The organism is Nonomuraea sp. MTCD27 (assembly GCF_041950495.1).
GTDB lineage: Bacteria > Actinomycetota > Actinomycetes > Streptosporangiales > Streptosporangiaceae > Nonomuraea.
Genome location: NZ_JBGNUW010000007.1, coordinates 110,939 through 224,703, shown reverse-complemented (window position 1 = coordinate 224,703; position 113,765 = coordinate 110,939). Strand labels below are relative to the sequence as shown.

Annotated in this window: 97 protein-coding genes (2 of these 97 running past the window's edge); 34 read left to right on the top strand and 63 right to left on the bottom strand. The window is 72.7% G+C overall.

Annotation, left to right across the window (positions count from 1 at the left end):
* The 9 genes from ACBJ59_RS22500 to ACBJ59_RS22460 all read right to left on the bottom strand — a co-directional run.
* Positions 1-3,011 carry the 5' portion of a S8 family serine peptidase gene (locus tag ACBJ59_RS22500; RefSeq protein ID WP_375112183.1) on the bottom strand. The gene continues 718 nt to the left of window position 1, outside the view, so 3,011 of the gene's 3,729 nt are visible here — the first part of the coding sequence; its start codon is at positions 3,009-3,011; its stop codon lies beyond the left edge, outside the window.
* A 142-nt stretch (positions 3,012-3,153) separates the two neighbouring features.
* Entirely contained in the window at positions 3,154-3,960 is an 807-nt protein-coding gene (locus ACBJ59_RS22495; RefSeq protein WP_375112182.1) for an MBL fold metallo-hydrolase, read from the bottom strand.
* A gap of 52 nt (positions 3,961-4,012) precedes the next feature.
* Positions 4,013-4,630 (bottom strand): VOC family protein, encoded by a 618-nt coding sequence (locus tag ACBJ59_RS22490; protein WP_375112181.1) that lies wholly within the window; start codon positions 4,628-4,630, stop codon positions 4,013-4,015.
* A gap of 133 nt (positions 4,631-4,763) precedes the next feature.
* On the bottom strand, positions 4,764-5,393 hold the full coding sequence (locus ACBJ59_RS22485; protein ID WP_375112180.1) for a cysteine hydrolase: 630 nt from the start codon (positions 5,391-5,393) through the stop codon (positions 4,764-4,766).
* Positions 5,394-5,590: 197 nt separating this feature from the next.
* Positions 5,591-6,289 carry an SDR family oxidoreductase gene (locus tag ACBJ59_RS22480; RefSeq protein WP_375112179.1) on the bottom strand — a complete coding sequence of 233 codons (699 nt, stop codon included), beginning with the start codon at positions 6,287-6,289 and terminating at the stop codon, positions 5,591-5,593.
* A gap of 115 nt (positions 6,290-6,404) precedes the next feature.
* The gene (locus ACBJ59_RS22475) at positions 6,405-7,118 is read right to left on the bottom strand and encodes an NADPH-dependent F420 reductase (protein WP_375112426.1); all 714 of its coding nucleotides are present in this window, start codon (positions 7,116-7,118) and stop codon (positions 6,405-6,407) included.
* A gap of 123 nt (positions 7,119-7,241) precedes the next feature.
* Positions 7,242-8,306: an LLM class flavin-dependent oxidoreductase gene (locus ACBJ59_RS22470; protein WP_375112178.1), complete on the bottom strand. Its 1,065-nt coding sequence runs from the start codon at positions 8,304-8,306 to the stop codon at positions 7,242-7,244.
* Between the two features lie 144 nt (positions 8,307-8,450).
* The gene (locus ACBJ59_RS22465; RefSeq protein WP_364122549.1) at positions 8,451-9,014 is read right to left on the bottom strand and encodes an NAD(P)H-dependent oxidoreductase; all 564 of its coding nucleotides are present in this window, start codon (positions 9,012-9,014) and stop codon (positions 8,451-8,453) included.
* Positions 9,015-9,408: 394 nt separating this feature from the next.
* Positions 9,409-9,831, bottom strand: a complete 423-nt coding sequence (locus ACBJ59_RS22460) for a helix-turn-helix domain-containing protein (RefSeq protein ID WP_364122547.1) — start codon at positions 9,829-9,831, stop codon at positions 9,409-9,411.
* A gap of 156 nt (positions 9,832-9,987) precedes the next feature.
* Between ACBJ59_RS22460 and ACBJ59_RS22455 the strand changes: the two genes are divergently transcribed.
* Positions 9,988-11,313 (top strand): serine/threonine-protein kinase, encoded by a 1,326-nt coding sequence (locus ACBJ59_RS22455; RefSeq protein WP_375112177.1) that lies wholly within the window; start codon positions 9,988-9,990, stop codon positions 11,311-11,313.
* A 78-nt stretch (positions 11,314-11,391) separates the two neighbouring features.
* On the opposite strand, the gene ACBJ59_RS22450 is transcribed toward ACBJ59_RS22455, so the two are convergent.
* The 4 genes from ACBJ59_RS22450 to ACBJ59_RS22435 form a co-directional block, all read right to left on the bottom strand.
* Entirely contained in the window at positions 11,392-12,264 is an 873-nt protein-coding gene (locus ACBJ59_RS22450; protein ID WP_375112176.1) for an aldo/keto reductase, read from the bottom strand.
* A 365-nt stretch (positions 12,265-12,629) separates the two neighbouring features.
* Positions 12,630-13,091 carry a winged helix-turn-helix transcriptional regulator gene (locus ACBJ59_RS22445; protein ID WP_375112175.1) on the bottom strand — a complete coding sequence of 154 codons (462 nt, stop codon included), beginning with the start codon at positions 13,089-13,091 and terminating at the stop codon, positions 12,630-12,632.
* A 156-nt stretch (positions 13,092-13,247) separates the two neighbouring features.
* Positions 13,248-13,613 (bottom strand): hypothetical protein, encoded by a 366-nt coding sequence (locus tag ACBJ59_RS22440; protein WP_375112174.1) that lies wholly within the window; start codon positions 13,611-13,613, stop codon positions 13,248-13,250.
* A 239-nt stretch (positions 13,614-13,852) separates the two neighbouring features.
* A complete protein-coding gene (locus ACBJ59_RS22435) occupies positions 13,853-14,173 on the bottom strand; it encodes an RNHCP domain-containing protein (RefSeq protein WP_375112425.1) in 321 nt (106 codons plus the stop codon).
* Positions 14,174-14,671: 498 nt separating this feature from the next.
* Between ACBJ59_RS22435 and ACBJ59_RS22430 the strand changes: the two genes are divergently transcribed.
* The gene (locus tag ACBJ59_RS22430) at positions 14,672-15,970 is read left to right on the top strand and encodes an alpha-glucosidase/alpha-galactosidase (protein ID WP_375112173.1); all 1,299 of its coding nucleotides are present in this window, start codon (positions 14,672-14,674) and stop codon (positions 15,968-15,970) included.
* Positions 15,971-15,978: 8 nt separating this feature from the next.
* Positions 15,979-16,758: a DeoR/GlpR family DNA-binding transcription regulator gene (locus tag ACBJ59_RS22425; protein ID WP_364122528.1), complete on the top strand. Its 780-nt coding sequence runs from the start codon at positions 15,979-15,981 to the stop codon at positions 16,756-16,758.
* A gap of 54 nt (positions 16,759-16,812) precedes the next feature.
* Here ACBJ59_RS22425 and ACBJ59_RS22420 read toward each other — a convergent pair whose 3' ends face one another.
* Both ACBJ59_RS22420 and ACBJ59_RS22415 read right to left on the bottom strand, forming a co-directional pair.
* Positions 16,813-18,081, bottom strand: a complete 1,269-nt coding sequence (locus ACBJ59_RS22420) for an alpha-glucosidase/alpha-galactosidase (protein WP_375112172.1) — start codon at positions 18,079-18,081, stop codon at positions 16,813-16,815.
* Entirely contained in the window at positions 18,078-19,016 is a 939-nt protein-coding gene (locus ACBJ59_RS22415; protein ID WP_375112171.1) for a carbohydrate kinase family protein, read from the bottom strand. Before ACBJ59_RS22415 ends, ACBJ59_RS22420 begins: the two co-directional genes overlap by 4 nt.
* 117 nt (positions 19,017-19,133) lie before the next feature.
* Here ACBJ59_RS22415 and ACBJ59_RS22410 point away from each other — a divergent pair, with 117 nt between their 5' ends.
* From ACBJ59_RS22410 to ACBJ59_RS22400, 3 genes are read left to right on the top strand one after another with little or no spacing between them, the layout of a single operon-like run.
* A complete protein-coding gene (locus tag ACBJ59_RS22410; protein WP_375112170.1) occupies positions 19,134-20,432 on the top strand; it encodes an ABC transporter substrate-binding protein in 1,299 nt (432 codons plus the stop codon).
* Between the two features lie 2 nt (positions 20,433-20,434).
* Positions 20,435-21,373, top strand: coding sequence for a carbohydrate ABC transporter permease (locus tag ACBJ59_RS22405; RefSeq protein WP_375112169.1), 939 nt, complete (start codon positions 20,435-20,437; stop codon positions 21,371-21,373).
* The gene (locus tag ACBJ59_RS22400; RefSeq protein WP_375112168.1) at positions 21,373-22,191 is read left to right on the top strand and encodes a carbohydrate ABC transporter permease; all 819 of its coding nucleotides are present in this window, start codon (positions 21,373-21,375) and stop codon (positions 22,189-22,191) included. The genes ACBJ59_RS22405 and ACBJ59_RS22400 overlap by 1 nt, the downstream gene beginning before the upstream one ends.
* A gap of 8 nt (positions 22,192-22,199) precedes the next feature.
* Here the strand turns inward: ACBJ59_RS22400 and ACBJ59_RS22395 are convergent, their stop codons facing one another.
* From ACBJ59_RS22395 to ACBJ59_RS22385, 3 genes are all read right to left on the bottom strand, one after another.
* Complete coding sequence (locus tag ACBJ59_RS22395) at positions 22,200-23,393, bottom strand: cytochrome P450 (protein WP_375112167.1); 1,194 nt, start codon at positions 23,391-23,393, stop codon at positions 22,200-22,202.
* A gap of 68 nt (positions 23,394-23,461) precedes the next feature.
* On the bottom strand, positions 23,462-24,679 hold the full coding sequence (locus ACBJ59_RS22390; RefSeq protein ID WP_375112166.1) for a winged helix DNA-binding domain-containing protein: 1,218 nt from the start codon (positions 24,677-24,679) through the stop codon (positions 23,462-23,464).
* Positions 24,680-24,722: 43 nt separating this feature from the next.
* Complete coding sequence (locus ACBJ59_RS22385; protein WP_375112165.1) at positions 24,723-25,478, bottom strand: SDR family NAD(P)-dependent oxidoreductase; 756 nt, start codon at positions 25,476-25,478, stop codon at positions 24,723-24,725.
* 89 nt (positions 25,479-25,567) lie between these two features.
* Between ACBJ59_RS22385 and ACBJ59_RS22380 the strand changes: the two genes are divergently transcribed.
* Positions 25,568-26,170 (top strand): TetR/AcrR family transcriptional regulator, encoded by a 603-nt coding sequence (locus ACBJ59_RS22380; protein ID WP_375112164.1) that lies wholly within the window; start codon positions 25,568-25,570, stop codon positions 26,168-26,170.
* A 49-nt stretch (positions 26,171-26,219) separates the two neighbouring features.
* On the opposite strand, the gene ACBJ59_RS22375 is transcribed toward ACBJ59_RS22380, so the two are convergent.
* The 12 genes from ACBJ59_RS22375 to ACBJ59_RS22320 all read right to left on the bottom strand — a co-directional run bounded on the left by ACBJ59_RS22375 (position 26,220) and on the right by ACBJ59_RS22320 (position 39,773).
* Positions 26,220-27,308 carry a Gfo/Idh/MocA family protein gene (locus ACBJ59_RS22375; protein WP_375112163.1) on the bottom strand — a complete coding sequence of 363 codons (1,089 nt, stop codon included), beginning with the start codon at positions 27,306-27,308 and terminating at the stop codon, positions 26,220-26,222.
* Positions 27,293-28,000 (bottom strand): ThuA domain-containing protein, encoded by a 708-nt coding sequence (locus tag ACBJ59_RS22370; RefSeq protein WP_375112162.1) that lies wholly within the window; start codon positions 27,998-28,000, stop codon positions 27,293-27,295. Before ACBJ59_RS22370 ends, ACBJ59_RS22375 begins: the two co-directional genes overlap by 16 nt.
* A 136-nt stretch (positions 28,001-28,136) precedes the next feature.
* Positions 28,137-29,936, bottom strand: a complete 1,800-nt coding sequence (locus ACBJ59_RS22365) for a dipeptide ABC transporter ATP-binding protein (RefSeq protein ID WP_375112161.1) — start codon at positions 29,934-29,936, stop codon at positions 28,137-28,139.
* Positions 29,937-30,109: 173 nt separating this feature from the next.
* Positions 30,110-30,919, bottom strand: a complete 810-nt coding sequence (locus tag ACBJ59_RS22360) for an ABC transporter permease (RefSeq protein WP_375112160.1) — start codon at positions 30,917-30,919, stop codon at positions 30,110-30,112.
* Between the two features lie 186 nt (positions 30,920-31,105).
* A complete protein-coding gene (locus ACBJ59_RS22355; protein WP_375112159.1) occupies positions 31,106-32,011 on the bottom strand; it encodes an ABC transporter permease in 906 nt (301 codons plus the stop codon).
* The gene (locus ACBJ59_RS22350) at positions 32,008-33,618 is read right to left on the bottom strand and encodes an ABC transporter substrate-binding protein (RefSeq protein WP_375112158.1); all 1,611 of its coding nucleotides are present in this window, start codon (positions 33,616-33,618) and stop codon (positions 32,008-32,010) included. The genes ACBJ59_RS22355 and ACBJ59_RS22350 overlap by 4 nt, the downstream gene beginning before the upstream one ends.
* Positions 33,615-34,712 carry an LLM class flavin-dependent oxidoreductase gene (locus ACBJ59_RS22345; protein ID WP_375112157.1) on the bottom strand — a complete coding sequence of 366 codons (1,098 nt, stop codon included), beginning with the start codon at positions 34,710-34,712 and terminating at the stop codon, positions 33,615-33,617. The genes ACBJ59_RS22350 and ACBJ59_RS22345 overlap by 4 nt, the downstream gene beginning before the upstream one ends.
* Entirely contained in the window at positions 34,709-35,815 is a 1,107-nt protein-coding gene (locus ACBJ59_RS22340; RefSeq protein ID WP_375112156.1) for an LLM class flavin-dependent oxidoreductase, read from the bottom strand. The genes ACBJ59_RS22345 and ACBJ59_RS22340 overlap by 4 nt, the downstream gene beginning before the upstream one ends.
* Positions 35,812-37,020 (bottom strand): LLM class flavin-dependent oxidoreductase, encoded by a 1,209-nt coding sequence (locus tag ACBJ59_RS22335; RefSeq protein ID WP_375112155.1) that lies wholly within the window; start codon positions 37,018-37,020, stop codon positions 35,812-35,814. The genes ACBJ59_RS22340 and ACBJ59_RS22335 overlap by 4 nt, the downstream gene beginning before the upstream one ends.
* A complete protein-coding gene (locus tag ACBJ59_RS22330) occupies positions 37,017-38,336 on the bottom strand; it encodes an NtaA/DmoA family FMN-dependent monooxygenase (protein ID WP_375112154.1) in 1,320 nt (439 codons plus the stop codon). The genes ACBJ59_RS22335 and ACBJ59_RS22330 overlap by 4 nt, the downstream gene beginning before the upstream one ends.
* Complete coding sequence (locus tag ACBJ59_RS22325) at positions 38,333-39,244, bottom strand: glutathione S-transferase C-terminal domain-containing protein (protein ID WP_375112424.1); 912 nt, start codon at positions 39,242-39,244, stop codon at positions 38,333-38,335. The genes ACBJ59_RS22330 and ACBJ59_RS22325 overlap by 4 nt, the downstream gene beginning before the upstream one ends.
* Positions 39,245-39,260: 16 nt before the next feature.
* The gene (locus ACBJ59_RS22320) at positions 39,261-39,773 is read right to left on the bottom strand and encodes a flavin reductase family protein (protein ID WP_375112153.1); all 513 of its coding nucleotides are present in this window, start codon (positions 39,771-39,773) and stop codon (positions 39,261-39,263) included.
* A gap of 426 nt (positions 39,774-40,199) precedes the next feature.
* On the opposite strand from ACBJ59_RS22320, the gene ACBJ59_RS22315 reads away from it, so the two are divergent.
* Positions 40,200-41,228, top strand: a complete 1,029-nt coding sequence (locus ACBJ59_RS22315) for a LacI family DNA-binding transcriptional regulator (protein WP_375112152.1) — start codon at positions 40,200-40,202, stop codon at positions 41,226-41,228.
* Between the two features lie 107 nt (positions 41,229-41,335).
* On the opposite strand, the gene ACBJ59_RS22310 is transcribed toward ACBJ59_RS22315, so the two are convergent.
* Entirely contained in the window at positions 41,336-42,574 is a 1,239-nt protein-coding gene (locus ACBJ59_RS22310) for a benzoate/H(+) symporter BenE family transporter (protein WP_375112151.1), read from the bottom strand.
* A 101-nt stretch (positions 42,575-42,675) separates the two neighbouring features.
* Here ACBJ59_RS22310 and ACBJ59_RS22305 point away from each other — a divergent pair, with 101 nt between their 5' ends.
* The 3 genes from ACBJ59_RS22305 to ACBJ59_RS22295 all read left to right on the top strand — a co-directional run bounded on the left by ACBJ59_RS22305 (position 42,676) and on the right by ACBJ59_RS22295 (position 44,395).
* The gene (locus ACBJ59_RS22305; RefSeq protein WP_375112150.1) at positions 42,676-43,218 is read left to right on the top strand and encodes a helix-turn-helix domain-containing protein; all 543 of its coding nucleotides are present in this window, start codon (positions 42,676-42,678) and stop codon (positions 43,216-43,218) included.
* Between the two features lie 201 nt (positions 43,219-43,419).
* Positions 43,420-43,824 carry a hypothetical protein gene (locus ACBJ59_RS22300; RefSeq protein ID WP_375112149.1) on the top strand — a complete coding sequence of 135 codons (405 nt, stop codon included), beginning with the start codon at positions 43,420-43,422 and terminating at the stop codon, positions 43,822-43,824.
* A 10-nt stretch (positions 43,825-43,834) separates the two neighbouring features.
* Positions 43,835-44,395: an ATP-binding protein gene (locus tag ACBJ59_RS22295; RefSeq protein ID WP_375112148.1), complete on the top strand. Its 561-nt coding sequence runs from the start codon at positions 43,835-43,837 to the stop codon at positions 44,393-44,395.
* Positions 44,396-44,481: 86 nt separating this feature from the next.
* Here ACBJ59_RS22295 and ACBJ59_RS22290 read toward each other — a convergent pair whose 3' ends face one another.
* From ACBJ59_RS22290 to ACBJ59_RS22270, 5 genes are all read right to left on the bottom strand, one after another.
* The gene (locus tag ACBJ59_RS22290) at positions 44,482-45,297 is read right to left on the bottom strand and encodes a hypothetical protein (protein WP_375112147.1); all 816 of its coding nucleotides are present in this window, start codon (positions 45,295-45,297) and stop codon (positions 44,482-44,484) included.
* 112 nt (positions 45,298-45,409) lie between these two features.
* Positions 45,410-46,315 carry a carbohydrate ABC transporter permease gene (locus ACBJ59_RS22285; RefSeq protein ID WP_375112146.1) on the bottom strand — a complete coding sequence of 302 codons (906 nt, stop codon included), beginning with the start codon at positions 46,313-46,315 and terminating at the stop codon, positions 45,410-45,412.
* Positions 46,312-47,211 carry a sugar ABC transporter permease gene (locus ACBJ59_RS22280; RefSeq protein WP_364122488.1) on the bottom strand — a complete coding sequence of 300 codons (900 nt, stop codon included), beginning with the start codon at positions 47,209-47,211 and terminating at the stop codon, positions 46,312-46,314. The genes ACBJ59_RS22285 and ACBJ59_RS22280 overlap by 4 nt, the downstream gene beginning before the upstream one ends.
* Before the next feature lies 1 nt (position 47,212).
* Positions 47,213-48,583, bottom strand: coding sequence for an ABC transporter substrate-binding protein (locus tag ACBJ59_RS22275; protein WP_375112145.1), 1,371 nt, complete (start codon positions 48,581-48,583; stop codon positions 47,213-47,215).
* A gap of 12 nt (positions 48,584-48,595) precedes the next feature.
* Positions 48,596-50,488 (bottom strand): glycoside hydrolase family 127 protein, encoded by a 1,893-nt coding sequence (locus ACBJ59_RS22270; RefSeq protein ID WP_375112144.1) that lies wholly within the window; start codon positions 50,486-50,488, stop codon positions 48,596-48,598.
* Positions 50,489-50,804: 316 nt separating this feature from the next.
* On the opposite strand from ACBJ59_RS22270, the gene ACBJ59_RS22265 reads away from it, so the two are divergent.
* Positions 50,805-52,718 carry an Ig domain-containing protein gene (locus tag ACBJ59_RS22265; protein WP_375112143.1) on the top strand — a complete coding sequence of 638 codons (1,914 nt, stop codon included), beginning with the start codon at positions 50,805-50,807 and terminating at the stop codon, positions 52,716-52,718.
* A gap of 22 nt (positions 52,719-52,740) precedes the next feature.
* Here ACBJ59_RS22265 and ACBJ59_RS22260 read toward each other — a convergent pair whose 3' ends face one another.
* From ACBJ59_RS22260 to ACBJ59_RS22245, 4 genes are all read right to left on the bottom strand, one after another.
* Positions 52,741-54,069, bottom strand: coding sequence for a lanthionine synthetase LanC family protein (locus tag ACBJ59_RS22260; protein WP_375112142.1), 1,329 nt, complete (start codon positions 54,067-54,069; stop codon positions 52,741-52,743).
* 207 nt (positions 54,070-54,276) lie between these two features.
* The gene (locus tag ACBJ59_RS22255; RefSeq protein WP_375112141.1) at positions 54,277-54,987 is read right to left on the bottom strand and encodes an ABC transporter ATP-binding protein; all 711 of its coding nucleotides are present in this window, start codon (positions 54,985-54,987) and stop codon (positions 54,277-54,279) included.
* On the bottom strand, positions 54,963-55,787 hold the full coding sequence (locus tag ACBJ59_RS22250) for an ABC transporter permease (RefSeq protein WP_375112140.1): 825 nt from the start codon (positions 55,785-55,787) through the stop codon (positions 54,963-54,965). Before ACBJ59_RS22250 ends, ACBJ59_RS22255 begins: the two co-directional genes overlap by 25 nt.
* A 76-nt stretch (positions 55,788-55,863) precedes the next feature.
* Positions 55,864-56,964 carry an ABC transporter substrate-binding protein gene (locus tag ACBJ59_RS22245; RefSeq protein ID WP_375112139.1) on the bottom strand — a complete coding sequence of 367 codons (1,101 nt, stop codon included), beginning with the start codon at positions 56,962-56,964 and terminating at the stop codon, positions 55,864-55,866.
* Between the two features lie 83 nt (positions 56,965-57,047).
* Between ACBJ59_RS22245 and ACBJ59_RS22240 the strand changes: the two genes are divergently transcribed.
* Positions 57,048-58,091: a phosphotransferase family protein gene (locus ACBJ59_RS22240; protein WP_375112138.1), complete on the top strand. Its 1,044-nt coding sequence runs from the start codon at positions 57,048-57,050 to the stop codon at positions 58,089-58,091.
* Positions 58,092-58,422: 331 nt separating this feature from the next.
* Here the strand turns inward: ACBJ59_RS22240 and ACBJ59_RS22235 are convergent, their stop codons facing one another.
* From ACBJ59_RS22235 to ACBJ59_RS22205, 7 genes are all read right to left on the bottom strand, one after another.
* Positions 58,423-58,959: a hypothetical protein gene (locus tag ACBJ59_RS22235; RefSeq protein ID WP_375112137.1), complete on the bottom strand. Its 537-nt coding sequence runs from the start codon at positions 58,957-58,959 to the stop codon at positions 58,423-58,425.
* The gene (locus ACBJ59_RS22230) at positions 58,952-59,476 is read right to left on the bottom strand and encodes a hypothetical protein (RefSeq protein WP_375112136.1); all 525 of its coding nucleotides are present in this window, start codon (positions 59,474-59,476) and stop codon (positions 58,952-58,954) included. The genes ACBJ59_RS22235 and ACBJ59_RS22230 overlap by 8 nt, the downstream gene beginning before the upstream one ends.
* A gap of 79 nt (positions 59,477-59,555) precedes the next feature.
* A complete protein-coding gene (locus tag ACBJ59_RS22225; protein ID WP_375112135.1) occupies positions 59,556-70,388 on the bottom strand; it encodes a helix-turn-helix transcriptional regulator in 10,833 nt (3,610 codons plus the stop codon).
* A gap of 11 nt (positions 70,389-70,399) precedes the next feature.
* A complete protein-coding gene (locus tag ACBJ59_RS22220; protein WP_375112134.1) occupies positions 70,400-70,741 on the bottom strand; it encodes a hypothetical protein in 342 nt (113 codons plus the stop codon).
* Positions 70,738-71,142 (bottom strand): YbaB/EbfC family nucleoid-associated protein, encoded by a 405-nt coding sequence (locus tag ACBJ59_RS22215; protein WP_375112133.1) that lies wholly within the window; start codon positions 71,140-71,142, stop codon positions 70,738-70,740. Before ACBJ59_RS22215 ends, ACBJ59_RS22220 begins: the two co-directional genes overlap by 4 nt.
* An 89-nt stretch (positions 71,143-71,231) precedes the next feature.
* Positions 71,232-71,639 (bottom strand): hypothetical protein, encoded by a 408-nt coding sequence (locus tag ACBJ59_RS22210; RefSeq protein ID WP_375112132.1) that lies wholly within the window; start codon positions 71,637-71,639, stop codon positions 71,232-71,234.
* Positions 71,636-72,523 (bottom strand): SseB family protein, encoded by an 888-nt coding sequence (locus ACBJ59_RS22205; protein ID WP_375112131.1) that lies wholly within the window; start codon positions 72,521-72,523, stop codon positions 71,636-71,638. The genes ACBJ59_RS22210 and ACBJ59_RS22205 overlap by 4 nt, the downstream gene beginning before the upstream one ends.
* Positions 72,524-72,606: 83 nt before the next feature.
* Here ACBJ59_RS22205 and ACBJ59_RS22200 point away from each other — a divergent pair, with 83 nt between their 5' ends.
* Both ACBJ59_RS22200 and ACBJ59_RS22195 read left to right on the top strand, forming a co-directional pair.
* Positions 72,607-73,020, top strand: a complete 414-nt coding sequence (locus tag ACBJ59_RS22200; RefSeq protein WP_375112130.1) for an STAS domain-containing protein — start codon at positions 72,607-72,609, stop codon at positions 73,018-73,020.
* A gap of 74 nt (positions 73,021-73,094) precedes the next feature.
* Complete coding sequence (locus tag ACBJ59_RS22195; RefSeq protein ID WP_375112129.1) at positions 73,095-76,439, top strand: SpoIIE family protein phosphatase; 3,345 nt, start codon at positions 73,095-73,097, stop codon at positions 76,437-76,439.
* A 75-nt stretch (positions 76,440-76,514) separates the two neighbouring features.
* Here the strand turns inward: ACBJ59_RS22195 and ACBJ59_RS22190 are convergent, their stop codons facing one another.
* From ACBJ59_RS22190 to ACBJ59_RS22170, 5 genes are all read right to left on the bottom strand, one after another.
* Complete coding sequence (locus tag ACBJ59_RS22190) at positions 76,515-77,183, bottom strand: PHP domain-containing protein (RefSeq protein WP_375112128.1); 669 nt, start codon at positions 77,181-77,183, stop codon at positions 76,515-76,517.
* Entirely contained in the window at positions 77,180-78,658 is a 1,479-nt protein-coding gene (locus ACBJ59_RS22185) for an MFS transporter (protein ID WP_375112127.1), read from the bottom strand. The genes ACBJ59_RS22190 and ACBJ59_RS22185 overlap by 4 nt, the downstream gene beginning before the upstream one ends.
* A gap of 1 nt (position 78,659) precedes the next feature.
* On the bottom strand, positions 78,660-79,733 hold the full coding sequence (locus ACBJ59_RS22180; protein ID WP_375112126.1) for a Zn-dependent alcohol dehydrogenase: 1,074 nt from the start codon (positions 79,731-79,733) through the stop codon (positions 78,660-78,662).
* 16 nt (positions 79,734-79,749) lie between these two features.
* Positions 79,750-81,171, bottom strand: a complete 1,422-nt coding sequence (locus tag ACBJ59_RS22175) for an aldehyde dehydrogenase family protein (RefSeq protein ID WP_375112125.1) — start codon at positions 81,169-81,171, stop codon at positions 79,750-79,752.
* 89 nt (positions 81,172-81,260) lie between these two features.
* On the bottom strand, positions 81,261-82,532 hold the full coding sequence (locus tag ACBJ59_RS22170; protein WP_375112124.1) for a cytochrome P450: 1,272 nt from the start codon (positions 82,530-82,532) through the stop codon (positions 81,261-81,263).
* A gap of 331 nt (positions 82,533-82,863) precedes the next feature.
* Here ACBJ59_RS22170 and ACBJ59_RS22165 point away from each other — a divergent pair, with 331 nt between their 5' ends.
* Both ACBJ59_RS22165 and ACBJ59_RS22160 read left to right on the top strand, forming a co-directional pair.
* Positions 82,864-83,985 carry a hypothetical protein gene (locus ACBJ59_RS22165; protein WP_375112123.1) on the top strand — a complete coding sequence of 374 codons (1,122 nt, stop codon included), beginning with the start codon at positions 82,864-82,866 and terminating at the stop codon, positions 83,983-83,985.
* Between the two features lie 43 nt (positions 83,986-84,028).
* Positions 84,029-84,271: a hypothetical protein gene (locus tag ACBJ59_RS22160; RefSeq protein WP_375112122.1), complete on the top strand. Its 243-nt coding sequence runs from the start codon at positions 84,029-84,031 to the stop codon at positions 84,269-84,271.
* Here ACBJ59_RS22160 and ACBJ59_RS22155 read toward each other — a convergent pair.
* Positions 84,266-84,724 (bottom strand): MarR family winged helix-turn-helix transcriptional regulator, encoded by a 459-nt coding sequence (locus ACBJ59_RS22155; protein ID WP_375112121.1) that lies wholly within the window; start codon positions 84,722-84,724, stop codon positions 84,266-84,268. The genes ACBJ59_RS22160 and ACBJ59_RS22155 overlap by 6 nt on opposite strands.
* 135 nt (positions 84,725-84,859) lie before the next feature.
* On the opposite strand from ACBJ59_RS22155, the gene ACBJ59_RS22150 reads away from it, so the two are divergent.
* Complete coding sequence (locus tag ACBJ59_RS22150; RefSeq protein ID WP_375112120.1) at positions 84,860-86,296, top strand: MFS transporter; 1,437 nt, start codon at positions 84,860-84,862, stop codon at positions 86,294-86,296.
* A 33-nt stretch (positions 86,297-86,329) separates the two neighbouring features.
* Here ACBJ59_RS22150 and ACBJ59_RS22145 read toward each other — a convergent pair whose 3' ends face one another.
* Both ACBJ59_RS22145 and ACBJ59_RS22140 read right to left on the bottom strand, forming a co-directional pair.
* Entirely contained in the window at positions 86,330-87,325 is a 996-nt protein-coding gene (locus ACBJ59_RS22145; protein WP_375112119.1) for a hydroxyacid dehydrogenase, read from the bottom strand.
* Entirely contained in the window at positions 87,322-88,356 is a 1,035-nt protein-coding gene (locus tag ACBJ59_RS22140; RefSeq protein ID WP_364122432.1) for a LacI family DNA-binding transcriptional regulator, read from the bottom strand. The genes ACBJ59_RS22145 and ACBJ59_RS22140 overlap by 4 nt, the downstream gene beginning before the upstream one ends.
* Before the next feature lie 234 nt (positions 88,357-88,590).
* Between ACBJ59_RS22140 and ACBJ59_RS22135 the strand changes: the two genes are divergently transcribed.
* The 8 genes from ACBJ59_RS22135 to ACBJ59_RS22100 all read left to right on the top strand — a co-directional run bounded on the left by ACBJ59_RS22135 (position 88,591) and on the right by ACBJ59_RS22100 (position 97,559).
* Positions 88,591-89,886, top strand: coding sequence for an ABC transporter substrate-binding protein (locus tag ACBJ59_RS22135; RefSeq protein ID WP_375112118.1), 1,296 nt, complete (start codon positions 88,591-88,593; stop codon positions 89,884-89,886).
* Positions 89,883-90,881, top strand: coding sequence for a carbohydrate ABC transporter permease (locus ACBJ59_RS22130; RefSeq protein WP_375112117.1), 999 nt, complete (start codon positions 89,883-89,885; stop codon positions 90,879-90,881). The genes ACBJ59_RS22135 and ACBJ59_RS22130 overlap by 4 nt, the downstream gene beginning before the upstream one ends.
* Entirely contained in the window at positions 90,878-91,699 is an 822-nt protein-coding gene (locus ACBJ59_RS22125) for a carbohydrate ABC transporter permease (protein ID WP_375112116.1), read from the top strand. Before ACBJ59_RS22130 ends, ACBJ59_RS22125 begins: the two co-directional genes overlap by 4 nt.
* Positions 91,700-91,726: 27 nt before the next feature.
* Positions 91,727-93,154 (top strand): RICIN domain-containing protein, encoded by a 1,428-nt coding sequence (locus tag ACBJ59_RS22120; protein ID WP_375112115.1) that lies wholly within the window; start codon positions 91,727-91,729, stop codon positions 93,152-93,154.
* A 69-nt stretch (positions 93,155-93,223) separates the two neighbouring features.
* The gene (locus tag ACBJ59_RS22115; protein ID WP_375112114.1) at positions 93,224-94,207 is read left to right on the top strand and encodes a hypothetical protein; all 984 of its coding nucleotides are present in this window, start codon (positions 93,224-93,226) and stop codon (positions 94,205-94,207) included.
* Positions 94,208-94,278: 71 nt separating this feature from the next.
* A complete protein-coding gene (locus tag ACBJ59_RS22110; RefSeq protein ID WP_364122420.1) occupies positions 94,279-95,205 on the top strand; it encodes a hypothetical protein in 927 nt (308 codons plus the stop codon).
* 8 nt (positions 95,206-95,213) lie between these two features.
* Positions 95,214-96,332: an NAD(P)/FAD-dependent oxidoreductase gene (locus ACBJ59_RS22105; protein WP_375112113.1), complete on the top strand. Its 1,119-nt coding sequence runs from the start codon at positions 95,214-95,216 to the stop codon at positions 96,330-96,332.
* A gap of 3 nt (positions 96,333-96,335) precedes the next feature.
* The gene (locus ACBJ59_RS22100) at positions 96,336-97,559 is read left to right on the top strand and encodes a cytochrome P450 (protein WP_375112112.1); all 1,224 of its coding nucleotides are present in this window, start codon (positions 96,336-96,338) and stop codon (positions 97,557-97,559) included.
* Between the two features lie 16 nt (positions 97,560-97,575).
* Here the strand turns inward: ACBJ59_RS22100 and ACBJ59_RS22095 are convergent, their stop codons facing one another.
* Positions 97,576-98,475 carry an ATP-binding cassette domain-containing protein gene (locus ACBJ59_RS22095; RefSeq protein ID WP_375112111.1) on the bottom strand — a complete coding sequence of 300 codons (900 nt, stop codon included), beginning with the start codon at positions 98,473-98,475 and terminating at the stop codon, positions 97,576-97,578.
* Between the two features lie 17 nt (positions 98,476-98,492).
* Positions 98,493-99,119, bottom strand: coding sequence for a TetR/AcrR family transcriptional regulator (locus tag ACBJ59_RS22090; RefSeq protein ID WP_375112110.1), 627 nt, complete (start codon positions 99,117-99,119; stop codon positions 98,493-98,495).
* Between the two features lie 149 nt (positions 99,120-99,268).
* Here ACBJ59_RS22090 and manA point away from each other — a divergent pair, with 149 nt between their 5' ends.
* Positions 99,269-100,474, top strand: coding sequence for a mannose-6-phosphate isomerase, class I (gene manA, locus ACBJ59_RS22085; RefSeq protein WP_375112109.1), 1,206 nt, complete (start codon positions 99,269-99,271; stop codon positions 100,472-100,474).
* Positions 100,475-100,488: 14 nt separating this feature from the next.
* Here manA and ACBJ59_RS22080 read toward each other — a convergent pair whose 3' ends face one another.
* Complete coding sequence (locus ACBJ59_RS22080; RefSeq protein WP_375112108.1) at positions 100,489-102,069, bottom strand: FAD-dependent oxidoreductase; 1,581 nt, start codon at positions 102,067-102,069, stop codon at positions 100,489-100,491.
* A gap of 95 nt (positions 102,070-102,164) precedes the next feature.
* On the opposite strand from ACBJ59_RS22080, the gene ACBJ59_RS22075 reads away from it, so the two are divergent.
* Positions 102,165-102,743: a helix-turn-helix domain-containing protein gene (locus tag ACBJ59_RS22075; RefSeq protein ID WP_375112107.1), complete on the top strand. Its 579-nt coding sequence runs from the start codon at positions 102,165-102,167 to the stop codon at positions 102,741-102,743.
* 10 nt (positions 102,744-102,753) lie between these two features.
* On the opposite strand, the gene sigJ is transcribed toward ACBJ59_RS22075, so the two are convergent.
* The 3 genes from sigJ to ACBJ59_RS22060 form a co-directional block, all read right to left on the bottom strand.
* A complete protein-coding gene (gene sigJ, locus ACBJ59_RS22070; RefSeq protein ID WP_375112106.1) occupies positions 102,754-103,641 on the bottom strand; it encodes an RNA polymerase sigma factor SigJ in 888 nt (295 codons plus the stop codon).
* A 96-nt stretch (positions 103,642-103,737) separates the two neighbouring features.
* The gene (locus ACBJ59_RS22065; protein ID WP_375112105.1) at positions 103,738-105,126 is read right to left on the bottom strand and encodes an amino acid permease; all 1,389 of its coding nucleotides are present in this window, start codon (positions 105,124-105,126) and stop codon (positions 103,738-103,740) included.
* Positions 105,127-105,183: 57 nt separating this feature from the next.
* Entirely contained in the window at positions 105,184-106,764 is a 1,581-nt protein-coding gene (locus ACBJ59_RS22060) for an AMP-binding protein (RefSeq protein WP_375112104.1), read from the bottom strand.
* Positions 106,765-106,861: 97 nt separating this feature from the next.
* Here ACBJ59_RS22060 and ACBJ59_RS22055 point away from each other — a divergent pair, with 97 nt between their 5' ends.
* From ACBJ59_RS22055 to ACBJ59_RS22035, 5 genes are all read left to right on the top strand, one after another.
* Entirely contained in the window at positions 106,862-107,596 is a 735-nt protein-coding gene (locus ACBJ59_RS22055) for an enoyl-CoA hydratase/isomerase family protein (protein ID WP_375112103.1), read from the top strand.
* 157 nt (positions 107,597-107,753) lie between these two features.
* Positions 107,754-108,320, top strand: coding sequence for a histidine phosphatase family protein (locus ACBJ59_RS22050; protein ID WP_375112102.1), 567 nt, complete (start codon positions 107,754-107,756; stop codon positions 108,318-108,320).
* 38 nt (positions 108,321-108,358) lie between these two features.
* Positions 108,359-108,676, top strand: coding sequence for a DUF3817 domain-containing protein (locus ACBJ59_RS22045; protein ID WP_375112101.1), 318 nt, complete (start codon positions 108,359-108,361; stop codon positions 108,674-108,676).
* 76 nt (positions 108,677-108,752) lie between these two features.
* A complete protein-coding gene (locus ACBJ59_RS22040; protein WP_375112100.1) occupies positions 108,753-109,520 on the top strand; it encodes an alpha/beta hydrolase in 768 nt (255 codons plus the stop codon).
* A 124-nt stretch (positions 109,521-109,644) separates the two neighbouring features.
* Positions 109,645-110,877 carry an MFS transporter gene (locus ACBJ59_RS22035; RefSeq protein WP_375112099.1) on the top strand — a complete coding sequence of 411 codons (1,233 nt, stop codon included), beginning with the start codon at positions 109,645-109,647 and terminating at the stop codon, positions 110,875-110,877.
* A gap of 25 nt (positions 110,878-110,902) precedes the next feature.
* Here ACBJ59_RS22035 and ACBJ59_RS22030 read toward each other — a convergent pair whose 3' ends face one another.
* Positions 110,903-111,835, bottom strand: a complete 933-nt coding sequence (locus tag ACBJ59_RS22030; RefSeq protein WP_375112098.1) for a LysR family transcriptional regulator — start codon at positions 111,833-111,835, stop codon at positions 110,903-110,905.
* Between the two features lie 191 nt (positions 111,836-112,026).
* The gene (locus ACBJ59_RS22025; protein WP_375112097.1) at positions 112,027-113,187 is read right to left on the bottom strand and encodes a phosphatidylserine/phosphatidylglycerophosphate/cardiolipin synthase family protein; all 1,161 of its coding nucleotides are present in this window, start codon (positions 113,185-113,187) and stop codon (positions 112,027-112,029) included.
* A gap of 254 nt (positions 113,188-113,441) precedes the next feature.
* On the opposite strand from ACBJ59_RS22025, the gene ACBJ59_RS22020 reads away from it, so the two are divergent.
* Positions 113,442-113,765 carry the start of an SDR family oxidoreductase gene (locus ACBJ59_RS22020; protein WP_375112096.1) on the top strand. The gene runs 477 nt beyond the window's last position, so 324 of the gene's 801 nt are visible here — the first part of the coding sequence; its start codon is at positions 113,442-113,444; its stop codon lies beyond the right edge, outside the window.

The following is a 113,765-nucleotide window of genomic DNA, read 5'->3' as shown; positions in this document are numbered from 1 at the left end:
TGCTGGCCGACCTCGCGGTTGATCGTCGCCTGCTCGTGCCAGCGCACCCCGGCCGTGACCCAGTCGGTGCGCTCGCCGATGGCCGGCGCCTCCGAAGCGGCCACGTTCGTGGCGGAGGTGTACCCGAAGCGCCAGTAGTCGTGGCGGGCCTCGATCACCCTGGACTGCCGGTAGTTACGGAACGAGACGTCCACCCGGGCCAGGTCCTTGGCCCTGGGCCGGTACGTCGGGTCCGCGGGCACGGCGTCCTCGAAATAGTGGACCAGGTCGTAGACGTACTCGGTGGTCGGGTTGGACGTCACGTCGAGCAGCGTGCGCCGCCCGCGCTGGATCTGCGCGATCAGCTGCTCGCCCTCGTCGAGGCCCAGCGAGGCCACCGCCAGCGGCGCCAGGTTGGGCGCTCCGTAGAGCGGGTCGTTCCAGGGGGTGATGCGGCCGGGGCCGTCGTTGACGACCAGCAGCAGTTTCGCTCCCGCTGCCGCCGCCGCGGCGGCCTGCTCCTCGCGGCCGACCGTGCCGTTGTTCCGGACGACCACGGCCTTGCCCGCGGCACCCCTGGACGGGTAGGCGGCGGCGCCGCCGTCGCCGGCGAAGATCGCCTCGAGCGTGTGGCGGCCCTTGGGCAGCGGGGCCGCGCCGCGGTGCACCAGCGCGTCGTCGAAGACGTGATCCGAGGTGGAGACGGTCAGGGCCGGCTGGTTCAACCGCCAGTGCCCGCCGACCTCGAACTCGCCCACGCCCACCTTGCCGCCGGTCGGCAGCGTCCAGACGCTGTCGTACGACGCGTCCGGCCACCGGCTGCTGGCGGTGTAGTCGTCGTCGGCGACGCCCCGGTAGACGTCGACCCGCATGCCGTCCAGGGAGCTGGGCTTGGGGGTGACCGCGGTCAGGCGCCGGGCCTTGCGCGCGTCGATGACGACGGTGCGATCCCGGTCGAGTGCGATGTCGGTCACCGTGAGCAGGCCGAAGCCGCGTGAGTGGGGGCCGTGCGTGCCCTCCACGTCGGCGTCCAGCCAGGTGGTGTAGGTGCCTTCGGGGATGCGCACGCTGCCGGTGCCGGACTCGTCCAGGTAGAGCGGGGCGAAGAACTTCTTGCCCGTCAGGATGAGCTCGCCGCCCATCGGCCGGCCGGCGCGGTCCTTGGCGGTGAGGGTGAGGACGTGACGCGCCCCCTCCTCCGCGGCGCCGATGAGGGTGCGGGCCCGCGGTGTGCCGGAGGCGTCCGTGGCCTCGACCGTACCGGTGACCGTGGTGTCGGCCGGCACCTCGTCGTAGTGCGCCGTGACGCGTACGGTGGCCGTGCCGTGCGCCGGGACGGTGATCTGCCGCTGCGACAGCGTGAACGCGTCCTGCGGCGCGCCCGTAACGCGGGTGGTGAGATCGAAGGTGACCGGAGTGTCCCCGATGTTGGTGTAGGTCACGTCCTTCGTGCTCGTGGTGCCCGGTTCGATGGGGTACGCGTGGTAGCCCGCGAACGCGCTCGCTGTCGCGAAGACCGTGGCCGCGCTGGTGGCGGCGATGTCCAGGCGCCCGCTGCCGGCCTCGGCGGCGGTGTAGCCGGGGGTGGGCTTGGCGGTGCTGACGAGGGCGTCCTTCAACTGGCCGCCCGTCCAGTCCGGATGCCGTGCCGCCAGCAGCGCCGCCGCGCCCGCGACGTGCGGCGTGGCCATGGAGGTGCCGCTCATCGTCTGGTAGTGGCCTTCGCCCTCCGCGGCGTACCGCGAGCGTGCCGCGAGGATGTCGACGCCGGGAGCGGTGATTTCCGGCTTGAGGCCGCGGTCACCCGCGCGCGGGCCCCGGCTGGAGAAGTCGGCCAGGCGGTCCGCGCCGTCCACCGCGCCGACGGCGAGGGCCGCGTCGGCCGCGGCGGGCGCGCCGACCGTGAAGCCGGTGGGGCCGGAGTTGCCGGCGGCGATCACGAACAGGGCGCCCGTTTCGGCGCTGAGCTGGTTGACGGCCGCGCTGAGCGGGTCCGTGCCGTTGGTGGGTCCGGCGCCGAGGCTCATGCTGATGATCTTGGCGCGCTCGGTGCGGGCGGCCCATTCCATGCCGGCGAGCACCCAGGACTCCTGGCCCTCACCGGCGTTGTCCAGAACCTTGCCGACGTGCAGACGGGCGCCCGGGGCGACGCCGCGCTCCTTGCCGCCGGAGGCGGCGCCGGTGCCGGCGATGGTGGAGGCGACGTGGGTGCCGTGCCCCTGGCCGTCCTCGACGGTCTGATCGGGCACGAAGGTCTCGGCCCGCGCCACGCGACCGGCCAGGTCGGGGTGAGCGGTGTCGACGCCCGAGTCCAGGACGGCGACGTCCACCCCTTCGCCGGTGTTGCCGCCCGCCCACACCTGGGGCGCGCCGATCTGGGCGGTGCTCTCGGCGAGCTCCGCCCGTACCTTGCCGTCGAGCCAGACCTTGGCGATGCCGCCCGAGAGCGCCGGCTCGGCGCTCGTGCGGCCGGAGGCGTCGGGGACGCGGGCGTCCTTCGTGAGCGCGGCCCAGAACCCGGCCGAGCGGTCGGCGTCCACGGCGGCGCCCTGGATGCTGGACAGGGCGCGCACCTGCCGGGCGCCCTGGGGCAGGGCCGAGGTCCGGGCGCGGGCGGCGGCGTCGGTGTAGGAGACGATGAGCGGAAGGCGGTCACGCCGCGCGTCGTCGTATCCGTCGGCCAGCAGCCGGGTGACGTTGAACAGGTCCCGGTCCAGCAGACCGGCCGCCAGGTACTTCAGGGCGGACCGGGGGTAGACGTACGTCTCGCCGCCTTCCGCGTGCGTGACGGCGTCCACGGGGCGCCCGTCCGGGCTCAGCACCGTGCGGGTCACGCCACCGTCCGGCGCGGTGGTGACGGTCACCTTGTCACCGGTGATCAGGGTGACCGTACGCGCGGGCGCGGCGGCGGTGGAGGGGGATAACGCCGGGGCCGCGGTCGAGGTGGCGCCGGCGGGTGGAACGGCCGCGAACGCGGCCAGGGCGATGCTCGATGCTGCCAGCACATGCTTGTGCCGGGATGAGAGTGACAAATGTGCCTCTATGGTACGGAAGGGATAGAACCGGAGGGAATCTTAGGGAAGAGAAAGCGATCTTGACCAGGCGCTGTAAATCCCAATGCCGTATCACATACGCAACAGATCTTGCTGGGTGATCGGGTGACGCGTCAGGGCGTCAGCGGTGCAAAGGTGTCCAGGTGCCGTGCGGGGCCGTCCGCAGAAGCGCGGTCAGGCCGGCTTCGTCGAAGGCCAGCTCCAGGTCGGCCAGTCCCTCGGAGAAGTGGGCCCAGCCGTCGTAGTGGGCCGGAATCACGAGATCCGGGTCGAGGACGGCCGCGGCGGCCGCGGCCCGCCGGCTGTCGAACGTCAGGGGGCGCCCGCCGAACTTCGCGGGCACGCGGGCCGCTCCGGCGTGGAGCACGGCTACGTCGATGTCCGGCACGCGGCGGGAAATCTCCGCCACGGTACGGATGGAGGCGTTGTCGCCGCTGATGTAGACCGTGGGGAGTCCCGGGCCGGACAGGACGAACCCGGTGACCTCGCAGTTGACGTTGCCGTCGGCATCGCGATCGCCGTCTTCGGGGCCGTGGACGGCGGGCACCGCCTGGACGGTGAGATGGCCCGCGCCGTCGCCGCGGAGCACCTGGTAGCCGTTCCAGCCGGCGAGGCCGACCGCGGGAGGACCGAGTCGTGCCGTGGAGAGCGGGCCGGTGATGACCAGCGGGGCGGTTCTGGCGAACACGCGTCCGCGCTCGTCGAGGTTGTCCGGGTGGCCGTCGTGGCTGACCAGCACCAGGTCGATCGCGCCCAGGGCGTCCTCGGGGACGGCGGGACCCGCCGTTTTCGTCAGGTATCCGTGCGGGCCGGCCTCGTCGAAGGTCGGGTCGCTGACGATGCGCAGACCCCCGATGTCGATGACAGCCGTCGGCCCGCCCAGGACGGTGATCGCACATTCCTGCCGGGGCAGCCTGGTCGTGGTCATCCGATCAGCTCGAACGGTCGCGGGCCGGTGACGGCACGGTGGGCGCGCGCGCTCACGACGGGAGCTCGCTTCCGGCCTGCTCGCGCACCAGGTAGTCGGCGTACCAGTCCGGCCAGTTGGGGTCTTCGGCGCCGGTGCGCGCCTCGTGCTCGCCGTGCGCGGCCGCGGCGCGGCGCAGCGCGTTCGCCAGGTCCGAGGCGGCGGCGAAGGCGGTGGCGGACGGGTCCAGCCGTCCCGGGAGCCGGGTGGTGACCTCCTGCAGCACCCAGCCGTTGCCGTCGGGGTCGCTGAACGACAGGAACGAGCCGTAGCTGCTGCGTTGCGGATCCGGGCCGGGCACCCGGGCGTCGGTGCCGCTGTGGTGGAAGACGCCGCCGGCGTCGTGGAAGACCTCGCTCGGGCCGGCGCCGAGCCGCTTCAGCTCCTCGTACGCGGCGGCGATGTCGGCCACGATCAGGTGCAGGCCCTGCGCCGAACCCGGCGCCTGGGACGTGACCGACGTACCGAAGATGACCGAGGCCGGCGAGCCGGGCGGTGTCACCTGCACCACCCGGAAGTCCTCACCGGTGGCGACGTCGGCATCCAGCCGCCAGCCCAGCGCCGTGTAGAAGTCCTTGGCCCGGTCGACATCCGCGACCGGCACCACGACCACTTCGAGCTTCATGTCCATGACCTGCGCCTCCTGCGCTCGTAACCAAGGCCGGCACGACGGGATTCGTGCAGTCTGCCCCCGGGTGATCCAAGGAAAACGCCCTGGTCACCCAAGGTCGGCAGGCGCCGCGGAAGCCGGTGGAGCACCGGCTTCATGCGTGCGCCCCCTCGAACGCGGCGGTGAGCTCCCCGGTGGTGGTGATGGCGTGGGCGAAGGTGGGGCCGTTCAGCTCGTGGGCGGCGTGCATCATCTCGGGGAGGAACGCCGCGGTGGCGTCGCGCACCAGGGTGACGTGGTAGCCGAGTTCCATGGCGAATCGGCCGGTGGACTCGATGCAGGTGTTCGCCAGCAGGCCGACGAGCACGACATGGGTGATGCCGTGCTGCTTGAGCTGGAAGTCGAGGTCGGTGTTGGCGAACCCGCTCTGCGCCCAGTGCTCCCGGGCCACGACGTCGCCGGGCTGCGGCTGGAAGTCGGGGTGGAACTCCCCGCCCCAGGTCCCGCGGGCGAAGCTGTGCCGCTCCATGATGGCGCGCTGGGTGGGGTTGGGGTGATCCCATGTCTCGTAGTCGCCCGGCTCCCAGCGACGGTGCGGAACGATCATCACCCGTACGCCGGCCTCCCGGGCCGATGCGATCACGGAGCGCAGGTGGTCCAGCAGTCCGACCTGCTGTGCCACGGACGCCACGCGCGGCCAGATCTTGCCGCCCTCGGACAGGAAGTCGTTGTAGGGATCGACCAGCAGCACGGCCGTGTGGCGCGGGTCGTACGCCTGGGGCATGGCTCCTGCTCCTCGCTCTGGGCGATACAAACGTCCAGCCCAAGGATCATCCCCATCATCCGCAGAAGCAAGAAAGCCCTGGTCAAATACCACTTTGCGCGGACGTGGATGATGCTCGTCGTCCAGCTGCCCGGTGATCCCACCCACCGCTCCCCGTAAAGGCAGGGCCGACATGGGCCGCGGGCCGAAGCGCCGGATCAGGGACCGGACGGCGCGCCGACCGGCTCCGACAGTGCGGCCTTGACGCTCCGGCTCTGCTCGTCGGCCAGGACCTCGAACCGGTCATGGATCAGGGCGTCCATGGTCAGCTCGGCCACGGTGCCGGCGCTGATCTTCGGCGCGTCGGTCCAGGCGCTGAGATCCGTGTCCACGAAACCCGCATGCACCCCGACCACCAGGGTTCCCTGCTCGCCCAGCGCCTTGCGCAGGGCGTCCGTCAGCGACCACTGCGCGGCCTTGGAAGCGGCATACCCGGGGAACTGCGGCTGACCGACCCAGGACGCCACCGAGAGCATGTTGACCAGGGCTCCGCCCCCGTTTCTGGCCAGGATGGGAGCGAAGGCGCGGGACACCGCCCAGGTGCCGAAATAGTTGACCTCCATCGCCTGGCGCGCGCCGTCGAAGGCGCCCTCCATCAGCTTGGTGCTCGCACCGCCGATCCCCGCGTTGTTGATCACGATGGAGACGTCGCCCGCGGCTGCCGCGGCAGCCGCGACGCTCGCCTCGTCGGTGACGTCCAGGCGCACGGGAACGACGTCGGCGTCCGGCACGCTCGCCGGGTCGCGGACGCCGACGTAGACCTTCGCCGCACCGTGGTCGATGAGCGCGCGGGCGAACGCGCGGCCGATTCCGCGATTTCCGCCCGTGACCAGGGCGACCGATCCCTTGATTCGCATGGTTCTTCCTCATCGTGCGCTTGTCATGCCCGCATGCCGTGCGGGCCGGCTCGGGCTTCCCCGGGCCGTTCCGCCCGGCATCGACGCCTCTGAGGCGCCATCCTAACGCCTGAGTTTATATTTGCAACTCAGGCTTGGAGGTCAACGCTCCACCGCCCGAGGACGTTCCCCGCCGCGCGCGGAGCACCTCGCGCCCGCGCGGCGACTCGGGGAACCGGTCGAGCATGGCGCGCAGCTCGGCTGCGCCGACGTTCGCGCCGAACGGCTCCGTCCCCGGCTCCAGGCGGACGCCTTCGGCGAGCGGGCCCGCGATCACCGGGTCGAAGCCGAGCGCGTCCACGATCGCGGCGGCGACCTCCACGTCGTCCGGATCGTCCCCGGCGACGGCGATCGCGCTCCGGCCGGCGGCGCCGGCCGGACGGGCGCCCTCTTCGAGGTCGTGGTAGCCCATGTGGTTGAAGGCCTTGACGACCCGGGCGCCGACCAGGAAGTCCTGGACGATCTCGCTGGAGGACGTACGCAGGTCGGTGAGGTCGTCGCGCACCCCGTCGATCTCCCACCAGTAGTTCATCGCGTCGAGCACCAGCCTGCCCCGCAGCGCCTCGGCCGGGATGTCGCGATGCTTGCCGAGCGGCAGGGCGAGCACCACGACGTCCGCCTCGGACGCGGCCCGCGCCGCGGTCACCGCCGTCGCGCCGGGCGTGACGACCTCGACGATCAGGGAGATCCGCGCCGCCTCGCCGGAGCCCGCGATCAGGACGTGGTAGCCGGCCGCGACCGCGAGGCGGGCCAGCACGGTGCCGACCTTGCCGGCGCCGAGGATGCCGATGGTGCGGACGTCGCCGGGTTTTATGGTCGCTCCAGGTCGCTGTCGGGTGGCGTCATCGTCCTGCCCGGAGGTGAAGCCGCCTCGTCCGGGTGTCTTGTTCGGGGTGCCGTGAGGGTTCGGGCGTCAGGAGCCGGCCGTGTCGGCGGCGAGCAGCTCACGGACACGCGGGGCGACCTCGCGGCCGAGCAGCTCGATCGTGCGGGCACGGGCCTCGCGAGGAAGGTGCATGATGTCGTACTTGAGGTCGAAGCGGCTCAGGTGGAGGTCGCGGGCCATCCGGACGATCTTGCGGGCGACCGTCTCCGGCGATCCGACGAAGAGCGCGCCGTGCTCGAGCTCGGCCTCGTACCGCTGCCGGCTTGGCGCGTAGAAGCCGCGCTCGGCCGCGAGCGCCGCGACGACCGGCTGCCAGGACGACCACCAGGTCTCGACGGCCTCCTCGTCGGTGTCGGCGACGAGGCCGAGCGAGTGCTGTCCGATCGGCAGCTCGGGATGGCCGAAGCGCTCGAGCGCCTTGAGGTAGAGCGCGACGTTCCTCGCGAAGCGCAGGGGCTGTCCGCCGATGATGGCCATCATGAGGGGCAGGCCATGGCGCGCGGCGCGCACCACGGAGTCGGGGCTGCCGCCCACGCCGATCCAGGTCGGGATGCCGCCCGGGCGCATGCGGGGGTGCAGCCGCTGCCGGGTGAGGGGGGTCCTGACCGTTCCCGACCAGGTCACCTCCTCCTCCCGTTCGAGCCGGAGGAACAGGTCGAGCTTCTCCTCGAACAGCCGCTCGTAGTCGGCCAGGTCGTAGCCGAACAGCGGGAACGACTCCGTCGCGGAGGCGCGGCCGAGCACGATCTGAGCGCGGCCGTCGGACACCGCGTCGAGGGTGGAGAACTCCTGGTACAGCCGGACCGGGTCGTTGGTGCTCAGCACGGTCACGGACGTGCCGAGCCTGATACGCCGCGTGGCGGTGGCGATCGCGGCGAGGAGCACCGGGGTGGCGGAGTCGTTGTGCCCCTCCCGGTAGTGCTCGCCCACGCTGAACACGTCCAGCCCCACCGCCTCAGCGAGCCGGGCCTCCGCCACGAGCAGGCGCACGGTCTCGGCGTCGCTGAGCACGCGTCCGCCGTCCGTCGCGACCTCTCCGAACGAGTTGAGCCCCAGCTCGAAATGTGGGTGTTCGACCCTGCCGACGCTCACGGTTCCTCCTGCTCTGTGGTGTTCCAAGGTGATCGACGCCCAGCTCGGGCGTCGCGGCGGGAGGCCGGACGCACCGGATCTCCGCGGGCGGTGGTGCCGTGCCGGCCGGGGCGTGTGTGGGGAAAGGCCCCGGCCGGCACGGGTTCAGGCGGCCTGGCGGAGCGGGGCCAGGGCGCGGCTCCAGGCGACGACCTCGTCGAGCATGGTCGTGAGGGCCGCCACCTGGTGCTCACCGGCCGCGAGCTTGCTGAAGTCGCGGAAGTCGGTGAACAGCGACAGGGCCACGTTGGTGCGCACGTCGGCGAGCTTGAGCTCGCCGCCGATCAACCGCAGCTGCTCCGCCGCCCGGGCGCCGCCGACGCTCCCGTAGGACACGATGCCGAAGGCCTTGTGGTTCCACTCGGCGAACAGGTAGTCGATGGCGTTCTTCAGCACGCCCGAGGTGGAGTGGTTGTACTCCGGCGTCACCATGACGAAGCCGTCGTAGGAGCCGATCTTGGCGGCCCACGCCTTGGTGTGCTCGTTCTGGTACTGGCCGTAGGCCGGCGGCATGGGCTCGTCCAGGTGCGGGAGCGGGTAGTCCAGCAGGTCCACGAGCTCGAAGGCGGCGTCCGTGCGCCGGGAGGCGTGCTCCAGCACCCAGTGCGCCACCTGTTCGCCGTTGCGGCCGGGGCGGGTGCTGCCGAGGATGATGCCGATGCGGGTCATTGCATGGTCCTTTCAACAGGGATGTGTCGCGGTAGTCATGTGTGACATGGCAGGCGACCCGTGTTGTGGGGTCGCCAAGGAAGCCCTGGAGCAGGGCGGGGCGGGAGCATGACGCGGTGGGGTGCGCGCGATCGGGCGGCGGGGGCCGGCGTTTCCGCGGTGCGGGACCTCGCGGGCCGGTCGGAACTCTGGATCACCTGCCCGGTCGGCAGGTCATCGCCGAGCCGTCGATCGGCTCAGCGGGTGGGCGAAAACATACGATCATCTCCCGTACGTGCGCCGACGGCTGGAGCAGTGCTCGCCGCCGGCCTCAGTGACTTCCAAGTACTGACTACACGCCGGTGATCGGTAACTTCAACTGAACCGTGGTCACATCGGGTGAACCGGCCAGGGCTCAGTCGAGATCGTCGGTGTCGTGTCCGGCCGCCTTGTCGAAGGCGTGGCGGTTGGCGCGAATCGTGTCCTGGTTGTCGGCCGCCCAGCGGGCGAGCACCAGGACGGGCTCGGACAGGGTGCGTCCGAACGGGGTGACCTCGTACTCGACCCGGGGTGGGATCTCCGGATAGACCACGCGCTTGACGAGCCCGTCACGCTCCAGGCTGCGCAACGTCAGCGACAGCATGCGGCGGGAGATGCCGGGCGCCGTCCGCAGCAGCTCGGTGAAGCGCATCGGCTCCTTCTCGAGCAACCCGATGAGGATCAGGCTCCACTTGTCACCCACCCGGTCCAGCACGGACCGGAGAACATCGGGGTCGTGCTCGAGGCACGTCCTGTCCAACGAACGCAGCACCCTGTCCGCCTCAGCCTGGTGCGACATGGGCTCCCGCCTCCTCCGTCACCTGAAAGTGACCAGGTCACGTTGCTGTTACCGGTTATCGAAGAGTACATCAGTGACCAAAAGTAACTCCCGGAGGAGCCCTCCATGACCGCCCGGGACCGAGCAGCACGGCACGATCAGGAGAGGTGACACACCATGCAGGATCTTCCTGTGCCGGACCCCGAAGGCCCGGCACACGTCAGCGGCTACCACCTGGTGAGACGGCTGGGCGAAGGCGGCCAGGGCGCGGTCTTCCTCGGCGAGTCCCCCGGTGGGCGGCAGGTGGCGATCAAGATGCTGCACTCCTGCTTCGCCGCCGACTCCCACGTCAGGGAACGGTTCCGCCGGGAAGCGGAGATCGCACAGCGGCTGGCCACCTTCTCCACCGCCCGCGTGCTGGAGACCGGCTTCACCCAGGAGCGTCCGTACATCATCAGCGAATACGTTCCGGGGCCGTCGCTGGAGGCGCTGGTCAAGGAGGGCGGGCCGCGGAGCGGCAGCGGGCTGGAGCGGCTGGCGGTCACCACGCTGACCGCTCTGACCTCGATCCACGCGGCCGGGATCGTGCACCGCGACTTCAAGCCGAGCAACGTGATCATGGGCCCGGAAGGGCCAGTGGTGATCGACTTCGGGATCGCGTACGCGCTGGACGCGACCACCGGCTCGACCGAGCCGGCCGGCACGCCGGCGTACATGGCGCCGGAGCAGCTGGACGACCAGCCGCTCACTCCCGCCTCCGACATGTTCTCGTGGGCGGGCACGATCGTCTTCGCGGCCACCGGCCGACCGGCCTTCGCCGGCGGTACGGTGCCGGCGACGCTCAACGCCGTCCTGCACGCCGAGCCCGACCTTTCCGGCCTGCCCGACGAGCTGCGCCGGCTGGTTGCGGCGTGCCTGGCCAAGAATCCGGCGGCTCGTCCGGCGGCCGTGGAGGTGCTGTGCGGCCTCGTCGGCGGCGACCGCGGGCCGTCATCCGCCGTCAGCGACACCGCTCCCGCGCGCGATGTCCGGCCTGCCAGCCGTCATCGGCACCGTCAGCAGCGTCACCAGCACCGCAATTTGCACCGCCCCGAGCACCGCCCCGAGCACCGCCCTGAGCACCGCCCTGAGCACCGTGCCGCCGGCGATTCTGGGCGGGGCCGGGCGGAGGGCAGGCATGCGGCGTCGCCGGCTTCGGCGACGACGGCGCCGACCGCTCCCGCGTCCTCGAGGGCCGATCGCCGGAGGCGCGGCGTCGCGCTCGTGGCCGCCGGCGCGGCTGTGGTCGCCACGGCCGGAACGCTGCTGTTCTCATCGGTGTCCGGCAGCCCGGCGGATGCGCAGGACAGCTGGACACGCGGCTCCGCCACGCCGCCGGCCTGCGTGACCGGCGGCCCTGCCGCTCATCCGCTCCGCCGGACCCCGGCGGCCCCCGACCCTGCCTCGGCCGGCTGCGCCGAGGAGACCGGCGGCCCAGGTGACCCGGTGCCGTGGGCCCCATGAGGGCGTCGCTCGCCGAGCCCGCCGTTCCGGCCGCCCGGAACGGGAGCGGGTGCCCTCACCGGGGGTGTATCGCCGAGGTCAGCTTGGCGACGTGACGGCCGCGGTCAGCTCGGCGACGTCGTCATCGGTCACCTGCAGGCCCGCGGCGGCCACGTTCTGCTCCAGGTGATCGACCGACGAGGTGCCGGGAATGGGCAGCATGACCGGTGAGCGGTGGAGCAGCCACGCGAGCGCGAGCTGTGACGGCGTGGCCGACAGCCGGGAGGCGATGGCTTCGAGCGGTCCACCGGCCTTCGCCAGGCCGCCGGTGGCCAGCGGGAACCACGGGATGAAGGCGATGTGGTGGCGTTCGCAGTAGTCGAGCACGTTCTCGGCCGCGCGGTTGGCCAGGTTGTACAGGTTCTGCACGGAGGCGATCGGCGCGATGGCGCGAGCCTGTTCGATCTGGTCGACGCTCACCTCCGACAGGCCGATGTGCGCGATCTTCCCTTCGTCCTTCAGCGCTTTCAGCTCGCCGACCTGGTCTTCGATGGGCACGTCGGGATCGACGCGGTGCAACTGGAGCAGCGCGATCCGTTCGACTCCGAGGATGCGCAGGCTCATCTCGCACTGCTGGCGAAGGTAGGCCGGTCTGCCGACGGGTGTCCACATGTCGGGGCCCTGCCGGGTGAGCCCTGCCTTGGTGGCGATGACGATGCTCTCGTCGTACGGGGCGAGAGCGCGCCGTAGCAGCGGCTCGGCGACCAACGGGCCGTAGGAGTCGGCGGTGTCGAAGAGCGTCACACCGAGCTCCGCCGCCCGGCGCAGAACCCGCACGGCCTCGTCCTCATCGGCCGGCGGCCCCCACACGCCGGGGCCGGTCAGCTGCATGGTCCCGTAGCCGAGGCGGTTGACGGGGAGAGCATCGTCGATCATGTACTGGCCCGATGCGTCGGCCCTCACAGAAGTCATCACGGGGTTCCTTTCTCTGCTTGCCCGCCAAGGCCTGGCGTGCCGGCGATGCAGGACCGGACGCCCACCGGCCGGGCACCTCCTGCCGCATATCCACCCCGTGCCTGCCCGGTGACCCCGCGCCCTACCTCAACATCCGGCAAAGCCGCGTCCCCAAGGCCCTCCGGCGTTCAGCGCCCGGCCACCGGCAGGCCGAGGTGCCCACCGGCGGGCAGCGAGAGATCCCGCGACTGCTGCCCGAGCGCGTCGCTGGGTGACCACTGCGCCACCTTCGGGGCTCACACCTTGGCTCCGGGCCCGACGTGGACGGGCGAGGGTCACCCGGAGCGGATGACCACGGAGCCCGTGCAGTGTGAGGACCGGCCTCAGGGGCGGATGTCGAGATGCACGTCCGCGCCGGCCACCTCCTGGCCGGCGCTGTCGACGAACGCGACCCGCACCGGCTCGCCCGTGGAGCGCGCCCTGCGCAGGGCCGAGGGCCCGGCCGATCGGGCGCGGTGGACGTCGCCCCACTGCTGCAAGGCGCCCAGCACCACCTGCAAATCCGCGCCGGCCTCGGTGAGGTGGTAACTCTCTCGTTGCCTGCTGCCCGGCTCCCTGTAGGTGAGGGTGCGCAGCACCCCGGCACCGATGAGTGTCTTCAGCCGGGCGCTCAAGAGGTTGGGAGCGATGCCCAGGGCGTCCCTGATCTCGGCGAACTTGTGCCTGCCCCGGAAGATCTCGCGCAGGATCAGGAATGTCCACCGCTCTCCCAGGATCTGCAGGCTCCGTTCGATCGAGCAGGCCGGCTCGTCCGCCGGGTATGAGCCCTTCAGATGGGCGGTCACCTTGCCCCCTTCACCAGATGAATATTGTTAATGTACTCAGACATTCAGCGGGAGCACGACGCCGCCTCCACGACGACGCTGACGACTGGCACCGCATCGGGACCAGCAGGCGATCATGGCGGCCAACCGCGTCCAAGCAAGGGCAGGTGCCGCCGCTCAGCCCAGCGGTCGCCATCCCTGCCGCTCTGCTTCCGCGCGCAGAGCGTCCGGCCAGGAGGCGATGAAATCGGCGACCCCTGGATCCCACGGGCCGACGTTCTCCACGAACGACACCGCCACGAGCTCGCCGACCCGCACGTCAGAGGCATGTAGAGCCACGGAGAGAAAAGCGAGACACCGCTCGACCAGCTCCTCCCGGCCCTGCCGATGAGCCTCGAGCACGAATCGGGTGAGGTCTCCGAACAGCACGTGCTGCAGCACCTCCCCGTTGGAGTCGAGATGCTCCCGCAGCAACGGGTCGAACTCGGGTACCTGCCCGACAAGAAGATCGGCAACCCGCTCAGACGACAGTTCGGGATCCACCCCGGACATCCTCCCGCATACTCACGCGCGTTCGAGCGGCCCGCTGATGAGGAAGCCTCGTAGCTGCAGAGGCACCGTGGGGAGGAGGGCGGCCAGGAGGTGAAGTCCGTTGTCGGGGAGAGCTCCAGGACCGGGTCGATGACGATCACGTCCACGATTGCCCCGGCCGCCCGGCGCGGAGCGGTGTCCACGCGAGTGGCGCCGAGGCCGGTCACTCGCGTGGACGCCGCATCAGCCCCTCACCCGCCGCCGAGCATCAGCGCGATGATCGCGTCGATGTCGTCGCCCTGCCCGGGATCGTCGGCGACGCGATTGGGCCGGACGAAACCGCACGCCACGCAACGATGAACGATCACCAGCCCCTTGCGGCCACGGTGCTCGATCCGTTGCGGGCGCATCAGCCCGCGGCAGGCCGCCGCGCGATCGCCCGGTTCGAGGTCCACGTGCTTGGACCACAAGCACGTGGGACAGTGATTGCGGTAACTCCCGTTGCTCAACGGCACCACCACGGCGCCGCAGTTGTCACATGTGAAGCCCTGGTTCTGGGCAGCCCTGCCGATGGTCTCCGCCTCCGGGTCGAAGAAGTGATCTTCAACCGGAGCGCAGGGTTCCGTTTCGTTCTCTCCGTCTGGGCCGGGACGGGCCCGGCTCGACGGCTCCCAGGCTCGATGCGGGCGAGGGACCGGTTCACCGCCGGTTCCCCCTCGTCAGGGGTCGGCGATTAGTTCCGCCTCCTGCTTCACCGCGGCGTTCTCATCCCACGGATCCGTACCACGACCGGGTTTGCCTGATTGTCCCGGTCACTGTCGGCCGAGCCTCCTCAGCCGCCGGCGGTAGGTGTCGTCCCGCCCTCACTGGCGTCGGCGTCGTCCCCTGACCTCAGAGCCCGGCCGGGCCGGCCGCATGTTCTCGGCGCACCACCCCTCCTCACCTCGGACGCGTCTCCGCATCGCAGATCACAACATGGCCGGCGGCGGACGGGCAAGCGGCTTTCCGGCGGTCTCGCCCCGGTTCGGCGGGCGGGCCGGCCTGGGTGGCAGGCGTGCGATACTTCGTGGATGGCGCGGATCGTCTTCATCGGGGTCGGTGACGTGGAACTGACGCGCCGCGTGGTCTCCGCCCTGATGCTCGCCCCCTCGCTCCACGGCGAGCTGGAGATCGTGCTGCACGACGACGACCCGGGCCGGCTCGCGACGACCGAGACGCTCGTGCGGGCGCTGGACGGCGAGGCGGGCGCGGGCGCGAAGATCCGCAGCGTCTTCGACCGGCGGCGGGCGCTGAAGGGCGCCGACTTCGTGGTCAGCCATCTCGACGTCGGCGGGTTCGAGGCGACGCTGCGCGACTTCGAGATCCCCCATCGGTACGGCCTGCGCCAGACCATCGGCGACACCATCGGCATCGGCGGCGTCTTCCGCGGCCTGCGCACGATCCCGGTGCTGGTCGAGCTGGCCGCCCAGATGGCCGAGGAGTGCCCCGACGCCTGGCTGCTGAGCTGCAGCGATCCGATGGCGATGACCGGGTGGGCGGTCCACGAGGCCACCGGGTTCGAGCGGTTCGCCGGGCTGTGCCACTCGGTGTGCGACACGCACGCGTACCTGGCGGACCTGGTCGGGCGCGACGAGGACGAGGTGAGCTTCCTCAGCGCCGGCCTCAACCACCAGTCGTTCGTGCTGCGCTTCGAGGCCGCGGGCCGGTCGCTCTATCCCGAGCTCGACGCCGTGCTGGAGGCCGACCCGCAGCTCAGGCGGCACGTACGCGCGGAGCTCTACCGCAAGTTCGGCTACTTCCCCACGCAGTCGAGCGAGCACGCGGCCGAATACGTGCCGTGGATCATGCGGCATCCCGAGGAGACGAGCCGGCTCGGCGTGCCGGTCGAGGAATACCTGCGCCGCGTGGGCAAGAGCCTGCACCTCTACGAGGAGACGCGGCGCGCCCTGTCCGCCGGTCACCCGCTGCTCATCCGATGGCAGCACCAGGAGCCGGCCGCCGCGATGATCCTGGCGATGCTGACCGGCGAGGAGAAGGAGATCTACGTCAACGTGGCCAACCGGGGCCTGATCGGCAACCTGCCCGACGGGTGCTGCGTGGAGGTGCCGGCCGCGGTCGGCGCCGCCGGGGTGCGCCCGCGGGCGGTCGGCGACCTGCCCGTGCAGCTCGTCGCGCTCAACCGCACGTTCCTCAACGTGGTCGAGCTGACCGTGCGCGCCGTGCTCGACGGCGACCGTACGCACGTCTACCACGCGGCGATGCTCGACCCGAACACGGGGGCCACGCTGCCGCTGCCCGAGATCGAGCGGCTCTGCGACGAGCTGATCGAGGCGCACGGCGACCTGCTGCCGCCGGCGGTCCGTGCATGATGGAGTCGATGCCGACCGAGGTCCGGCGCGAGCGCATGCTGGCCATGCTGACCGAGCAGGAGTTCGTGCGGGTCGCGGAGCTGGCCGAGGCGTTCGGGGTGTCCAGCGTGACCGTCCGCGCGGACCTGGACGCGCTGGAGGAGCAGGGCAAGGTGCGGCGGGTGCGCGGCGGCGCCGTGTCGGCCGGGCCCGCGCCGCACGTCGAGCCGTCGTTCGAGCTGTCGCTGGGCACGGCGGCGGTGGAGAAGTCGCTCATCGCGAAGGTGGCCGCCGGGCTGGTCGGCTCGGGCGAGAGCGTGCTGATGGGGGCGGGGACCACGACCTCCTACGTGGCCAGGGAGCTGGTCGCGCGCTCCGACCTGACCGAGGTGACGGTGTTCACCAACGGGCTGCGCACGGCGCTGGAGCTGGAGCCGGCGCTGCCGAGGATCTCGGTGGTCGTGACCGGCGGCAGCCTGCGCCGCCAGCAGCACTCGCTGGTCGATCCGCTGGGCGGCAAGCTGCTGGAGGGCATCCGCGCCCACACCGTCATCCTGGGCTGCGGCGGGGTGGACGCGGCGGGCGGGGTGACGAACGTGAGCCTGCCGGACGCGGAGATGAAACAGCGCATGTTGCGCGCCGCGGCCAGGAAGATCCTGGTCGCGGACGCGTCCAAGCTGGGTGTGGTGGAGATGGCGCCGATCTGCGCGATCGGGGAGATCGATCTGCTGATCACGGGCGATTCGGCCGATCCCGAATGTGTCGCGGCGTTGCGGGACAAGGGGCTGGAGGTCGAGATCGCCCGCTGAGCGCGGCGGGCAGGGCGCCGGGTTCTCCCGCCGAGCGCTCCGGTGGCGATCCGGTTACGCGCGCAGGGCCTCCGGGAGGTGGTCGCCGTGGGCGCGGGTCAGGTCGTCGGCCATCCGCCAGATGTCGTCGAGCGTGAGTGAGGCGGCGGTGTTCGGGTCCATCATCAGGGCGTGCCTGACATGGCGGGGGTCGCCCTCCAGCGCGGCACGTACAGTGAGCTCATTGACGTTGACATAACTCCTGTTCAGAGCGGCACACTGCGGGGGCAGGGCGCCGATCGCCGTGGGGCGGACACCCGTGGCGTCCACCGCGCAGGGCACCTCGACCACGCAGCCGTGCGGCAGGTTCGAGATGAGCCCGTCGTTGACCACGTTGCCGTAGACGACGCGGGGCGTGCCGGTGACGATGCTGTGGATGATCTGCGGGGCGTACTCGTCGGTCCCGGCGATGTCGAGCTCGCCGCCGTGCCGTACGAGGTCGCGGGTGCGCTTGTACTCGGCCAGGTTCTCCTCGCTGACCCGCAGGTACTCCCCCACCGGGATGCGCAGCCGGTCGAGCTCGGAGTCGTGGTGCATGAGCCACGGGACGTACTCGGCCGAGTGCTCGCTGGTCTCCGTCGGGTAGTAGCCCAGCCGCCGGTACATGTCCACCCGAACCCGCCGCCGCAGCTCCGGGTCGTCCACGTCGAGGCGCGGGTACAGGTCCTCGCCGTCGCGCTCGAAGCGCAGCACCCACGCCTGGTGGTTGACGCCGGCCGCGACGTACGAGATCTCCTCGTACGGGACCTTCACCAGCTCGGCCAGCCCCCGCATCGTCCAGTAGACCGAGTGGCACAGGCCGACCACGTTCTTGACCTTGCCCGACAGGTACCAGACGTTCATCGCCATCGGGTTGGTGTAGTTGAGCAGGAGCGTGTCGGGGCACACGGCGGCGATGTCCGCGGCCAGCGCGTCGAGCAGCGGGAACGTCCGCAGCGCGCGGAACACGCCGCCGACGCCGATCGTGTCGGCGATGGTCTGCCGCAGGCCGTACCTGGCGGGGATCTCGAAGTCGGTGACGGTGGCGTCGTAGCCGCCGACCTGCACCATGTTGATCACGAAGTCGGCGCCTTCGAGCGCCTCGCGGCGGTCGAGGTGGGCGGTGACGGTGGCGGCGCCCTCGGTGATGCGGCGGGACACGGCCTCGGCCACCTGGAGGCGTTCGGGGTCGATGTCGTGCAGCGCGATGTGCATGCCGCGCAGCTCGGGGAACTTGACCAGGTCGGCGAGCAGTCCGTGGGTGAAGACGACGCTCCCCGCCCCGACGAACACGATCTTCTTCATGAGGTTGCTTCCTCCCAGGTGGGCTGCGCCGCGGTGCCCCCGGCGGCGCGGGTGGAAAGGGTGCCGCAGGCCACGGCCACGCCCATGCTCCGGCTCAGCGGCAGTCCGCGCAGGAGCGCGGCGAGCAGGCCGGCGTTGAAGCTGTCTCCGGCGCCGACGGCGTCGACCACGGTCGCGGGCCGCGCGGGCGCCTCGACCAGCTCGCCGTCGGCGAAGGCGAGCGCGCCCCGCTCCCCGCGCTTGACGACGGGCAGCGTGCCGCGGGCGGCCAGCTCGCGCACGGCCCGCTCCAGGTCGAGGCTCTCCGTGACGCCCGAGACGGCGGCGGCGATGGCCAGGGCCTCGGACTCGTTGGGGAGCAGGACGCCGGTGAGCGGGAGCACCTCGTCGAGGCCCGCCCAGCGGCCCGCCGGGTCGTCGTTGGTGTCGAGCGAGGTGGACGCGCCCGCGGCCCTGGCCAGGCCGAACAGCCCGGCGAGCCCGGCGGCCAGCAGCGGCTGCAGGAAGTACGACGAGACGTGGACGTGCGCGGCGCGCTCGATCAGCCCGGGCGGCACGTCGGTCGCGGAGAGCCGGTCGAGGCAGCCGGGGGCGGTGAGGATGGCCCGGTCGTCGCCGTCCACCAGCACCACGGTCATGGCGGTGGGCACGGCGGGATCGACGGCGCACGCGGACACGTCCACGCCGCCGCCGCGCAGGGCGTCCAGCACGAAGGCCCCCGCGGGGTCGTCCCCCACCCGCCCGACGAACGCGGTGCGCAGGCCGAGGCGGGCGGCGCCGTACGCGGTGATCGCGCCGGAGCCGCCGAGCACCAGGCCGGCGGCGGGGACGAGCTGCTCGCGCTGGCCGAACTCGGGATGGCGAGGCGAACCCGACACGATCACGTCCGGGTTGGCGTCGCCTACGACAAGAAGGTCGAAGGTCGTTCTGGACACCACGGCACAGTCCCAGGAGTTGTGAAACCTTGTCAACCCTTGCGGATTTTCGAAGGTATTGACAAGACTTCGAAAGTAACCATGATTGGCTCCAACATTCCGGGAGGAGCATCCACAGTGCGAAGAAGAACCGCGGTGGCCCTGGTCGCGGCGATCATCCTGGCGGCCTCAGGCTGCGGGGGGTCGTCCCAGGAAGGCCCCAAGACGGTGGACCCGCAGGCGAAGGTGAAGCTCACCTGGTGGACGGGCCAGACCGCCGACGCCGAGAAGATCCTTGAGGGACTGGCGGCCAAGTTCACCCAGCAGCACCCCAACGTCACCATCGAGGTCTCCTCGGGCGCGTCCACCACCGACGAGTTGCTGCAGAAGCTCTCCGCGGGCTTCGCCAGCGGCGTGTATCCCGATATTTCGTATGCTTTCGGGAGCTGGGCCTCGCAGCTCCAGGAGTCCGGCAAGGCCCTCGACCTCACGGCCAAGGTGGAGGACCCGGCCGTCAAGTGGGAGGAGTTCCCCGAGGCGGCCCGCACCACCGCGACGCCGAACGGCCAGGTCATCGGCTTCCCGGCGATCGTGGACAACCTCGCGCTGCTCTACAACAAGACGGTCTTCGACGCCAAGAAGGTGCCGTACCCGACCGACGACTGGACCTGGGACGACTTCAGGGCGGCGGCGAAGAAGCTGACGGACCCGGCGGCCAAGGTGTACGGGACGGCGTACTCGGTGAGCGCCTCCGAGGACACCACCTGGCACTTCTGGCCGCTGCTCTGGCAGCGCGGCGGCAGCGTCCTGACGCCCGACCAGAAGAAGGCCGCGTTCAACTCCCAGGCCGGCGTGGACGCGCTGGAGTTCCTGCGGGCGATGGCGGTGGACGACAAGAGCGTCTACCTCGACCAGACCGACGAGCGGTACGCGCCGCTGTTCGCGGACGGCCGGATCGGGATGATCATCTCGGGCCCGTGGACGCTGTTCGACCTGAAGGAGAAGAAGACCGACTACGGCGTGGCCTACCTGCCGGGCACGAACGGCGACCACCAGACGGTGTCGGGCCCCGACCTGTGGACGTTGTTCGACAACGGCGACGCCAACCGGGCCTACTGGTCGTACGAGCTGATCAAGTGGCTCACCTCGGCCGAGGGCGACGCCCAGTGGAACCTGGCCCAGGGCAACCTGCCGCTGCGCCACTCCGAGACGTCGATGCCCGAGTACGAGACCTACGTCAAGGAGTTCCCGGGCGTCGAGAAGCTGGTCGACAACCTGGCGAACGCCAAGCAGGCCCGGCCCACGGTCAGCGGATACGTGGAGATGTCGAGATACGTCGGTGAGGCCATCGCCAAGGCGATGCAGGGCGCGGCCACGCCCAAGGCCGCGCTGGACGAGGCGGCGACCAAGTCGGCCCAGGCCCTGGCCGGGGGGTGACGATGTCGCTGCTGTTCGCCGGGCGCCGCCCGGCCGCGCACCGGACGGCAGCCCCTGCGACCAGGGTGCGGTGGCTGAACCGCACCCTGGTCGGGTGGGGGTTCGCGGGCCCCGCCACCGCGATCGTGGTGGGCCTGTCGATCTTCCCGGCGGTGTGGGCGTTCCTCATCTCCCAGCAGAAGTGGAACGGCATCTCCCCGGCCAAGCCGATCGGCTGGCTGAACTACCAGCTCATGGCCCAGGATCCCGACCTGCTGTCGGCGGTCCAGCACACGGTGGTGTTCACGCTGCTGTTCGTGCCGTCGTCGATCTTCCTCGGGATGCTCATCGCCGTCGCGCTGAACCGGCCGATCAGGCTGGTCGGCTTCTACCGTACGTGCATCTTCGTCCCGTTCGTGGCGTCGGCGGCGGCCACCGGCATCCTGGCCAACTTCGTCTTCAACCCCCAGTACGGCGCCGCCAACAGCGTGCTGCGCACCCTGGGCCTGCCGCAGCAGCAGTTCCTGGAGAGCCACTCGCAGGCACTCGCGGTGATCTGCCTGATCGCGCTGTGGGGGCAGGTCGGGTTCACCGTGGTCGTCTACCTCGCCGCGCTGCAGGACATCCCCAAGGACGTCGTCGAGGCGGCCAGGATGGACGGCGCCAACCGCTGGCAGGTGTTCAGGCACGTCACGCTGCCCGCGCTGGGCCCGGTGACGGTCTTCACCTCCATCTGGCAGACGATCACCGCGCTGCAGCTGTTCGACCTGGTCTTCACCACGACCAGGGGCGGCCCGCTGGGCGCGACCCAGACGATCGTCTACTACGTCTACACCCAGGCGTTCAAGCTCACCAAGTTCGGCTACGGCTCGGCCGTGGCCTACGGGCTGTTCGCCGTGACCATTCTCATCACCGTCGGGATGATCCTCTACTCCCGGCGCAGCAAGATCGAGGCCTTCTGATGAGACGCCTGCCGTTCAGCCCCTGGCACCTGCTGCTGATGCCGGCGGCCCTGCTGTTCGCCCTGCCGCTGGTGCAGATGGTGCTGACCGCGTTCATGCCGGACAGCGACATCAACCGCTTCCCGCCCCGCTTCATCCCGAGCCGGTTGCAGCTCGACGGCTTCATCGGCCTGTTCACCGAGTCCTCGGCCCTGCACTGGCTGCTGAACACGATCATCGTGGCCGCGGTCGCGGTGGTCTCGCACCTGATCCTCTGCTCGATGGCCGGGTACGGCTTCGCGCGGCTGAAGTTCTTCGGCAAGGGTGCCGGGTTCCTGGTGATCCTGGCGACCATCATGATCCCGACCCAGCTGCTGATGATCCCGACGTACGTCATGTTCAGCCGGCTCGGCCTGGTCGACACACTGGCCGCGGCGTTCGTGCCGTGGCTGGCGTCGGCGTTCGGCATCTTCCTGATGCGGCAGTTCTTCCTCTCGCTGCCCGCCGAGCTGGAGGACGCGGCCCGCATCGACGGGTGCTCAACGTTCGGCGTGTTCTGGCGGGTGGTGCTGCCGCTGGCCAAGCCGGCCCTGGCGACGCTCACCGTGTTCACGCTGCTGGGCTCGTGGAACGACCTGATCTGGCCGCTGATCGCGATCAGCGACGAGAGCCTCTACACGATCCAGCTCGGCCTGGCCAACTTCCAGGGCACCCGGCACACGCAGTGGTCGCTGCTCATGGCCGGCAACGTGGTGGCCACGATGCCGCTCATCATCGCGTTCGTGGTGGCCCAGCGGCAGTTCGTGGCGACCATGACGTTCAGCGGGCTCAAGGGCTGAGGTCGCGGCTACCAGGCCACCTGGAGGGAGGTCAGCCCGTACACGACGTTGAAGGCGCGGAACTCGGCGGGCGGCCCGGCCTCGCGCAGGCCGGGGAAGCGCTCGAAGAGCGCCGGGAAGGCGAGGTGCATCTCCATCCTGGCCAGCGGCGCCCCCAGGCAGTGGTGCACGCCGTGGCCGAAGGCCACGTGGCCGAGGTCGCCGCGGGCGAGGTCGAGCCGGTCGGGGTCGGGGACGAGCGCCGGGTCGCGGTTGGCGGCGGGCAGCGCGCACACCACCAGCTCGCCCTCGGGGATGCGCACGCCCGACAGCTCGACCTCGGTGGTGGTGAACTTGAACGTCCCCGAGTGCACGATGCTGAGCCAGCGCAGCAGCTCCTCCACCGCCGAGTTGATCCGCGAGGGCTCGTTCCTGAGCAGGTCGAGCTGGTCGGGGTGGCGCAGCAGGGCCAGGGTGCCGAGGCCGAGCATGTTGGAGGTGGTCTCGTGGCCGGCCAGGAGCAGCAGGCCGCCGATGCCGATCAGCTCGTCGGTGGTCAGGTCGTCGCCGTGCTCGCGTACGAGCATGCCGAGCAGGTCGTCGCCCGGGTCCTTCCGGGCGCGGGCGACCAGCTCGGTCATGTAGGCGCGCGACTCCAGCTGGACCGCGACGCGCTCCTCGACGGGCTGCGACAGGTCGAGCGCCTTCGCCGTACGCCGCTGGAAGTCGCCGCGGTCGGCGTACGGCACCCCGAGCAGCTCGCAGATCACCAGGGACGGGATCGGCAGCGCGAACGCGCTGACCAGGTCCACCGGCGGGCCCGCGGCCTCCATCGCGTCGAGGTGCTCGGCGACGATGTCCCTGACGCGCGGCTCCAGACGGCGCATCCGGCGCATCGTGAACTCGGGCGTCAGTATCCGGCGCAGCCGCGTGTGCTCGGGCGGGTCGAAGGCCAGCAGGTTGCCCGCCCGCATCCGGGCGATCTGCTCGTCGGTCAGCTCCACGCCCGGGAGCCGTGGGGCCGTCCGCTGCGCGTTGCTGAACCGGGCCGGGTCGCCGAGCACCTCCCTGACGTCGGCGAACCGGGTGACCATCCAGGCGTCCTGCCCGAACATGGTGCTCACCCGCCGCACCCCCTCCGCCTCCCGCACGGTCGCCAGCTCGGGGTCGGGGTCGAACACCGAGCGGCTCATGAACAGGGGTAGTGCCGCGGAATCGCTCACGTCGTCTCCTCCTGGAACGCTCCTGGAACCCCATTATTCGTCCGCGGCGCACGATCGGGGCGAGGAGGTCACCAGCCGGTGATTTCCCCCAGCTCCAGGCCGCGGTGGCGGGCGATCCGGGTGGCCTCCTCCTCGATCGGGCCGCGGTGCGCGCGGGCGATCCTGCCCAGCGGCTCGACGGTGATGGCCAGCCGGCGCGATCGGGTCAGCGGCCGCCACCCGGCCCGGATCTCGCCGTCCACCAGGATCACCCCCGGATTGCCCGAGGTGCGCCAGACGCGCCGGTGCGACGTCCGGTCCGGCAGCAGCCGCTCGCGGTCCCTGGCCTGCAGGTACGGGTCGTGCGGCGGCAACATCCGCACCCTGCCCACCTCGGGGCCCGCCTGGGGGCCCGCCTCGGGACCCGGCTGGGCCGGCGACTCCAGCCGCGCCAGCTCCCCCGCCGCCACCCACGCCACGCCGGAGCCGAGGTCCACCTCGACCAGCTCGTCCCGCACGGCCTCCCACGCCGCCTCCGCCTGCCCGATCCCGATCCCGCCCCATTCGGCGTAGTGCCGCGCGGTGGAGGGGCCGTGACAGCGCAGGTAGCGCCGGACGAGCTCCGCGGACGCGTCCCGGTCACCGCCGGGGACCCGCCCCACCCACTGGTCGGTACGCCGCAGCAGCGGCGAGCGCCCCTCCCTGCCCCCATGGCAGAGGATGCCGCGCAGGGACGCCACGGGCAGGGCGAACCGGACGAGCGACTCCCCCATGAACTGCTTCGGGGAGTAGGGCGAGTGCCCGTTCCAGCCGTTCCGCAGCCCGGCGGGCAACCGCCCGGTGATCCACTCCCCCGCCGCCCGCCCCAGGTCGTCCTTGATCAGAGCGGTCCCGTCGAGCACGTCGGCGACCGCCTCGCAGGTGTACCGGACGAGGTCGGCCGCGGTCATGCCGAGCTCGTCCAGCGACGGCACCGCACCCCCGAGGAACTCCCGCAGCGCCTCCTCGTTCCCGGGCAGCAGCCCGCGGGTGAAGACGGCCGCGTCCCGTACGGGGAAGACGTGCGGCGCCCCGCGCGCCCCGAACGCCTGCAGTAGCGCCTTCTCCCCCACGAGCTGCTCGGCGAGCGTCTCCTCCGTCACGTCCCGCACCCGCGCCGACAGCGCGAGCCCGGCCGATCCCGGTGGGGTGTTCTGGGGGTAGCACCGCCCGGCGACCTCGGCCAGGCCGGTGGCCGGGGCCGGCTCGGCAAGCTGGTGACCGTGCAGCCGGTAGGCCAGAATCTGCTCCCGTTCGACCTTCGCCATGGCTGCCCCCTACCCCGCTCGCGCGCGGGCACCGGATCCCGTGTCAGATCGCGGCGCGGCCGCCGTCCACCGAGAGCGTGGCGCCGTGGATGTTCGAGGCGTCGTCGCTCACGAGGAACACCACGGCCTTCGCCACCTCCTCCGGCGTGCTGGGCCGCCGTGACGGGATCCGGGCGATCATGGGTGCGAGGTGCTCCTCCATCGCCGCCACCTTCTCGGTGAGCGTGGGGCCGGGGGCCACGGTGTTGACCCGGACGCCGGAGGGCCCGTACTCGTCGGCCCACGACTTGGTCAGCGAGTGCATCGCCGCCTTGGTGGTGCTGTAGAGGGCCGAGCCGCCGGTGCCGAACAGGCCGGCGATCGAGCCCAGGTTGACGACGGCGCCCGCGCCCCTGGCCGCCATGGCGGGGGCGAGGAGGCCGGTGAGCAGGAAGGCGGCCTTGACGTTGACCGCCAGCGCCCGGTCGATGACGTCCTCGCCGACCTCGGCCGTCGGGGTCGGTACGAGCAGCATGGCCGCGTTGTTGACCAGGATGTCGAGACGGCCGCCGGCGAGCTCGGTGGCGGTCGCGGCCAGTTCGCGTACGGCCGTCGCCCCGAGGGACAGGTCGGCCCGGGCGAACCCGGCGCGGCCGCCGGACTCGGCGATGGCGGCCACGACCTTCTCGCCACGGGCGGCGTCGCGGCCGCTGACCACGACGTAGGCGCCCTCGGCGGCCAGGGCGCGGGCTATGGCGACGCCGATCCCGTCGGTCGAGCCGGTGACGAGGGCGGTGCGGTTGTGCAGGCGTGCGCTCACGGTGGTGCTTCTTTCAGGTGTCCCGATACGTGCGCGGCTCATGCTGCCTGTGGCAAAATGGACTGGCAAGTCCAGAAAAAGAGGGATGCATGGGCACTTTGACCGCGAAGGGCGCCGCGACGCGGCAACGGATCATCGAGGGAACGGCCGCCGAGATCCGTGAGAACGGGCTGCTCGACCTCACCCTCGACGACGTCCGGGTTCGCACGCGCACCAGCCGCAGCCAGCTCTTCCACTACTTCCCCGGCGGCAAGGACGAGCTGCTGCTGGCCGTGGCCCGCCTGGAGGCCGGCCGCGTGCTGACCGACCAGCAGCCGCAACTCGGCGACCTCACGTCCTGGGCGGCCTGGCAGGACTGGCGTGACCGGGTCGTCGAACGCTATCGCAAACAGGGCCGGCACTGCCCGCTGAACGTCGTGATGTCCCAGATCAGCAGAACCACGCCGGGCGCGCAGGCGGTGGTGGCCGAGCTGATCGACCAGTGGCAGGCCGAGCTGGCCGCGGGCGTGCGGCACATGCAGGCCGCCGGCGAGATCGATCCGGCCCTGGACCCGGACCACGCCGCGGCGGCCCTGCTCGCGGGGGTCCAGGGCGGCGTGCTGATCCTGCTGTCCACCGGCCGCATCACGCACCTCGAAGCCGCCCTGGACACCGGCCTGCGGCACCTGCGCGACAGCCGCCCCCGCGCCTAGCCGCCCGGCGGCGAGCGGCGTCGGGGGCGGCCGGGCGCGGGGGTTCGGCTCACCCGTCCGCGGCGGCGCTCCTCAGTGCCACCGGCCTGGGCCGTTCGCAGGTGCTGGGGACGTCCAGCGCCTTGCCGGAGTGCGCGGAGGCGAGCAGCGACTCCATGACGTCGAGCACGTGGAAGGCCAGCGACCCGCCCGCCCGGGGCTCCCGCTCCGAGACGAAGTCGATCAGGCCCACGCCGCGGCCCGCCTCGGCGTACCCGGCCGACACCGGCAGCGTGCGCCAGTCCTGATCGCCCAGGCGCGACAGCAGGACGGGCCCGTCGAAGTGGTTGGGGTCGGGAACGATGAGCGAGCCCTGCTCGCCGTGCACCTCGATGTTGGCCGCCTTGGTGGCCACCGCGTCGAAGCTCATCACCAGCGTGGACAGGGCCCCGGAGTCGTGCACGAGCACGCCGGTCACGTGGGTGTCGACGGTGACCGGGATGTCCTCGCCCTGGCGGGGGCCGGAGCCGATCGTGCGCTTGGCCCGCGTGCGGCTGGCCGCCCCGATCACCGTCGCCACCGGCCCGAGCAGCGTCACCAGGCTGGTGACGTAGTACGGGCCCATGTCCAGGAGCGGCCCGCCGCCCGGGACGTAGTAGAAGTCGGGATGGGGATGCCAGCGCTCGTGGCCGGGCGTCATCATCGTCGCCGTGGCCGCCACCGGCCGGCCGATCAGGCCGTCGTCGATCGCCATGCGGGCGGTCTGCGTGCCGGTGCCCAGCACGGTGTCGGGCGCGCACCCCACCCGTACGCCGGCGGCCTCGGCCGCCTCCAGCACCCGCCGCGCGTCGGCGCCGGTCGCGGCGAGGGGCTTCTCACAGTAGACGTCCTTGCCCGCCGCGATCGCCATCAGGGCGATCTCGGCGTGCGCGGCCGGGACGGTGAGGTTGAGCACCGCGTCGACCCGCGCGTCCGCCATCAGCTCCGCCACGCCCAGCACGTCCACCCCCGGGTACGGCCGCACCGCCTCCCGCGCCCGGTCGAGGTCCAGGTCGGCCACCGCCACCAGCCTCACCTGCGGCAGCCGGTCGATGGTCTGCAAGTACTGGGCCGAGATGGCCCCGCAACCGACGATGCCGAGGTTCAGCGGCTGGCCCACAACATTCCCCTCTCGATGATCGTGCGCACGCTGTCGTTCTCCAGGACGTCCAGGCTGTGTCCCGGGGTCGCGACGAAGATCCGCCCCTTGCCCCACCGCCTGGTCCAGATCGCCGGCGAGGTCACCTCCCGGTGCCAGGGATCCCACGGGCGCATCTTCTGGGTCGTGGTCGCGAGCACGTCGTTGTAGTCGTCGGCCAGCACCCAGTACTGCTCGGTGACGAGGTCGAAGTCGCCGATCCCCTCGGTGATGGGGTGCGCGGCCGCCTCGGGCGACATGTTGACGGTGTACGGGACGAAGTTGTGCCGCTCGGTGCCCGCGTCCTCGTCGTCCGGGTGCTTGCCGGGGTGGCAGGCGAACTGCCCGCCGATGAGGTGCAGGTAGTCGGAGGAGTTGCGGTAGGAGTCGGCGATGCCGCCGTGCCAGCCGGCCATGCCGGTGCCGGCCTCGATCGCCGCCCGCAGTCCCTTGAGCTCGTCCTGCTCGATCGTGCCCATCGTGTAGCACTGCACGATGAGGTCGACTCCGGACATGTACGCGGGGTCCGCGTAGGGCGCCGGGCTGTCCGCCAGCCGCACCTCGAACCCGTTCTTTTCGAGGAAGGGTACGAAGAGGTCGGTGGCCGCCACCGGGACATGCCCTTCCCAGCCGCCCCGCACCACGAGAACCGTACGCCTGTGCTCGCCCGCCATGCATTTGCCAATCGCTCGATGGACCATAAATCGGCCGTGCGCCGCGAAAGCGGCACACTTCGCCAATTGTGTCTGAGTCCGGCGGAAAACTCCCGTCGAATATCTGACCATTCTGATCCGTCGGCCGGCCGGCCCGTCAGTCCGGCAAGCGAGGCACAGCGGCGACCAGGTCACGCGTGTACGGATGCCGGGGCCGGCTGAACACCTCGTCCACGTTTCCCTCCTCCACGACCCGGCCGTCCTTCATCACCAGCACCCGGTCGGCCAGGTGGTGGACGACGCCGAGATCATGGGAGATGAACACCATCGCGGTGCCGTACTCGTGCTGGAGCTCGGCCAGCAGGTCCAGCACCTGGGCCTGGATCGAGACGTCCAGCGCGGAGACGGGCTCGTCGCACACCAGCACGTCGGGCCGGGGGCCGAGGGCGCGGGCGATGGCGATCCGCTGCCGCTGGCCGCCGGACAGCTCGCGGGGGTGGCGGGCGGCCACCTCCGGCGGCAGGCCGACGCGGGCCAGCAACTCCAGCACCGCGGCACGCCGCTCTTCCCGCGGCAACCGCCACCGCCACCGCCACCGCGACCGCGACCGCAACGGCTCGGCGACCAGGCGGCCGGCGGTGTGACGGGGGTCGAAGGAGTCCAGGGGGTTCTGGGAGACGAGCTGAATCCGTTGCCGGAGGGGACGGCGCAGTCGCTCCGGCAGGCCGCTCCAGGGCTGGTCGTGCAGGGTGACCTGGCCTCGGTCGGGGTCCAGCAGGCCGAGCGCCAGCCGGGCGAGCGTGGTCTTGCCCGACCCCGACTCACCGACGATCCCCAGGGTCTCGCCCCGGTACAGGGCAAAGGACACGTCATCGACCACCCGCCGCGAACCGTACGAACGGGTGAGGTTGGTGACGGCGAGCACGGGCACGGGGACGGGGGCTGTGGCGGCGGGGGCAGCCGCCTGCGTGGGCCCCGCGCCCTCGGTCAGTTGCGCACCCTCAGCGCGCCGCACGCCCTCAGCGCGCCGCAAGCTCTCCGCGGGCCGCGCGGTCTCCTCGGGCCGCGCACCATCACTGGGCCGCACGCCGTCGGCAGAGTGCGAGCCCTCGACCGGCTGGGTCCGACCGGACACGCCTGCCCCGTCGGACAGGCGGGCCTGATCGGACGCACCTGTTCGGTCGGAGAGGCGGGTGCCGCGGGAGGCGGCGGAGGGCACCGCCGCCAGGAGCGCGCACGTGTAGTCGTGCGCGGGCGTGGTCAGCACGTCCCGGGCGGGCCCCTGCTCGACGATCTGGCCGTCCCGCATGACGAGGATGCGATCGGCGATCGACCCGACGACGGCCAGGTCATGGCTGATCAGCAGCAACGCGGTCCCCGCCGCCTTGCGCCCGGCCAGCAGGCGCAGGATCTGGGCCTGTACGGTGACGTCCAGCGCGGTGGTGGGCTCGTCCGCGATGATCAGCTCGGGCCCGGCCGCGATGGCGGAGGCGATGAGCACCCGCTGCCGCAGCCCGCCCGACAACTCGTGCGGATGCTGCCCCGCCCGCAGCTCCGGCTCCGGCACCCCCACGGACTCCAGCAACTCCAGCACCTTGGCCGTACGTCCGGCCCGCGGCACCACATCGTGGAAGGCCAGCACTTCGCCGATCTCCGCGCCGACGGTGCGGAGAGGGTCGAGCGAGACCAGCGCATCCTGCAGCACGAGCCCCGCGAACCCGCCACGCAACCGCCGCCAGTCCCGCGGCCCGAAGCCGAGCGCGTCCCGCCCGGCAACCGTGAACGCCGTCGCCCGCACGTCCGATCCCGCACCGGCCAACCCGAGCAGGGCCCGCGCCGTGACGCTCTTGCCGGACCCGGACTCCCCGACGATCGCCACGCACTCCCCGGGAGCGACCGAGAACGAGATCCCCCGCACGACCTCGCTCCCACCGAAGCCCACCCGCAAGTCCTGCACGGAGACAAGCGCGCCGCTCGGTGCCCGTGCAGCCGCGACAGCCTCCCCACCGGAAACGGCAACCGGGGCGCCGGCACCCCCATCTGGGACGGAGGCCGACGCTGGGGCGGGACCCCCACCGGGAGCCGGACCGGGGGTCGGGGCGGGTGGGGTGTCTGCATCGTGGGTGGTGGTCACTGGGTCCTTCCTTCGAAGCGGTGCTGGAGGCGGCGGCCGACGACGGTCAGGCAGGCGACGGTCAGCGTGATCGCCACCCCCGGGAACAGCGCCTCCCACCAGGCCACCCGCAGGTAGTTGCGAGCCTCGGAGAGCATCGCGCCCCACTCGGCGGCCGGAGGCTGGGGTCCCATCCCGAGGAAGCTCAGCCCCGAGCTGGCGATGATCGCCTGGCCGAGCCCGATCGTGGCCAGCACGGGGATCGGCCCGAGCACGTTCGGCAGCACGTGCCCCGCCGTGATCGCCGGCCGGGATCGGCCGAACGTGACCGCCTGCTCGACGTAGCCCGAGCGCCGGACGACGAAGGTCTGGGCACGGATCATCCGGGCGTAGTTGGGGATCTGCGCGACGGCGATGGCGAAGATCACGTTCCCGGTGCCGGGGCCGGTGATCGCCACGATCAGCAGCGCGAGCAGCAGCTCGGGCAGGGTGGACAGGACGTCGAACGAGCGCGCCAGAGCCTCGTCCAGCCACTTGGGAGACAGCCCGGCGGCCAGGCCGAGCAGCACGCCGGAGGTGACGGCCAGGACGGTGGCGGCGACGCCGATGCTGATGGAGTGGCGAGCGCCGTACACGACCCTGGCCAGCACGTCCCGGCCGAGGTGGTCGCTGCCGAACCAGTGCCCGGAGCCCGGCGGCGCGAGCGCGGTCAGCGGATCGGCCACCAGCGGGTCCGCCCCGGTGAGCCACCCGGGCGCCGCCACGGCCACCGCGAGCAGCACCAGAAAGGCGACCGGGAGGAGCAGGCGTACGGGCGGGCCCGCCACGCGACGTCTCCCCGGGCGGCGGCTCCCCGGGTCTCGCCCGGACACCCGTGGAAGCCCTCGCCCCGCCCCGCGAAGGCGGTCGGGGAGCAGGCTCGGCCGGGGAGACGGCGGGTGGGAGACGGCGGCGGTGCTGGCGGCGGCACTCGTGGTGGGGTTGGGGGTGGGGTTGGGGGTGGGCATGGGCGGTCAGCCTCGGATTCGCGGGTCGATGAGGCGGTAGGTCAGGTCGAGCAGCGTGCTGATGGTCACGTACACGACGGCCGACAGCAGGACGACCGCCATCACCACCGGCATGTCGCGCCCCGTGACGGCGTCCATCGCGACGCGGCCGAGCCCGGGCCGCCCGAACAGCACCTCGGTGATCACCGCCCCGCCGAGCAGGGCGCCGGTGAACCAGCCGGCCAGGGTCACGGCGGGGATCAGCGCGTGCCGGAGCGCGTGCCGGGCGACCAGGGCGCGTTCGGTGAGCCCGCGCGCCCGGGCGGTGACGGCGAACGGCTGCTCCAGCGCCCGCTCCAGCCCGCCGCGCAGCACCTGGCCGAGCACCCCGGCGATGGGCAGCCCCAGCGCGAGTGCGGGCAGCACCAGTGCGCGCGGGCCGGCCGCGCCCGAGACGGGGAACCAGCCGAGCGTGAACGAGAACACTGACAGCAGCACGATCCCGATGAGGAACGGCGGCACCGACACCGCCACCAGCTCGGCGGCGGAGGCCGCGCCGCGCGCGAGCCGCCCCCGCCCGGCGGTGACGAGCGCGATGACGGCGGCCAGCGTGACCCCGGTCCCGGCCGCCGCCAGCGTGAGCTGCGCCGTCGGTCCCACCTGCGTGGCCAGGATCTCGCCGACACCGCGCTGCAGCTGGTACGACCGCCCGAGGTCGCCGTGCACCAGCCGCCACAGGTAGGCCACGTACTGGACGATCTCGGGCCGGTCGAGCCCCCACTCCGCGACGATCCTGGCCCGGATCTCGGGCGTGTCGGGCCCGTCGCCGACCAGGATGTCGACGGTGTCACCGGGGGCCAGCAGCAGCGCGAGGTAGGAGGCGGTGGCGGCGGCCCACAGGACGGCCAGCCCGGTGCCGAGCCGCTTGATCACGTCCCGATCCGTACGTCGTAGGCCCCGGCCGGCGTGCCGGAGGCGGGGTGGAACCCGAGCCCCTGCACGCTCTTCTGCGCCGCGATCTGGTCGGCGGGCACGTAGATCGGGAACACGATCGCCTTCTCCAGCACCACCGCCCGCTGCACCCTGGCGTACAGCTCCTTGCGTCTGGCCTGGTCAGCGTCGGCACCGGCTTCCGCCAGCCACTTGTCCACCCGGTCGTCGGCGAAGTGGGTACGGTTGATCGCGCCGCCGCGCGGCAGGATGAGGTTGAGCGCCGCGCCGGCGTCGGAGTCGCCCCGGGAGTTCTCGAAGATCTCGTACTCGTTCTCGTCGAGGGCCTTCTGCGCGGTGCCCTGGTCCACGATCTTGACCTGGAAGTCGATCCCGGCGTTCTGCTTGACCTGGGCCTGGATGGCCTGGGCGAGGATGTCGCGCCGGTCGCGGACGAACGGCGCGGAGGCGACCGTCCGTACCGTGAGCCGCCTGCCGTCCTTGACCCGGAAGCCCTCGGCGTCGCGCTGCTTCCAGCCGGCCTCGTCGAGCAGCGCGTTGGCCTTGGCCACGTCGCCGCCGAAGGCGCGTTCGAGGCCCGGGTCGTAGAAGGGGCCGGCCTTGCCGACGATGCTCCAGGCCCTGGTGGCGGTGCCCTGGTAGACGGACTGCAGCACGGTGTCCACGTTCACGGCCTCGCGGAAGGCCTCCCGTACGCGCTGGTCGTCGAAGGGGGCGCGGGAGGTGTTGAAGTAGTAGGAGAAGGAGGTGCCGGAGTTGAGCGCGGTCCGCAGGGTGAGGGCCGGGTCCTGCTTGATGAGGGCGACCTCGGTGGCCGGGACGCCCTCAATGACCTGCACCTGCCCGGAGGTGAGCGCGCCGACGCGGACGGCGGCCTCGGGCAGGAACCGGTACGTGATCTCCGGCAGGTGCGCGGGGCCCTGGTGGGCGGCGCCGGCGGGCGGCCAGTTGTAGGCGGGGTTGCGGCGGTAGTGGATCTCCTGGCCCTGCACGTACCGGTCCAGGATGAACGGCCCGGTGCCGGCCAGGTCGGGCCCGCCGAACTTGAGGTCCTTGGCGCTCTTGAGCGACTTCGGCGAGATCTGCCCGGCGTAGGGCGAGGCGAGGAAGTCCAGGAAGAGCGCGTCCGGCTCCTTGAGCGTGATCTCGAGCGTCGTCGGCGACAGCACCTTCGCCCCCTCGTACGCCCGGAGCTGGATCGCCGCCACGGCCGGGTTGTAACCGGGCACGCGGAACTGGTCGAGGTTGGCCTTGACGGCGGCGGCGTCGAACTTGCTCCCGTCGTGGAAGGTCACGTCGTCGCGGAGCCGGAGGGTGTAGGTCAGCCCGTCGTCCGAGACCTGCCACGACGTGGCCAGCCAGGGCCCGAACGAGCCGTCCGCGGCCCGCGACAGGAGCGCGTCGAACTGGTTGAACACGAGCAGCCGGACCTTGTTCTGCGCCCACTGCTGGGGGTTGAGCGTGATCGGCTGGGTCTCGATGGCCCAGGTCAGCGAGGCGGGCGCGGGTTGCTCGGCGGCCTCGGCGCCGCATCCGGTCACCGCCAGGGCGACGAGGAGTGCGGCGGAGGCGTGGGTGAGGCGGTTCACGGGCGGTTCCAGGCTTCTGCGAGCAGCTCGTACGAGCGCACGCGGTCGTCGTGGTCGTGGGTGATGGTGGTGACCAGCAGCTCGTCGGCCCCGGTCACCCGGCGCAGCACCCGCAGCCGCTCGGTGACCTGCTCCGGCGTGCCGACGAACTGGGTGTCGACGCGGTCCTTGACCAGCTCCCGATCGGCCTCGCTCCAGACGTGGGCGGCGGCCTCGGCGGGCGTCGCGTACCGCATCGCGCCCGCTCCGGTCCTGATGCTGCGCACCCAGAGGGCGTACGGGCTCGCCAGCTCGCGCGCCGTGGCCTCGTCCTCGGCGACGACGGCGTCGGCGGAGACGATGACGTACGGCTCGGCGAGGTCGTCCGACGGCTTGAACGCCTCCCGGTAGGCCTCCACCGCCTCCAGGACGCTCGCCGGGCTGACGTGGTAGTTGGCCGCGAACGGCAATCCGCGCTCCCCGGCGACCTGGGCGGACTGGCCGCCGCTGCTGCCCAGGATCCAGACCTGCACGTCCGCGCCCTCACCGGGGACGGCGTGGGCGTCGTGCGTGCCGTTGAGGAAGGCGAGCACGTCGTCGATCTGGTCGGCGAAGTCCGGCGTCCGCGCGCCGGGCTGCTGGAGCAGGGTCGCGTAGTGGGCGAGGTGCGGGTGCGCGGCCAGCTTCGAGAAGTCGAACGGCGGCGGGATGAGCAGCCCGTCCACCATCCGGGACCCTGGCCGCTCCGCGGCGCCGGGCGGTGCGGCGGCCGGTTCGGACCGGCGCCGGCCCGAGCGGCCGATGCCGAGGTCGATGCGGCCCGGGTGGAGCGCGTCGATGAGGCCGAACTGCTCGACCACCGACAGCGGCGTCTGGTGCCCGAGCTGCACCGCCCCCGACCCCACCCGGATCGTGCCGGTCGCCGCCGCGACCAGCCCGATCAGCACGGCGGGGGCCGAGCCGGCCACGCCGGGGGCGAAGTGGTGCTCGGCCAGCCAGTAACGGCGGTAGCCCAGCTCGTCGGCCCGGCGGGCGAGGTCGATGGTGTTGCGCAGCGCGTCGGCGGCCGTGCTCCCCGAGCTGATGGGAGCGAGGTCGAGAATGGACAGCGTCATGCGGCTCCTCCCGCGACGGTGCCGGCGGCGACAACGGAGGCATCGGCGGCGGGATCCCCGGCCGCGCCGGCGGGGACAGGGGCGGGGAACGGGCGGCTGGGGATCTCGGCCCGGAGCACGGGGGCGATCTCCGACTGGAACAGCTCCAGCGTCGCCCGGTGCTGCCCCGCCGTGAGCCCGTCGGCGTCGGCGTGCAGGTGCATGACCTCGTGCCCGAACCGCTTGTGATAGCGCAGCACCTTGTCGATGATCTGGTGCGGGCTGCCCACCAGGATCGAGCTCCGTTCGATCGCGTCCTCCAGGGTCGGGAAGACGACCGGCAGCCCCAGCCGGCGCTGTAACGCCACCCGGGCGTCGAAGATCGGCCGGTAGGCGGCGACGGCCTCCTGCGAGGTGCGGGCCGCGTAGTAGCCGGCCGAACCGGCTCCGACCAGCGCTTGGCCCGGGTCGTGGCCGTAGTGCGCCCAGCGTTCCCGGTAGTGGTCGATCAGCTCGGCGTAGGGCTCGACGGGGTGGGTGACGTTCGCGGAGAAGAGGGGGTCGCCGTGGCGCGCGGCCAGGTCCACCGACTCCTTGCTGGTGGCGCTCCCGTGCCAGACCCGGATCGGCCGCTGCAGCGGGCGCGGCCAGGTCTCGGCGTCGGTGAGCGACGGGCGGAAGCGGCCGCTCCAGGTGACCTTGTCCTCCCGCCACAGGCGGCGGAACAGCTCGTACGCCTCCCGGTTGCGCTCCCACTGGTCCTCGGCGGTGACGTGGAACAGCTTGGCCTGGGCCGCGCCGTTGCCCTTGCCGATGATCAGCTCCAGCCGCCCGGCCGACAGGTGGTCGAGCGTGGCGTAGTCCTCGTAGGCGCGTACGGGGTCGAGCAGGCTCAGCGTGGTCACGGCGGTGAAGAGCCGGATCCTGGACGTCCGGGCCGCGATGTGGCTGAGCACGACCGGCGGCGAGGAGGAGATGAACGGGCGCTCGTGCCGCTCCCCCACCCCGAACCCGTCGAAGCCCAGCTCCTCGGCCAGCACCGCGTTGCCGACGACCTCGCGGAAACGCTCCGTGGCCGGCCTGCCGTCGGTGTGCGTGATCAGTGTGATGAGCAGGAATTTCATCGTGCCTCCGCGTAGCGGCTCGCCGGGCGCGGCAGGCCGAGCAGCCCGCGCAGCGTGTCGGCCTCGTACCTGCTCCGGAACGCCCCCCGCGAGCGCAGCTCGGCCGTCAGGCCCGAGGCGATCTGCCGCAGGTCGTACGGCACCGCCCCCGGCCGCAGCCGGAACCCCTGGATCCCGGCGCGCTGCCACTCCAGCAGCAGCGCGGCCAGCTCCGCCACGCTCCCGGTGAAGATCGCGGCGTCGGAGCTGAGCTCGGCCCCGTCCAGCTCGTCGAGCCGTGCCTTGCGGGCGGCGGCGTCGTCGCCCAGGAACACGACGAGGTCGGCGAAGACCTTCACCTCGGCGGAGAGCCCCCTGATCTCGGCCACGATCGCCCTGGCCTGCTCGGCCGAGTGCGGCGTGACGTATACGACGTCGGCGTTGGCGGCCGCGAACTCGTACGGCAGCCGGGCGTGCGCCAGCGCGGTCACCACCGGCTGGCCCTGCGGCGACCGGGGCGTGATGGAGGGCCCCCTGACCGAGAAGAACCGGCCGGTGAAGTCGACGTAGTGGAGCTTGTCCCGGTCGACGAACCTGCCGGTGGCCACGTCCCTGATCTCGGCGTCGTCCTCCCAGCTGTCCCACAGCCGCCGCGCCGTCTCCACGGCGTCGGCGGCCTCGGCGAACAGGTCCTGTACGTGCGGGACCACCGACAGGTCGGCGACGCCGGGCTCGATCGGCGGGAACTCCCTGCGGCCGAAGTGGCGGGCCTCCGAGGCGCGCCAGGAGATCTGCGGCCGCCATCCCGCGCGGCCGCCGCTGATGTGGTCGAGCGTGGCGATGCCGATGGCCACGTGGAACGGCTCGGTGTGCGTGGTGGTGGCGGTCGGCACCAGCCCGATCCGGCGGGTGAGCGGCGCCAGCCGGGCGGCCAGCAGCACCGCGTCGAACCGCCCGCGCACGTGCCCGGCCCGCTCGCCGGCGCCGTCCGGGAAGCCGTCCGACAGGCCGGTGCCGTCCCCGTTCCGGGGGCGGTCCGGCAGGTCGGTCTGGAGGCCGAGGGCGTCCTCGATGGTGACGAAGTCGAGCAGCCCGCGCTCGGCCTCGGCGACCAGCCCGGCCCAGTAGCGGGCGGAGAACAGCGCGCGCGGCGCGGCGGTCGGCTCCCGCCAGGCGGCCGGGTGCCAGCCCGCGCCGTCCAGCGCGACGGCCAGGTGCAACGTCATGCCAGCTCCAGGTGTTCGCGCAGGGTGGTGCCGGTGTAGTCGGTACGGAAGGAGCCGCGCTCCTGCAGCAGCGGCACCACCCGGTCCACGAACTCGTCCAGCCCGCCCGGGGTCAGATGCGGCACGAGGATGAAGCCGTCGGCGGCGTCGGCCTGCACGTGCTCGTCGATCAGCCGCGCCACGGTGGCGGGGGTGCCGACGAACGTCTGCCGCCCGGTCACCTCGATGACCAGCTCGCGGATCGTCAGCCCCTTCTCGGCGGCCAGCGCCCGCCACTTGGCGGCCACGGCCGCGCGGTCCTTGATCGCCACCCGGCCCTGGGAGACGCCTTCCGACACCTCCGGCTCGACCTCCGGCAGCGGACCGTCCGGGTCGTAGGCCGACATGTCACGACCCCACACCTGCTCCAGGAAGGCGATCGCGGTCTGCGGGCCGACCTGCCGGCGCCGGATGGCGGCGGCGTTCTCGGCGGCCTCCTCCTCGGTGTCGCCCAGCGCGAACGTCACGCCGGGCATGATCTTGAGCTGGTGGGGCTCGCGGCCGTACCGGGCCAGGCGGCGCTTGACGTCGGTGTAGAAGCGTCTGCCGTCCTCCAGCGTGCCGTGCCCGGTGAAGATCACGTCGGCGGTGGCGGCGGCGAACTCCCTGCCCTCGTCCGAGTCGCCCGCCTGGATGATGACCGGATGCCCCTGGGGGCTGCGGGGCAGGGTGAAGCGACCCTCGACGGAGAAGTGCGCGCCGTGGTGCCCGACCGTGCCGATGCCGCCCTCCCGTACGAACCGGCCCGTGGCCTGGTCGGCGAGGACGGCGTCCGGCCGCCAGGAGTCCCACAGCTCGCGCGACAGGCGGACGAACTCGGCGGCCCGCTCGTACCGGTCGGCGCGGTCGAGGAAGCCGCCGCGGCGGAAGTTCTCGCCGGTGAAGGCGTCGGAGGTGGTCACCACGTTCCAGGCGGCCCGGCCGCCGCTCAGGTGGTCGAGCGTGGACAGGCGCCGGGCCAGCTCGTACGGCTCGTTGAAGGTGGCGTTGACGGTGCCGGCCAGGCCGAGGCGGGAGGTCACCGCGGCCAGCGCGCTGAGCAGGGTGAGCGACTCGGGCCGTCCCACCACGTCCAGGTCGTGGATGCGGCCCTTGAGCTCGCGCAGCCGCAGCCCCTCGGCCAGGAAGAAGAAGTCGAACTTGGCGCGCTCGGCCGCCCTGGCCAGGTGGGTGAACGAGGCGAAGTCGATCTGGCTGCCGGAGCGGGGGTCGGTCCAGACGGTGGTGTTGTTCACGCCCGGGAAGTGGGCGGCCAGGTGGATCTGCTTGCGGCTCATCGGCCCCGCCCGTGCGGGGTGTTCCACTCGGCGGGCAGGGCCTCGATGGTCTCGCCGAAGGCCGGCCGCTGGTAGAGGTCGCGGGCGTAGCCCCACAGGTGCTCGAACCCGGACAGGTCCCCCTCGCTGATGAGGTGGTCGCGGTTGTACTCCGAGTCGAACCTGGCCAGCGTCACCCACAGCCGCACGTCGGCCTCGGTCACCGTGTCCCCGGTCAGGAACCGCTGCCCCGCCAGCCGCTCGTCCAGCCGCTCCAGCGCGGACAGCACCCGCTGTCGCTCGTCCGCGCGCTCCTTGCCGGTGGCGGCGCGGGCCACGCGGGAGACGCCGGTGTTGACGTCGTGGTAAAGCCAGGCGTTCAGTTTGTTGATCTCCGGGCGCAGCGGCTCCGGGTAGAGGTCGGCGGAGGTGGTCGCCCATTCCTCGAACTGGGTGGCCAGGTCGATGGTGATGTCGGGGAAGTTGTTGCTGACGATCCGGCCCTGGCGCCGGTCCCAGAGCACGGGCACCGAGATGTGGCCCGGGTAGCCCTTCTCGGTGGCGTCGTACGCCTGCTCCAGCAGCGTGAACCCGTTGACCGGGTCGGCGCCCCGGCGCTGCCGGAAGGCCCAGCCGCGGCCGTCGCGCTCGTCGTCCACGTACGAGAGCGAGATCACCTCCTCCAGCCCCTTGAGCTTGCGGACGATCGCGACGCGCTGGGCGTACGGGCAGACCCAAGCGGCGTAGAGGTGGTAGCGGCCGGGCTCGGCGCGGTAGCCGCTGGATCCGTCGGCGGTGATCCGGTCCTGGAAGGGATAGACGGGGCGGGTCCAGCCCGCCGACAGGTGCAGGCGGCCGGGGCCGTACTGGCCGTAGGAGACGTGGTCGACGGGACTCGCGTAGATCGGAGTGCCGGTGGTTACGGTCACACTCAACTCCGGATGATCAGTCTTCGGGGTGGGGCAGGAACCGGCCGAACCGGCCCTGGTGGTAGAGGAGGGGGCGGCCGGTGCTGTGCAGGTCCACCTCGGCGACCAGCCCGACGACCAGCACGTGGTCGCCGACCTCGGCCGTCTCGTACGGCAGGCAGACCAGGTGGGCGGAGACGTCCTGCAGCAGCGGCGCGCCGAGCGGCCCGGGCCGCCAGCGGGTGGGCGGGGCGAACCGGTCGACCCCCTTGGTGGCGAACCTGGCGGCCACCTCGGCCTGGTCGCTGGCCAGGATGTTGACCGCGAAGTGGTCGGCGGTGCGCAGCCAGGGCCAGGTCGTCGAGGACTGGTCGACGTAGAAGGAGACGAGGGGCGGTTCGAGGCTGACCGAGGAGAACGACGTGGCCGTCAGGCCGACGGGGATGCCGTCGTTCTGCGCGGTGATCACCACGACGCCGCTGGCGTGCACGGCGAGCGCCCGCCGGAACGGCTCGGCGGCGACGGCGCGGCCGGGCATGGTGTCCGTCATGCCCGGCCCCTCCTCTCGGGGTCGCGGCGGGAGGACGGCGGGACGGACCTGGTTGAGATCACGGGAGGTTCCTCACGAAGGAAGGCATGCTCGCGCGGCGCCCTGGGGTGGCACGAGCGCGGTCGGGGAGTTCGTCAGCGGAGGCGTGGGCTGCGTCGGCCACGCCGGAGCACGAGGGTGGAGGCGGCGGGCGGGGCCACGCCGCGGCTACTGGTCCGTGATCAACGACACTGGGCGGTGGTGACGTGGCCGTAGTCCACGTGCGGGCGCCTGGTCAGGAGGAAGCCCTGGCACATGTCATCGACGCTAAGCCGGAACACCGGAGAAGTCAATATTTCCTACTGGTTTTGAGGGAAATAGCCTCTGCCGGGGCGAGAACTGTAGAGTGTCATATACCATTGCGGGCGGACGAAAGGCACCAGCTCATTGGCCACCCCTTCAGAGCGGGCGGCGAAGCCGGCCACGATCCGGGACGTCGCGGCGGCCGCGGCCGTCTCCATCGGCACCGCCTCCAAGGCGCTGAACGGCCGCGGCCGGCTGCGCGACGAGACCCGCGACCGGGTGCTCGCCGCCGCCGAACGCCTCGGCTTCCGCCCCAACCCCCTGGCCCAGGGGCTGCTCGCGGGCCGCACCTACACCGTCGGCCTCGTCACCGGCGACAGCTACGGCCGCTTCAGCATCCCGGTGATGCTGGGCGCGGAGGACGCCCTGGGGTCCGGGCAGATCTCGGTGTTCCTCTGCGACACCCGGGACGACCCCATCAGGGAGCGCCACTACGTGGACCGCCTGCTGGCCCGGCGGGTCGAGGGCGTCATCGTCACCGGCCGGCGCACCGAGCCGCGCCCCAGCATCGGCCGCGACCTGCCCGTCCCGGTCGTCTACGCGATGACCAGGTCCGCCGACGAGTCCGACATCTCGATCATCCCCGACGACGAGGGCGGCGGCGCCCTGGCCACCCGCCACCTCCTGGCGACCGGCCGCACCCGCATCGGGCACGTCACCGGCCCCGAGCGGTTCCAGGCCGCCCGCGACCGGGCGCGCGGGCTGAGCACGGCCCTGGCGCAGGCCGGCCTGGAGCCGGCCGGCGAGCTGCTGTTCGGCCAGTGGAGCGAGGAATGGGGCCGCCAGGCCGCCGACATCCTCCTGCACGCGGCCCCCGACGTGGACGCGGTCTTCTGCGGCAGCGACCAGATCGCCCGCGGCGTCGCCGAGACGCTGCGGGAGGCGGGCCGGCGGGTGCCCGACGACGTGGCCCTCGTCGGGTTCGACAACTGGGAGCCGATGGCCCTCGGCTGCCGCCCGCCCCTGACCACCGTGGACATGAACCTCGGCGAGATCGGCCGCCTCGCCGCCCGCCACCTCCTCGACGCCATCGCCGGCCGGCCGGCCCCCGGAGGGGTGCTGACCGTCCCCGCCACCCTCGTGCCCCGAGCCTCCACCCGCCGCAGCACCTGACCGCCCCGCCTCTCAGTGCCAGGCGCGTCGAGCTGGGGCGCGCGGAGCCTGGACGTCGCCACGGTGCGCGCCGGATCTCACCCCAGCGCGGTGCCGCAGTCATTCCGTTACGACGGCCGATCGGCCGACATACCGGCCAACCGGTCCACGGGAGGCTCCGCCCCGGGTTCCGAGGTGGCTGACGACTGCTGTTTCGACGGTGGTCGCCTGTGCAGCAGGAGTGCGGTCAGGCCGCCCGCGACCAGGCCCCAGAACGCCGCGCCGATGCTCAGGATCGTCATCCCCGACGCGGTGACCACGAAAGTGACCACCGCCGCCTCCCGCCCCTCCGGCTCGGACACCGCGCCGGACAGCGAGGAGCCGAGCGCCGGCAGCAACGCGAGGCCGGCCACCGCGACGACCAGCACGGGCGGGGACAGCAGCACCAGGGCCATGGCCAGGCCGGCGCCGAGGCCGAGCGCCAGCTGCCCCGCGCCGAGGGCCACCGTCGCGATCCACCGGCGGCCGGGGTCAGGGTGGGTGTCCGGGCCGGCGGTCAGCGCGGCGGTGATCGCGGCCAGGTTGACGGCGTGACCGCCGAACGGCGCCGCCGCCGCGCTCGCCAGGCCGGTCGCGAGGAGGACCGGGCGCAGGGGCGGCGTGTACCCGTAGGTCGCCATGACCGCCATGCCGGGGACGTTCTGCGCGGCCATGGTGACGAGGAACAGCGGGATGGCGATGCTCACCACGACGGACAGGTTCAGCGTCGGGGTGGTCAACTCGACCGCGGGCCTCAGCGCCGCGCCGGACAGGCCGTTGCCGGGCTCGTGCACCGCGATGGCGATGATGGCTACGACGAGCGCGCCGGGAACGGCCCACTGCCGCAGGTACCGCAGAAGCACCGCCCAGGTCAGGACGACGGGCACGGCCAGCAGCGGGATGTCGACGACGGCGCGGATCGGGGCGGTGCACAGGCTGAGGATGACGCCCGCCAGCATGGCACCGGCGATCGGGCGCGGGATGGCGGCGATCGCCCGGGCCGGCCAGGGCGACAGGCCGGCGAGGACGATGAGCCCGGCGCAGACGATGAACGCGCCGACCGCGGCCGGGAAGCCGCCGGGCACGGGACCGGTCGCCACCAGCAGTGCCGCGCCGGGGGTGGACCAGGCGATGCTGATCGGCATGCGGTATCGCAGCCCGAGGAAGACCGCCACCACCCCGATGCCGCAGCAGAGGGCGAGCAGCCCGGACGCGGCCTGCCCCGGCGTCGCCCCGACGGCACGCAACCCGGCGAGCACGACGGTGAACGAACTGGCGTAGCCGACCACCGCGCTGATCAGCCCCGCCATGACGGCCTGCACGCGCACGCCCGCTCCTCAGCCTCGCCCGATCGTTCCGTTTGCGGAACGTACCATAGCCACGCCGCCACCAGGGAACAAGCCCGGCGACGGAATGCGATGATTGCCGCGTGGACGGCGGTGACATGAACATCGGCAGCCGGCTGCGGCGACTGCGGGAGTCCCGCGGCATCTCCCTGTCGGCGCTGGCCCGCAGCGCCGGCATCGGCAAGGCCACCCTGTCCGGCCTGGAGCTGGGCACCCGCAATCCGACGCTGGAGACGCTCTACGCGGTGGCGGGAGCCTTGGGCGTACCGTTGACGACCCTGGTCCTGGAGCCCGGCGCGCCGCCCGCGGAGGCCGTCCAGGTGCCGGGCGCCGCCGTGACGGCCACACTGCTGGAGGTCTTCGAGGAGCCGACCGTAACGTTCGAGTTGCTGCGCATGCGCGTCCGCCCGGGCGTCGTGCAACACTCGCCACCCCACGCCCCCGGCGTGACCGAACACGTAACGGTCCACGCGGGCGTGCTGCGCGCCGGCCCCGCCGACGCCCCCCTGCTCGCCGCGCCGGGCGAGCACATCTCCTGGCAGGCCGACGTCCCCCACGTCTACAGCACGGTCGGCCCGGACGAAGTGCTGGCCACCCTGCTGATCCGTTCCCCCCGGCAGACCTGAGCCACCGGCTCCACCCCGCACCCGACGTCGCTTGACGATCCGGCGCAGGGTAAACCCGGACCAGGCAAAGGATCTTGACGGGCGAGGCAAAGATCCGCCCGGCTCGGTGGCGGGCGGCCGGATCGGCGCGCGGGGCGAATCTAGACTCGGGTCAGTGAACCCATCGATAACACCTGGCAGGCGACACCCGGAGCCGTCGCAATGATCACTTTTGTCATCTTCGCACTCGCGGCCGTCTGCGCCGTGGAGGCCGTGCTGGGCCTGGCGCTGCTCGGCTGGGCCGTCGTGGAGGTCAGCGTCTTCCTGCGCCGGCATCCGGGCGGCGCGGCCGGTGGCGTGCGCGAGCTGGCGACGGGAGCGCGGCGGATCTGGCCCCTGCTGCCCGGACTCGCCAAGGCCTCGTCACAGACCGCCGGCCGACGCGTCCTGCGGAGCCGGTCGGGCCGGTGGGTCCTGCGGCGGGTCGGCCGGGGGTCTGCCGGAGGGACCGCCGCGAGCGCGGTCGCGCGTGTCCGGCGGGCTGCTCCAGGATCGCCTGGCCGCGGAGCCGGCGGGCCGGCCCCGGGCCGGCTTCGCCCGGCGCGGCGGGAGCGCCTTCGCGGATGAGATGCCCCGGATGCCGGTATTGCCGCAGATCACGTGCCGTGCGCGTGTATCGGGTCGCCGGGAGGGCAAGGATTTGCGTGACGGATGGACCCGCTGGCGAAAGGTGGCGGTCGACGTGCTGCCGGGCTTCCGGTTGGAATGGCCGATCACGGACGATCTTGCCGCTCTGCGGGTGGGCGTGCGCGCCTTCGGCACCGGTGCCGGCCTGACCGGCAAGCGGCTGACGGATCTGGTGATCGCGGCGAGCGAGGCCGCCGGCAAGGTGCTGGACCACGGCGAAGGCGGCACTTTGATCGCCTGGAGCGACCCGGGCGGGGTCAGCCTGGAGTTCGTGGACGTCACCGGCGCGTTGACCATGGCCTATTGGACCGTCGACGCCGAACCGGCCCTGCTCGCCGGCCGGGAAGTCGGCTTCTGGCTGTTGCGGCAGCTGTGTGACGAGATCAGTCTCGACGACAGCGACGGCACCAGCCGGTTGCACCTGCGCTTCCACCACCGAGCCCGGCACAACGGCGACCCGTCGCGTGTCGGCGTGACGGCCGGCCGGCGCAACCTGCCGCCGGCTCACTGAGGCGGGCTGCGCCGCCGAGCCGTTGCGGCCAGGATCTCGCGGTGGCCACCGCGGTTTGCCGGAGCTCTGGAGTTCCGGGCCGCCTTTCATCCTGCCCCGGTGGATCCGGGGAGGAACGCGGCGGCGGCGCTGGACAGGAGCGGCCCGACGATCACCAGGCCCGTCTGCAAGTCGGTCATGACGTTGTGGTCGATCTCCAGGACCTGCTCCAGTTTCGCGCGTTCCTCGGCCCGGCTGAGCACTGTCGCGGCGTCGTGGGCGTCCCCGAGGGGCAGCAGTTCGTCGCACAGACGGGTGGCGGCCTCCCGCAGCGCGGCACGGGCCGGCACGTACGCCAGGGCTACCAGCAGCGATCCGGTGCCGCCGAAGATCAGGACGACCCCTGGTGACGACAACGGGGCGGGAGAGGCGCCGAGCGCGAGCGTCGCCAGCGCCACCAGCGAGCCGACGGCGCCCAGCAGCCGCCGGAGCAGCCGCCGGAAGGCGACCAGCGTGGCCACCCGCGTTCCTGGTCCGCCCTCCGGCGCCTCGGCCGACCGGAGGATGCCCAACATCGTCACCGTGGCCGGAAGGGCGCCCACACACGCGATCGTCGAGAGCCCCCAGCCCCGCCAGCCCGCACGGGCGCTCGGGGACAGGACCAGAGCGAGCACGAGCAGCAGCAGGGCCAGCAGGAGCAGGGCGCCCAGCGGGCGGAGCAACTCGCGGACGCGCATGGAGCGCAGGGCCGTCAGATCTTTCCAGCGCTGGACGCCATAGGCGAAGACGGAGCCGGAGGCGACGGTGAGCGCCAAGGCGAGAGACGCCCACACCTCCCACCGCGGAGCCGCCTTGTTGGCGGACGTGAGCACGATCGCCAAGCCGAGTGCGAGCGCCGTCACGATGGCGACCGGTCGGAGCACGGGTTCCACCACCCCCCGCCACGGGGTCAGAGCCGGACGGTGATCATGTCAGATGCCCCGGCCGGTGTCCATCCTGCCCATCCGCGCCTCTGCGTTGAACGGGAGGCTCCTGTCAGTTCTTGATGCCGGTGAGCGTGACGCCCTCGATGAAGTAGCGCTGCAGGAAGAAGAACAGGGCGATGATCGGGGCGATGACGGCGGCGGAGGCGGCCATCAGGTAGCCCCACTGGGTGAGGTAGATGCTCTGGAACGAGGCCAGGCCCAGGGAGAGGGTGTACTTCTCCTCGTCGTTGAGGTAGAGCAGCGGCCCGAGGAAGTCGTTCCAGGTCCCGATGAACGTGAAGATCGTCACCACCACGATCGCGGGCTTCGACAGCGGCATGACGATCGTCCAGAAGACCCGCCAGGGCGAGGCGCCGTCGATGTAGGCGGCCTCGTCCAGCTCGAACGGGATCGTCAGGAAGAACTGCCGCAGCAGGAAGACGTTGAACACCCCGCCACCCGCCCCGGCGAACCAGCTCGGCACGGTGAGCGGCAGGTAGGTGTCCAGCGCGCCCAGCTCCTGCCACATGACGAAGGTCGGGATCAGCGTCACCGCGTACGGCAGCATCACCCCGCTCAGCAGCACCGCGAACGCCACGTTGCGGCCGCGCCAGCGCAGGCGGGAGAAGCTGAAGGCGGCCACCGAGCAGGTCAGCACCGTCCCCAGCACGCTGATCACCGCGATGATCACCGTGTTGACGAAGTACAGCCAGAACGGCTGGGCGGTGAGCGCCTCGGTGAAGTTGGACCACTGGAACGGCGAGGGGATCCACTCGGGCGGCGCGACGAACATCTGGCCGTCCTGCATGAGCGCGCTGCGCACCAGCCACACGAACGGCAGCAGCGTCGGCACCGCCCCGGCGACGAGCGCCACGTAGAGCAGCACCTTGCCGTACCTGCGCCGTCCGCGCAGTCCGGCGGTGGGGGCGACGCGTCCGGTACGCGGGCTCCGGGGCGGCGCCTCGACGGCGGTCATCGGGCACCTGCCATCTCGTAGTAGACCCAGCGGCGGGCGTTCCTGAACAGCAGGAACGTGATCACCACAATGATCATGAAGAGCACCCAGGCGAGCGCGCTGGCGTAACCCATCTCGCTCTCCTTGAACGCGATCCGGAACAGGTAGTAGACGTAGAAGAGCGTGGCGTTGTTGGGGCCGCCCTCGGTCATCACGTACGCCTGGTTGAACACCTGGAAGGTGCCGACCACGCCGACGACCAGGTTGTAGAAGATGGTCGGCGTCATCATCGGCAGCGTCACGTGCCAGAAGCGCCGCCACGGGCCGCCCCCGTCGATGGAGACGGCCTCGTACAGGTGCCGCGGCACCCCCTGCAGCCCCGCCAGGAAGATCACCATGGTGTTGCCGAAGCCCCAGGTGCTCATGACGATCAGCGAGGGGATGGCCATCGCCTCGTCGTAGATCCACTGCCCGGTCGGCAGGCCGGCCTGGCGCAGCAGCGAGTTGAGCAGCCCGAAGTCCGGGTTGAAGATCCAGATCCACAGGACCACGTTCGCGATCGCGGGTACGAGCGTGGGCAGGTAGAAGATGGTCCGCCAGATCGGCAGGCCGCGTACCTTCTGGTTGAGCAGCATGGCGACCGCGAACGACACGATCAGCACCAGCGGCACCGCGCCGAGCGTGTAGTACGTGGTGGCGCTGAGCGACTTCCAGAACAGCTCGTCCCCGGCCAGCTCGGTGTAGTTGCCGAGCCCGACGAACGCCGGCGTGCCGCCCACCTGCCAGTCCGTCAGGCTGAACGCGAGCGAGGCGACCATGGGCCCCGCCGTGAAGATCACGAATCCGAGGAGGGCCGGCAGCGCCATGAGCAGGCCCCAGCGCCGCTCCATGCGGCGCTGGCCCGACATGCCGGCCATGTCACGGCTCCTGGGTGTGCTGCCAGCCCTGCAGCATGCCGGTGATCTTGGGGGTGATCGCCTTGAGGGTCTCGGCGGCGGGCTTCTTGCCGGACTCGATCTCCTGCAGCGCCGGGGTCAGCACGTCGCTGGAGATGGCGGACAGGTTCTTGACCCGGTTCCGCAGGTCGGGCACGCCGTGGTCGCGGGCGTAGTCGACGACCGCCGTCCGGAACTCCGGCGGATGGCCGTCGTTCTTCGTCCAGGAGTCGATGGCGGCCTGGTCCTCGTAGTACTTGCGCTCCTGGGGCATCCACAGGCCCTGCTTGTACAGGTCCACGTATTGCGGGTCGATGTGGAAGGCGAACAGCTCGACCGCCTCCTCCACGTGCTTGGTGCCGCTGAACACCGAGGACGCGCCCGCCACCTGCGAGGTGGTGAACGGCTCGGCGTACTTGGGCAGCACGCCGATGCCGTAGTCGACCTTGCTCTCGTTCATGTCGAGCAGCGCCCAGTGGCCGTCCACGACCATCGCCACCCGCTTGGTTTTAAGCAGGATGTTCGTCCCCGGCACGTCGTCGCCGGTCGCGGCGAGCTGGCCGGGGCCGGGGGCGACGCGGTGCTTGTAGATCAGGTCCTGCAGGTTCTGGAACACCTGGATCGCCTCGGGGCTGTCCAGCAGGCACTTCTTGCCGGCCTCGTCGGCGAAGTCGGCGCCGTTGCTGCGCAGGAAGCCGTACCAGGCGGCGGCGTAGGTGACGCTGATCGAGATGCCGAACTGGCGGACCTGCTTGGGATCGAAGCCGGACTCGTCCGGGTGCTTGCCGTTCTGGTCGACGGTCAGCTTGTAGGCGTTCTCCACCAGCTGGTCCCATGACCAGGCCGAGGAGGCCACGGCGGGCGGCGGGGCGACACCCGCCTGCGCGATGGCCGACTTGCTGTACCACAGCAGCTCGATCTCGTTGGCGGTGGCCACGCCGTGCAGCTTGTCCGACCCGTACCAGAGGTAGGCGTCCGGCAGGTAGCCGGCCAGCTGCGGATATTTCTGCAGGTACGGGAACAGGTTGACCAGGTTGCCCTGCTCGGCCAGGCGAAAGGACATCGACATCGGCACGTAGCCGAGATCCGGCGTCTTGCCGCCGGCCACCAGGCTGTTGAGCTTGACGTCGTACTCGTCGGGGGTGAAGACCGGCTTCACCTTGACGCCCTGCTTCTTCTGCTCGAAAGCCTTGAGCATCTTCTCGATGGCGGCCTTCTCGAACGTCGAGCCCCAGTACATGAACTGCAGCTCGGTGGCGCCCGCCGCGCCCGTGCCGCCCCCCGAGCCACAGGCCGCCGCGGCCGCGCCCAGGGCGGCCAGGCCGCCCATCCTCAACAGGTCTCTTCTCTTCATGGTGCGTGTTCCTTACGCGAGGGGTGTCCAGACCCGCATCACGCCGCCGTCGCGGTTGTCCCACTGGTAGTAGGGAACGGCCGTGACGGTGACGGGGGTGCGGGCCGGGAGGTCGGTGGGGGCAGTGGTGTTCTGCGGGGTGTTCTGCGGGGTGTACGGCAGGCCCTCGGGGGGCGCGGGCGGCAGGCGGACGGCGTCCGCCTCGATCAGCACGGTGCTGCCGAGGCCGGGCAGGTCGCGCCGCACGGCGCGCAGCCGGGTGTCCGGGACCAGCGCCAGGTCCTCCAGGTCGGCGGTCTGGTCGATCTGCTCGAAGCAGTAGACGAGCGGGCCGCGCTCGATCGCGGCGCAGCCCCGGAGCGCGTCGATCCTGCGGTGCGGCAGGACGAGGCGGGGCGTCAGGTCCAGGTCGAGGGTGAAGGTGTCGCCCGGCTTCCAGGCGCGGCGCAGCTCGGCGTACCCGTCGGCGTTCGGGGTGAGCTCGCCCGGCGCGCTCCAGGCGGGTACGCGCAGCTTGAGCGTCCACTCGCCGCCCGGGGTGGCGCGGACCGTGAACCGTACGCGGCCGTCCCACGGGTAGTCCGTCTCGACGGCGAGAGTGATGCCGCCGGCCCGGATCGTGCCCGGCACGTACTGGTGCACCGACAGGCCCTCGTCGTCGGTGGTGGCGACGTAGTGGCCGAGCGAGGAGACCAGGCGCATGATGTTCGGCGGGCAGCAGGCGCAGGCGAACCACTCCCGGCGCCGGCCCAGGTAGGCGTCCTCGAACAGGTCGGCGCGGCGCTGCAGCGGGTTGACGTAGAAGAAGCGGGTGCCCCCCGCGGAGGTGGAGGCGGCGAAGGCGTTGTAGAGGGTGCGCTCGATCAGGTCGGCGTAGCGGCCGTGGCCGGTGGCCAGCAGCAGCCGCCAGTTCCAGTGGACGGCGGCGATGGCGGCGCAGCTCTCGTTGTAGGCGCGGTCGGGCGGCAACTCGTAGCGCTCGCCGAACGCCTCCCCGTCGTGGCGCGAGCCGTGCCCGCCGGTGATGGAGGTCTTGGTGGCGACCAGGTCCTCCCACCGGCGGATCGAGCAGGCCAGCAGCTCCTCGTCCCCGGTCTCGACGGCGACGTCCACGACGCCGGCCTCCAGGTAGAGCTGGCGCACGGCGTGCCCGACCGCGGTGTCGGCCGCGCGTACGGGCAGGTGGTCCTGGGCGTAGAGCGGCCCCATGCCGCTGTCGGCGATCAGGCCCTTGCCCCGGTTGTCGATCAGCTTGCTCGCCAGCTCCAGGTAGGGCCGCTCCCCGGTGAGCCGGTACAGCTCGACCAGCGCCGTCTCCACCTCGGCGTGCCCGTCGATGCCGTCGTCGCCCCCGACGAGGAACCGCTCGACCAGCAGGTCGGCGAACCGCCGCGCGACGGCCAGCAGCTCCTCGCCGCACCCGGCCCGCGCCGCGGCCACGGCCGCCTGGAAGAGGTGACCGGCGCAGTACATCTCGTGGCTGTACTCCAGCTCGGCGAAGACCTTGTCCGGCTTGACCATCTGGTAGTGCGAGTTCAGGTAGCCGTCGGGGCGCTGCGCGCGGGCCAGCAGCGCGGCCGACTCGGCGACGAAGGCGCGATAGGCGTCGTCCGGGAGCCGGCTGTGCTCCCAGGCGACCGCCTCCAGCTGCTTGTACAGGTCGGAGTCCTGGAACCGGTATCCCTGGAAGGACCCGCCGCCCTCCCCCGCCGCCAGCCTCAGGTTGGGCACCGCGCCCGACTTCTCCATCTGTTCGAGGCCGAGCGGGATGCTCGCCTCCCGGTTGATCGCCTGCCAGCGACCGAACGGACCTCCCTCGATCTCGACGTCGTCGATGCCCAGTGGCCGTTGAACGCCGGTGGAGGGTGCCAGCGGGCCGCGGACGCGGTCCCTGAGGTCAGACATCGTGCTCCCTGAAAACTGGGAATAGGTTTTCCTGGCCCGCAATGTAAGATGTGATACAGCACTAGTCAATAGATCCGCGTGTGCGGCGCACTCGCGGGAAAACGGTTGCCCCTCCTTGCTCCCGCAGGACCGGGACGGGTGCAACCGGATTGGCCGAAAACCTTTCATCGTTATCAGAACGTTGCCAGTTGCTGCAAGCCATGAAAGGCCCTTGACAGACCTCCAGCCGGTGAGCTTTGCTCCGAAAACCTTTCATTTTTTTCGCTCTGGTGGCCCAGGAGGGCCGCCGCGCACCCCCGGGAGAAAGGTTTCCGCCATGGGACGACTGGCCGTCGTGGCCGCCTTACTCGTGTCCTTCCTCGTCGCCGGGCCGCCACCGCCCGCGCACGCCGCCCCGACCGCCACGGTCGTGGACCTGTTCGGCAGGACCGTCAACGCCTACGGCGTCAAGCTGGTGGACTGGCAGGGCTACCTCGCCAACCCCTACGTCGAGCTCACCGTCCGGCCGCCGGCCGACGTGCGCTTCCCCGTCACCATCGACCTCAAGGCCGAGGGCACGTCCCGGCTGATGATGGACCTGCCCAGCCAGCTCACGGCCACGGGCGCGACCAAGACGCTGACGTTCGCGAACGCGTCGGAGCAGAAGGTCTTCCGGCTGGCCATCCACTCCAAGCGCGGCCCCGGGGCCGACGAGCAGCACACGCTGCGGCTCTCGATCAGGGACGCGGGCGGGGCGACGTACCAGCAGTCCATGCCCATCTTCGTGCAGCAGGACGAGAAGACGGCGCTGCAGCCGTCGCTCCCGATCGCCTTCGACTACCGCTACGACACCATCACCGGCTACTTCAACGACACCGGCGTGCGCACGGCCGCCGAGGAGGCGGTCAAGGACTGGTTCCGGTTCTTCGACATGCAGCCCTTCGACACCGTCGCGGCCGGCGCCGAGCCCAACCACCTGCCGGGCAACGACTGGCAGAACACCATCAACGTCACGAACAACACCGCCTACAACGGCATGTACGTCTTCTTCCGCGGCATCCAGACCCCGTACTCGACCGGCTACCCCGCCGCCAACGGCCGCTACAGCACCCGGGGCGGCCAGCAGCTCCCGGGCCCGCTGCACCGCTCCACGGCGATGATCCTCGAGTACGACGAGGCGAACAAGCAGCTGTTCACCTCACTGGCCGACGAGGACTGGTACCGGACGGAGATCCAGGGCTCGGTGCTCGACGTGCACGGCCTGGTCATGCACGAGTACGGCCACTCCGTCGCCTTCCACAGCGACTGGGCCGGGATGCGCTCCTACGTCCAGGGCGGCGGCAACGACCCCGACGTCGTGGAGTACCAGGGCCGCGCGGTGCCGCTGGACAGCAGCTACCACATCCCGGGCGACCAGCCCAACTGGGACCGTCTCAGCGGCCAGAGCGGCGGCTGGACCCACCTGTTCCCCACCCGCAGGTGGATGCTGACCAAGCTGGCCCTGCTGGTGGCCGAGAACGCGGGCTGGAAGCTCAACCGCAACCTCACCCCGTTCCTCAAGCCGTCCATCACCACCACCTCGCTGCCCCAGGCCACGCCGGGCACCGCCTACCAGCACACGCTGGCCGCCAGGGGCGGCGTGCCGTTCTACGACTGGCAGGTCACCGGCGGCGCGCTGCCCGCCGGGCTGAGCCTCGACCGCTTCACCGGCGCCATCACGGGCACCCCGACCGCGGCCGGCTCCGCCACCTTCACCGTCCAGCTCCGCGACTACGACCGGCTCAGCGCCCCCGTGACCAGGGCCTTCACCCTCAATGTCGGCGGCAGCCCCGCCGCCAACCTGGCCACCGGCGCCACGCCGTCGGCCTCCTACACCTCGCCCTGGGAGAGCGTCGCGGCGCTCAACGACGGCATCGACCCGCCGTCGTCCAACGACACGGTCAACCGCCGCTGGGGCACGTGGCCGCAGACCGGCACGCAGTGGGCCGAGCTGACCTGGCCGTCCGCGCAGACGCTGCGCTCGGCCGAGGTGTACTTCTTCGACGACAACGGCGGCGTGCGGCTGCCGGCCTCGTGGAAGCTGCAGTACTGGAACGGCACCGCGTACGCGGACATCCCCGGCACCTACCCGACCGCGGTCAACGCCTACAACCGGGTGACGTTCGGCGCGGTCAGCACGACCCGGCTCAGGGCGGTCCTGCAGAGCGGCTCGGGGTCGGTCGGGCTGCTGGAGGTGAAGGCGTACTCCTGAGGCTCCTGAGCCTCCTGGGCCCTCAGCCGAGGGCCGAGGCGGGCAGCGGGATGGCGGGGAACGGGTTGTCGGGCAGGAGCACGACCCGGCGCGGGTCGGCGGACTGCCCGGCGGCGTCCAGGTGGAGCAGGGCGGCGCCGATGCCGGCCGCGCCCACCATGTAGCCGGTGTCGGCCGTCACCTCGCCCGGGCGCAGCCGCCGGTAGGCCTGGTACCAGCGGTAACCCTGGCCGTTGTGGTCGGTGGCGCGGCCGATCAGGTCGGCGGCGAGCGTGCGGGCGTACTGGAGGTGGGACTCGTCGCCGGTCGCGGCCCAGAGGCCGACGAACAGCTCGATCACACCGGCCGTGCCGCAGCACTGGCAGGCGACGTTCCAGTAACCCTCGGTACGGCGCCGCGGCACCCCGCTGCGCACGATGCCGCGGGCCAGCCGCTCCGCCCACTCCAGGTCGCCCGGTTCACCGCCCACCCGGTGCAGCTCGTAGAACATCCGGGCCACGCCCGCCGACCCGGAGCAGAACCCGAGGTAGTGCAGGCCGCGGGCGTGCGGCACGTGGTGCGGCACCACCGCGCACGCCCCGGTCACGACGCTGACCTCGCGGACGAAGGCGGCGCCGCTGCGCGCGGCGTGCAGGAAGCGCTCCTCGCCCGTCACGCCGTACAGGCGGGCGAGGAGGAACGCGGTGCCGGACGTGCCGGCCAGGAAGCCGGGCGTGACGGCGTCGACCGGCAGGTCCGCGCAGTCGCCGAAGCGGTGCCCCGGCACCGGCAGCCGGGCGATGCGCAGGCCCGCCTCGACCGCCGCCGCCTCGTAGGCGGGCACGCCGAGATGCGTGGCGGCCCGCAGCAGCCCGAGGATGATGCCGCCCTCGCCGCGCTGCGCCGGATCCCGCGACCACTGCACCCCGTCGCCCTGGGCCCGGCCCCGGCTCACGATCAGGTCGGCGATCGCCGCCGCCTCGGCCTCGAACTCCGCCTCGCCGAGCGTCCAGCCCGCCTCCATGAGGGCGATCATCACGCCGGTCAGCCCGTGGTAGAGGGACAGGTCCTCCTGCTCGCGCCAGGTGGCGGCGAGCCGGCGGGCGCCGGCCCGGGCGTCGTCGAGATACGCGTCATGTCCCGTGGCGGCGGCCAGCTCCAGGAAGAACAGCACGATGCCGGCCGCCCCGGAGTAGAGGGACCAGGGTTCGGGGGTGACCGCCGACGCGCCGCGCGAGTCGGGATTGGCCAGCCACCGCCGTCCGCGCTCGTCGTCGATCGCGGCCGATCGGATCCACCTGCCGGCCAGGATGGCGGCGGTCAGCGGGGAGTCGGCACGGGCGCTGGACGCGCGCGTCTCTTCCAGGCTCATGGCCCTATTTTCCCATAACTTGAGTAGGAATAATCGGAAAACCGAGGATGCCGCGTATCGGCGAGCCGGTCCCGGCGGTCGATGACCGGCGCGTCGCCCTCACAACTGTCCCACAGCGCTCACCGCCTCGGCGAACCCGCGCACCCCCGGGTGCGGGGCCCCCGTAGTGACGATGCTCCACCCGGCCCGGCCCCCGCTCAAGTCGCCTCACGTGGATTTCTCCCGTCGTCCGTCCTGGGTCACCCCGAGCGCCCGCAGGAGTTCGGCCCGGGTCCCGGCGGGGTCCGTGCCCGCGTCGAGCCGCTGCTCGGCCGCGATCCTGCCGTCGTCGAGCACGAGCACGCGGTCGGCCAGCGCGATCGCCTCGTCAACGTCGTGGGTCACCAGGAGCACGGCCGGGCGGTGCTGCTCGAACAGGCGGCGCAGCAGGCCGTGCATCCTGAGCCTGGTCAGGGCGTCGAGGGCGCCGAAGGGCTCGTCGGCCAGGAGCAGGCGGGGCTCGCGTACGAGGGAGCGCGCCAGCGCCACCCGCTGCTGCTCGCCCCCGGACAGCTCGTTCGGCCAGGCCCGCTCCCGCCCCGCGAGCCCCACCTCCGCCAGGCTCTCCCGGCCGCGCCGCTCCGCCCCGGGCAGGCCGAGGATCACGTTGGGCAGCACCCGCTGCCAGGGCAGCAGCCTGGCGTCCTGGAAGACCACCGACACCTCGCCGGGAACCTCGACCGTCCCGCCGCCCGCCACGTCGCCGTCCAGCCCGGCCAGCGCCCGCAGCAGGGTGCTCTTGCCCGAGCCGCTGCGGCCGAGCAGCGCCACGAACTCGCCGGGCGCCAGCTCCAGGTCCAGGCCGTCGAGCACGGTACGGTCGCCGTACCCGCGGGTCAGGCCCCGGACGCGGATCAGCTCGCCAACGTCCGTCGCCACGACAGCGCCCTCCTCTCCACGAGCCGGACGGCGGCGTCGGAGAACAGCCCGAGCAGGCCGTACAGCACGATGCCGACGAGGATCACGTCGGTCTGCCCGTACGTGCGCGCCAGGTCCATCATGTAGCCGATGCCGCTGGTGGAGTTGATGAGCTCGGCCACGACCAGGAACAGCCAGGCCGTCGTGACCGCGAACCTCAGCCCGAGCAGGAAGCCCGGCAGTGCCCCCGGCAGCACCACCTTCCGGATGAACGCGGCCCGCCCGAGGTCGACCGTCTCGGCCAGCTCCACGTAGCGGCTGTCGATGCTGCGCAGGCCGTTGTGCGTGTGGATGTAGATCGGCACGAGCACGCCCACGGCGATGACGGTGACCTTCATGACCTCGCCGATGCCCAGCCAGAGGATCAGCAGCGGCATCAGGGCCAGCGACGGGACGGCCCGCTTGATCTGGACGGGGCCGTCGATGATCGCCTCGCCCCAGCGGCTGAGGCCGGAGACGAGGGCGAGCGCGAGGCCGAGCGGCACGCCGACGGCCAGGCCGAGCGCGACCCTGCCCACCGAGGTCAGCAGGTTGTCCGGCAGGCGGCCGGTGCCGGTCAGCTCGGCGGCGGTGGTGATCACTGTCCAGGGGGCGGACAGGAAGCGGGGGTCGAGCAGGCCGGTGGCCGAGGCGGCCGTCCAGAGGGCGAGGAGCAGGAGCGGGCCCAGCAGGAAGCCGAGCTTGATCGGGCGGCCGGGTCTGAGGCGGCGGCGGGCGCGTACGCGGGCGGGGGTCGCGGGACGGGCGTCGAGCAGCGTCATCGGGCATCACCCTTCGCGGGCCGGCGGTCCTTCGCGGGCCGGCGGTCCTTCGCGGGCCGGTGGTCCAGCGGCGGCGTCATTGGGCGCCGTCCTTGATCGCCTCCGCGCCCACGGCCTGGTAGCGCAGGTCGTACAGGTCCTCGGCCTTCAGCGGCGGGTTCCCGGTCTCGGCGGCCAGGATGTCGATGGTCTCCTGGTGCCGGGCGATGGCCTGCGACCAGTCGGCCGGGATGTCGGGCTCGCCGGCCAGGTCGACGAGGTACTGCCCGTCGGCGGCGGTGAGGCCCTGGTCCTTGACGAAGTAGCCCTCGATCCACTCCTTGGGGTGCTCGTGGACCCAGCGCGCGGCGCGGGCCCAGGCCGCGACGTACTCGCGGATGGCGGCGGCCTTGGCCGGGTCGCGGAGCGTGGCGGTGCGGACGTAGAGGTGGCCGGGGTCGTCGCGCAGCCCGTGGCGGATGGTCGTGGCGCCGTCCCGGCCGAACTTGGCGGTGTAGCGCTTGATGTTGACGCCGCCGATCGGCGCCACGTCCACCTGCTTGGAGGCCAGCGCGTTGGGGTAGACGTCGCCGGTGCTCGGCAGCTCGACGAAGGTGACGTCGTCCTTGGTGAGCCCGGCCTTCTCGAGCACCTTGAGCACCAGCGCGCCCTGGGCCTGGCCCGGGCTGTAGGCGATCTTCTTGCCGCGCAGGTCGGCCAGGGTCCGCACGCTCACGCCCGGGGCGATGCCGAGCTCGTACGTGGGGTGCTCGATCGGGTCCTTGCGGAACCTGGACGCGACGATCTTCACGGGCAGGCCGGTCCAGGTGGCGTGGATGGCCGGGATCTCGGCGACCGCGCCGACGTCCAGCGCGTCGGCCCGGAACGCCTCGCTGGTCTGCGGGCCGCCGCTGAGGTTGGCCCACTCGACGGTGAACGAGAACTTGTCGATCTCGCCGGAGAGCTGGAGCGCCACCTTGGTCTGGGGATCTCCGACGATCAGCTTGGTGCCCTCGGGCACGGCGGTGGGCAGCGGCGCGTCGGCCGCCAGGCCGCCCTCGGTCGCGCTCTCGCCGGGCCGGGCGGCGCAGGCGGTCACGGCCAGCAGGGCGAGCACGGCGAGTGCCGCTCTCTTCGGGGTCTTGGAGGGAGGAGGCATGTGGCTGGTCCTCTGGTCGTCGCGGGGACCCGGGCTCATGACCTCGAAGTTACGAGCCCCGCCCGACTAAGTCAACATTTCCTACCAGATATACATGATTTACTGCTGGGTAGGCTGTGGCGGTGCTCAACGTGGTGGAGTGGACCAGGCTGGAGCCGTGGAGGGTCGCCCGTGCCCGCACCGACCGCGACGAGTCGGTGATCGTCAAGTGGATGGGGCCCCACGCCGCCGCGACGCACAGCGAAGGGTGGCGGCTGCGTACGGAGGTGGCCGCGCTCAGGTTCCTGGCGGAGGATCTCGGGGCTCGCCTGGCCCCCCGCGTGCTGGCCGAGGATCTGCCGGGCGGGCGGGTGGCGCTGGAGGATCTCGCTCCCCGTACGGCGCTGGACGGGCTGCTGCGCCGCGACGGGGCGGGGGCGCACGCGGAGCGGCTGGCCGCGTTCGCCCGGATCCGCGGTGAGCTGGGCGCGCTCACCGCCGGTCACGCGGAGACGTACTACCGGCGCCGGAGCCTGCTCGGGCCGGTCGATCCGGCCGCCGACCGGCTCGGCCGTGTCCACAGGCTGGAGCGGGTGCCGCACGCCGAGCAGCTGGGGGTGCCGGTCAGCGGCGGGGTGGCGCGGGAGCTGGGGCTGGCGCGGGCGGAGCTGGCGGATCCGGGGCCGTTCCTCGTGCTCAGCAACGGCGATCCGGAGGCGAACAACGTGCTGGTGCACGGGAGCGGGCCGGCCGACGCGCGGCTGATCGACTTCGAGTTCGCCGGCTTCACCCACGCCCTGCACGACGCGGTCTGCCTGCACGTGCCGGGCCCGGCCTGGCTGTCGGTCCGGCCGCCGGGTGAGGTCTACCGGCGGGCGCTGGCGGCCGGGGTCCCGGAGGCGGAGGACGAGCGGCGCTACGGCCTGGGGCTGGCGGCGGCGTGCGTGTCGTGGGCGCTGGCCCGTCTGTCGCGCCTGCCGGCGCTGGACGGCCGACCGGCGGGAGACGACAGCCGGGCGCAGCTGATCGCGACCCTGGAGGCCGCCGCCGGCACCGCCGACGACCACCGGTCCCTGCCCCGGCTGGCCGGGCTGTGCCGCCGGCTGGCCGCAGCGCTGCGCCGGCGCTGGCCCGACGCGGACCTCGACTTCACCGCGCTGCCCCCGTACGCGCCACGCCGCCGCTAGTCACTCGGCCGCCGGTGGGACGTTCCCCAGTACTCGGGCAGCGCGCTGATCCGTTCCCCGCGCACCCGCACGGTTGCCGCCGTCCCCGTGGAAGCTCGCCCATTCCGCGATCGCCCCAGGAGACCGCGTCCGACGAGGCGCGCGCCGGGACGGCCGGCAGGGCCGCACCCGCCAGGCCGCCCGCGGCGGCGACGCCGAACAGGGCCCGCCGCGATCCCGGAGACGAAGGCTCGCTCATCAGGATGCCCTCGCTGTCGATCAGGTGGCGCCATCAGAGCAAGCCCGGCCGAAAAGCCGTGTAATGGTCTTCGGGGCGGTGGCGGGCCCCGGATCAGCCGGCGTGGAGGCGATGGAAGTCGTCCAGGCTCTGGCGGTAGAAGGCCAGGTCGCTCTCCAGCTTCGCCCTGGTGAAGCGGCCCGGGTCGGCGTCGCGGGCCGACCTGCCCATCTCCGTCCAGAACGCCTCCGGAGGCAGCTCGGCGGCGCCCTCCGGGAGGAACTTCAGCGCCTCGGCCATGGCGTCGGCGGCGAAGCTCCAGTCCGTGGCGACGGCGTCGAACCGCTCGGGGTCCGACGGGTCGGCCGCGTAGAACAGCCCTCCCTCCAGGGCCCTGCTCGCGTACGTGGCGCCGACCAGGACCCACTGGCCCGGGTCGAGCAGCTCCGACAGGCCCGTGCCGAACGTGGCGCCCTCGTGCTTGGCCGCGTCCTCGGCCTCGTACGGGACGAGCACCTCGACGCCGCCGGCGCGCACCAGCCAGCCGTCCCGCTCGTCCGTCACCTCCGCCCGCCCCGAGCCGCCGGAGGCGGTCAGGTCGAGGTGCACGTACGCCTCCACGAGGGAGCGCGCCAGGCCGCGCTCAGGCATGCCGCGCCGCCAGGTCCCGGTAGGTGTCGCGGACGATCAGCAGCCGGTCGAGCTGGAACCTGCCGGGCTCGGCCGCCCGCACCTCCTGCCCCCGCAGCGACCAGAACCCGTCGTCGGGCACCTCGTCCGCGCCCGGCGGGATGAACTTGACGACCTCCTCGACGGCCGCGCTCGCCACCGCCAGCGTGCGACGGGCCTCGGCCTCGTCGTCCACCGGCACGTTGCCCGCCGTCAGATCGGCCACCCACAGCCACTCCCCCGCGTCGAGGAGCTGCGACGGCTCACCGCCCCCGAACGTCGGGTAGCCCGCGGGCATCACCGGGCGCTCCGGCAGCCCGAACAGGTATTCGCGCGGGCTGCCGCACTCCCCGCAGGTGCCGGCGTAGCGGTTGGCCAGCGCGCCCTCGGCGCTGACCAGGCCGCTGTCCCAGGTCGTGTCGACCGAGCCGCACGCGCACGGGTGCAGGTCGAGGTAGAGATGCGCCTCATCCCTCGTCCGTGCTACCGCGAAGGTCATAACCGTCCTCTCCTCGGGGCTTCCCATCATGCCCGCCCGTCCTGCCCGCTCGCCCTGCCCGCTCGTCCTGCCCCGCCCATCATGCCCGCACGGTGCGGGAGCGCGCCCGGAGGCCGCACCCGCACGGGCCGTCCTCGGGGCACCGGCACTCCTCCTCCGGCGGCAGCAGCCCGGTGCCGCCGCTGAGGGCGCGCATGCGGTCCCAGTACGCGTGCCGGGTCCCGGGGCGCGAGCCGTCGAGCAGCTTGGCCAGGTCGGCGGCGAGAGGCGCGGGGACGAGCCCGGCGGGGGCGGCGGTGGCCAGGTCGTGCAGCACGCCCAGCCGTCCCGGCCGCTGAGCGGCGGTGGCCGACCGAACCTGACGCACGGCCTCGTGCAGCTCGGCCAGCCTCCGATGCTCCTCGACCGCCACACCCCGCACCCGGGCGACGGCGGCCGCGGCCTCCGCGGCGGCCGCACGCTCATTCGCACCGATAGTGCGCCGGGCATCCACCTGGTACGTCAGCACGCCCTGGTCGGCAACGGGCCCGGTGGGGGTGGTGGGGGTGGGGCGGATGTCCACGGGGATGGGCGGGTGGCCGGGGACCTCGATGTCCAGCAGGCCCGGGCCGTAGGTGCGGACGCGCGCGCCCATGAGCGCCGCGCCCCGCTCGACGGCCTTGGCGGCGGCGATCTCCGGCAGTGCCGCGGGGCCGCGCAGCGCGGCGACGTGCTCGGGGGCGAGCTCGCCTGCCCGGGCCAGCGCCACCAGCCTGGCCGCCGCCCCGGGCTGCCCGTCCGCCAGCCCTGCCCGCTCGACCTCGGCCCGCAGCATCGAGGCGAGTGTGGGCGTGGCGCCGCCCCCGCCGTTCAGGGCGGAGGCCGCCGGGCGCGATGGCGTCGTCTCGCCGTTCAAGGCTGAGGCGAGTGACCCGGGCTGGAGCGGCTCGCCGTTCAGGGCGGAGGCGAGGGACCGGCGGTGGTTCGGGGCGGCGTGGGCCTGCGCGATGGCGGTGATCAGGCCGCGAAGCCGGGCGAGCGTCGCCGCGTCCTGGGCCCCGAGCCTCGGCGCGCCATCCGTGCCCGGGCTCGCGGCGTGTCCCGCCACCTCGGCGGCGACGGCGATCATCGCCTGGGGACCGCCGTCGGGCGGCATCTCCAGCACGAGCCGGTCGCGAGCACGGGACCGTACGGTGACCTCGGCCGCGCCCGGTGCGGGCACGACCTCCAGCGTGAAGCCGCCGCTGCCCGTTGTCACCGTGAACTCGCCCGATCGGCCCCCGGGCGCGATCGAGGCGACCCCCGCGACGCCGGCCAGCCCGGCGATCCCGGAACGAGCGGGGTCCACCCCGCCCGGCCCGAAGGGCGCGGGGCCGTCGGCGGGTCCCGGAAGGACGGCGGCGGCCGGTGCGCGGGAGCCCCACGGGGGTGGGGGCGGGGTGTGGCCGCGGCGTTCGAGGTCGGCGGCGATGGCGGTGATGGCCTCGGCGAGCCGTTCCCGGGTCGCCGGATCCGCCGCCGCGCGCCACTTCCGCGACAGGTGCGCGTGCTCGTCCATCCGTGGGGTCAGGCAGTGGTCGGTGCCCTCGACGGCGTGGTGCTCCGACAGCGACGCCCTGACCACCCCCTGCCGGGCCCCGGCCGCCGCCGCGGCGCGTTCCTGGGCGACGTGCGAGATCTCGTGCACGAGCACGGACGACACCACGTGCGGGTCCACGCGCGGCCCGATCCGCAGCACGTGCGGGTCCTGCGCGGTGCCCGACCGCAGCTCGGTACGGCCGGTGAGCCCCGCGCCCGGGTCCTCCACCAGGACGCGGACGTGCTGGTCGGCCGTGGCGGGGAGCTGGATGAGGAGCCGGTCGGCCCCGGACCAGCGCAGGTTCGCCACGGCGCCGCCGAAGTCGGCCGGGGACACGTCCTGGCCGCGTACCTCGGCCAGGGTCAGCGCGGGAGCGCCCTCCGGGCGGGCCGCGGCGTCGAAGGGAGTGCCGGGCAGGGCCGGGGAGGTCACCGACGGGGGTGTCAGCCCCTGGGCGACGCTGCCGCCGGCCGGCGCGTGCGACGGCCCGGAGGCGGCCGGCCAGGCCGGGGCATCGGGTGCGGCCGGGCGCGCGTTCCGGGCCTCCAGCTCGACCGCGACCTGCCGGACGAAGGTGCCCTCCTCCTGGGAGTTCAGGAAGACGTGCCGCAGGTCCAGATTCTGCCGGTCGGCGGCGGCGAGGAGGTCGGGGGGCAGGGTGGCGAACGCCTCGGCGAAGCCGCCGTCCGGGGACTCGTTGCGCACCGTACCGTCGGGGGCGGCCCGGTAGCGGCGGAGGCCGCCCGGCTCGTGCACGGCCACCAGCGCCACCGCCCCGCGCTCGCGGGCCGCGATCCGCGCGTCCCCGAGGACCTGGATCAGCCCCTTCCGGCCGCTCTCGGGAACGAACCGGAACGTCCCCAGCCCCGCGGGCTCGGCCCCGAGCCGGACACCCGACTCCATCCGGGAGCGCAGCTCCTCGATCTCGTCCCCGAAGAGGGTGACGTCCACCTCGCCGGCGGCGGCGCCGGGCATGTGCACCGGGTCGCCGACGGGCCGGACGTTGCCGTCGCGCGTGCGGGTCACGTACCGGAAGGTGAGGTCGTAGTCCACGCGGAGCCGGACGGTGTACGCCTTGCTCTTCTCGAACTTGCTGCGCTCGCGACGCCCGCCGTGATGGTCGTTCACGCTCTCCGACGCCTGCTCGCCGGCCCGCGCGCCGATGTCGATGCCCAGGTCGCCGATCTTCGTGCCGCCGCTCAGCCCGACGGGCAGGACGCGGCTGCGGGAGACGGAGACGTTCTGGGCGTCGGCCTTCCTGTCCACCTCGCCCTTCTCCGCGTCGAACGGCCCGGCCACGATCGTGAAGTCCGACAGGCGGGCGCCGATCGTGACGTCGGCGCCCTGGTTCCGGAACTTCTGCCTGGCCACCGACACGACGAGGTCCCCGTCGGGCCCGGTCATCCGCTCGAAGCCGGTGATCAGGGCGGACGGCGACAGCCGGGCGACCAGTTCGGCCCGGCGCTCGGTGATGGTGTCCGCGCCGAGCATCTTCGCCAGCCGGGCGGTGACGATCTCCAGCAGCGTGGGCCGGCCCGGGTCCTCCCGCAGGGTCTCGGGGAAGTGGCCGGGGTGGAGCTCGACCCGACGGGGGTCGGTCGCGGTGGTGACCGGCCCGGGGTCCTCACTGGCGGGCCTGCTCATGCCGGTCGGGAGGCGGCGTACGAGGGCGGCGTCGTACCTCCGGGGGGCCGGGCGGGGCCGGCGGAGGACGCGCTCGGCGGCGGCCCGGAGCGCGGCCGCGGTGCGGGGCATGCGGGACGCGCCCGGCAGCGTACGCGTGCGGGCCGACCGGCGCTCGACCTCGATGACGAGCGTCATGTCCTGCCGCACCCGGTTGAGCCCGTTGAACAGGCCGATCCGCTGCAGCCTCGTTCCCTGCTCGTTGGTGGAGCTGGAGTAGGAGCGGCCCCGGTCCGTGGACAGTCCGCCGCCGCCCCCGTCACCGTCGTCCACGGCGGACCCGTCGACGCCGGCCGAGTAGGAGCCGTTGTACGCCTCCGTGTGCGACCGGTCGGTGTAGCGGTAGCGCTGGATGATGATGCCGGAGTCGGACGTGTGGCCGACCAGCGTCGCGCGGCGGGGGTCGGCGCCTTCGGCGGGCTCCAGGCGCACCCGTACGGTGACCACCTCCGCCTGGTCGGCCTGCGCGCCGGTGTGCACGTGGTAGCTCTTCTCGAAGCCGCCCGGCGACCACATGTCGGGGATGTGGATCTGCCCCCGGTCACCGGCGAAGTCGACGCTCAGCTCCTTTCGCAGCGTCGGCGTGCCCTCCTCGGCGCCCGGCACGGCGGCGTTCACAGCGTCCAGCACCGCGTTCAGCAGGTGGACCTGCTCGCCCTGGCCGTCGGTCAGGTCGAACGACTCCACCACGCTTAGGCCCATGGCGTTCTCGTACTGGGGGGCCAGCACGACGTCCTCGGCGCGCGCGATCTGGTCCAGCGCCGAGCCGAGTGCCTGGTCGAGCCGCTGCTCGGCCTCCCCCTGCCGGACATTGGTGGCGGCCGGGCCGAGCCCCGCGACGTCCTTGAGCGCCTTGAGCAGGCTCTTGGGGTCGTGCTGCGCGCCGATCCCCACGTCCTCGCCGCGGGCCCGCGCCTCGGTCAGGGCCTTGACGTACGCCTGGACCAGCGGCACGGCGAGGGTCCTGTCCAGGGTCAGGCTGCCGTTGCGGAACCGCTCGACCGCTTCGGCGACCAGGGCGAGCGGGAGCCGGAGCTCGCCGTCGGCGTACATGCACAGCGCGTCGTACTCGGGGATGGAGAACAGCGCGCCGCCCGCTGCCGGGGCCGACCCGCGGGAGGTGAGCGGGATCCGGTCCCCCTCCGTCGGCATGGCGTTCGCGGTGCTCTCGGAGCCGGTGAGGGTGAGGTTCACGTCGGCGCGCAGGAGGTACTGCCGGCCGAACTCGATCGTCAGCTCCTCGGTGCCCCAGATGTCCAGGACGGAGGTCGAGGTCGAGGTGCCGCCGGACCGCGAGGGCAGCGAGAGCGTGCCGCCGTCGCTGGACGTGCCGCCGCCGTCCAGGTCGCCGCCGCCGACCGAGGCGCCGATCGAGAGGCCGGACGACCCGCCCCACGACACGCCGGCGGTGCCCAGCCCGAACATGATGCGCCCCATCACGTGGTCGATGACGCCCACGTACTGCGCGTCGCCCATCTCGCCCGCCACCGACAGCGACGAGCGCGTGGGCCCGACGCCCTCCGGGCGGATGCCGACGTCGGTGCTGATCGGCGTCTCGAACAGCTCGGGGTGGGAGATCAGGTTCCGCACGCTGAGGAACGCCGCGAAGTGGTGGAACGCGGGGGCCTTGATGTAGTTGCGGCCTTCCTCGGTGAGACGGAAGGTCTTGCGCCCCTCGTTCTCCTCCGCGACCACCAGGCCCTCGTCGATGAGCTGCTGCAGCGCCGGGTAGACGGCGCCCGGGCTGGGCGTCCAGCCGCCCTCGCTGCGCTCGGCGATCTCCTGGATGACCTGGTAGCCGTTGCGCGGCTCCTCGGCGAGCAGGGCCAGGATCGCGGCGCGTACGTCGCCCCGCTTGGCCTTGGGAAGCGAGTCGTCCCGCATCGCCCTCGGCACCACCTGCCGCGCGGCGTCCATCAAGCCGCGCACGTCCAGGTGCAGGAGCGTCGCCCGGCTGAGCAGCTTCGGGGTCGGCCTGCCCACCGAGGCCGCCGCCGGGGCCGCCGCCGGGGCCGCCGCCGACGGGTTGTCCGGGGGCAGGAGGTCGGCGGCGAGGGCCAGCCGGGCGCTGCCCGGGCGGGAGTCCAGCGACGTGGTCTTGCCGTCGTGCAGCAGGTCCACGAAGAGCTGGTGGTCGACGTCGAAGATCGCGACAGGGCCGGTGCTCTCCGACAGCGTCACGATGTTGACGGTGCTGCCGGTGCTGGAACCCGCCGTACGGGTGCGGTTGCCGCCGCCGTTCACGCCCACCTCGTGCGACAGGCCGTCCTGGCCTTCGTCGGGGCCGTCGCTCTCGCTCAGGGATGGATTGCCCCCGTACGTCCTGGACCGGCTGATGGCGCGCGCCGAGGTGTCCGTGCCGATGTCGAGGTTGACCACCGACTCCGTGTCGGTCACCCCCACGTACGTCCCCCGGTTGCTGAAGTCCTGCTGGAGCGACACGCGCACCGTGTAGTGCTCCGGGGCGCGGTTGCGGCCGTGCAGCACCAGGTCGACGAGAATGCCGTCCTGCGCGATCTGGTCGTAGGCGGTCCGCAGCCGGTGCTCGGACAGCTGCGTGACGATCTCCTGCTGGTTGAGGATCTGGCTGGCCCGCACGAGGGCGTTGCCGTCGTACTGGGGAACGCCGCCGACGACCTTGGGCACGACGCCGTGCCCGGCGAGCTGGTCCAGCACCGACCGGGTGAGCCCGTCCAGCCCCTTGATCTCCTGTACGAGGGCCGGTCCGGAGCCGCGCATCTGGCCCGGGCCGTCGCCGAGCCACTCGGGCAGCTCGCTCCTACGCCCCTTGATCGGCACCGGCCGGGGATCGCCGCGCAGCACCTCGTTGCCGTCGGGGCCGGTCAGCGTCCTGCCGTCCTGGCGGATCAGCGCCGCGGCGTCGACGGGCAGGCCGAAGCGGTAGGCGGCCGACTCCTGCATGCGTACGAGCGCGGTGCTGCGCATCGGGGGGAGCTTGACGGGGCGGTCGCCGACCTTCTCCACGGTGAACGTGTGCCGCAGCTCCAGCCGGTAGCCCTGCGTGTTCCGGGTCTTCCGGTGCACGCTCGGGTGGATCGCCTGCCCGTTGGCCGTGGCCGAGTACGACTGCGACGCCGCCCTGCTGCCCTTGAGTTTGGGCCCCAGCTTCGGGAGGTATTGGGCCATGTCGCCGAGGACGTCCACTTCGGCCAGCCCAGGGTGGTTGAACCCGGCGGAGAGGTTGCCCTCCAGCGAACCCCCGAACGACGACCCGCCCGGCGCCGCGGCGAAGTCGACGAGCACCTCCTCCTCCCACTCGGCGTCGCTCGGCGCGCCCACCGGCTGGGAGGCCACCAGCACGACGTCGGTCTTGACGTGGATCCGGGCGAGCGGCTCGCCGTCCACGGCGAGGACGCGGTCGAACCCGCCGTTGACCGCCTCCCGCAACCGGCTGGGCAGCTCCTCGGTGACGAACGTGCGCAGGTGGCCGTTGGCGTTCGAGCCGATCTGGGCGAAGTCGCCGCCGAGCCGGCCCATGAGGGTGTCGAGGGCGTCCTCCAGGCCGGTCATGCCGGTGACGACGTGGTTGGGCATGACGGGGGTCCGCCTGGCGTCGTCGATCCAGGCCCGCTTGCGGGGCGCCTGGTCGGTGTAGGAGTGCGAGACCCACAACCGCTGGGCGGCCGTGTCGCCGGGGACGCCTGAGCTGACCGTGGTGGTGTTCCGCCACTCGCCGTCCCGCCCCGTACGGAGCGAGACCGTCCACGTGGCCGCCGCGTCGAACAGCAGCGACTCGCTCCGGTTGTCGGAGACCGAACCGCCCTGCGCGAACGTGCCCGCCCCGCCCGACGCCGACCAGTTGCGCCCGGCGCTCACCCCGACGCCGACGCCCAGCAGCTCGACCGCCGTCCGCGGCCACTCGCCCTCGGGCAGCAGCTGCGCCAGCACCGCGGTGTTGAAGCCGAGGGGCACGCTGGCGCTGCCCGACTCGGTGGCGCTGACCGTGCGGCCGGCCTGGAAGAAGATGCCCACCATCATCTCGGACGCCTTCACGGCCGGGTCGATCACCTCGACCAGGTCGGCGAGGGCCAGCTTGATCCGCAGCTCGGCCGCCGCCTTGCCCTGGCCGACGCGCAGCACCACGCCGTCGGCGGAGACGACCTTGTGGAAGTCGGCGCGTAAGGCCCGTTCCAGCTCGTCGGGGGTGAACCGCTTGGCGATGCCGTCGCGTTCCAGGAGTTCGTTGACGGTGCCGGTGAGCGCGCCGAGATGGGCCATCCTGCCGGTGGGCATCGCCGCGGACAGGGCGACCTCCTGCGGCAGCGCGGCGGCCAGCGCGTCCAGATACCGCCGGTGCCGCCGCTCGGCCTCCGCCGCCAGGGAGGCGGCGATGTCGGCCATGCCCACCCCACCAGGCCAGACGGGCGCCGCGGCCTGGTTCGGCGGCGCCGGCCGGCTGGCCGCCGCGACCTGGTTGACGGCCGCGAGCAGGCGCTCGTACGCCTCCCGCGTCCGGGTGGCCTCCTCCAGGGCGGCGGCGTACGCCTGGGCGATCCTGGTGTGCCGCGCCTGCGTGGCCCGGTGGCCGCGGGTCTCCCGCCTGGCCTTGCGGGCGCGCTCGTGCCGGCCGCTGTCGTGGTGGTTCAGCGTCCTGCGGCCCGCGCGGCCGGACGCCTTCGCCTGCTCCCCCGCGCTCTTCGCGCTCTCCTCCTTCGTGGTGACCTGCTGCTGGAGTGCCTGCTCCGCCGCCTGCAGGGCCGCGATGAGGGCGCGCAGGTCGTCGGCTGCCGGAAGCTCTCCCTGCGCCGGGGCCGGCACCGGCGGCGCGTGAGCCGGGCGCCCGTCCTGGGCCGGTGCCCAGGGCGGTGGTGGCGGGGTGTCGCCGTGCTCGCGCAGCTCGCGGAGCACGCCGTCGATGTCCACCGCGAGCCGGCGCCTCTCGGGCATCGTGCTCGCCCGGTGCCACTGCTCGGTGAGGTACGCCAGCTCGTTGCGCCTGGCGGGCACGCAGTCGTCCCGCGTGGGGCGGGCCGGCTTGAGCGCCCTGCGCAGGATGCCCTGCTGCGGCCTCCCCCTGTCCGCCGCCAGCCGTTGCAGCGTGTCGGTGATCTCGTGCAGCCAGACCCTCGGGAGCTGGTCGGAGGCCATGCGGGGGGCGAGGTGCACGATGTGCGGGTCCTCGGCCGTGCCCGACCTCAGCTCGGTCTGGCCCATGAGGGCGGGGTCCAGGCCGCCGACGACGGGGCGGAAGTGCTGGGTGCCGCCCGTCTCCGTGCTGACCACCAGGGTCTCGCCGCCCGGCGACCAGGTCAGGCCGGTCACGTCCTCGTTGTCGTTGAGGAAGTGGTCCGGGGTCAGGTCGGCGGTGCCGTCACGCGCCTCGTCGACGGTCAGGTCGGGGCCCTGGCGGGCGTCGGGCACGTACCCGGTGCCGGGGACGGGCCTGGAGGTGACCGTGCCGGGCCTGGAGGTGAGCGCCGGCTCCCGTGAGGGGCCGGGCGTGTCCGGGGCTGTGTCGGGGGCGGCATCCGGGGCCGGGGCCGGGGCTGTGCTCGGGGCCGGGGCCGGGGCCGACAGCGTGTCGTCGGCTTGGGCGACCAGCAGCAGGGCGGCCGCCTCCACTTGCAGGTCCGTCTGGTTCCTCACCTCGGTGGCGCGCATGTCCAGCGCCGTGCGGACGCGGGCCATGGTGGCGGCGGGGATGATGCGGTGACCGTCGCCGTTCGGGACGATCAGGTCGCCGGTGGGACCGACCACCGCGCCGGGGAAGTTCGCGCTCAGAGCGTCCAGCAGCGCCGCCCTGGCCCTGACCCCCGCCGGCATGGCCGTCAGCGTGGAAGCGGGCGAGGTGGCCTCGGCCCGCGTCCCCGTCTGTGCTTGCGGGTCGGCCTGCGGGTCCGCGGGCGCCGAAGCCTGCGGGTTCGCGGAGGCCGAAGGCTGCGGGTCCGCGGAGGCCGGGGGCGCGGGCTGGTCGGCCGCCGGTGAAGCGGGGTTCCCCTCCTCGGTCGCGGCGCTCTCCGGCTGGGCGGGACCGGCCGCGACCTCCGGGTCGCCGCCGTCCGCCGTCGCGCTCGCGTGGGGAGCGGTCTCGCCGTCGCCGGGCGTCGCCGCACCGGCGCCGTGCGCCTCCGAGCCGGCGTCAGGCGCCGTCGGGGGCTCCTCGGCCACCGCGCCATCCGTCCCCGGGCTGCCGGTCGGGCCGGCCGTCGCCGCATCCGGCCTCCCCTCGGCGGTCGCCGGGGCCGGGTCGGGAGCAGGAGCGGTGGGGTCGTCGGGCTGGGCGGGGTCGTCGGGCTGGGTGGGGTCCTCGGGCCGGGTGGGGTCCTCGGCAGCGCGGTCCGGGGTGCTGGAGGAGCGTCTCTGGGAGGACGGGTCGTGGTCGGCGGACGCGGGGTTGGGTCTGTCCGCCTGGCTCCCGGGGACCGGGGCCGCCATGCCGGCCGTGCGCTGGGCGGGGACGGTGGCCGGTTCCGGGACGCGGACGGCGCCGGGGGTGCTGGGCCCGCCGTCCGGGGTGGGGGCCGTGGCCGGGGAGGACGGGCCTGTCGGGCCTGCGGGGCCGGTTCCCGCGCGGGAGGCGTCGGTGCGGGCGGCGGCGTCGTACGCGGCGGCGAGCGTGCTCGTCGGGTTGGCCAGCGCCGCGACGACGTCCGGGTTGAACGGGCTGATGCTCCCCGTACGCCCCACGCCGCCCAGGAAGCCGCCCGTCATCGAGTCCATCGTGAACGGGTTCTGCCACTGCCCGTACACCGCGCCGTTGGCGATGAAGCTGCCGACCGGCGAGGCGATCGTGTTGGTCAGGCCGGTCGTCAGCGCCCGCCCGGTGAAGCCGGGCACCTCGCGGGTGACGCGGGAGACGGGCCCGGCCAGCCGGGTGCCGACGACCGCGCCGGTCCCGGCACCGATGATGGCGGCCTGGGACTTCTGCCAGTCCCACTCCGTCCGGGTGCCCAGCTTCATCTGCTGGTACTGGGCCGCCGCGTCGATGAAGAACTCCTCGCCGATCTCCTCGATCAGCTCCCTGCCGATCGGGGAGGCCAGCAGCCGGGTGAGGGCGCCGCGCCCGGTGGCCCCGCTGAGCACGGCGACCCTGGCCAGCCTGGTCGCGCCGACCTCCCGGCCGGCCAGCGTCGCGAGCCTGACCAGGATGCGGCTCAACGCCGCCCGGGCCCCGGCCGCGTACGGGCCGATGAGCGCGGTGGAGGCGCCCGCGCTGAAGAACGAGACGACGATGGCGATGGCGATGGCGACGACCGTCACCCAGAACGCCACGTTGACGGACAGCTTGGAGTACTGCGTCTCCACGGCGAAGTTGTCGGCCTGCTGCGCGTACGCCAGCGCGTTGCCGCTCACCCCGGCCATGCCGCCCGCGTTGCCGTACAGCTCGCGGGCCCTGGCGACGAAGGCCGCGGTGGCGGGGGCGGACCAGCCGGTCACGATGGTGCGCGCGGCCGTGCCCGCGGGCTCGGCGGAGCCGCTGCTCCCCTCGGCCAGCGCGGCGTAGGCCCGCGCCAGCGCCGACAGCCCGCTCTCGCTGGCCAGGGGCCATTTCTGGCCGGCGGACAGCATCGGGATCAGCCAGTAGACCACCCAGTCGGGCAGCGCCTCGGTCTCCCAGACCGGCCGGATGTCGCTGTCGATGCTGACGAACTCCTGGCGGGTGGGCAGCCCGCCGGAGCCCTGGACGTCGGTTCCCCCCGAGTGAGACATGTGCTCCGGCCTCAGACCTCGCGCGTCAGGGCGGTGAGGTCGTGCCGGATGTCGGCGTCCGTCTGGAGCGTGTTGTCGATGGCCTGGCGCAGCCGGTCACCGGCGTCCGTGATGCCCCGGGCGAGCCGGGTGCATTGGGTGAGCATCTCCATGGGGCCGTTGTCGCGGAAGTGCGCCTGGCAGAAGGCGTCGCCCTCCGCTCCCGGGCCCCACGGAGCGGTCGCCAGGCACGCCTCGACCTCGGCGGTCAGCTGCGGCAGCGCCTTCTCCAGCTCCTCGGCCATCGTGGACCACTGGGAGATGCCCCGGTCGACCACGGGCCGGGCGATGTACGTGCCGTCCCACTCGTTCACCTGCCGCCTCCCATCTGGTCCGCCAGCCGGGCCAGGACCGTCTCGACGTCACCGTCGAGGTGCGCCTTGAACTGGTCGGGAGGGATCACCGGCTCGAAGATCTTCATGACGCGCTCCTGCGCCGTGGCGGCCGCGCGCCGCGCGGTCTCCGCGATCGTGTCGGCCAGGCCGCGGGCGTCGGGACGCCGGTAGATGCGCGGGTCGAGGTCGATCCGGACGAGCTCGCCGCGCGCGCCCACGGTCACCGAGACCAGGCCGTCGCGCGAGGTCTCGGTCGCCTGGACCGCCTTCGCCCTGGCGTGCAGTTCGAGGCCCTCGTCCTGCAACCGGGTGAACATCTCGCGCAGCTCGTCGGCGTACGCCCGCATCCCCGCCACGTCGGGCCGCTCCGGTGATCCCATAACCCCCTCGCGACGTTCGCGCCTGTTACGACACATCTGCCTAAAGAGTTAGTTTCTGTCACATGAACACCAGGAAACAAGGTCTTAACCTAAATGTGTTCTTCGCGGGAGGTGAGGAGCACGGCCTCCTCGCGCAGTTCGCCCGCCTCAGACCGGGGCACCCAGCGGCGGTAGACCCCCCGTTCGACCCGCTCCAGCCCCAGCTCGCGAGCGGCGACCGCGGACCCCCCGAGGTATTCCAGCAGCAGCTTCCCGTCCCGCTCGTCGTGCACCTGGAACGGCTCCCCGCGCCAGCGGCACACGACGGTCACGAAGTGCAGCGACTCGCACTCCGGCGCGGGGACGGTACGCACGTGGCAGCCCGGCTCGACCTCCTCGAAGCCCTCCACCGGCTCGGCGCTGCGCAGGCGTACCCACAGCTCCAGGGCGTGCGGCTCGGGGCTGGCCGGGTAGTCGGCGCCGCGCCAGCGGGCCCGGTAGCCGTGCCAGGCCGTCATGACCGCGTCCCGATCAGCAGCCAGCGCCGCAGGTCGCCGTGGTAGATGGCCTTGCGGTGCTCGGTCCCCTCAACGGTGAGCTCCCAGATCTCGGAGCCGTGGGGCAGGCCCACGCCGTACACCTTGTACTCGCGGATGACGTTGTCGACGCTGGGCACCAGACCCATGCCCACGAACGGCGGCTCCTCGACCACCCAGCCCGCCACCGCCGCCCGGCCCTCCTCGTCCGTCCCGCCGTACGGGGTGCGGTAGAGGTCGAGGCCCACGGGACGCCAGCGCAGGATGTTCAGCGAGCCGCTGCCGGCCAGCAGGTCCGGCCGGCCGAGCGCGGCGGCGAGGACGGCCGGCGTGGCGATGTGCGAGACGTCCAGCGCGTGGTGGCAGTAGCCCGACACCCTCGGCTCGGCCGCGGCCAGCAGCTCCGGGATGTCGCCGGGCGCCAGCAGCTTCTGCACCACCGGCACGCCCGACCCGGGTTCGAGCAGCAGGTCCTGGGCCATCGTGGGCACCGCCAGCCGGGCCAGCGTCCCCGGCTCCAGCATGAACGCCACCGGCAGTCCGGGATTGACCGCCAGCCCCCACCGGGGGTCCGGCCACCCGGCGGCCAGCTCGGCCATCGACCCGATCCGGCAGTGCGTGGCGGCGCCGCCGGTGGACAGCCGCATCGCCTCGACCGAGGTGTAGGCCAGCACCCAGGTGCGCCCGGCGTCGGCGGCGGTCGCCCAGGCGGGCGCCTCGCGCCCCTCGGCCGCGGCGGCGGTGATCGGCAGCGCGAGGTCGGCCTCGCGCAGCAGGCTCAGGCACAGCGCCCGCTGCCCGTCCCGGTACGCGGCCCACAGCCGCTCCTCGAAGGGACCGGCCGGTGGATGATCATCGGCAGTCATCCGCCCATTCTGTCCCCCCTTCCCGCCGGTACGGTCCAGCGAGGGGTTGCCCCTCACCCCCTTCCGGCCAACGATGGAGGTTGATGACCGGAGAAGGCGATTCCTCAGAGCGCTTCACCGTCTCGATCGGCCTGCACGAGAGCTTCATCGTGGCCCACGCGACTGGCGAGCTCGACCACCAGTGCGCGAACCTGCTGCACCGGCAGGTGAAGGACGCCTGGCAGGTGGCCCCGTACGCCGGACTGGTCCTGGACCTGAGCGGCCTGACCTTCTGCGACTCCATGGGGGTGGGGGTGCTGGTGCTGCTGCTGAACCAGAGCCGCGAGCAGGGCTCCCCGCTGGTCCTGTCGAGCGTTCCTGGGCGGCTGGACCGGATCCTGGCCGTCACCGGCCTGCGCGAGTTCTTCCTGATCGAGCCCTCGGTCGAAGCGGCCATCCAGGCGGCCGCCGCGGCCGTGACGGACGCGGCGGGAGAGGGCGACGCCCCGCGAACCTGAGTGCTACCGGATCTATCGACCGGAGCGTGCGCCGGTCACAATGGTCGTTCGATCCCTCGTCACCGGGAGGTGTGATGACCGCTGCCCCGCCTCCTGGCATGGACGCCCTCCTGGGCGAAGGCGGATCGATGGGGGCGCTCATGCGCCACCGGTGCTGGCAGGGCACGCCGCTGGGGCCGATGGCCGGCTGGCCGCAGAGCCTGCGGAGCTCGGTCGGCATCTGCCTGAGCTCGCGGTTTCCCATGATCATCTTCTGGGGGCCGGAGCTGGCCCAGCTCTACAACGACGCCTACGTCCCGATCCTCGGCAGCAAGCACCCGGCCGCGCTCGGCCAGCCGGCGGAGGAGTGCTGGCGCGAGATCTGGGACGTGATCGGGCCGATGTTGCGCCAGGTGCTCGACCGGGGGCAGGCCACGTACTCCGACGACCTGCTGCTCATCACCCAGCGGTTCGGCTTCCGCGAGGAGTGCTACTTCACCTTCTCCTACAGCCCCGTCCGGGACGAGTCGGGCGGCGTCGGCGGCGTCTTCTGCGCGGTCACCGAGACCACGGAGCGGGTGGTCGGCGAGCGGCGGCTGGCCATCCTGCGCGAGCTCGGCCAGCAGACGCTCGCGGCCACCTCCGCCGCCGAGGCGTGCGCGGACGCCGCCGCCGTCTTCGCGCGCAGCCTCGCCGAGGTGCCCTTCGCGCTGCTGTACCTGCTGGACGCCGGCGGCCGCACGGCCACCCTGGCCGGGGCCGCGGGCCTGCCGCCGGGCCACCCGCTGAGCCCGATCACGGTGGATCTCGACGGCCCCGCCTGCTGGCCGCTGGCGGCGGCGCTCGGCGGCCCGCAGGAGGTGCCGTGCCCGGCCGGCTTCGAGCCGGCCCGCCTGACCAGGGCGGGGTTCGACCCGCCCCACACGGCCATGATCTCACCGCTGCTGCAGGCGGGGGCCGAGCGCCCGGCGGGCTTCCTGGTGGCGGGGGTCAGCAGCGCGCGGCCGCTGGACGACGACTGCCGCACGTTCCTCGGCCTGGCCGCCAGCCACATCTCGGCGGCCCTGGCCAACGCCACCGCGTTCGAGGCCGAGCGGCGCCGCGCCGAGCAGCTGGCCGAGCTCGACCGGGCCAAGACGATGTTCTTCTCCAACGTGAGCCACGAGTTCCGCACGCCGCTCACGCTGATGCTCGGCCCCGCCGAGGACCTGCTCGCGGCACCGCTGCCGGACGCCGACCGCGAGCGGGTGCGGACCATCCACAACAACGCCCTGCGGTTGCTCAAGCTGGTCAACACCTTGCTGGCGTTCTCCCGCAGCGAGGCCGGGGCCATGCCGGCCGACCTGCGGCCCGCCGACCTGGCCGGGCTCACCGGCGAGCTGGCCAGCCTCTTCCAGGTGGCGGTCGAGCGCGGCGGGCTGGCGCTGGTCGTCGAGTGCGCGGCGCTGTCGCGGCCGGTGCTCCTCGACCGCGACATGTGGGAGAAGGTCATCCTCAACCTGCTGTCCAACGCGTTCAAGTTCACCCTGGAGGGCGAGATCAGGGTGCGGGTGGAGGAGGCGGGTGACCGGGCGCGGGTCACGGTCACCGACACCGGGGTCGGGATCGCGGCCGAGGAGCTGCCGCGGCTGTTCGACCGCTTCCACCGCGTGTCGGGCACGCGGGCCAGGAGCGGGGAGGGCAGCGGCATCGGGCTGGCGCTGACCCGCGAGCTCATCCACCGCCACGGCGGGACCATCGAGGTGGAGAGCACGCAGGGGAAGGGCTCCACCTTCACGGTGCTGCTCCCGTTCGCGCCCGACCCGGTGTGGGAGTCGACGGCGGCCGGTCCCGATCACGGGGTCCAGGCGACGGCCTACGTGCAGGAGGCGCTCGGCTGGACGCCGTCGTACCCGTCCTCGCCGGGCGAGCCCGCCCCCGAGGTGCTGATCGTCGATGACAACGCCGACATGCGCACCCACCTCGTCCGGCTGCTGTCGCCGCACTGGCGGGTCTCGGCCGTCGGCGACGGGCGGGCCGCGCTGCGGGCCGTCGAGCTCGCGCCGCCCGAGCTGGTGCTCACCGACGTGATGATGCCGGGGCTCGACGGGTTCGAGCTGCTGCGCGCCCTGCGCGCGGACGAGCGTACGCAGACCGTCCCCGTCATCATGGTCTCGGCGCGGGCCGGGCAGGAGGCCACGATCGAGGGGCTGTCGGCGGGCGCGGACGACTACCTGATCAAGCCGTTCACCGCTGTCGAGCTCGTCGCCCGGGTCGGCGCGCACCTGCGGCTGTCCCGGCAGCGCAACCAGGTGGCGCGGCGTCTCCGGGAGCTGACCGAGATCACCGAACGGCTGCACGCCAGCCTCGATCCCGCGGAGATCGCCGGCACGGTGTGCGAGTGGCTCGTGCCCGACTACGCGGCCGGCTGCGCGATCTGGCTCCTCGACGAGGGCGACGAGGGCGGCGCCGGGCCCTCCTCCGGCCGCGGCGTTCCCGTACCCCTGGCCCGGCGCGGCAGCGTGTCCGGCTCCGGCCTGGACGGGCCACCGGCCGGCCTCGGCGAGCACCGCTCTCCCGACCGGATCGCCGTGCCCCTGCGCGGCCCCGGCGACACGGCTGGCGTGATCGTCCTCGACTCGCCCACGCCCGTGGCCGACGACGCCTTCGAGCAGGGCTTCCTCACCGCGCTGGCCGACCGCGCCGCGCTGGCCCTGGAGAACGCCGCCGCCTACCGCAACGAGCGCCGGATCGCCCTGCACCTGCAGCGGTCGCTGCTCCCCCAGAAGCTGCCCGACGTCGACGGCGTCGAGCTGGCCGCCCGCTACGTGGCCGGCGCGGCCGGGCAGCTCGTCGGCGGGGACTGGTACGACGCGATCGCCCTGCCGGAGGGCCGGCTCGCCCTCGTGATCGGCGACGTCATGGGCAAGGGCGTGGAGGCCGCCGCCCTGATGGGCCGGTTACGCACCGCCATCCACGCCTACACCCTCGAGGGCCTGCTGCCCGCGCCACTGCTGGAGCGGCTCAACGTCTTCCTGGACCGCGACGGGACCCGCCAGTTCACCACGCTGTGCTACGCCCTGCTCGACCCCGCCAGGCGGCATCTGGAGATCGCCAACGCCGGGCACCTGCCGCCGCTGGTGGTGCCCGCCTCCGGCCGCGCCCGGCTGCTGGAGGTCTTCCACGGGCTCGCGCTCGGCGTCGATCCCCGCTACACCTACCGCAGCCAGTCCTTCAGCGTCCCGCCGAACGGCACGCTGCTCTTCTACACCGACGGGCTCGTCGAGAACCCGGAGCAGCTGCTCGGGGAGCGGCTGCTGGAGCTGCGCCTGGCGGTCACCGGCAAGGACAACGGCGCGGAGAGCGTGTGCGCCCGCGTCATGCGCGCCATGGCGCCGGACGGGAGTGACGACGACATCGCCGTGCTCGCGGTACATGTGCCCGCCCGCCGGTCGCTGTAGCCCTGCACCCGGAGCGCTTCTTCGAGGCCCTCGGCATCCCCACCGACGAGCTCACCCTGCCCGGCGACACCTGACTCACGAGCCCGGGGCGTAGCGGCGGGCGTGCGGGCGGTACTCGCCGTAGTGGTCCGCCCGGCGCAGCGCGTCCAGGAAGGAGCCGGGGCCGTCGAAGTCGGGCATCTCCAGGTAGGCGGCCCCGATCCCGGCCGGGTCGTGCGCGTCCGAGCCGACCGTGCCGGGCAGGTCGTGTGCCCGTGCCGTGCGCAGCGCCGCCCGGTTGTGCTCCGGATCGGCCGTCTTGGCGTTGAACACCTCGACCGCGTCGATCAGCCCGGCGGCGCACATCGCGTCGAGCTCGGCGCCGACGCCCGAGCGGAGCGGGTCGTACGGGTGCGGCGCGCACACGAGGCCGCCCTGCGCGCGGATCCGGCGGACGACCTCGCGGGCGGGCAGCACGTACGGCACCCGTTCGGTGAGGAACAGGCCGATCAGCTCGCCCGAGCCGGTGCGGATCTCCTCGCCGGGCACCACCCGGGCGCCGACCGCCCGCGACAGCCGCTCCGCCGTACCGGCCAGGTGGTGGTGGTCGGTGAGGCAGACGACGTCGATCCGGTGCGCCGCGACCCGCTCGGCCAGCTGGTCGAGGGTGGTGACGGCGTCACCCGAGGCGACGGTGTGCACGTGGCAGTCCACCCGGACCCACCCGCCCGGCACGGCCCGGCGCGGGTCCGGGGCGGCCGTCATCGGGTGCGCTCCTCGACCGGGTGCCCGTCCAGGGCCGGGGCCGGGCGGCGGGCGGCCCCGCGGCGGCCGCCGAACGAGGCGAGCACCGAGAGCACCGAGACAGCCGCCAGCACCCCCAGCGTGAGCCGGTAGCCGGCGATCAGCTCGCCGACGTTCCCGGGGGCGACGCGCGACAACGTCCCGGCGAACACCTCGGGCCGCAGCGCCGCCGGCAGCGGCCCCGTGATCAGCGACAGGGCCAGCGCGTTGCTCACCACGACGCCGGTGTTCTGCACCATGAGCCGCATGGCGTTGACGATGCCCACCCGGTGCGCGGGCAGGTCGTCCAGCAGGGACGTGGCGGTGGCGGGCATGAACATCCCGGCGCCCGCGCCGACCAGCACCATGCCCACGCAGACCGGCGCGTAGGTGACGTCGGCCGAGATCGTCACCAGCAGCACGACCAGCCCCGCGGTGCCGGCGACGTTGCCGAGCAGGGCCACGACGCGGGCGCCGAGCCAGGAGTGCAGCGCCCCCGCCGACATCGAGGCGACCATCATGGCGACCGACAGCGGCAGCACCTTCAGCCCGGCCGACACCGGATCCTCGCCGCGCACCGCCTGGTAGTAGAGCGCGACCAGCAGCACCACCGCCATCCTGCCGACCGTGCTGAGGAACGAGGCCAGCAGGTCCAGCCCGAACACCCGGTCGGCGAACAGCCGCACGTCCACCACCGGGTGCCGGCTGCGCCGCTCGACGACGACGAACACCGGGACGAGGGCGGCGAACACCGCCACCCCGCCCAGCACCACCGGGTCCGTCCAGCCGAGGTCGGCGGCCTGCGACAGCCCGAACAGCAGCCCGCCCAGCGACACCAGCACCAGGAGGTTGCCGGGCAGGTCGATGCCCCGCTCCCCCGCCGACGCGGCGGTGCGGCGCAGCGTGATCGCGCCCCAGACCAGGCAGACCACGCCGAGCGGCACGTTGTACCAGAAGACCCACTGCCAGCCGAAGCGGTGGGTGAGGAAGCCGCCCAGGGTAGGGCCGAAGAGCTGGGCGACCGAGAAGGAGGCCATGTAGATGCCCAGGCCGCGGCCGAGGTGCCGGCGCGGGAAGGCGTCGGTGAGCAGCGCGGCGCTGTTGGTCAGCAGCATCGCGCCGCCGGCCGCCTGGACCACGCGCAGGCCGACGACGTACCAGTCGCCCGGGGCGAAGCCCAGCAGCAGGCTGGCGCCGGTGTAGGTGGCCAGGCCCCACAGGTACATGGCGCGCCGGCCGTACATGTCGGCCAGCCGGCCGAACACCACCATCAGCACGGTGTTGGCCAGCATGAACGACAGCAGCATCCAGCTCGCGGCGGCGGCGCCGGAGCGGAAGTGCCGGACGACCTCGGGCAGCGCGACGTTGAGCGAACTGCTGCCGAGGGCGATCAGGATGCTGGCCAGGCTGACGACCGACAGCACCCGCCACGCGTAGCGCAGCCCGGGGTCGCCCATCTCAGAAGGTGACCAGGGACCGGATCACGTCGCCCGATCCCATCGCGGTGAACGCGTCGCCGACGTCGTCTAGGGTGATCCGCCTGGTGATGAGGCCGTCCAGGTCCAGCCGGCCGGCCCGCCACAGGCGCAGCAGGCGGGTGAAGTCGGTGCGTACGTCGCCGGAGCCGTACAGGCAGCCGAGCAGCCGCCGCTCGGTGGCGAACAGCTCGGCGGCGCTGAAGGAGACCAGGTCGTCGGCGCTGCCGGCGCCCACCACGACGGTGGTGCCGCCGCGGCGGGTCGCCTGCCAGGCCTGCCGGATGGTCGCCGAGCGGCCCACGACCTCGAAGGCGTGGTCGAACCCGCGCCCCTCGGTCAGCTCCTTGACGGCGTCGGCCAGCCCGTCCGGGGTGGTCGTGTGGGTGGCGCCGAAGCGCCGGGCCGTCTCCAGCTTGCCGGGGAAGGGGTCCACGGCCAGCACGGGGGCGGCCGCGGCCAGCCGGGCGCCCTGGATCACGTTGATCCCGACCCCGCCGCACCCGATCACCAGGACCGACTCGCCCGGCCGGACGCGGGCGGTGTTGACCACGGCGCCGACGCCGGTCAGCACCGCGCAGCCGACCACCGCGGCCACGTCGAACGGCACGTCGTCCGGGATCGGGATCGCCGCCCGCGCGTCGACCACCGTCTCCTCGGCGAAGCAGCCCACGCCGAGCGCGGCGTGCGCGGGCTCGCCGCCGAGGCCCAGCGTGGGCGCGCCGGACGTGGCCCGGGCGCTGACGCACAGGTTGGGCCGGCCGCCCAGGCAGAAGTAGCAGTCGCCGCAGGGCGGGATCCAGGACAGGATGACGTGCGTGCCGACCGGCGGGCCGGTCACGCCGGGGCCCAGCTCGACCACCTCGCCCGCGCCCTCGTGCCCCGGCACCAGGGGCAGGCGGGCGGGCAGCCTGCCCTCGCACATGGACAGGTCGGAGTGGCAGACGCCGGCCGCGCGCAGGCGCACGCGTACCTCTCCGGGGCCCGGCCGCCGCAGCGTCAGCTCCTCACTGACCTCGACGGGCTTGCCGATCTCGCGCAGGATGACGCCTCGCATGTGCTTCTTCCCCGGGTCAGAGCTGCACGGACGTGGTGGTGAGGAACTCCTCCAGGCCGAACCGGCCGTACTCGCGGCCGTACCCGGACTGTTTGTAGCCGCCGAAGGGGGCCAGGCCGTTGTGCGCGCCGTCGTTGATCCTGATCTGCCCGGCGCGCAGGCGCCGGGCGACGCGGAGGGCGCGTTCGGGGTCGGCGGCGCGGACGCCGGCGGCCAGCCCGTACGGGGTGCCGTTGGCGATCCGGACCGCCTCGTCCTCCCCGTCGTAGGGCAGGATGACCAGGACGGGGCCGAAGATCTCCTCCTGCGCGATCCGCGACTCCGGCGTGACGCCGGTCAGCACGGTGGGCCGCACGTAGAAGCCGCGCTCCAGGCCGTCGGGCGCGTCCGGGCCGCCGGTGAGGGTGGTGGCGCCGTCCTCGGCCGCCGCGCGCAGGTGCTCGCGCACCCGCTCCCGCTGCACGGCCGAGACCAGCGGGCCGAGCCGGGTGCCCGCCGCGCGCGGATCGCCCGGGGTGTACGTGCCCGCCTCCTCCGCCGCGATCCGCTCGGCCTCCGGCAGCCGCTCGCGCGGGACCAGCATCCTGGTCAGCGCCGAACACGTCTGGCCGGAGTTCAGGAAGCAGGCGCCCACGCCCTTGCGTACGGCGTCCTCGAAGGCGGCGTCGTCCAGGTCGTCGAGCAGCACGTTCGCCGACTTGCCGCCCAGCTCCAGCGCGGTGCGCTTGACCCCGGCGGCGGCCAGCTCGGCCACCCGCCGCCCGGCCCGGGTGGATCCGGTGAAGGAGACCATGTCCACCAGCGGGTGCCCGGCCAGCGCCTCCCCCGCCTCCGGCCCGGTGCCCGAGACCAGGTTGAACACGCCCGGCGGGAACCCGGCCTCGTGCATCACGTCGGCCAGCACGAACGCGTTCAGCGGCGTCACCTCGCTCGGCTTGAGCACCACCGTGCACCCCGCGGTCAGCGCCGGGGCGACCTTGGCGGCGATCTGGTGCAGCGGGTAGTTCCACGGGGTGATCGCGCCGACCACCCCGATCGGGTCCCGGTGGATCACCGAGCCGCCGAGGCGCTCCTCGAACCCGATCCCCGCCGCCACCTCGGGCATCGAGGCGAACGTCCGGATCGGCGCACCCACCTGGATGAGCTTGGTGAGGGGCAGCGGCATGCCGAGCTCGTCGACGATCATGCCGGTCAGCTCCTCGGCGCGTTCCCGCAGCCCGTCCGCCACGGTCGCGCACATCGCGGCGCGCTCGGCGGCGGGCCGGGCCGACCAGGCGGGCAGCGCGGCGGCGGCCGCCTCCACGGCCCGCGCCACGTCCTTGGCGCCGCTCCGGGGCACCTCGTCGAAGGCCTCTTCGGTGGCGGGGTTCACCACCGGTATCGCCGTACCGCCGCCGGCCGGCGCCCACTCACCATCGACATAGATCCGATGCGGCATGACCCACCTCAAGTAGGGGAGTTGAATTCTAGATTTGGATTCTAGAAGCCTCTCCCCCAGCCGTCCAGGGCGGGCCATGCCCCTCGGGGTCAGCCGATGCGGAGGGGCAGCGTGCGGGGACCGCGTACCTGGCTGGCCGCCCACGTCACCGCCGCCGGGTCGGCCAGGCCGAACACCGGGACCCGCTCCAGCCACACCTCCAGCGCGATCCGCAGCTCCATCCGCGCCAGGTGGGAGCCCACACAGCGGTGGATGCCCATCCCGAACGCCACGTGCCGGTTCACCTCGCGATCGATCACCACCTCACCGGCCCGGTCGAACTGCTCCGGGTCCCGGTTCGCCGCCGGGAACGACAGCAGCACCCAGTCCTCGGCCTTCATGTCCACGCCGTTCCAGCGCATGTCCCGCTTCACCAGCCGCGCCATCGTGACCGGCGCGTACGCCCGCAGGAACTCCTCCATCGCCGTCGGCAGCAGCTCCGGCTCGGCCACCAGCCGCTCCCGGTCGGCCGGCGTCCTGGCCAGGTGCCAGAGCGATGCGCCGATCGCGCTCCACGTCGTGTCGATGCCCGCGATGAGCAGCAGCGAGATCGTCCCCACCACGTGGGTCGGCTCGAGCTTGCGGCCGCCCAGCTCGGCGTTGATGAGGTAGGTCGTCAGGTCGTCGCGCGGGTTGGCGACGTGGTCGTGGATCTGCGCCAGCAGGTAGTTCGAGAGCCTGGTGAACCGTTCGATCCGCTCGTGCGGCTGCTCGTTGACGCTCTCCAGGGAGCTCTCGACGAACTCCCGGAACTGCTCCCCGTCCTCCGGCGGGAAGCCGAGCATGTCGGCGATCACCCGCGTGGGAATGTGCTGGGCGTACTCGCGGGCGGCGTCCACGACCTCCCGCCCCTCCAGCGCGTCGATCAGCTCGTGACAGAACGCCCTGGTGGCCGCCTCCTGCCTGGCCACCGCCGTCTTGGTGAAGGCCGGCAGCAGCAGCTTGCGCGCGTCGTGGTGGAACGGCGGGTCCGACGAGATCGGCGGCACCACGCCCACCGGGGCCAGCTCCTTCGGCGACCGGACGTTGCTCACGATGATCGAACGCGAGGAGAAGCGCTCGGTGTCGTACGCGATCGCCGCCACGTCCTCGTAGCGGGTCGGCAGCCACGCACCGCCGAACCGCTCGGTGCGCGCGACCGGGCACCGCTGCCGCAGCTCGTCCTGGATCGGATAGGGATCGGCCGCCCACGCGGGGTCGACATGGGAGAAGTCGGTCGCCCAGTCGGAGACCGGATCGGTGACGATCTCGCTGAGCGTCCCGGCCGGGCGGTTCCTGCGCGCCTCCTCGAGGCGCTCGCCGAAGCGGTCGTCCACCGTCATCGCACTGCTCCGCCCCGGACCTTGATCGCGATCTGTGCTCTCATCGCCCTCGTTCCCATCTGTGCTTGGGGCCGCGTATGACCGAATTAAAAATTCGTTCATTTACCTCGTCAAGGGCTCCGAGGCCAGGCGCCCGAACCGCGCCTCGCCGGGTCGCGTGGGTTATTCTGGCGACGGCGTCCGTCCGCGCCCAACCTCCGGCGGCCCGCCCCAGCCGGGTCACCCACGGAGGCAAAGGGAGGCCCACCTCCCGGCCGGGGTCTCGTCGTCGTTTCGCGCGTCCGCCGCACCGGTCGCTGGGGGATCCGCGGGTGGGCCGCGGGAGATGACCATGACCAAGCAGGCCGACTTCAAACGGCGCGTGCGCGAGCGCATGGCCAAGACCGGCGAGTCGTACGCGACCGCTCGCAGCCACCTCCTCGCCGGACAGCGGCAACCGGCCCCCGCCGGGCCCGTCGGCGACTGGATGGCCGAGGCGCTGCACGTCAGCAATGGCGACGCCACCGATCTGCCCGGCACCGGGATCGCCCGGCGGGTGGTGTTCTGGCGCGACGTCCTGCACGAAGGCCCGGTGCCGGCGGTGGGGCCCGAGGAGCTGCGCCGGATCCGGGCCGCCTTCATCATCGGGGCCGGCGCGGACGACCGGGGCGAGGCCAGGGCGATGTTCGCCGAGCGTGACCGCACCCTGGAGGAGAACCGGGACGGCGAGTACGTGCTGTGGTTCGAGGCGGACCTGTACGACCAGCTGCAGATCATCCAGATCCTCGCCCGCCTCGCCGAGCTGCGCGTGCCCGCCGAGCGGATCACCCTGATCTGCATCGGCGAGCACCCCGGCATCGCCCGGTTCGGCGGTCTCGGTCAGCTGACCGCCGAGCAGCTGCGCGAGCTGCCCGCGACGAAAGCGTGTGCCCGCCTGACCCCCGCCGCGCTGGAGCTCGCCACCCGCGCCTGGGCCGCCTTCCGGGCGCCGACCCCCGCCGGTCTCGGCGCCATCGCCGCGGTCCGCTCACCCGAGCTGCGCTTCCTCGGCGAGGCGTTCGACCGGCTCAGCCGGGAGTACCCGGCCACCCGCGACGGGCTGTCGCTGACCGAACGGCGCGTGCTCGCCGCCGTCGCCGACGGCGCGCCCGACGCCGGGACCGCGTTCGTCCGCGCGGCGGCCCGGGAGACGCGGCCGTACCTCGGGGACGACTGGTGCTTCGCGATGATGGACCGGATGGCCCGCGCGCCCGTCCCGCTGCTGGACGCCGATCCGGCGGGCGAGCCGGTCGACCGCGACACCCGCCTGCGCCTGACCGGCACCGGGGCCCGGGTGCTCGCCGGCCGGGCGGACCACGTCACGCTCAACGGCCTCGACCGGTGGATCGGCGGCGTCCACCTGCGGGGACGGCACGTGCGCTGGCGCTGGGACGACGGCACCGAAACCGTCGTCGGACCGGCCGACGGGGACTGACTGTTACCGTGGATCTTCATCAGCTGGCCGAAAGGTGCGCCCCATGGTGTTTCGTCCGCGGCAGTGGAGCCGTGCAGGACGCGTGGCCCTCCTGGCCTGGTCCTGCTGCGTGGCGTTCTTCTTCCTGCTCAGGCTGGCCGTTGACTACGTCACCGAGGGAACGGAGAAGGTCAACGCGGTCTATCTGACGATGCGTCCCTTGGCGAACATCGCGATCTGGTTCGTCGGGGCACTGGTCATCCGATTGCTGACGCGTCCGGGCAGGTCGGGCTCCGGGCGGTCATAGCCGCCCCGCGCCGCTCCCCTGCTGGGGTTTGCGCTCGGGGCGGGGCCAGGCGTGGCCGCGGAGGCGTTCGATGTCGGTGTTGAAGCGCCTGAGGTAGGCGGCGAAGGCCGCGACGTCCTCGGCCGTCCAGCCGGCCAGCACCTTCTCCAGGCCGTTGATGTTGCGCGCCCGCTCGTCGTCGAGGTGCTGCTCGCCCGCCTCCGTGAGCCGGAACTTGCGCGCGATCCCGCCCTCCGGGTCGGGGATGCGCTCGGCCAGCCCCGCGCGGAGCAGGGCGGAGGTGTGCCGGTTGAGGGTCGAGACGTCGAGGCCGAACGCCTCGCTGAGCTGCCCGATGGACATCATGCCCTCCATCCGGATGCGGCTCAGCAGGATGTACGCGCTGCGGTCGAGATGGCGATGCTGCCCGAGCAGCATGGTCTCGTACTCGATCAGGTGCGTGGGCTTGTCCATGCCGATCCTTCTCCCCCTTCGGGTGGGCGTCAGCCTATCCTCCGCCGCAATGTGCAACCCTCACAAAGCGTGCATGTAACACTCTATGTGTAGAGTGCACACCGCTTCCGGCGTCGAGAAAGAAGGGGGATCCGCGTGGAGGAGCCCATGTCCGGCACCCGCCCCAACGGGATCGTCACCGTGATGGCGGCGGCCGGCATCACGGCCGCGCTCACCCAGACCCTGGTCGTGCCCCTGATCGGCGAGCTGCCGACGCTGCTGCGCACCACCGCCTCCAACGCCTCCTGGGTGATCACGGCCACGCTGCTGGCCGGAGCCGTCACGACCCCGGTCATGGGCCGGTTAGGCGACCTGTACGGCAAGCGCCGCATGATGCTCGTCTGCGCGATCCCCCTCATCGTCGGCTGCGTCGTCTGCGCGCTGTCCGGATCCCTGGCCCCCATGCTCGTCGGACGGGGCCTGCAGGGCATGGGCATGGGCATGATCCCGCTGGGCATCAGCGCCCTGCGCGACGTGCTCCCGCCCGACCGGCTCGGCCCCTCGATCGCGCTCATGAGCTCGTCCATGGGCATCGGCGGCGCGCTCGGCCTGCCGCTCTCGGCCGCCGTCGCCGAGTACGCGAGCTGGCGGGCGCTGTTCTGGGGCACGGCCGCGCTGAGCCTGGTGGTGGCCGTGCTCATCTGGCTGCTGGTGCCGGTCACGCCCGCCGCCGCCAGGGGACGCGTCGATCTCCTCGGCGCGCTCGGCCTCGGCGCGGGCCTGGTGTGCCTGCTGCTGGGCGTGTCCAAGGGCGCCGACTGGGGCTGGTCGAGCGGCATCACGCTCGGGCTGCTGGCCGCCGCCGTGACCATCCTCCTGCTGTGGGGGTGGTGGGAGCTGCGGGTCCGTGATCCGCTGGTCGACCTGCGCGTCACCGCCCGGCCGCAGGTGCTGCTGACGAACGTGGCCTCGATCGTGGTCGGCTTCTCGATGTACGCCCAGTCGCTGATCGTCATGCAGATCCTGCAGCTGCCCGCGGCCACCGGCTACGGCCTGGGCCAGTCGATGCTGGCCGCCGGGCTGTGGATGGCCCCCGCGGGCCTGATGATGATGCTCATCTCCCCGATCGGCGCCAGGCTGTCGGCCGCCCGCGGCGCCAAGGTCACGCTGATCGTCGGCAGCCTCGTCATGGCCCTCGGCTACGGCTCCTCCATGGTCCTGCTCGGCTCCACCTGGGGGCTGCTCGTCGTGGGCTGCGTCTGCAGCGTCGGCGTCGCCTTCGCCTACGGCTCGATGCCCGCCCTCATCATGGGCGCGGTGCCCCGCTCCGAGACCGGCGCCGCCAACAGCTTCAACACGCTGATGCGCTCCATCGGCACCACCGTGTCGGCCGCGGTGGTCGGGCTGGTCCTGTCGCAGCTGACCATCGACTTCGGCGGCCACCCGCTGCCGTCCGAGGCGGGCTTCCGTACCGGCATGCTGATCGGCTGCGGCGCCGCGCTGCTGGCCGCGGCGATCACCCTGGCCCTCCCGTCCCGCCGCGCGGCCGAGCCCGCACCCGCGGGGGCACCCGCGCACGCCGTCAAACCCTGAGCACCACCATGGGCGCGGCCCGGGGGCGGCGCGTCAGGCGATCCGGTGCAGGTCCGCCACGCGTACCGTGCCCCGGAGCGGGCGCCCGCGGGCCAGCCGTTCCACCTCCCCCACCGCGAACTCCCCCAGCCGCCGCAGCTCCCTGCCCCGCGCCCCGCTGATGTGCGGGGTCACCAGGACGTTGGGCAGGGCGAGCAGCGGGTGGCCGGGCGGGAGCGGCTCGGGGTCGGTCACGTCGAGGACGGCGCCGATCCGGCCGCCGGAGCAGTGCCGTACCAGGGCGCCGGTGTCGATCAGGGACCCGCGCGCGGTGTTGACGACGACGGCCCCGTCGCGCAGCAGCGACAGGTGGCGCTCGCCGAGCAGGCCGCGGGTCTCCGGCAGCTCCGGCGCGTGCACCGTGACCAGCTCGGCGGCCCGGCACAGCTCGTCCAGCGGCACCGCCCGCGCGCCCAGCCCGGCCGCCTCCTCCACCGTCGTGTACGGGTCGCTGAGCAGGATCCGCGCCCCGTGCCCGCGCAGGGCCCGCATCACCAGCCGGCCCACCCGCGAGGCCCCGATGACCCCGACCGTCGCCCCGGACAGGCCGCCCCGGTCGCCCGGGGTCGCCACGCCGGGCAGCGCGTCGCCCGACCACGCGCCCGCCGCGTACGCGCGGGCCCGGGGGATGGCCTGCTTGGCCGCCAGCACCAGCATGGCGAGCGTGAACTCGGCCACCGGCACCGCGTTGGCCTGCGCCGCCGAGGACACCGCGATGCCCCGGTCGAACACCGCCTCCGTCAGGTGCCCCTTGACGCTGCCCGCCGCGTGCACGACCGCCCGCAGCCGGGGCGCCGCGGCCAGGACGTCGGCGTCGATGCGCGGGCAGCCCCAGCCGGTGATCAGGATCTCCGCGTCGAGCGGCCCGTCGAAGGCGTCGATCACCCGCTCGTGCACCCGCGTCACCAGCGACAGCCTGCGGCGCAGGTCCAGCGGGAACAGCTCGGGCAGCAGTGGCGGCCGCATGGCGAAGGCCACGAGTGGAGTCATCGGGGTCCGAGGGGCCGGACCGAGTCGCGCACCACGATGTGGGTGCCCAGCGTCATGGGGCTGGTGGTCAGCCGGCCGAGCGCGAGGCGGACCGCGGCCCGGCCGAGCTCGTCGTGCGGCAGGTGCACGGTGGTCAGGCGCAGGTCCTCGGCCGGCGGCACGTCGTCGTAGCCGACGATCGACATGTCCTGGGGCACGCGCAGGCCGTGCTCGCGCAGGGATTGGATCGCTCCCGCGGCGAGCAGGTCGTTGCCGGCGAAGATGGCGGTGAAGTCGGGCGGCCCGGCGGCCAGGCGGCGGTTCATCGCGGCGTGGCCGGCGTCCCTGGAGAACTCCGCCTGGACCTCCAGCGACGGGTCGGCGGGCACGCCGTGCTCGGCCAGCGCGCTGCGGTAACCCGCCACCCGGAAGTCGGAGGTGGTGTGGCCGGGCCGCAGGCCCAGGTACAGGATCCGGCGATGGCCCGCCGACAGCAGGTGGGCGGTCACGGCGTGCGCGCCGCCGGTGTTGTCGAAGCCGACGACCAGGGCCGGCACCCCCTCCCCCAGCGGCGGGCGGCCGCACAGGACCAGGCGGGAGCCGGCGGCGGCCAGGGCGTGCGCGTATTCGGTCATCCGCTTGCGGTATTCCTCGTCCACGATCACGCTGCCGACCAGGATGACGGCCTCGGCCCGCTGCTCGCGCAGGAGCTGCACGATCGACAGCTCGCGGCCGGGGTCGCCGCCGGTGGTGCAGATCAGCGACAGCCTGCCCTCCTGCGCGGCCTGCTCCTCCACCCCCTGGGCGATGTAGGCGTAGTACGGCACCGCGACGGTGTTGACGACGATCGCGATGGCGCCGGGCCGGGCCGCGGACAGGGCCCGGGCGTGGGCGTTGGGCACGTAGTCGAGCTCGCGCACGGCCCGCACGACCTTGTTGCGGGTGGCGGGCAGGACCGGGTAGTCGCCGGCCAGCACCCGGGAGACGGTGGCGACCGAGACGCCGGCCTGCCGGGCCACGTCCCTGATGGTGACGCGGGTGGGTCTCGTCATGCGGCCTCCCTCACCAGATCCTGCTCAGGAGGTAACCGGTTACCCGAGCAATGACCTGGACGCTAAAAGATCCCTCTTCTCCCGTCAACCCCGACCCCAGCACGATTGTAACGAAAAGTTAACAGCACATTGACGCCACGGGACAGTCGCGTCTAGCGTCCGGCTCACGACGTCTGAAGTAACCGGTTACCTGGCATCGGCACCGACTCACTCCCCCCACGAGAGGTGGCCCCGATGAACAGACCACTCACCCGGCGCGGACTGCTGAAGGGATCCGTGCTCTTCGTCGCAGGAGCCGCCGTCTCCGCGTGCTCCACCGGAGACCCGCTGGCCAAGGGCGGCGCCCCCGCCTCCGCCTCCGCCTCCGGAGCGGCGAAGATCACGCTGACGCACTGGTACCACGAGTACGGCGAGGAGGGCACGCAGCAGGCGGCCATGAAGTACGCCGCCGACTTCACCAAGGCCAACCCCGACATCGCGGTCAAGGTCTCCTGGATCCCCGGCGACTACGCCACCAAGTGGACCGCCGCCGTGCTGACCCCCGACGGCCCGGACGTCTACGAGGTCAACGACGTCAGCCCGAACATGGTCAAGGCCGGCCAGGTCACCCCGCTGGACGACGTGCTGGGCGCGGAGAAGGCCGACTACAACGCCAAGGTGCTGGAGCCGTACACGTGGGGCGGCCGGGTGTACGCGGTGCCCATGATCGTGGACCCGATGCTGGTGTTCTACCGCAAGTCCCTGTTCGCCAAGGCCGGCGTGAGCGTGCCGACCAGCTTCGCGGAGTTCTCGGCGGCGGCCAGGAAGCTCACGCAGGGCAAGCAGAAGGGCCTGTTCGTGGGCAACGACGGCGTCGGCCCGCTGGGCCAGATGGTGCCGTGGTCGAACGGCAACCTGCTGATCGACGACCGCAGGATCACCTACGACGACCCGAAGGTGGTCGAGGCGCTGACGGCGGTCAAGGACCTGTACGACGCCAAGGCCACGCTGCAGGGCTACTCCACCGACTGGTGGGACCCGGGCGCGCTGATCAACGGCGCGGCGGCCATGCAATGGGTCGGCATGTGGGCCGTGCCGGGCATGACCGAGGCGCTGGGCGACGACTTCGACGCCTTCGCGCTGCCGCCGTTCGGGCCGGGCGGCCAGGCCGTGGTCAACATGGGTGGCTGGGTGCAGGTGGTCAACGGCAAGAGCCGCAACCTGGAGGCGGCCAAGAAGTACGTGCGCTGGCTGTGGGTGGAGAACACCACCGCGCAGACCGACTGGAGCCTGGCCTACGGCTTCCACATCCCGCCCCGCAACAGCGCCGCCGCCCAGGCCGACAAGCTGGGCACCGGCCCGGCCAAGACCGTCATGGACGCCGTGGCCGCCCACGGCATCAAGCAGCCGGCGCTGTGGACGGCCGAGGTGCGCCAGCCGTACACCGACGCCGTCACGGCGATCGTCAAGAAGGGCGCCGACGCGAAGAAGACGCTCGCGGAGGCGGCCAAGCGCTCCCAGGACATCCTGGACGAGGTGCCGGTGCTATGACGACGCCCTTGACGGCAGGGGCCGCGCCCGCCCGCCCCACCACCGGCCGGCCACCCCGCCGCGCCGCGGGGCGGCGGGCCGCCCGGTGGCCGGCCTGGCGCGCGTTCCTGCTGCTCACGCTGCCGATGGTGGCCGGGCTGTTCCTGTTCAAGTACGTGGCCATCGGCTGGGGCCTCCTGCTCAGCTTCAACGACGCCCGCGGCACGATCGCGCTGGGCAACTGGAACGGCCTGGACAACTACCGGCGGCTGCTGGGCGACCCCGCCTTCACCCGGTCGCTGGTGACGATCCTGGTGTTCACGCTGTTCATCGTGCCGGTGACGTTCGCGCTCGCGCTGGGCCTGGCGGTGCTGGTGAACCGGCTGCGCGGCGGCCGGGCGCTGTTCAGGACCACGTTCTTCATCCCGGCGGCGGTCTCGTACGTGGTGGGCGCGCTGGTGTGGAAGATGAGCCTGTTCAGCGGCACCCCGTCGGGCGTCGCCAACAGCCTGGCGTACCTGCTGGGCTACGAGGAGTCGATCGGCTGGGTCGCGACCGTGGACCCGCCGCTGTACTGGATCGTGCTGGTCACCGTGCGGCTGTGGCTGCAGACCGGCTTCTACATGATCCTGTTCCTGGCCGGGATCCAGCAGATCCCCGCCCAGCTCTACGAGGCGGCCAGGGTGGACGGCGCCGAGTCGGAGGCCCGGCTGTTCCGGCACATCACCTGGCCGATGTTGCGCAACACGTCGGTGGCGGTGACGCTGCTGCTGATCATCAACGCGTTCCAGGCGTTCGACGAGTTCTACAACATCCTGGCCTCCAACCTGTCGGGGCTGGGCGGCGCGGACGGCCGCACGCCGCTGATCTACCTGTTCCAGACGGCGCTCGGCGAGCAGAACTACGGCGCCGGGTCGGCCGGGGCGTTCGTCATCACCGTGCTGATCGTGGTGTTCACGCTGCTGCAGGGCCGCTTCGCCGGGTTCGGCCGGACGGCCGAGGAGGAGGGGCGATGAGGGGGCGGCGTCTGGGGTCGTACGCGGCCGTGATCGTCTTCGCGGTGCCGTTCCTGCTGCCGTTCTACCTGCTCCTGCGCAACGCGCTGATGAGCAGGCGGGAGCTCGGCTCGCTGGACTGGCACTGGTGGCCCGAGACGGTCAGCTTCCAGGGGTTCGCCGACGCGTTCGGCAACGAGGCGGTGCCGCTGGCGCACGCCCTGTGGAACTCGACGCTGATCGCGGCCATCTCCGCGCCGCTGTCCACGCTGCTGGCCTCGATGGCCGGGTACGCGCTGGCCCGCATCCCCGTGGCGGCCGCCCGCCCGGTGTTCTTCTTCATCATCGCCACGATGATGGTGCCGGGCGCGGCCACGTTCATCCCGACGTTCGTCGTGGTCGGCTCCATGGGCGGGGTCAACACGATGTGGGGCCTGATCGTCCCGGGGCTGTTCAGCGCGTTCGCCGTGCTGCTGTTCCGCGGCTTCTACCTGCGCTTCCCGCGCGAGCTGGAGGACGCCGGCCGGGTGGACGGCCTGGGCCACCTCGGCCTGTACGGGCGCCTGGCGCTGCCGAACTCCGGCGCGCTGTTCGCCTCGCTCGGCATCCTGTCCTTCATCGAGCACTGGAACGCCTTCCTGTGGCCGCTGGTCATCGGCCAGGACCCGGAGTTCTGGACGGTGCAGGTGGCGCTGTCGACCAACCTCAACCAGCAGGCGGTCAACCTGCCGGCGCTGTTCGCCGGCGCGCTGGTGGCCATCCTGCCCCTGGTCGCCCTCTTCCTCATCGCGCAGCGGTGGATCGTCAGGGGCGTCCTGCTCTCCGGCATCAAGGGCTGATCACCTCAGCAGAGAGGAGCACCCCCCATGTCCCGCACGCGCGCCTTATGCCTCCTGGCCGCGCTCTTCCTCGCGCTCCTGCCCGCCCTGCCCGCGCGGGCGGCGGCGGCCCCCGTCACAGTGCCGGTCGGCGCCCAGTTCACCGACACCTCGGGCAACCTGCTGCACGCCCACGGCGGCGGCGTGCTCAAGGTCGGCTCGTACTACTACTGGTTCGGGGAGAACCGCAACGCCGACGGCACCTTCCGCTACGTCTCCGCCTACCGCTCCTCCGACCTGCGCACCTGGGAGTTCCGCAACCACGTGCTGACCCAGTCCAGCGCCGCCGAGCTGCAGGTCGCCAACATCGAGCGGCCCAAGGTCATCCACAACGCCGCCACCGGCCAGTTCGTCATGTGGATGCACAAGGAGAACGGCCGCGACTACGGCGAGGCGCGGGCGGCCGTGGCCGTGTCGAACACCGTGGACGGCGCCTACACCTACCTGCGCAGCTTCCGGCCGCTCGGCCACATGTCGCGCGACATCACCGCGTTCGTCGACACCGACGGCACCGGCTACATGATCTCGGCCGCCGACGAGAACTACGACCTGCACGTCTACCGGCTCAGCTCCGACTACACCGACGTGGCCACGCTGGCGCGCATGTGGGACGGCGACCACCGCGAGGCGCCGTCGATGTTCAAGCGCAACGGCGTGTACTTCCTGCTCACCTCCGGCGCCACCGGCTGGCAGCCCAACCAGGCCAAGTACGCCACCGCCACCAGCATCACCGGCACCTGGAGCGCGTGGCAGAACGCCGGCGACTCGCTGACGTTCGGCTCCCAGCCGGCGTACGTGCTGCCGGTGCAGGGCACCTCCGGCACGTCGTACCTGTACCTGGGCGACCGGTGGGCCGGGGCGTGGGGCGGGCCGGTCAACGACTCGCGCTACGTGTGGCTGCCGATCCAGTTCACCGGCAACACGGCCATGAGCCTGTCGTACGCGCGCCAGCTCACCGTCGACGCCGCCGCCGGCACGATCACCGCGACCGGCTCCGGCTACGACCGGCTGACCGTGCGGCACTCGGGCAAGTGCGCCGACGTGCGCAACGGCTCCACCGCCAACCTGGCCGCCGTCATCCAGTACACCTGCGGGAGCGGCACCAACCAGCAGTGGCGGATCCAGTCGATCAGCGGCGGCTACGTGCAGATCGTCGCCCGCCACTCCGGCAGGTGCCTGGACGTCGACGGCGTCAGCACAGCCGACGGCGCCGGGCTGCAGCAGTACGGCTGCGGCACGGGCACCAACCAGCAGTGGACCCTGCAGGACGCCGGCGGCGGCTACCTGCGGCTGGTGGCCAGGCACTCGGGCAAGTGCGCGGACCTGCCCAGCTCGTCCACCGCCAACGACGTGCAGTTCAAGCAGTATCCGTGCAACGCCGGGCAGAACCAGCAGTTCACCCGGACCCCGCTGTAGCGCGCCGGCCCGCCCGTACCGGGGGAAATTACCTCGCGGGCGGGCCGGGCCCCGGCTAGATTCGCTAGCGTGTCGGAACTCCGTGAGATCGCCTGCGACGAGTCCGGCGCGGAGGGCGAGAAGCTCGTCGGCGGCAACACCGACGTCTTCGCCCACGCCAGCGTGCTGATGACCGCCGCGGCCGCGGCCGACTGCATCGGCGAGCTGCGCGAGCGGGCGCCCACCCCGGCCGGCGAATACTGCGCGGGCCACGTCCTGCGCGGCAAGCACCGGGCGGCGCTGCTGTGGCTGCTCGGGCCGCACGGCCCCGTGCTCGGCAACGTGCGGGTGTTCCTCACCGACAAGACCTTCTACGTCGCCGGCAAGATCGCCGGCCTGCTGGAGGAGGACCACGCGCCGCGCATCGGGCTCGACCCGCACGCCAGGGCCACCGCCGTCACGCTCTGCCGGGAGGGCCCGCGGGCGTTCGGCGCCGAGCGGTGGGCGGCCTTCCTCGACTCCTTCAACTACCTGCTGCGGGCCAAGAACGGCCAGGGGGTCACCACGTCGGTCGAGGAGACGTTCGGCCTGGTCGACGAGCTGCGCGGGGTCGGCGGGCCGGCGGGCGAGATCATGGAGTCGCTGTGGCGGGCCCGGCCGCGGGTGGCGACCTTCCGGGCGCGGCTGCTGTCCGACCCGTACGTCTTCCCCGCGCTCGACCCGCTCATCCCCGCCATCGTCCAGGCCGTCACCTCCTGGGGCGCGGGCGGCGGGCCCGTCTCGGTCGTGCACGACAGGCAGACCACGCTGACCGACGAGCGCGTGGCGCAGATGCGGGAGATCCTCGGCGGCCGCATGGCCGGGCTGCGGCTGGTCGACTCGTTCCTGGACGAGCGGGTGCAGGTCGCCGACGTGCTGGCCGGGGTGGCCAGGAAGATCGCCTCCGACGAGCCGAACGGGCGGGCCGACCCCGAGCTCAGCGCGCTGATCCGGCCGTACGTGGACGAATCCTCCATCTGGGGCGAAGAGCCCGCCCTGGCAGCCTCCGGCCCCGGTGAGGTCATGTCCCGGTAAACAGCGCGCCCCCATGACGATCACCACTGTGCGTACTTATAGAGTGACGTACCGTGAACGATACTAAGCGTGTGGAAATAGCCTGGCCCGAACTCGACATCACCGTGGCCGCCGAACTCGACCAGCGCAACCCCGCCCTGGCCCAGTGCCTGTGGGACGCGCTGCCCTACCGCAGCCTGCAAGGACACGCCCTGGTCGCCGGGTACCACCTGTACCACGTCGCCCCGGTGCACTCGTTGCTGCACACCGACGCCCAGTTCAAGGTGGACCGCCGCACGGTGCCCGACGGCACCCTGTTCTGCTCCCGGCTGCAGCACCTCGGCATCAAGTACGGCGAGCTGACCGAGCCCATGACCGCGACCCCGATCGGCCAGGTCCTCGAGGAGGACCTCGACGCGCTCACCCAGGCCGGCCGCGAGGTGTGGAACTCCGTCTACACCACCAAGCAGCCCGTCATCGCCGAGGTCCGCCGCGCCGGCGAGACCGGCGGCCACGAGCTGCCCCGCCTGCCCATCGGCGACCCCGAGCTCAACCAGCTCGTCGCCGAGGTGCACGCCGAGACCAAGCGCATCTGGCTCGACCCGCCGCAGGAGCTGCTCAACCTGCACGAGGGCCGCATCCCCTCGGGCGCCGGCAGCTACGAGACGGTGCTGACCACGCTGCTGTTCGTCAACGGCGAGACCCGCCCGCTCGGCTACAGCTGCTACGGCGGCCTCGTCCGCGCCGCCCTGGACGGCATGCCCATGCCGTGGCTGCGCCAGATGACCCGGCAGCTCGCCCACACTCCCGCCGAGTTCCTCGGCTACTGCGGGCTGGACCGGCTGTGGGACTTCACCCAGCGGCTGCTGTCGGGGCTGGAGCGGCTCAACAGCCACCAGGACTTCATCGCGATCATGGCCCACATGGCGCTCTACTGCAACTGCCTCGGCGGCTGGAACCTGCACCTGTTCCCGTGGCAGGCGGGCGAGCACCTGCGCAGGCTGCAGGTCCCAGTATGAGCAGCAGTATGAGCAGCAGCAGCGGTACGAGCGGGGCCGCGACCGGTTCCAGGGTGGTGGTGATCGGCGGCGGCGTCATCGGGCTGTCGATCGCCTTCCACCTGGCCGAGGCCGGGGTCGACGTGACCCTGCTGGAGCGCGGCACGCTCGGCTCCGGCGCCTCCCGCGCCACCGCCGACGTGGTGCGCTCGTACTTCGCCGGCAACCCGGTCAGCTCGGCCCTGGCCGTGCGCAGCCTCGACGCCTACCGGGCCTTTCCCAGCAGGCCGGGCACCGAGCTGCCGCTGCGGCAGGTCGGCTACCTGGTGCTGTTCACCGAGCCGGAGCAGGTGGCCGCGTTCGAGGCCGACCTGTCCGCCCAGCACGCCGCCGGGGTGGACGTCGGCCTCATCAGCGCCGAGGAGGCCAGGGAGCGCAACCCGCTCATCGGCGACCTCCCGCTGCTGGCGGCCGCGTACTCGCCCGACGCCTACATCTCCGACACCTCGGCCATCGTCACCGCCTACGCCCGCGCGGCCGAGCAGGCGGGGGCGGCGCTGCGCACCGGCTGCCCCGTCACCGCCATCGACCCGGAGGCCGGTCGCGTCCAGACCGCCGACGGGGAGATCTCCGCCGACGCCATCGTGTGCGCCGCCGGAGCCTGGTCGGCCTCGCTCGTCCGCTGCGCCGGCGTGGACCTGCCGCTGACCGAGCCGATCGAGCAGGAGCTGCTCACGACCGACCCGTTGCCGCCGGCCACGCCCGACATCCCGGTCACCCTGCACGCCGCCAGCGGCCTGCTGATCCGGCTGCGCGGCGACCGGCTGCTCATCGGCATGGGCTACCCGGGTCCCGACCGCGAGTCCTGGCGCCGCGACGTGGCGCAACGGCTCGCCGAGACGTACCCGAGCCTGGCCGGCGTCGCGCTGCACACCGCCGTGACCGGCCTGCGCGACGCCAGCCCCGACAAGACCGCCTTCATCGGCCACCAGCCCGGACCGCCCGCCTTCCTGTACGCGACCGGCTTCTCCGGCCACGGCCTGTGCAACGCGCCCGCCGCCGGCGAGCTGGTCCGCGACCTCTACCTCGACCAGGACCCCGGCATGGACGTGACCGCGCTGGCACTCAGCCCACGACGGACGGGATGAACCATGACCGACGACAACCGCTTCGTCATCGACCCGGCCACCAGCGACCTGCACGCCGACAACGAGCTGCTGCGCAAGGCCGGCGCGCTCGTGCCCGTGACCGCGGAGGGCGTGTCCGCCTGGGCCGCCACCCAGTACGCGACCCTGCTGACCGTCCTGACCCATCCGGACATGTCCAGGGAGCTGCACCACTGGAACGCGCGGCACACCATGCCCCCGGGCACGGCCATCGACCGCATCGTCACCGACACGTCCATGCTCAACGCCGAGGGTGAGCGCCACCGCCGGCTCCGCATGCCGCTGACCGCCGCGTTCTCGCAGCGCCGGCTGAACGGCCTGCGCCCGCGCATCGAGGAGCTCACCGCCCGGCTGATCGACCGGCTGGCCGCGATGCCGCCCGGCGAGCCGGTGGACCTGCGCCTGGAGTTCGCCTACCCGCTGCCGCGCGAGGTCATCTCCGAGCTGATCGGCATCCCGCCCGCCCACCAGGACGAGCTGCACCGCCTCACCGACGCCGTGGCCCAGGTCGGCGGCCTGGAGGACTCGCCCGACCTGCGCAAGGAGCTGCGCGAGCTGCTCGACCAGATCATCGACGAGCGCCGCGGGAGCCCCGGCGAGGACCTCATCACCGACCTGTTCGAGCTGCACGAGCGGGACGGCGGGCGGCTGTCGGAGGACGAGCTGTTCGCCACCATCGAGCTGCTGTTCATCGCCGGCCACGTGACGACCGTCAACCTGATCACCAACGGCATCGGCGCGCTGCTCAGCCAGCCGGGCCAGCTCGACCTGCTGCGTTCGGGGCAGTGTCCCTACAGCGCGGCGGTGGAGGAGACGCTGCGCTGGGACTCGCCGATCGCGTACTTCCCGATGCGCTACGCCGTACGCGACGTCGAGATCGACGGCGTGCACCTTTCCAGCGGCGAGCCCGTGCTGGCCTGCTTCGCCTCCGCCGGGCGCGACCCCGGCCAGTACGGCGACGACGCCGACCGATTCGACCTCACCCGCGAGCAGAACACGCACCTGGCGTTCGGCCACGGGCCGCACTTCTGCCTCGGCGCGCCGCTGGCCCGGCTGGAGGGCGAGATCGCGCTGCGGGCGCTGTTCGAGGCGTTCCCGGACATGAGGCTGGCCAGGCCGCTGGAGGAGCTGCCGCCGCTGGACACCCTGCTGGGCAACAGCACCCGTAAGATGCCCGTCCTGCTCGGCCCGCGCTCGTCGCCCCGTTAACCGCCGTCAGCCGCCGTCAGCCGGCGCTGCGCTCGTAGTGGCGCAGGAACAGCTCCTCCAGCGTCGGCGGCCGGCTGACCAGGCCGCGCACGCCCGCGTCCGCGAGCCGGCGCAGCACCGGGTCCAGGGCCGCCGTGTCCACCGTGAACCGCACCCGCCCGCCGTCCGCGCTCAGGTCGTGCACGCCCGGCAGGTCCGCCAGCCGGGCGGCGGGCACGGGTGCGGCCAGCTCGGCCTCGATCGAGGTGCGGGTCAGGTGCCGCAGCTCGGCCAGCGTGCCCGTCTCCACCGTCCGGCCGTCACGGATAATGGTCACCCGGTCGCACAGGGCCTCGACCTCGGCCAGGATGTGGCTCGACAGCAGCACCGTACGGTCGCCGCGGCGCCGCTCCTCCCTGACGCAGTCGCTGAACACCTCCTCCATCAGCGGGTCGAGGCCGGAGGTCGGCTCGTCCAGGATCAGCAGCTCCACGTCGGAGGCCAGCGCCGCGACCAGCGCCACCTTCTGCCGGTTGCCCTTGGAGTAGGCCCGCCCCTTCTTGCGCGGGTCCAGGTCGAACCGCTCCAGCAGCTCGGCCCTGCGCCGCCGGTCCAGGCCGCCGCGCAGCCGCCCGAGCAGGTCGATGGCCTCGCCGCCGGACAGGTCGGGCCACAGCGTCACGTCGCCGGGAACGTAGGCCAGGCGGCCGTGCAACTCGCTCGCCTGCGTCCACGGGTCGCCGCCCAGCAGCCGCGCGCTGCCCGCGTCGGCCCGCACCAGGCCCAGCAGGACCCGGACGGTGGTGCTCTTGCCGGCGCCGTTCGGGCCGAGGAAGCCGTGCACCTCGCCCGCGCGCACGGTGAGGTCCAGCCCGTCCAGCGCCCTGGTCCGCCCGAACGACTTCGTCAGCCCGGAGACGGTGATGGCGTCGATCATGGTGGTGCTCCTCCAGTTCATGAGTTCCGCCCCCGGTCGAGGGCGGCCCGGGCCTCGGCGGCCTCCTCCAGGCTCAGCACGGGGTGGGAGTAGACGTCCAGCAGCACCCGAAGCAGCTTGTCCTGGCCCTCCGGGGTGTCCAGCCCCATGCCCAGGCTCCGCTCGATGTGCTGCGCCAGGACCGACGGCGACAGCGCCATCGCGGCGAACACCGCGGCGCGCGACCGCGCGTCGACGTCGGGGGGCTCCGGCCGGCTCTTGTCCGTCTCGGTCAGCCACTGCTCGCCGATCCGCACCATCTCGTCGAAGAACGGCGCCGCCCACCCCTCCGCCAGCGCCCGTGCCAGGTAACGCTGGTAGGGCCCCATCGCGGTGACGGGGTTGAGGCCGCCGCCCATCGACCGGGTCGCGGCCGCCTCGTGCAACCCGTGCATCGTCTTCATCAGGTATTCGTCGCACGCCTCGCGCAACGCCTGCTTGGAGCCGAAATGGTGGCGCACCAGGCCCAGCGACACGCCCGCGGTCTCCGCGATCCCGCGGATCGTGGCCCGCTCGAAGCCGTGCTCGCCGAAGTGCCGCAGCGCCGCGTCACGGATCCGGGCACGAGCCGTCAGGTCCTCGGGATCCGGTACGGTCGTCGTCACCTCACCCCTCCTGTTCATCCGTATAGCCAACTATTCGTACGAAAAGCAGGCTATACCTGCGTATAGCACGATGTCCAACCTGACGCCCCGGCTACGCGCACGCGCCCGCCGCGTTCTACGCTCCAGGGACGACGATTGGAGCCAACGCCGTGCCACAGCCCGACCTGTCACCGGCCACCCGGCCGGCGGCCGCCGCGCCCATGCGCCTGGCCACCACCATCCGCCCCTACGACTGGGGCTCGGTCACCGCACTGCCCCGGCTGTTCGGCACGGAGCCGACCGGGGAACCGCAGGCCGAACTCTGGATGGGCGCCCACCCCGGCGCCCCCTCGACCGCCGGCGGCATCCCGCTGAACGAGCTCATCGCCCGCGACCCCGCCGCCACCCTCGGCGAGCCCGTCGCCGCCCGGTTCGGCCCCCAGCTCCCCTACCTGTTCAAGGTCCTGGCCATCGAGCGCCCGCTCTCCCTCCAGGTGCATCCCACGACCGAGCAGGCCGAGGCCGGATACGCCGACGAGACGGCCCGCGGGATCCCGCTGGACGACTTCGCCCGTACGTACAAGGACGCCTCCCACAAGCCCGAGATGGTCTGCGCGATCACCCCCTTCCACGGGCTCTGCGGCTTCCGCGCGCCCGCCGCCACCGCGGACCTGCTCGACCGGCTCGCGCTGCCCGGCCTGCGGCCCTGGATCGGCACGCTCAGGACGGAGGAGCCCGCGCACGCTGTCCGCACGGTGTTCGCCGCGATGCTCGACGACGCCGCGCGGCCCCTGCGCGAGGAGGTGGAGCGGGCCCTGCTCGCCACCTCCGACGACGACCTCGCCGTCCACGGCGCCATCGCCCGCGCCTACCCGGGCGACCCCGGCCTGGTGGCCGCCCTCCTGCTGCACCACGTCAACCTGCGCCCCGGCCAGGCCCTCTACCTCGGCGCCGGCGTCCCGCACGCCTACCTCGGCGGCATCGGCGTCGAGATCATGGCCAACTCCGACAACGTGCTGCGCTGCGGGCTCACCTCCAAGCACGTGGACGTGCCCGAGCTCATGCGCGTCGTGGACTTCGCGCCGTCCGACCCGTTCCTGGTCGAGCCGGTCGCGGACGGCTCCGGCACGTACGACTACCGGCCGCCCGCCCCCGAGTTCGCCCTCACCCGCCACGAGCTGACCGGGGAGGGCCCGCGCTCGCTGCCCGGCGGCGTGCCGCAGATCGTGCTCTGCGTCGACGGCGAGGCGCACCTCGGGGACGACCTGACGCTGCGACCGGGGCAGTCCGCGTTCATCCCCGCGGCCGTCGCCTCGACGCCGCTCTTGGGGAAGGGCACCGCCTATTGCGCCCGGCCGGGCGCCTTTACAATGTAGATCTGTTCGAGGCCCTACCGCAGGCGCCGGATCATGAGCACGTTGTCCGTGCGGGTGCCCGGCCGCCCGTCGGGCGCGTTCTGGGCGCGCTCGTGCTCCTCGCTGCGCAGCACCTCCCACTCCCCCTCCGCCGGCTCCAGCGAGTCGAACACCTCCTGCGGCGTCGGGAAGTGCACGCCGGGCATGGGGTCGTGCTCCCACGACGGCCAGCCCGCGTGCCCCGCGACCAGCAGCACCCCGCCCGGCGCGACGGCCGACGCGGCGGTGCGCAGGATCTTCTCGCGCGGCATGTCCCCCGGAGAGTGCAGGAAGCAGGCGGAGACGAGGTCGTAGGAGCCCTCGGGGAACGACACGCCGAGGTCGTGCCGCTGCCAGTCGATCCGGTCCGCCACGCCCGCCTCCTCGGCGAGCCGGGCGGCCCGGCCGAGGGCGACGCCGGAGATGTCGGCGCCGGTCACCCGCCAGCCCCGGGCGGCCAGCCAGACCGCGTCGCCGCCCTCTCCGCAGCCCAGGTCCAGCGCCCGTCCCGGCGGCAGGGCGGAGACCTCGCGGGCGAGCACGGCGTTGGGGTCGCCGCTGAACATGCGCTCGCGCTGCCCGTAGCGGGCGTCCCAGAAGTCCTCCTCGGAGACCGGCCCGTCGGCAGCGGCGGCCCCCGCGGCGGCCACGGCGGCCTCCTGCATGATCAGGTCGAGGTTGATGGCCGCGCCGGCCCGCACGCCCGCCGCCGCCGAGCCGATGACCTGGTCGAACGGGTTGGTCACGTTGCCCGCCGCCCACACGCCCGGCACGCCGGTCTTCCCCATGGGGTCCACGGGGATGTGGGTGCCGATGACCTCGCCGCCCATCTCCTGATCGGCCGGCTCCAGGCCGATGCCCTTGAGCATCTCCGTCCGGGCGGTCAGGCGGGCGGCCACGGCGACGGCCCGGCAGGGGATCTCCCGGCCGTCGGCCAGCCGCATGCCGGTGAGCCGGTCGCCGTCCAGCACGAGCTCGGTCACCTCGCCCGTGACCACTTTCACGCCCCTGGCGGCGAGCTGCCTGCGCGTCTCCTCCGCGGGTTCGGGCGCGGTGTGCAGGAAGAGCGTCACGTCGTCGCTCCACTGCCGCCACATCAGGGCCTGGTGCGCGGCGATCGCGCCGGTGGCCAGGATGCCGATGGCCTGGTCGCGTACCTCCCAGCCGTGGCAGTACGGGCAGTGCAGCACCTCCCGGCCCCACCGCTCGGCCAGCCCCCGCACCGGCGGCAGCTCGTCGACCAGCCCGGTGGTCACCAGCAGCCGGTCCGCCTCGGTCGCGGAGCCGTCCGCCAGGACGACTCGGAAGCGCCCGTCGGCGAGCCGCTCCACCTCCGTGACGGTGCCCGTCACGATCTGCCCGCCGTACGCGGCCACCTCCGCGCGGCCGGTGGCCAGCAGCTCCTGCGGCGGCACGCCCTCGCGCCCGAGGTAGACGTGGACACCCTCCGCCGGCGCGTTGCGCGGCTGCCCCGAGTCGACCACCAGCACCTTGCGCCGTGCCCGGCCCAGCGTGAGCGCCCCGCTCAGCCCGGCGGCCCCGCCACCGATCACCACCACGTCGTATGTCGCGTCCATGTCGCGGCTCCCATCCTTCGTCAGGTACCGCGTCACTGTCGGCGACAGCCCGACAATTTGACAAATTTCCTTGCCGAAATGGCAATCTAGGGCGCATGGAACTCGATGACGTGCTGCAATCGGTGGGCCCGCGGCTGCGGGCGCTGCGGCAGGAGCGGGGCACGACGCTGGCGCAGCTCTCCAAGAGCACCGGCATCTCGGTCAGCACCCTGTCGCGGCTGGAGTCGGGCGGGCGCAAGCCCACCCTGGAGCTGCTGCTCCTGCTGGCCAGGGCCCACCAGGTCCAGCTCGACGAGCTGATCGACGCCCCCGTGACCGGCGACCCGCGCGTGCACATGAGGCCGACCAAGCGCTTCGGCATGACCTACATCCCGCTGAGCCGCCGGCCCGGCGGCATGCAGGCGTTCAAGCAGATCTACCCGCCGCACTGGCCGGGCTACGAACCGGAGCAGCAGGTCCACGAGGGCTACGAATGGCTGTACGTGCTGTCGGGCCGGCTGCGCCTGCTGCTCGGCAAGCACGAGGTGTTCCTGGAGGCGAGCGAGGTGGCCGAGTTCGACACGCGGACGCCGCACGCGTTCATCAACCCGGACGACGAGCCCTGCGAGGTGCTGGCCCTGTTCGGGCCGCAGGGCGAGCGCATGCACGTACGCGCCCGCCCCGCCGCCAAGTGACCCTGGGGCCTCAGCCGGTGAGGTCGGTCAGGTCGAGCCGGGCCAGGCGCTCCGGGTCGGCCAGGATGTCGATGGCCACGATGAGCCCGTTGGAGATCGTGAAGCTCATGACCGCCGACGGCTTGCCGTTCACCATGTTGATCACCCCGGCCATGCCGTTGACCAGCGCGTGATAGCCGGTGGACGGCGACTGGCTGCGGAAGGCCAGCGCCTGGCCGGCCACGTTCGCCGCGCCGCGGATCTCGGTCCAGCCGCCCGCGAGCACCGCGCCCTGGTCGGCGCGCAGCACCACGTCGGGGTCGAGCACGGCCACCAGCGCGCCGAAGTCGCCCTGGTGCGCGGCCGCGATGAACGCCTCGACGACCTTCCGCTGCCGGGACAGGTCGGGGTCGGGCACCGGCGCCGCGCCGCGCACCCGCCGCCGGGCCCGGCTGGCGAGCTGCCTGGCAGCGGCCGGTGAGCGGCCCACGAGCGGCGCGATCTCCTCGAACGGCACCGCGAACATGTCGTGCAGCACGAACGCCAGCCGCTCGGTCGGCGTGAGCGACTCCAGCACCACCAGCAGCGCCAGCCCCACCGAGTCGGCCACCAGCGCCGCCTGCTCCGGGTCGGCGGCGCCTTCACGGGTGACCACGGGGTCGGGCAGGTGCGTGGCCAGCGGCTCCTCGCGGCGGGAGGTGCGGGTGCGCAGCATGTCGAGGCACACCCGGCCGACGACCGTGGTGAGCCAGCCGCCCAGGTTGTCCACGCCGTCGGCGTCGGCCCGGCTGAGCCGCAGCCACGCCTCCTGCACCGCGTCCTCGGCCTCGCTGAGCGAGCCCAGCATCCGGTAGGCCACCGCCTTCAGGTGTCCCCGGTGCTCCTCGAAGCGGCCGGCCAGGAAATCGTGTTCGTTCATCGTGCCCCAACCCTGATTGTCGCAGTCCATCACTGCACTGACGTATCCGGGCGAGCCGATGTGACGGGACGACGTGACGGGCCGACGAGAGGCCGTTCACTCCAGCGCTGAGTGCCGCTTGGAGTAGGCGAAGTAGACGACCAGCCCGATCAGGAACCAGACGGCGAAGCGCAACCACGTCACCGGGTCGAGGAAGGTGATCAGCCAGATCGAGAAGACCACCCCGACGGCCGGGACCACCGGCATCCAGGGCGTGCGGAACGAGCGGGGCAGGTCGGGCTGCTGGTAGCGCAGCACGATCACCGCTACGCACACGACCACGAACGCCAGCAGGATCCCGATGTTCGTCAGCTCGGCCGCCTCCCGGATAGGCAGGAACCCGGCGATCAGCGCCGACGCGGCGCCCACGATCCAGGTGACCCGCGAGGGCACCCGCCGCACCGGGTGCAGCTTGGCGAACCACGCCGGCAGCAGCCCGTCACGGCTCATGGAGAACCAGACCCGGGTGACGCCCAGCATGAACGTGAACATGACGGTGAGGATCCCCACGATGGCCCCCACCGCGATGACCGTCGCCAGCCCCGACAGCCCCACCGAGGCGAAGGCCGAGGAGAAGCCGCTCTCCGGGTCGATCTCCCGGTAGTTCTGCATGCCGGTGAGGACGAGCGTGGCCAGCACGTAAAGGATCATGGAGATGACCAGCGAGTAGATGATCGCCCTGGGCATGTGCCGCTGCGCGTCCCGCGACTCCTCCGCCGCGGTGCTCATCGCGTCGTAGCCGAACACCGCGAAGAACACCGTCGCCGCGCCCGTGATCGCCCCGCCGAGCCCGAACGGGAAGAACGGCGTGTAGTTGGCGGTGTTGATGTGGAAGAAGCCGACCACGATCACCAGCAGCACGACCGCGACCTTGATGGCCACCACGAACGTCTCGAACCTGGCGGCGGCCCGGATGCCGAGGTTCAGCAGGTAGGCGATGATCAGGCAGAGCACCACCGCGAACAGGTCGACCACGCGCCCCTCGCCGGTGCCGGGCGCGCCGAGCATCCACGCGGGCAGCGTCAGGCCGAGCTGCTGGACGAGGAAGCCGAAATAGCCGGAGATGCCGATGGCCACCACCGCGACGATCGCGGTGTACTCCAGCAGCAGGTCCCACCCGATGAACCAGCCGACGATCTCGCCCAGGACCGCGTAGCCGTAGGTGTAGGCGGAGCCGGCCTTCGGGATGAGGCCGGCGAACTCGGCGTACGACAGCGCCGCGGCGGCGCTGGCCACCCCGGCGATGAGGAACGACACGAGCACCGCCGGCCCGGCGGTCTCGTTGGCGACCGCGCCCGCCAGGGCGAAGATCCCCGCCCCGATGATGCCGCCCACCCCGATGGCGGTGAGCTGCCACAGCCCGAGCGACCTGGACAGCTCGCCCTCGTGCTCGGTGGCGATCTGCTCCACCGGCTTGCGCCTGAACACGCCTCGCGAAGTGACCATGACGCCCCCACTGCCGATGTCTACTCCGTGGGTGCGACCTTCCCTCCTGGCCGCCTCCTAACCCGGATGCCCAGGTGAGGCGGCCCTTTCCCGGAGCACGTTCTTCTGGATCTTCCCGGTCGAGGTCTTCGGCAGCTCCCCGAAGAACACCGCCTTGGGCGCCTTGAAGTGCGCCAGCCGGGCGCGTACGTGCTCGATGAGCTCGGTCTCGGTGGCGGCCGAGCCGGCGGCCAGGCTCACGTACGCGACGGGCTCCTCGCCCCAGTGCGGGTGCGGCCGGGCGACGACCGCGGCCTCCTCCACGGCCGGATGGCTGACCAGCGCGTTCTCCACCTCGACCGAGGCGATGTTCTCGCCGCCGGAGATGATCACGTCCTTGGCGCGGTCGACGACCTGCACGTAGCCGTCCGGGTGCACCACCCCCAGGTCGCCGGTGCGGAACCAGCCGTCGGGGGCGGCCTTCTCCGTGGCGGCCGGGTCGCGGTGGTAGCCCACCATCACGTCGTTGCCGCGTACCGCGATCTCGCCGACCGTGGCGGCGTCGGCCGGCACGTCGCCGCCGTCCTCGGCGACGACCCGGATCCGCTGGGCGATCACGTTGCCCACGCCCTGGCGGGCCGTCAGGGCGGCCGACTCCTCGACGTCCAGGCCGCGCCACTCGGGCTGGGGCTGGCAGATCACGGCGGGGCCGTAGGTCTCGGTGAGCCCGTACAGGTGGATCACGTCGATCCCGGCCTGCAGGGCCCGGCCCAGCAGCGCGGGGCTCGGCGGCGCGCCGCCCACGCAGGCGAGCAGCCGCGGGTCGAGGGCGGCGGTGGGGGCGTCGCGATGGGCCAGCAACGACGTCAGCACGGTCGGCGCGCCGCACAGGTGGGTGACGCGGTGGGCGCGGATCAGCCGCCACGCCTCGCCGGGCTCCACCCTGGGCAGGCAGACGTGCCGGGCGCCGGCCAGCGTCACCGCCCAGGGGAAGCACCACCCGTGGCAGTGGAACATCGGCAGCGTCCACAGGTAGCTGCTCGCGGCCTCCAGCCTGGTGTGCAGCGCCATGGCCAGCGCCTGGAGGTAGGCGCCCCGGTGGTGGTAGACGACTCCCTTGGGGCGTCCCGTCGTGCCGCTCGTGTAGTTGATCGACAGCGGCGACAGCTCGTCCGCCACCGTCACCAGCAGCGGCTCGGCGGCGGCCACCAGCGCCTCGTACCCGGTGGCGGGCACCAGCCGCGGCGCGGCCCCGCTCCCGCGCGCCGCCTCCTGGGCGAGCTCGGCCAGGTCGTCGTCGTGCAGCAGCACCGACACCTCGGCGTGGCCGAGGATGTAGGCCAGCTCGCCGGCGGACAGGCGGATGTTCATCGGCACCAGCACCGCGCCGGCCGCCGGCACGCCGAAGGTGGCCTCCAGCAGCAGGTGCCCGTTGGCGGCCAGCACCGCGACCCGGTCCCCCGGCCGCACCCCGGCCGCGGCCAGCGCGCCGGCCAGCCGCCGCGCGCGCTCCCACAGCTCGGCGTACGTGAGCGACAGCTCGCCGTCCACGACCGCGAGCCGGGGCCCGAACACGGCCGCCGACCGGGCGAGGAAGCTCGTGGGCGTCAGGGGCTCGTACGACAGGCCGGGCAGCTGGTGTACGTGGTTCGCACTCATGTGCGGTTCATCACCCCTATCGTGGTGGATCACCTTCAGGCCATATTGGTGCGTGACAGGGCGTTCGAGCCAGAGGCGCGTACGGAAGGCTTGCCGGATGATCGAGACGGCCGACCACGACGGCATCGCCGTCCTGACCCTGAACCACGGGCCGGTGAACGCGCTGGACCTGGAGCTTCTCACCGCCGTCCCCGACACCCTGGCCGCCGTCGCCGACGCCGGCGCCGTCGTGCTGACCGGCAGCGGGCGGTCGTTCTCGGCCGGCGTGGACCTGAAGCGGATCGTCGAGGGCGGGCCGCGCTATGTCGAGGAGTTCCTGCCGGCGCTGAGCGTCGCGGCGCTGGCCCTGTTCGAGCATCCGAAGCCCGTCGTCGCCGCCGTGAACGGGCACGCCCTGGCGGGCGGGTGCGTGCTGGCGGCGGCCTGCGACCTGCGGCTGATGTCGGGCGGCACCATCGGCCTCACCGAACTGGCCGCTGGCGTGCCCTTCCCCACGGTGCCGCTGGAGATCATGCGCCACGCCGTCGGCCCGGCGCTGGACGCGCTGGTGCTCGGGGCCGGGCGGCTGACTCCCGGCCAGGCCCGCTCGATCGGCCTGGTGCACGAGATCGCCGAGCCCGGCCTGCTGCTCGCCGCGGCGCTGCGGCACGCGGAGGGACTCCGCGCCACGCCGCCCGACGTGTACGCCCTCGCCAAGCACCAGCTCCACCGGCCCGCCCGCGAGCGCATCGACGCCGCGCGGGCCTCGGACGATCCGCTGGTGCGGGAGATCTGGAGCTCCGAGCGCACGTTCGCGACCCTGCGCGGCTACCTCGCCTCCCTGCGCCGCTGAGCCCGCCCGCGCCGCTGAGCCAGCCGTGCGCCGCTGGGCCCGCCCTGCCCCGCTTTGCCCCCACCCCCGGCCGGATCCGGGGGACGTCCGTCCCGCGTTCCCCGGCGACAGCCTGAGACGCGACCGGACCGGAAGATCCGACGACCCAGGAGAGCCGATGGCGGTGGAGATCGTTTACGAGACGCATTCGATCAGCGACCACAACGAGTCCGGCATCGCGAGCGGCTGGCTGCCCGGCGAGCTGTCGGAGCGGGGCCGCGCGCTCGCCGCGGAGCTCGGCGAGCGCCGCCGCCACGACGGTCTGGCCGCCGTCTTCAGCTCCGACCTGCGCCGCGCCGTACAGACCGCGGAGATCGCCTTCGGCGGCTCGGGCATCCCTCTCCTGCGCGACCGGCGGCTGCGCGAGTGCCACTACGGCGAGCTCGACGGCATGCCCGTGAGCCTCCTGGAGGCGCGCCGCGGCCGGCACATCGACGAGCCCTGGCCCGGCGGTCAGAGCTACCAGGACGTGGTGAGGCAGACGAGCGACTTCCTCACCGAGCTCGCGGCCACGTGGGACGGCGGGAAGGTGCTGCTGATCGCGCATTCGGCCAACCGCTGGGCCCTCCAGCACCTCCTGCACGGCGTGCCGCTCGGCGACCTGGTCGACGCGCCGTTCGACTGGCGGCCGGGCTGGACCTTCCACCTGCCGGACGGCTGGACGGGCCCCGGCCGGCCCGCGTGACACACCCGTGTCCTCTACAGGCTGTAGAGTAACGCGCGGTGTCGAGGAAAGGGTGGAGCGTGCTGCGCTGGTTCCGGGTCGTGGCGGTGGCCGAGGCTTGCTCGTGGGCGGGTCTGCTGGTCGGGATGTTCTTCAAATACGTGGCCGCCACCGGCGAGCTCGGGGTGAAGGTGTTCGGCCCGATCCACGGGGCGCTGTTCGTGCTCTACGTGGCCGGGGTGCTGCTCTCGGCGCGGGAGGCGGGCTGGAGCCGGGGCGCGGTGGTGCTCGGCCTGGCGTGCGCGGTGCCGCCGTTCACCTCGCTGTGGTTCGAACGCCGGATGGCGGCGCGCACGGCGGCCGGGCAGCTCGCCTGACCCGCTCGCCCGCCCTGCTCGCCCGGATAGGCGCCCTCGCTAACATCCGTCGTCGAACGAGACGAAAGGCGCCCGAATGAGCGAGCACCCCCTGTGGCCCACGACCGGTGCGGCCACCATCACCGCCTTCCCCGTACGGAGCGAGCGCCCGGCCCCGGCCGTCGTGGTCCTCCCCGGCGGCGCCTACCAGCACCTGGCCGGCCACGAGGGCGCCCCGGTGGCGCGGTGGCTCAACTCGCTGGGCATCGCGGCGTTCGTCGCGCACTACCGGCTCGCGCCGCACCGCCATCCGCTCCCCCTCCTCGACGCGGCCAGGGCCGTGCGCTGGGTACGGCACCACGCCGCCGCCAACGGCGTGGACCCGGCCAGGGTCGGGGTGCTCGGGTTCTCGGCGGGCGGACATCTGGCCGGGCTGCTCGCCACCGAGACGGGCCCGATGCTGACGGAGGGGCCGCACGACGCGATCGACGAGGCCGACCCCCGCCCGGGGCTCGCCGTGCTCTGCTATCCCGTCACCACGCTCACCGGCCCGGCCGCCCACCAGGGATCCGCCGCGAACCTGGTCGGCGGGGACGCGCCCGAGTCCGTACGCGCCCGGCTCTCCCTCACCCACCGCGCCGGCCCCGCCACGCCGCCCACGTTCCTGTGGCACACCGCCGACGACGAGGCGGTCCCCGTCGAGAACACCCTGCGACTCGCGCAGGCGCTCGCCCGCCACGGCGTGCTCCAGGAGGTGCACGTCTATCCCAGCGGCCGGCACGGGCTCGGGCTGGCCGAAACGGACCCCGTCGTCGGCGACTGGACCCGGCGCTGCGCCGCCTTCCTGCGCGGCCGGGGATGGTGAGCAAGCCGCGAGACGGCATTATGCGGTAATCACATGATGCCATGCGGAACCCTTATTTGACCGCGCCGGAACCCGCTCGCCAGCATCGGGGAAAAGCGATCCGCGAACAGAGGGCGGTCATTTCATGGGGGCATTCAACCGTTATCGCGAGGCGCTGCGAATTCCCGGGATCGCCCGGGTCGTGGCCGCCGCGTTCCTGTGCCGCCTGCTGGCCGGGATGGTCAGCCTGGCACTCCTCCTGGCCGCCGTCGAGGCCGGCGGCGGGTACGCGAGCGCGGGCGCGGTCACGGCGGCGTACGCGGTCGCGCTCACCATCGCCGCGCCCGTCTGGGGCAGGCGGGCCGACCGGCTCGGGCTCAGCCGCTCTCTCGTCACGGGTGTGGCGCTGCAGCTCCTGGCGTTCGCCGCCTTCGTCGCGGCCGTGCTGCTCCTGCCCGAGCCGCCGCTGCTGGTGGCCGCCGCGTTCCTGGTGGGCTCGGTCAACCCGCCGTCCGGCGCGGTCACCGGCACCGTGTTCACCACGTACGTGACGGGCGCGCAGGCCCGCAGGACCCTGCTGGCGCTGAACGGGCTGATGACCGAGGGGGTCTTCATCGTGGGCCCCATGCTGGTGGGCGCGCTGGTCGCGGTGCTGTCCCCGCTGGCGGCCGTGGTGGCGACGGCCGTGGTCTCGACCGTGGGGGCGCTGTGGCTGGCCACCGCCCCCGCCGTCCGCGCCACCGGCCACGCGCGCTCTCCCGTGCCGACCGGCGAGTCCCCGCAGCCGTCCGGGCGCCGTTTCGGGTGGCCGGCGGGACAGGCCGGCATCCTGGCCGCGGTCGCGCTGGCCGCCGCCGGGATCGGCGCCGTGAACGTGACCGCCGTCGCCCACGCCACGCAGATCGGCGCCAGCGCGGGCCTGCTGCTCGGCCTGATGGCCGTCGGCGGCGTGCTGAGCAGCTTCCTGTACGGCGGCCTGCGGCTCCCCGGAACGCTGCCCGCCCAGCTCACGACCGTCCTGACCCTGTACGGCGCCTCCATCCTGCTGCTCGGCCTGGACCTCGGCCTGGTCGCCACGATGGCCACGCTGTTCGTCATCGGCTTCGCCAACGGCCCGGCCGACGCCATGGAGTCCGAGATCGTGGCCGAGCGCGCCGCCGAGGGCTCCCGTACGCAGGCGTTCGGCTGGCTGGTCTCGGCCAACTGGATCGGCTTCGCGGCGGGCACCTCCCTGACCGGCTACGTCATCGAGCGGGCCGGCACCCCGGGCCCCGGCGCGATCGTCGGCGCGGCCGCCTCCGTCCTGGCCGCCGCCGTGGCGCTGATCCGCCCCGGAACCACCGCCCGCGCGGCAACCCCCGAACCGCACATCCCCTGAGCGGCCCCACACCGGCGGAGGGCGTTCAGCCGGGCACGTGTTCGGCCGCCACCTCGGCGAACAGGCGCGTGAGTGCCGCCAGGCCCGGCACCTGCTCCGCGCTCTCGGCGGTCACCAGGTGGAGCCGCCGGCGCAGGTCCACGTCGTGCAGCCGGGTGAGCACGATGTCGGCGCGCACGTCGCGCCTGGCCAGCGACGGCACCAGCGTGATCCCGGCACCGGCCGCGACCAGCCCCTGCTTGCCCGTCCAGTCGTCGCAGTGGAAGCGCACGGCGGGCTCGTAGCCGGCGCTCTCCCGGAAGAGCCGGGCGAGGGGGCCCAGGCAGTCGGGGTGGCTGCCCTCGATCCAGCTCTCGCCGCCCAGGTCGGCGAGCGTGAGCCCGGGCCCGGCCAGGCGGTGGCCGCGCGGCAGGGCCACGAGCAGCTCGTCCTCGACGAGGAACCCCAGCTCCAGCCCGTCGAGGTCGCGGCCGTCCACGTCCCACTGCGTGACCAGCGCCAGGTGCAGCCGGCCCGACCGTACGTCGTCCACGTGCTGCTCGGGCACAGTGACGGGCAGCATGACCGGCGGCATGACCGGCGGCACGGGCATCTCGCGGGTGGGGCCGGCCCCGCGGTAGCGGCGGAAGACCTCGGGGACGAGCGAGACGTTGGCGCTGCTGAACGAGCCGAGCATGATGGGGCCGGGATCGTCCGGGCGCAGCGCCGCGAGCTGCCCGGCCGCCACGGCCAGCCGGTCGAGCACCGCCCGCGCGTGCCCGGTGAGCAGCTCCCCGGCGGGGGTGAGCTCCACGCCCGCCCCGGTACGCCGCACCAGCGGCAGGCCCGCCTGCCGTTCGAGCAGCGCGATGTGCCGGGAGACGGCGGGCTGCGTGTAGGAGAGCGCGGCGGCGGCCAGCGTCATCGACCCGTGGTCGGCGACGGCGACCAGCACGCGCAGCTTGGTGATGTCGAACACGGTGGCAATCTTATGGCCCGGTCATTTCGCGAATCGGGAAAGCGTGTCGAAATCCCGGCCGCCGGAATATCCGGTAAGGCGACGGGCCGTCATGATTGACCGCACGTTTGAAAAGGCGGCCATAAAAGCGTTCTGCTGATGGCGGCGGTGGCCCGGATCGTCCTGGCCGGCGTCCTCCGGGCCACCGCCTTTCAGGCGGCGGTGGCGGCGGCGCGCATGCGGTCGAAGTTGGCCACGTACTGCCGGTAGACGTCCTGGTCGTTCAGCCGCAGCAGCGTCTCGTCGTTGCGGCGCAGCGACGTCTCGTTGTAGTTGTGGCTGCCGGTGAAGACCCAGCGCGCGTCGCGGTCGCCGTCGTAGGAGCCCTCGATCAGCAGGTATTTGGAGTGGACGCGGCCGGGCAGGGCGCTGCCGGAGCCCAGGGCGCGCAGTTCGAGGCGAGGCTGCGCCGCCAGGACGGCCTTCACCTCGTCGTCCATGATCCCGTAGACGATCTGGACCGCGCAGCCGTCGCCCGCCAGGTCGCGCAGCCGCTCGGCGATGGCGATCCGGTAGGTGTCCCACTCGGACATGCCGAGCCTGATCGTCGTGCCGCCCTGGCAGGAGACCTTGTCCAGGTGGTCGACGATCGGGTCGCCGCTCGCCTTGGGGAAGAAGTGCGCGCGCACGCCGCGCGTCTGGACGACGCGGTAGTAGTCCAGGTTCTTCCGCTCGGCGGCCAGGTCGGCGAAGTAGGCGTCGTACGCGGCGTACAGGCGCCTGTTGCCGGGCAGGACGACGGCGTTGTTCCAGTACGTGGTGGAGTTCAGGTCGGTGAGGTTGGCCGACGACTGCACGACCACGTCGGAGGCCCGCCCGGCCCGCGAGAACAGGTAGAACTTGTTGTGCTGCCCCTTGTTCCCGACGCAGGCGGCGGTGCCGCCCGACATCGGCCCGGTGCACACGTGCACCCAGGAGTCGCCGGCGACGTCGGTGCCGAGCCCGGCCGCGAGCTGGGCGGCCACGGCCGCGCCCCGCTGGTCGCCGTCCAGCACGACGCGCACCTTGACGCCGCGCCGGTGGGCCTCGATCAGTGCGGCGGCGAACTCGGTGCCGGCCGTGCCGGACATGACGAAGTGCGCGACCTGGATGCTCGCCCCGGCGGGCGTCTGCCGGACGAGGCCGCAGAGAGTGCGCACGATGGCGGCCGGATCCCCGCCCACCGGCTCGCTGAACACCGCGCCGGTCGCCACGGGGGCGGTGGGTGCGTCAGCGCAGGCGGACGCCTGGGCGGCGGCCGTACCGGTGCCGGCGATCGCGGCGGTGGCCAGGACGGCGCCCGCCGCCAGGGCGGACAGGGACTTGCTCGGCATGCGGCACTCCTCGAACGTTGCGGCCAGCCTTGATCGGTGGTTATGGACTGGTCCGATAAAGATCGTGAAGGAGGCGCCCGCGATCACGATGACGTCTCGCCGACGGCGCGCTGAACGATCGGCGAACATCACCCGGCCCCGGCCGCACCCGTGACGGCGCCGTTTCAATCGGTCACCGGGGGAAGGTGACGGCTTCAATCGGTCACCGGGGTCAGGTGACGGCGCACGGGAAGCTCGGGCACACGAGGGGGACCATGAACGACGGATACGACCGGGTGGCGATCGTCACCGGGGCCGACTCCGGCATCGGCAAGGCCACCGCCGTGGCGCTGGCCGAGCAGGGGTTCGACGTCGGGATCACGTACCACACCGATCAGGAGGGGGCGGAGGAGACGGCTCGCCTCGTCCGCGGGCTGGGCCGGGCTCCGGCGGTCCGGGGGCACGACCTGACCGACCCCGTACGGGCCGCGGCCGTGGTGGACGAGCTGGCCGAGGAGCTGGGCGGGCTCGGCGTGCTGGTCAACAACGCGGGCACGGGCAGCCACGAGCCGCTGCTGGAGATGGGCTACGAGCGCTGG

Coding starts and splice junctions, on each gene's coding strand:
- ACBJ59_RS22225 (WP_375112135.1), bottom strand. CDS start 70,388: ATGTCTCACTCGGGGGGAACCGACGTCCAGGGCTCCGGCGGGCTGCCC.
- ACBJ59_RS22430 (WP_375112173.1), top strand. CDS start 14,672: ATGGCGCGGATCGTCTTCATCGGGGTCGGTGACGTGGAACTGACGCGC.
- ACBJ59_RS22335 (WP_375112155.1), bottom strand. CDS start 37,020: ATGACGTTGCACCTGGCCGTCGCGCTGGACGGCGCGGGCTGGCACCCG.
- ACBJ59_RS22145 (WP_375112119.1), bottom strand. CDS start 87,325: ATGACTCCACTCGTGGCCTTCGCCATGCGGCCGCCACTGCTGCCCGAG.
- ACBJ59_RS22275 (WP_375112145.1), bottom strand. CDS start 48,583: ATGAAGAGAAGAGACCTGTTGAGGATGGGCGGCCTGGCCGCCCTGGGC.
- ACBJ59_RS22390 (WP_375112166.1), bottom strand. CDS start 24,679: ATGGCGAAGGTCGAACGGGAGCAGATTCTGGCCTACCGGCTGCACGGT.
- ACBJ59_RS22340 (WP_375112156.1), bottom strand. CDS start 35,815: ATGAAATTCCTGCTCATCACACTGATCACGCACACCGACGGCAGGCCG.
- ACBJ59_RS22185 (WP_375112127.1), bottom strand. CDS start 78,658: ATGGGCGACCCCGGGCTGCGCTACGCGTGGCGGGTGCTGTCGGTCGTC.
- ACBJ59_RS22235 (WP_375112137.1), bottom strand. CDS start 58,959: ATGCCTGAGCGCGGCCTGGCGCGCTCCCTCGTGGAGGCGTACGTGCAC.
- ACBJ59_RS22210 (WP_375112132.1), bottom strand. CDS start 71,639: ATGACGGCCTGGCACGGCTACCGGGCCCGCTGGCGCGGCGCCGACTAC.
- ACBJ59_RS22200 (WP_375112130.1), top strand. CDS start 72,607: ATGACCGGAGAAGGCGATTCCTCAGAGCGCTTCACCGTCTCGATCGGC.
- ACBJ59_RS22205 (WP_375112131.1), bottom strand. CDS start 72,523: ATGACTGCCGATGATCATCCACCGGCCGGTCCCTTCGAGGAGCGGCTG.
- ACBJ59_RS22425 (WP_364122528.1), top strand. CDS start 15,979: ATGCCGACCGAGGTCCGGCGCGAGCGCATGCTGGCCATGCTGACCGAG.
- ACBJ59_RS22245 (WP_375112139.1), bottom strand. CDS start 56,964: ATGAGCCCGGGTCCCCGCGACGACCAGAGGACCAGCCACATGCCTCCT.
- ACBJ59_RS22405 (WP_375112169.1), top strand. CDS start 20,435: ATGTCGCTGCTGTTCGCCGGGCGCCGCCCGGCCGCGCACCGGACGGCA.
- ACBJ59_RS22190 (WP_375112128.1), bottom strand. CDS start 77,183: ATGACGGCCGCCCCGGACCCGCGCCGGGCCGTGCCGGGCGGGTGGGTC.
- ACBJ59_RS22455 (WP_375112177.1), top strand. CDS start 9,988: ATGCAGGATCTTCCTGTGCCGGACCCCGAAGGCCCGGCACACGTCAGC.
- ACBJ59_RS22480 (WP_375112179.1), bottom strand. CDS start 6,289: ATGCGAATCAAGGGATCGGTCGCCCTGGTCACGGGCGGAAATCGCGGA.
- ACBJ59_RS22195 (WP_375112129.1), top strand. CDS start 73,095: ATGACCGCTGCCCCGCCTCCTGGCATGGACGCCCTCCTGGGCGAAGGC.
- ACBJ59_RS22105 (WP_375112113.1), top strand. CDS start 95,214: ATGAGCAGCAGCAGCGGTACGAGCGGGGCCGCGACCGGTTCCAGGGTG.
- ACBJ59_RS22135 (WP_375112118.1), top strand. CDS start 88,591: ATGAACAGACCACTCACCCGGCGCGGACTGCTGAAGGGATCCGTGCTC.
- ACBJ59_RS22345 (WP_375112157.1), bottom strand. CDS start 34,712: ATGACGCTGTCCATTCTCGACCTCGCTCCCATCAGCTCGGGGAGCACG.
- ACBJ59_RS22035 (WP_375112099.1), top strand. CDS start 109,645: ATGGGGGCATTCAACCGTTATCGCGAGGCGCTGCGAATTCCCGGGATC.
- ACBJ59_RS22140 (WP_364122432.1), bottom strand. CDS start 88,356: ATGACGAGACCCACCCGCGTCACCATCAGGGACGTGGCCCGGCAGGCC.
- ACBJ59_RS22165 (WP_375112123.1), top strand. CDS start 82,864: ATGACCAAGCAGGCCGACTTCAAACGGCGCGTGCGCGAGCGCATGGCC.
- ACBJ59_RS22065 (WP_375112105.1), bottom strand. CDS start 105,126: ATGGTCACTTCGCGAGGCGTGTTCAGGCGCAAGCCGGTGGAGCAGATC.
- ACBJ59_RS22450 (WP_375112176.1), bottom strand. CDS start 12,264: ATGACTTCTGTGAGGGCCGACGCATCGGGCCAGTACATGATCGACGAT.
- ACBJ59_RS22370 (WP_375112162.1), bottom strand. CDS start 28,000: ATGGCGGGCGAGCACAGGCGTACGGTTCTCGTGGTGCGGGGCGGCTGG.
- ACBJ59_RS22180 (WP_375112126.1), bottom strand. CDS start 79,733: ATGCGAGGCGTCATCCTGCGCGAGATCGGCAAGCCCGTCGAGGTCAGT.
- ACBJ59_RS22060 (WP_375112104.1), bottom strand. CDS start 106,764: ATGAGTGCGAACCACGTACACCAGCTGCCCGGCCTGTCGTACGAGCCC.
- ACBJ59_RS22270 (WP_375112144.1), bottom strand. CDS start 50,488: ATGTCTGACCTCAGGGACCGCGTCCGCGGCCCGCTGGCACCCTCCACC.
- ACBJ59_RS22040 (WP_375112100.1), top strand. CDS start 108,753: ATGAGCGAGCACCCCCTGTGGCCCACGACCGGTGCGGCCACCATCACC.
- ACBJ59_RS22025 (WP_375112097.1), bottom strand. CDS start 113,187: ATGCCGAGCAAGTCCCTGTCCGCCCTGGCGGCGGGCGCCGTCCTGGCC.
- ACBJ59_RS22400 (WP_375112168.1), top strand. CDS start 21,373: ATGAGACGCCTGCCGTTCAGCCCCTGGCACCTGCTGCTGATGCCGGCG.
- ACBJ59_RS22295 (WP_375112148.1), top strand. CDS start 43,835: ATGCCGGTATTGCCGCAGATCACGTGCCGTGCGCGTGTATCGGGTCGC.
- ACBJ59_RS22075 (WP_375112107.1), top strand. CDS start 102,165: ATGGAACTCGATGACGTGCTGCAATCGGTGGGCCCGCGGCTGCGGGCG.
- ACBJ59_RS22300 (WP_375112149.1), top strand. CDS start 43,420: ATGATCACTTTTGTCATCTTCGCACTCGCGGCCGTCTGCGCCGTGGAG.
- ACBJ59_RS22215 (WP_375112133.1), bottom strand. CDS start 71,142: ATGGGATCACCGGAGCGGCCCGACGTGGCGGGGATGCGGGCGTACGCC.
- ACBJ59_RS22170 (WP_375112124.1), bottom strand. CDS start 82,532: ATGACGGTGGACGACCGCTTCGGCGAGCGCCTCGAGGAGGCGCGCAGG.
- ACBJ59_RS22055 (WP_375112103.1), top strand. CDS start 106,862: ATGATCGAGACGGCCGACCACGACGGCATCGCCGTCCTGACCCTGAAC.
- sigJ (WP_375112106.1), bottom strand. CDS start 103,641: ATGAACGAACACGATTTCCTGGCCGGCCGCTTCGAGGAGCACCGGGGA.
- ACBJ59_RS22160 (WP_375112122.1), top strand. CDS start 84,029: ATGGTGTTTCGTCCGCGGCAGTGGAGCCGTGCAGGACGCGTGGCCCTC.
- ACBJ59_RS22260 (WP_375112142.1), bottom strand. CDS start 54,069: ATGAGCCTGGAAGAGACGCGCGCGTCCAGCGCCCGTGCCGACTCCCCG.
- ACBJ59_RS22380 (WP_375112164.1), top strand. CDS start 25,568: ATGGGCACTTTGACCGCGAAGGGCGCCGCGACGCGGCAACGGATCATC.
- ACBJ59_RS22230 (WP_375112136.1), bottom strand. CDS start 59,476: ATGACCTTCGCGGTAGCACGGACGAGGGATGAGGCGCATCTCTACCTC.
- ACBJ59_RS22285 (WP_375112146.1), bottom strand. CDS start 46,315: ATGACCGCCGTCGAGGCGCCGCCCCGGAGCCCGCGTACCGGACGCGTC.
- ACBJ59_RS22125 (WP_375112116.1), top strand. CDS start 90,878: ATGAGGGGGCGGCGTCTGGGGTCGTACGCGGCCGTGATCGTCTTCGCG.
- ACBJ59_RS22155 (WP_375112121.1), bottom strand. CDS start 84,724: ATGGACAAGCCCACGCACCTGATCGAGTACGAGACCATGCTGCTCGGG.
- ACBJ59_RS22490 (WP_375112181.1), bottom strand. CDS start 4,630: ATGGACATGAAGCTCGAAGTGGTCGTGGTGCCGGTCGCGGATGTCGAC.
- ACBJ59_RS22460 (WP_364122547.1), bottom strand. CDS start 9,831: ATGTCGCACCAGGCTGAGGCGGACAGGGTGCTGCGTTCGTTGGACAGG.
- ACBJ59_RS22175 (WP_375112125.1), bottom strand. CDS start 81,171: ATGCCGCATCGGATCTATGTCGATGGTGAGTGGGCGCCGGCCGGCGGC.
- ACBJ59_RS22095 (WP_375112111.1), bottom strand. CDS start 98,475: ATGATCGACGCCATCACCGTCTCCGGGCTGACGAAGTCGTTCGGGCGG.
- ACBJ59_RS22100 (WP_375112112.1), top strand. CDS start 96,336: ATGACCGACGACAACCGCTTCGTCATCGACCCGGCCACCAGCGACCTG.
- ACBJ59_RS22265 (WP_375112143.1), top strand. CDS start 50,805: ATGGGACGACTGGCCGTCGTGGCCGCCTTACTCGTGTCCTTCCTCGTC.
- ACBJ59_RS22080 (WP_375112108.1), bottom strand. CDS start 102,069: ATGGACGCGACATACGACGTGGTGGTGATCGGTGGCGGGGCCGCCGGG.
- ACBJ59_RS22280 (WP_364122488.1), bottom strand. CDS start 47,211: ATGGCCGGCATGTCGGGCCAGCGCCGCATGGAGCGGCGCTGGGGCCTG.
- ACBJ59_RS22120 (WP_375112115.1), top strand. CDS start 91,727: ATGTCCCGCACGCGCGCCTTATGCCTCCTGGCCGCGCTCTTCCTCGCG.
- ACBJ59_RS22465 (WP_364122549.1), bottom strand. CDS start 9,014: ATGACCCGCATCGGCATCATCCTCGGCAGCACCCGCCCCGGCCGCAAC.
- ACBJ59_RS22130 (WP_375112117.1), top strand. CDS start 89,883: ATGACGACGCCCTTGACGGCAGGGGCCGCGCCCGCCCGCCCCACCACC.
- ACBJ59_RS22420 (WP_375112172.1), bottom strand. CDS start 18,081: ATGAAGAAGATCGTGTTCGTCGGGGCGGGGAGCGTCGTCTTCACCCAC.
- ACBJ59_RS22330 (WP_375112154.1), bottom strand. CDS start 38,336: ATGAGCCGCAAGCAGATCCACCTGGCCGCCCACTTCCCGGGCGTGAAC.
- ACBJ59_RS22050 (WP_375112102.1), top strand. CDS start 107,754: ATGGCGGTGGAGATCGTTTACGAGACGCATTCGATCAGCGACCACAAC.
- ACBJ59_RS22485 (WP_375112180.1), bottom strand. CDS start 5,393: ATGCCCCAGGCGTACGACCCGCGCCACACGGCCGTGCTGCTGGTCGAT.
- ACBJ59_RS22495 (WP_375112182.1), bottom strand. CDS start 3,960: ATGACCACGACCAGGCTGCCCCGGCAGGAATGTGCGATCACCGTCCTG.
- ACBJ59_RS22250 (WP_375112140.1), bottom strand. CDS start 55,787: ATGACGCTGCTCGACGCCCGTCCCGCGACCCCCGCCCGCGTACGCGCC.
- ACBJ59_RS22320 (WP_375112153.1), bottom strand. CDS start 39,773: ATGACGGACACCATGCCCGGCCGCGCCGTCGCCGCCGAGCCGTTCCGG.